This is a genomic window from Streptomyces sp. NPDC002788 (genome assembly GCF_053592115.1).
The window spans coordinates 1-109,643 of sequence record NZ_JBSFVB010000012.1; the positions used below are offsets into that span (position 1 = coordinate 1).

Here is a 109,643-nt window from a genome sequence, read left to right on the forward strand (position 1 = left end):
CACGACGAGCTCACGCTCGAGATGGTCACCGACGAAGAGCGCGACTACATGTGGGCCGAGTACGCCAAGGACCCCCGCATGCGCGCCAACATCGGCATCCGCAGGCGCCTCGCGCCCCTGCTGGACAACGACCGGCACACCATCGAGCTGTTCACCGCGCTGCTGCTGGCCCTCCCCGGCTCGCCGATCCTGTACTACGGCGACGAGATCGGCATGGGCGACAACATCTGGCTCGGCGACCGCGACGCGGTGCGCACGCCCATGCAGTGGACCCCGGACCGCAACGCCGGGTTCTCCACCTGCGACCCGGGGCGCCTGTTCCTGCCGGCGATCATGGACCCGGTCTACGGCCACCAGGTGACCAACGTCGAGGCGTCGATGTCCTCGCCCTCGTCGCTGCTGCACTGGACCCGGCGCATGATCGAGATCCGCAAGCAGAACCCCGCCTTCGGTCTCGGCTCGTACACCGAACTGCCGTCCTCCAATCCGGCGGTGCTGGCCTTCCTGCGGGAGTACGAGGACGACCTGGTGCTGTGCGTGAACAACTTCGCGCGGTTCGCGCAGCCCACCGAACTCGACCTGCGCGAGTTCGCCGGGCGCCATCCGGTCGAGCTGTTCGGCGGGGTCCGCTTCCCGGCCATCGGTGAACTGCCGTACCTGCTGACGCTCGGGGGCCACGGCTTCTACTGGTTCCGGCTCGCTCGAGTCGCATCCCGCATCGGCCGGCGACTGTGAGCGTGCGCCGACGAAAGGAGGCGTGACCATGCCGAAGACCGCATCCCTCCGCCCGGACCTCACGCGCCTGGCCGAGCCCATGGAGTCGCTCGGCGGGCTGCTGCGCGACTGGCTGCCCCGGCAGCGCTGGTTCGCGGGCAAGGACCGGCCCGTCACCGAGCTGGGTCTGCTGTCGATGACCGAGCTGTTCCCGGGCTGTGCGCACCTGCTGGTGCACGCCGGCCACGCGGGGTACACGGGCGTTCCCTCGCCCGGCGGTGCGCTCCCGGCCGGCGACTGCTACCAGCTGCTGCTCGGCGTACGGGAGCACCCCTCGCCGCGCCTCGGGCGGGCACTCATCGGGCAGGTGCAGGACGGGCCGCTCGCCGGCATGGCCGTCTACGACGCCCTGCACGACCCCCGTTCGGCCCAGCTGCTGCTGGACCGGCTGCGGCACCCCGGCACCGCGGGGCCCCTGCGCTTCGACTGCGACCCGGAGCAGGGAGTCCCCGCCGGTCTCGTGCCGCGGCTGCTGGACGCCGAGCAGTCCAACTCCTCGCTGGTGTACGGCGACGAGTACATCCTGAAGGTCTTCCGGCGCATCCAGCCGGGCGTCAACCCGGACCTGGAGGTGCCGGGGGCGCTGGCCCGCCAGGGCTGCCACCGCGTCCCGGCGCCCGTGGCCTGGTTCCAGACGAGACATCCGTTCAAGGCCACCCTCGGCGTGCTCCAGCCCTACCTGCGGGACGCCTCCGACGGCTGGACGCTGGCGCTGGACGCGCTGGCCACCGGTGACGACTTCACGGCTCAGGCCCGGGCGCTGGGCGCGGCCACGGCCGAGGTACACCTCGCACTGGCGTCGGCGTTCCCGGTCGGCCCGGCCGGCGAGAACGGGCGTACGGCGTCGGCGATGATCGAGCGGCTGGACGCCGCCGCGCACTGCGTGCCCGCGCTGCAGCCGTTCGTGCCGGGGCTGCGGACCGCGTTCGCCGCGCTCACCGCCTGCGACCCCGGGCCGCCCGCCCAGCGCATCCACGGCGATCTGCACCTGGGGCAGGTGCTGCGGGCCGGGCGCGAGTGGTTCGTCATCGACTTCGAGGGCGAGCCGTCCCGGCCGCTCTCCGAACGGCGCAGCGCCCACTCCCCCGTGCGGGACATCGCCGGGATGCTGCGGTCCTTCGACTACGCCGCCCGGCAGCGCCGCCCCTGGCGCCCGGAGTGGGCCCGCCGCTGCCGCGAGGCCTACTGCGCGGGCTACGCCGCCCGCGCCGGCTGGGACCCCCGCAAGAAACACGGACTGCTCCGCGCCCATGAGACGGACCGGGCCGTGTACGAGGTGCTGTACGAGGCACGGCACCGCCCCGACTGGCTGCCTGTACCGATGGCGGCGATCGAGCGCCTCGCCGTGAGAGGAGACTGAGCCGTGGCCCTGCGCGACACCTCAATCCCGGAGCCGTCCGGCCCGGTCCCGAGCCGGACCGCGCCCGCTCTGAGCCCGGAGGACCGCGGGCGTCTGCTGGCGGGCGCCCACCACGATCCGCACGCCCTGCTGGGCGCCCACCCGGTCCCGGGCGGGATCGTGTTCAGGGCGCTGCGCCCCTTCGCCCGCTCCGTGAGCGTCGTGATCGACGGCAGGCGCACCGCCCTCGTCTCCGAGGGCGACGGCCTGTTCTCGGGCGTGCTGCCGCTGGCGGCGATCCCCGAGTACACGCTGCACGTGGCGTACGACGAAGGCGAGCAGGAGGCGCACGACCCGTACCGCTTCCTGCCCGCGCTCGGCGAGCTCGACCTGCACCTGATCCGCGAGGGCCGGCACGAGCAGCTGTGGCAGGCGCTCGGCGCGCAGCCCATGACCCACGAGGGCGTGACCGGCACCCGGTTCACGGTGTGGGCGCCGAACGCGCAGGGCGTGCGGGTCGCCACGGACTTCACCTACTGGGACGGGACGCAGTTCCCGATGCGGTCCCTCGGCGCCTGCGGTGTGTGGGAGCTGTTCCTGCCGGGCGTCGGCGAGGGCACCGCGTACAAGTTCGAGATCACCTCCCGGTACGGCCGGCGCTTCCTCAAGGCCGACCCGATGGCGCGCCGCACCGAGGAGCCGCCCAACACCGCGTCGATCGTGACGGCCTCGCACTTCGAGTGGGGCGACGCCGCGTGGATGGCGCACCGCGCGGACCGGCCGGTGCACGAGGCGCCGTTCTCGGTGTACGAGGTGCATCTGGCGTCGTGGCGGCCGGGACTGACCTACCGGCAGCTCGCCGAGGAACTCCCGAAGTACGTCAAGGACATGGGCTTCACCCACGTCGAGCTGATGCCGGTCGCCGAGCACCCCTTCCACGGTTCCTGGGGCTACCAGGTCACCGGCTTCTACGCGCCGACGGCCCGGCTGGGCACCCCCGACGACTTCCGGTTCTTCGTCGACGCCTGCCACCGGGCCGGCATCGGCGTGATCATGGACTGGGTGCCGGCTCACTTCCCGAAGGACGACTGGGCGCTGGCCCGGTTCGACGGGGACCCGCTGTACGAACCCGGGGACGACCGGCGCGCCGAGCACCCGGACTGGGGCACGTACGAGTTCGACTTCGGCCGCACCGAAGTGCGCAACTTCCTCGTCGCGAACGCCGTGTACTGGTGCGAGGAGTTCCACATCGACGGGCTGCGCGTGGACGCGGTCGCCTCGATGCTCTACCTGGACTACTCGCGCGAGGACGGCCAGTGGGAGCCCAACGCGTACGGCGGCCGGGAGGACCTGGCGGCCATGACGTTCCTGCAGGAGATGAACGCGACGGTGTACCGGCGCGCTCCCGGCGTGGTCACCATCGCGGAGGAGTCCACCGCCTGGGGCGGGGTGACCCGGCCCACCGAAACCGGCGGGCTCGGGTTCGGTCTGAAGTGGAACATGGGCTGGATGCACGACTCACTGGAGTACATCGCCCACGAGCCGGTGCACCGCAAGTACCACCACCACGAGATGACGTTCTCGATGGTCTACGCCTACAGCGAGAACTACGTCCTGCCGATCTCCCACGACGAGGTCGTGCACGGCAAGCAGGCGCTGGTGTCGAAGATGCCGGGCGACTGGTGGCAGCGGCGCGCCAATCACCGGGCGTACCTGGGCTTCATGTGGAGCCACCCCGGCAAGCAGCTGCTGTTCATGGGGCAGGAGTTCGCGCAGGGAGCCGAGTGGTCGGTGGAGCACGGTCCGGAGTGGTGGCTGCTCGACGACGGCTACCACTCGGCGGGCGACCACCGGGGCGTGCGCGACCTGGTCCGCGACCTCAACGCCGCCTACCTGGCGACACCGGCGCTGTGGCAGTGCGACACCCGGCCGGAGGGATTCCGGTGGGTGGCTGTGGACTCGGCCGACGACAACGTCTATGCGTTCCTCCGGTACGACGCCGCGGGCAATCCGCTGCTGGCGGTGTCGAACTTCTCCCCCGTCGTCCGGCACGACTACGGCCTGTGGGTGCCGGGGGACGCCGTCGCCTGGCAGGAGCGCCTCAACACCGACGACCTGCGCTACGGCGGCAGCGGCGTGACCAACCCGGACCCGGTCAAGCCGGAGGACGGCTGCGTGCGGATCACGCTGCCTCCGCTGGCCACCGTGTGGCTGACGCCGTTCGCCGCGTGAAGTCCTGCCGCCCCACCAGGTGTCCGACCCGCCAGTGAGGGGCACTGGGGGTCGTACCACCGGGAAAACCCGGTGGTACGACGCGGCAGTGGCACAGAAGGGCGGGCATCAGGGTGCGCACCGTGGGAGTGGAGGAGGAACTCCTCCTGGTCGATCCGGAGACCGGCGAACCGCGGGCACTGTCCGCAGCGGTTCTCGCCCGGGCGGAGCAGGACGACGCGGGTCAGGACGTTTTCGAGAAGGAACTCCACGAGCAGATGCTGGAGTTCGCCACCCATCCGCAGTCCTCGATGGAGAGCCTGCGCGCGGAGATCGTCCGCTGCCGCAAGGAGGCCGCCCGGCACGCAGGTGACATCGGCTGCACCGTCGCGGCGCTCGCCACCTCCCCGCTGCCGGTCAGTCCCGCCATCGGCGTGAACCGGCGGTATCAGTGGATGGCCGAGCACTACGGCATCGCCACCCGGGAGCAGCTCGTCATGGGCTGTCATGTGCACGTGGCGGTCGAGTCCGACGAGGAGGGCGTCGCGGTCATCGACCGGGTGCGGCCGTGGCTGCAGGTCCTGACCGCGCTCAGCGCGAACTCGCCGTTCTGGCAGGGCAAGGACACCGGGTACAGCAGTTACCGCAGCCGCGTGTGGCTGCGGTGGCCGTCGGCCGGCCCGTCCGAGCTGTTCGGCTCGGCGGAGCGGTATCACCGGCTGGTCGCGGACATGGTCGCCACCGGCGCCATCCTCGACGACGGGATGATCTACTTCGACGCCCGGCTGTCCCAGCGCTACCCGACCGTGGAGTTCCGGGTCTCGGACGTCTGTCTGCACGCCGGCACGGCCGTGCTGGTCGCCACGCTCGTCCGCGGGCTGGTCGAGACCGCCGCCCGGGAGTGGCGCGCCGGGCGGGAACCGCTGGACCCCGGGGTCAGCCTGCTGCGGCTGGCCGACTGGCAGGCCGCCCGGTGCGGGCTCTCGGGCGAGCTGCTGCACCCCACGACCATGCGGCGCATGCCCGCCGAAGCGGTCGTCCGTGCCCTGCTCGACCATGTCGAGGAGGCTCTCGACGGCACCGGCGACCTGGAACGGGCCCGGGCCGGCTGCGAGGAGCTGCTGCGCGACGGCAACGGTGCGCAGGTGCAGCGGGAGCTGATGGAGCGCACGGGGAGCCTGCGGGACGTCGTCACGGAGTGCGTGCGCCACACGCAGGAGTGAGACGTCCCGGCGTCGCCGGGCGCCGGATCAGAGGATCAGGACGAGGGCGTAGGCCAAGAAGAACGCCGCGATCAGCACCGCGAGAACGATGATCACGGTCAGCGGTGCCTTGGCCCAGCCCTTGGACGGGTTGTGCGTCTCCCGGGGCAGCGCCTCGGGCATGCTGCTCTCCGCGGGCGGGGTCTCGCCCGGTGGCACGCCGCCACCGGGCTCCAGACCAGTGGTGCGGTCGGGATCGGGGTCGGGACTGTAGTGACTCATGCCGTCCGGGTCCCCCGGTCACGCCGAGATCATGAGCGCACCCACTTCCGTATTTCCCGACCCCGAAGGGTCCCTGCTCGACTACATTCGAGCACCGCCGATGACGGTACCCGTCGGCAAGGTCACACCCCGTACACGTCAGGAGCAGTGCATGCGCGATCTCGCCGTCGCTCCACCGGCCGTCTCGCCCCTGACCAGCGGGCTCGCCGACAGCGTCTTCGAGACGGCGGACCGCCAGCCCACCCGGCCCGTGCTCGCCCGCCGCGGAGGCCCGGCCTCCGTCACCTGGGAGGAGGTGACGGCGATCGAGCTGCGCGACGAGGTGATGGACGTGGCCAAGGGGCTGATCGCCTCCGGAATCGCCCCGGGCCACCGCGTGGCGATCATGGCGCGCAACCGGTACGAGTGGACGGTCCTGTGCTACGCGTTGTGGACCGTGGGAGCGGAGGTCGTCCCGGTCTATCCGACGTCGTCGCGCGACCAGGTGGCGTGGATCCTGCGGGACGCCGGCTGCGTGGCCGCGGTGGTCGAGGACGAGCAGGGCATCATGACGGTCGGGTCGGTGTGCGCTTCGCTGCCGCTGCTGCGGCACGTCTGGCAGCTGGACACGGGCGCGCTGGAGGAGCTGGCGACGCGCGGGGAGGACGTGCCGCTCGCCACGGTCGACTCGATGCGCCGCATCGTGCTGCCGGACTCCACCGCCGTCATCGCCTACACCTCCGGCACGTCCGGCCACGCCTTGGGCTGTGCCCTCAGCCACCGCAACCTGGCCGGTCCCTGCGACACGCTGGTGGCGGGCTGGGGGCACACGACCGCGCCCCGCGGTGAGCAGGGCTCCGTGCTGGCGTTCCTGCCCTTCTCCCATGTGTACGGGCTGATGATCCAGGTGCTGTGCGTGCGCGGCGGGCTGCTGATGGGCCACCAGGCCGATCTGAGCGGGGAAGCACTGGCCTCGGCGCTGCGCTCGTTCCGGCCCACGTACCTCTATGCGGTCCCCTCTGTTCTCGAGAAGATCTACAAGAACTTCCTGCGCACCGCGCAGCAGGGCGGTCACGGCGCGCTGTTCGAACGGGCCGCCGGGGCGGCGCGCGACTTCGCCGCGGCCCTGGAGCGCCAGCGGCTCGGCCGGGGCCGCGGGCCCGGTTTCGACCTGCGGCTGCAGCACGCCCTGTACGAGCGCACGGTCTACCGCCGACTGCGGGACGCGCTGGGCGGCCGGGTGCGGCGGGCCACGTCCGGCGGCTCGCCCCTCAGCCGCGATCTGTCGCTCTTCTACGAGGGCATCGGCGTCTACGTCAACGACGGATACGGCCTGACGGAGACCGCCGGCGGGGTGACGATGCAGCCGCTCGGCCGGGAGAAGTCGGGGACCGTCGGGCAGGCCCTGCCCGGCATGGAGATCCGGGTGGTCCAGGACGGGGAGATCCTGGTGCGCGGCCCGTCGGTGTTCCAGGGGTACGTGGGCGACGAGGCCGCGACCCGGGCCGCGCTGCGCGGCGGGTGGCTGGCCACCGGGGACCTCGGGCGGCTGGACTCGGAGGGCTATCTGACGATCACCGGCCGCAAGAAGGACATCATCATCACCAGCAGCGGCAAGAGCGTCGCCCCGGCCGGGCTGGAACAGCGGTTGCGGATGCACCCGCTCATCCACCAGGCGGTGGTCGTGGGTGACAACCGGCCCTGTGTCGGCGCCCTGATCACGCTGGACCCGGAGTTCCTGGCGCACTGGCAGGCGGCGCTGGCGCTGCAGGGCGAACTGCGGGAGGCGCGGGAGGAGAACGCGCTGCGGGAGGAGGTCGCACGGGCCGTGGCCGCGGCCAACAGTGCCGTGTCGCCGTCGGAGTCGATCCGGGTGTTCCGGGTGCTGGCGGAGCCGTTCGACGTGACCAACGGGTTACTGACACCATCGATGAAGCTGCGCCGCGACGAGATCGTGCGGCACTACGCGTCCGAGATCGAGGCGATGTACGCGTCGCGCAGGCGTCCGGGGCGGCCGAGCGCCATGGACGAACCGTCACATTGGGACGATTCGGACAATGTGTTTCGCTGAGCGGGGAGCCGGACGCGTAGGCCTCGCCCCCACGGGAACACGCAACAGTGGCGACGCAAGAGAAAGGACGACCGCCCTGACGCCAGCCCCAGCTGACGCCCGGGCCGGAAAGGCGATATGTCAACCGAGCCGCGTGGGGACGACGCCCTGACCTCCGAGGAGATCCCGAGCCGCACGAACAGCTTCGTGGGCGAGCCGCATGACGTGACAGGTGCGCGACTGGCCGCGGAGGAGTTCCTGCGTGATCTGGCACGCTCCTCACCGCCCTCTGCCCCCGAGTACTGGGACGACATCCTGCTGGTGGTGACGGAACTGGCCGCCAACGCGGTCCAGTACGCACCAGGTCCGTTCGCGCTGCGGATGCGCCGGACCTTCGACGGCGTGCACGTGGTCCTGCACGACACCAGCACCACCGAGCCCGCGCCACGTCCCTTCGATCCGCACAGCGGCGGCGGCGGCATCGGCTGGCACCTGATCCACACGCTGTGCGACCAGGTCAGTGTGGTGGCCGACGACCGCGGCAAGGACGTGCACGTGTTCCTGCCCTGGTGAGCCGGAGCGTCACGGGCGCGAGCGCCCGTGACCGGCTCAGACCGAGGTCGTCTCGCGCGGCGGCAGCCGGTGGTAGTAGTCACCCACGGCCGTCAGGTACTCCCGGTCCCTCGTCTCGCTGTCGGTCTGGAAGCGGGGCGCCGCCTTGGCGTCTCCCCGGGTGCAGGCCAGTGTGATCTTCCGGGCCCGCGCGTCTATGCCGGTGACGACTCCGGCCGGCACCAGGACGCTGCGGCCGAACACCCAGACGCCTGTGTCGACGACCAGGTGCCGCATGCCGTGCGGGGCGTCCTCACGGTCCACGTGCCCGATCGTGCCGTCGGTCGCCGCGACGCTGAACCCGGTCAGGTCCTGCCCCTCGGTATGGGCACTGCCCGGTGCGTACGACCAGATTCTGTCGATGGCCACGCTGCTCCATCCTCCCTGGCGGTGTGCGGATCCCGGAGCCGCGGCGGACGCCTCCCGCCCGTCCTGCTTCTCCACAGCGGCAATTACCCTCCTGGCGCAAGCGCATTCGGCGGACGGGCCCGCAACCGCGGCGACTTCCGCGGCGGATCTCGATGTCGTTCGCCTCGAGGAGGAATGGAGGCGGGGTTCCGGGGTAGTCGCGGGGGCGCGGTGACATCCGAGCCCGGCACGAAAGGAGGCACATGAGAAACGGCACCCGAGCCCGGAACACGACCGGCATCCCCCCGCACCGCGGTCATCCCCAGAGGTGACCAGCCCAGGCCGTAGCACTCGTTGGAGGTACCCCGTGCCCCTCGCCCAGAACCCGCTGTCCGTGGAAGTCGAACTGCCCCGGGAGGACGTGGCCCTGATCACGGTCGACGGCTACCTGGACGTCGACACCGCGACCGAGTTCCAGGCCCATCTGGCCAACCAACTCCACCACGGCCGACGACACTTCCTGCTCGACCTCTCGTCCGTCCCGTTCATGGACTCGTCGGGGATGAACATCATCCTGCGGGTCTACCAGGAGACCCGTAAGACCGAGGGCAGTGTGCACGTCATCAGCCCCACGCCGGCCGTGCGGCGCGTCCTCGACCTGACCGGCGTCAGCATCACCGTGCCGATATCGGAGAGCGTCGACGAGGCTCTGGCCCGTGTCGACGCGGGGCCGGAGATCCCGGAGGAGCCAGGAGTCTGACGGTTCGGGTACCCCTCGGGCACGGCGCCGGCGCGGACCGGTGGCCCGGTGCCCGGCTTCGGCCTGCCCGGATCGGCGTTGCCCAGCTCCGCACGCTGGTGACGCCGGTGGCCAACCGCCGTTCCCCTGAAGCGGATCGCTTGCCCCGGATCAGGTGTCGTGCGAGGTCGGCGCATGGTTAGAGTTGTCGCCCGGCAAGGGTCACATCGCCGTCTCGTTGCCTGAAGCGGGTTCGGCCGACGCAACGCGGATGAGGAGAGAAGCAGGTGCCGGAGCACGAAGCGGACGGACAGCTCGCCACGCCGACCCACGAGGTGCGGGACTTCCTGCATCGCCGTCGGGAGCAGATCGCTCAGCGGTGGGCGGACGATCCGCTGTTCCGCACCGTGTTCACCGTCTCGCGCGACGAGGCGGTGGAAGCGGGCAAGGCCATCGTGGACGCACTGGCCCAGGTGGCCGACTCGGACCAGGTGGAGGACCCGGACGCCGCGGGATTCAGCGGGGTACGCGAGCAGCTGGCCCGGATGGGCGCGGCGCGCTCGCGTGCCGGGCTGTCCAACACCCAGGTCTCCAGCGAGCTGGCCGCACTGCGACCGCCCGTGGAGAATCTGCTGGCCGCCGATCTGGAGCAGGTGCCGGCCGAGCACCTGCGGGCGTGTTCGACCGCGCTGACCGTGCTGATGGGGACCCTGCGGCTGGTGGCGATGCAGTCGGCGCTGAGCGAGTGGCAGGCGCTCAGCGACCGGCAGCGGCTCCAGCTCATGGAGGTGGCCACCCCCGTCATCCGCCTGTGGGACGGCATCGTGGCCGTGCCGCTGATCGGGACGCTCGACAGCGCCCGCAGCCAGATCGTGATGGAGACGCTGCTGAACGCGGTCGTCGATCAGCACGCCCGGTTCGCGATCCTCGACATCACCGGTGTGCCGACGGTGGACTCGCTGGTGGCGCAGCACCTGATGAAGACGGTCGCCGCGGCGCGGCTGATGGGCGCCGAGTGCATCGTCTCGGGTATCCGCCCCGCCATCGCGCAGACCATGGTCCACCTCGGCCTGGACCTGGACGTGATCACCCGCGCGAGCCTGGCCGACGCGCTCGGCTACGCGCTGCACCAGCTGGGCGCGGACATCGTGAGCCCGGGTGCGGGACAGCGGTGAGCGACGCGTACTCCCGTCCTGCCGCGGGCCACGTGCCGGTGCTCCGGCTCGGCGACATCCTGCTGGTCACGCTCCAGGGGGACCTGCACGACAGCTCGGCGCAGCAGCTCCAGGAGGACCTGGCGCAGACCATCTCCCGTACCGGGGTGCACGGCGTCCTCATCGACATCTCCGGCGTGGAGATCGTCGACTCCTTCCTCGGCCGGGTGCTGGCCGAGATCGCCGCGCAGGCCAAGCTGCTGGCCGCGCGCACCGTGGTGGCCGGTATGCGCCCCGCGGTCGCCATCACCCTGGTGGAACTGGGCCTGACGCTGCCGGGGCTGAGCACGGCGCTCAGCACCGAGGCGGGCATGGAACTGCTCTCGCGGCGGACGCCGGTGGCCCGTGCCGGCGGTCCGCGTCAGGAGAGTCCGTGATGCACACTGCCGCGGGCGTCGAGGCCTGCCTGCCCATCCGGTCCGACATGGACCTGGTGTGGGTGCGACAGCACGTGCGGCAGGCCGCCGCCCGGCTCGGCTTCGGCCTGGTGGAGCAGACCAAGCTGGTCACGGCGGCCAGTGAGCTGGCCCGCAACACCCTGGTGCACGGCGGGGGCGGGCAGATGACGGCGACGCGGGTCAGCAGGGCGGGTGCGCAGGGGCTGCGACTGTCCTTCAGCGACGAGGGGCCCGGCATCGCGGACCTGGACCTGGCCCTCAGCGACGGCTACACCTCCGGCGGCGGGCTGGGGATGGGGCTGAGCGGGGCGCGGCGGCTGGTGCACGACTTCGACATCGACAGCTCGCCGGGTGCCGGTACGACGGTGCGAGTGACCTGCTGGGCGGCCCACCCGCCGCGTCCGCGCGAGGAGGTCTGATGCCGCGCGTGTGGGACGTCCCGGTGCGCGACTCGACGCGGGTACGCGACGCGCGGGTCGCCGCGGAGGGCGCGGCCGCGCTGGCCGGGCTGGACGAGCGGCGCACCGCCGCTGCCGCGCTGGTCGCGACCGAGCTGGCCACGAATCTGCTCAAGCACGCCGAGGGCGGCCAGGTGCTCATCGAGGTCGTGGCCCCGCCGGCGCTGCGGGAGGGGCGTGAGGAGGCCCGGCTCGTGCAGATCGCCGCGATCGACCACGGCCCGGGCATTGCCGACCTCTCATCTGCCCTGCGCGACGGTTTCTCCACGACCAGCTCGCTCGGCGCGGGTCTCGGCACGTGCCTGCGTCTCGCCGACGACTTCGCCCTGCACAGCACACCCGGCCGCGGCACGGTCGCGGTGGCCCGCGTGGGAATGGCGCCCCGGGGTGACGGGGTGCTGCCGGAGGACTGGGGCGGTTTGTCCGAATCCGTCGGCGCGGCGGGCGCTCCTCCCCTGTGGTCCGGCGGCGCGGGTCCGGGCAGCGGGCAGCGGTCGGCCGACGCGCCGCGCAGTGACGTACCGGGCTGCCAGTCGCCGGTCGCAGCCATGACCTGCGGGGGGCTGACTGGGCACCCGGTGCAGCCGGGTGGCACGCCGGGCTTCGCCGGGACCACGGGGGCCTGCGGCGGTGCCGTCCGGGGAGGGGAGATGCCGGACGGCGAGCCCGCGTGCAGCGGAGCGCAGGCCGAGGCGTGCGCGCACCGGCCGGCGACGGCCGGGGCCCCCGGCCACGTCCCGCGGGAGCGCGAGCCGGGGCCACAGGCCGCTCCCGCCCGCCGCCCGGGCAGCGCCGCACGCGATCACGAGTCGCGGCCCCGAACCACTCCGACCGACCCCTCCGGCGGCGCGTCCGGGCACCGGGCCGCTCCGGCCCAGCCGGTGGGCGGCGGCCCGGGCGATCACGAGTCGCGGCCCCGAACCACTCCGACGGACCTCCCCGGCGGCGGCCCGCACGGTCGGGCGGCTCAGGCCGCTCCGGTCCGGGGCATGTCGGCGCGTGTCGAGCAGGACGCCTCGGTACGTGCACGTTCCGTTCCCCTCACCGACGTACGGGCCGGGGGTGTGAACATCCCCTACGGCGGCGCCGAGTACTCGGGTGATGCCTGGGCCTGGGTGCGGGCCGGGAACCTGGTGACGCTGATGCTGGCGGACGGGCTGGGGCACGGGCCGGAAGCCGCCCGGGCGTCCTCCACCGCCGTCACGGCGCTGCACCGCTGGGCGCACCTCTCCCCCGCCGAGTCGCTGCGGCGGCTGCACGACGCGATGAAGAGCACCCGGGGCGCGGCGGTCGCCCTGGCCCAGCTCGACCTGGGGACGGGGCGGCTGCGGTTCGCCGGGATAGGGAACGTGGGGGCGCGGCTGCGCGCGGACGGCGCGTGGCGTCCCCTGCTGTCGCGGCCCGGCATCGTCGGCGTGCACCGGCCCACCACCCTCCGCGAGGAGGAGGCCGACTGGGCTGCCGACCGGCTGCTGATCCTGCACACCGACGGCCTGCCCAGCCGCTGGGCACCGCCGTCCGGCACCGGTCTGCCGACCGCCGACCCGGCCGTGACGGCCGCCGTGACGATACGTGACGCGAGCAGTCCCGCCCGGCCGGTGCGGGACGACACCGCCGTGGCCGTGCTCACTCCGACCCCGCCGGAATCCCCATGATGCGCACTTGGCAGATCACCACCGTCACCGACGCGGCCCGCGCCCGCATCGCGCTCGCGCGCCTGGCCGCCGCGTACGGTGTGCCCCCCGTCGAGCGGACCCGGCTCGCCGCGACCCTCAGCGCCCACCTGCGGCAATGCCTCACCAAGGGCGGCACCTGGCGGCTCACCGTGCACCTGGCGGGCTCCCCCTCCCAGGAGGGGCTGCTGCACGCCGTGGTGACCCCGTCGCCGGAGGCCTCCGCCGCCGGGGAGCCGCCGTGGGAGGTCACGGTCCCCTGCCCCGAGACGGCCCGGGCCGCCGAGGACGGCATCGTCCCCGAGGACCCCGCGGCCCTCGCGGAGGCGCTGCTCGGCGCCGACGAGGACACGGCGGTGGTGCTGGCCAAGCTCACCGAGCAGGAGGACCTGGTCACCTTCCACCGTGAGGAGCTGCACCAGACCAATCAGGGCGTCCTGGCACTGCACGCCGAGCTGGACGCGGCCGGCCGGGCCCAGCGCGAGGCCTTCGCCGCCGAGCGCCGCGCCCGCAACGAGGCGGAGAGCGCCCGGCGCCGGCTGACGTTCCTCGCGGACGCCAGCGCCGTGCTGACGGCCTCGCTCAACCACGAGGAGATCGTGCGCCGACTGCCGGACCTGCTGGTGCCGGAGTACGCCAGCAGCGTCGACGTCTGGCTGTTCGACCAGGAGGACGACAAGAGCCGCGGGGCGCCGCATCCGGCCGCCGCCGTGGTGGCGGCCCGTACCGGGCGGCCCCAGTACGCAGCCGACCATCCCGGCAACCTGCCCGGCGTCGACGACCATCCGCCGTCCGCGCTGGATCCCACGCGGCCGCTGCTGTGCGTGCCGCTGCCGACGCGGCGGGCACCGCTCGGGGTCCTGACGCTGTCGCCGCCCGGTGCGCGCTGGGACCCGGACGACGCGGTGATGCTGATCGAGCTCACCCGGCGGGCCAGCATCGCGATCGACAACGCCCGGCGCTTCGAGCACAACCGGGACATCGCCGAGACGCTCCAGCGCGCCCTGCTCACGGACCTGCCGACCACGCCCGGCCTCAGCCTGGCCGCGCGGTACCTGCCCGCCACGCACGGGCTGAACATCGGCGGCGACTGGTACGACGCGTTCCCGCAGCGGGACGGCGGTCTCATCACCGTCATCGGCGACGTGACGGGGCACGGGCTGCACGCGGCCGTCATGATGAGCCAGCTGCGCACCGCGCTGCGGGCGTACGCCGTCGACGGCGACAGCCCGGGCCGGCTGCTGACCCGGCTGCACCGGTTCCTGCACCATCTGCAGCCGGACCTGTACGCCACGGCCGTCATCGCGCGCTTCCACCCGGACGAGCCCACCCTGACCTGGGCCGCGGCGGGGCATCCGCCCCCGGTGCTGCGATTGGCCGACGGCACCGTGCGCATCCTCGACGCCAAGCCCGGCGCCATGCTCGGCATCCCGCTCACCCAGGAGATCGACGACCACACCGTGCATCTGTCGCCCGGCTCGACGCTGGCGCTGTACACGGACGGGCTGGTGGAGCGACGGGCGCAGGGCATAGACCCGGGCATCGAGCGGCTGGCCCAGGCGCTCGGCGGGTTCCGTTCGGCGGAGCTGGACGCGGACCTGGAGGACTCGGCGGACCGGATCCTGCATCCGCTGCTGAGCGATTCCGAGCGGGACGACGACGTGTGCCTGTTGCTGTGTCATGTCAGGGGGGACGCCGCGTCCTGACGGCCGGCCGGGTGTGCACGCGTTCTTCACTCCTTGCCGGTGCTTTTCGGCCACGGTGCGGGCATGGTGGTGATCGACGCGTTCGTCTGCCCGGCGTGTCCGGCCGGCGTACCCGCCGGGCACGCGGTGGGATCGAAAGGGTGCGAACCAGCGATCCAGGGGCAGGCGAATGGCGTTCGAGGCATGACCGCCTGGAGCCGCAGAAAGGGATGAACACCGTGACACGACCCAGGATCCTGGTGGTTGGCGCAGGCTTCGCCGGCGTGGAATGCGTCCGCCGTCTGGAGCGGAAGCTCTCCCCCGACGAGGCCGACGTCACCCTGGTGACGCCGTTCGCCTACCAGCTCTACCTGCCGCTGCTCCCCCAGGTCGCCTCAGGCGTGCTGACGCCTCAGTCGATCGCCGTCTCCCTGCGCCGCAGCAAGAAGTACCGCACGCGGATCATTCCGGGCGGGGCGATCGGCGTCGACCTGAAGGCGAAGGTGTGCGTCATCCGCACCATCACCGACCAGATCGTCAACGAGCCGTACGACTACATCGTGCTGGCGCCCGGCAGCATCACCCGGACCTTCGACATCCCGGGGCTGACGGACCACGCGTTCGGGATGAAGACGCTCGCCGAGGCGGCGTACATCCGTGACCACGTCATCTCCCAGCTGGACCTGGCCGACGCGAGCCAGGACCCGGACGAACGGGCCTCGCGGCTGCAGTTCGTGGTGGTCGGCGGAGGCTACGCCGGCACCGAGACCGCGGCCTGCCTGCAGCGTCTGACGCACGCGGCGGTCAAGCGCTACCCGCGGCTGGACCCGGGTCTGATCAAGTGGCATCTGATCGACATCGCACCGAAGCTGATGCCGGAGCTGGGCGACAAGCTCGGCGGCAGCGCGCAGGAGATCCTTCGCCGGCGGGGCATCGACATCTCCCTGGGCACCTCCATCGCCAAGGCGGGTCCCGAGGAGGTCACCTTCACCGACGGGCGGGTGATTCCGACCCGCACGCTCATCTGGACCGCCGGCGTCGTCGCCAGTCCCCTGATCGCGACACTCGGCGCGGAAACCGTCAAGGGACGGCTCGCCGTCGCCGCCGAGATGAACCTGCCGGGCCACGACGGGGTGTTCGCCCTCGGCGACTCGGCCGCCGTGCCCGACCTGGCCAAGGGCGACGGGGCCATGTGCCCGCCCACCGCTCAGCACGCGCTGCGGCAGGGCAAGCACGTCGCCGACAACGTCATCGCGTCGCTGCGGGGCCAGCCGATGACGCCGTACGTCCACAAGGACCTGGGGCTGGTCGTCGACCTCGGCGGCACCGACGCGGTCTCCAAGCCGCTGGGCATCGAACTGCGCGGCCTGCCCGCCCAGGCCGTCGCCCGCGGATACCACTGGTCGGCGCTGCGCACCAACGTCGCGAAGACCCGGGTGATGACGAACTGGCTGCTCAACGCGGTCGCGGGCGACGACTTCGTCCGGACCGGGTTCCAGGCCCGCAAGGCGGCGCGGCTGAAGGACTTCGAGTACACCGACGCCTATCTGACGCCGGAGCAGGTGCGGGCGCAGATCGAGGGATCCGCCCGGCAGGAGTAGCCGGGCCGGTCGGGGCCCTCCGCCGGTGGCGTGTCATGCTGGGATACGGATCTTGGTGTGAGTCGGAAGAGAGTGCGGCGGCGTGAGGGCAGCGGGACGCTCGGTGCGGACACGACTGCGGGACCGGATCGCGGCGTCCGACCCCGGGCTGCTGCGCCTGACGGCCGGTTTGCGGACGGTCGGCGCCATCGCCCTCACCCTGGCCGTGCTCTCCCTGCTGCGGACCGATGTGCCGCACCTGGTGGCGGGGGCCATGGCGGCGATGGTCGCCACCTTCGCCATCCGGGAGAAGCAGCCGGCCGCGCAGGCGGTGACGCTGGCACTGGGGCTGCCGGTGGCGCTGGCCTCCGTGAGCCTGAGCGCGGTGCTCAGCGAGCGTCGCGTCATCGGTGACGCCTTCTTCATCGTCCTGATCTTCTGCGCGGTCTACGGCCGCCGGTTCGGCGACCGGGGCACCGCGCTCGGGCTGATCGGCTTCCAGGTCTACTTCCTGTCCCTGTTCGTCGGCGCCGCCGTCTCCTCGCTGCCCGCGCTGTACGGCGCCATCGCCGTGGCGTTCGGCTCCAGCGCCCTGATGCGGTTCGTGGTGGTACCCGCGACGCCCACGGGCATCCTGGTGCGGCTGCGCCTTGCCTTCCGCGCCCGGCTGGCCCAGCTGGTGTCCGCGCAGCTCGACCTCCTCGACGCCGGCGATGACGACATGGACAAGTCGCTTCAGGCCGTCCGCGAGGGCACCGCGCGGCTGCACGAGACGGCGATGATGATCCAGGGGCAGTTGGAGGAGGGCACCCCGGACGAGTCGGCGGCGCGACTGGTGCAGCGCCGGATCGCGGACGCCGAGATCGCCGCCGAGCGGCTCGGCCTGCTGCTGCTCTCGGCCCGCAGCGCCGAACGGGCCGACACGCTCACGCTGCACCTGCCAGGAGCGCCCGCCCCGTCGGTGGCGGTGCCGGCCGTGCCCGACGCGGCCACGGCCACCCTCCGCCGGGATCTGCGGGCGCTGCACACCCTCGTCCTGCGGGCCGGCACCGGCGACACGGGAACCGCGCTGGCGCATGTGCGCAACCGGCTCCTCGGCTACCGGGACGAGGAGAACCTGCCGCCCGCGTCCGCCGCCGTCCAGGACGTCTTCCGCTGCATCGGCGAGGCGGCCCGCGCCGTGCTCGGGCTGCGGATCGCGCTGGACGGCCCGCAGGACGAATCGGACGACAGCCCCGCCACGGCCCGCTCCCGCGAGGAGCTGGACGCCGAGGAGGCCGCGCTCGACGGAGGCACCGAGGAGCCGTCACAGGAGGAGCAGAGAGGTCTGCGGCGGCCCACCACGCGCGCTGCCGTGCAGGTCTCCGTCGGGTCCTCGCTGGCCATCGTGGGCGGCGAGCTGCTGTCCACGCAGCGCTGGTACTGGGCGGTGCTCACGTGCTGGATCGTCTTCATCAACACCTCCTCGACGGGCGAGATCCTGGTCAAGGGCTACCGGCGGCTGCTGGGCACGGTGTTCGGCGTCGTGGCCGGTATCGTCCTGGCCGGTCTGGTCGGCAACCACACCTGGACGGCGTTCGCCCTCGTACTGGTGCTGATCTTCGCGATGTTCTACACGGCGCCGCTGTCGTACACGCTGATGTCGTTCTTCGTCACGGCGATGCTGGGACTGCTGTACACGCTGCTGCACACGTACAGCCTCGACGTGCTGGTGCTGCGGATCGAGGAGACGGCGCTGGGCGCGGCCTGCGGGGTGGTCGCGGCGGCGCTGGTGCTGCCGGTGCGGACCGACCGCCGTACGAACGAACTGCTCGTCACGGTGCTGGAGCGGCTGGCCGACGTCTCGGATGCCGCGGTCGGGCAGCTCAGCGGCGGGTCGGCGGACGAGCTGCTGGACAAGGCGCGTGACCTGGATCAGGCGCTGGCCGACCTGCGGGCCGCCACCCAGCCGCTGATGCATCCGGTCACGCCGCTGCGGACCCGTCGGGACACGGCGCAGTACGTGGTGGCCCTGCTGGAGACGTGCGCATACCACGCGCGGACTCTGGCGGCGACCGCCGAGCTGCTGCCCACTCACCCGTCGATCGCGGCGGATCCGCGCCTGCGCGGGGCGGCCGGGCGCACGGTACGGAACATCGAGACCATCGCGGCGCGGGTCGCGGACGAGCACGCGGCTGCGAAGGTCGAGACCGGTCCGAGCATCGCCTCGCTGCTGGGCTCGGACGCCGGCACCCCGCGCTACGGCCGGATCACCGACCGCGTGCTGCGGCATATGGAGCGGCTGGACGAGGCCGTCGTGGGCCTCGCCCGGCCGCTGGGCGTGCCGGTGGCGGCTCCCCGGGGCTGAGGCGGGCGGCTTCCTGTTTCAGAAGTCCGTGGGCAGGCCGCTCACCTCGGCGATGCCCCGCAGTTCCTCGGTCTGCCGGTGCCGTTCCTTGATGTAGTCGGCGATCTCGCCGAGGCGGACCGGGTCCGACGCCGTGGACGCGTCCGTGACGATCCGGACCGGTCCGGTCTCGTCGACATCGAGTTCGATCACTTCGTTGTCGAGGCGGCCGGTGACGGCGGTGGCGATGACGAGGGCCACCTCGTCACGGACCTCCTGGGGCAGTTCGTCGTCGGCCCCGGAGTCGAGCGCGAAATCGAGCCCGGCCAGGCGTTCCTCGTCGATCGCCTGGAGGACCGGTTCGACCACACGCATCAGGAGGCTGTAGTCATCCGTGTCCATCCGGATGCGCAGGAGGTCCAGGTACACGTCCACGGGCCGGCCGTCGCCATGCGGAATCTCGGAATCGCTCATTGGCTTCGTGTTCCCCGCACGGCGCGGCTCAGACGCGCCGCCACCGGGCCATGGCGAAGGAGAACACCCCGAAGAGCATGAGCCCGACCGCGACGAGCGCCAGCAGCCAGGGGCCGAGCGGGGTGTCGGCGAAGCTGCGCAGGGTGTCGTCCAGACCCTTGGCCCGGTCGGGTTCGTAGTCGATGGCGGCGCGGACGGCGAAGACGCCCGCCACCGCGAACACCAGCCCGCGGGCGGCGCCGCCGGCCATGCCCGTCGCGTCCACCAGCTGCCGGGTGCGGTGGCTCATCTGCCCGAGCCGGAGCTTGTCCTGGTACTTGCGCAGCACCGCCCGCACGCCGATCCAGCCGCCGGCCGCGACGATCGCGATGCCGGCAGCACCCACCAGCCACTGGCCTGCGGGTATCTCCAGGACCCTGGCGGTGGCGTCCCGGGACTGCTGGTCGCTGGATCCCCCGCCGCTCTGGTGGCGGCTCGCCGCGAACGACAGCACGGAGTAGGCGACGAAGACGTAGAAGGCGAAGCGGACCGTCGCCAGCAGTCGCTTGCGCGGGCTGCGGCCGTCCTTTCCGACGGAGCCGAACAGCACCTCGGACAGCCGCCACAGGGCCATGCCGACGAGCCCGGTGCCCAGGGCCCACAGGAGCACCGCGCCGAAGGGCTTCTGTGCCAGTTCCTCCAGGGCTCCCCCGCGGTCGGCCTGCTCGCCCGTGTCGCCGAAGGCGATCTGCAGGGCCAGCGCTCCGACGAGCAGATAGATCACACCCCGGGCGGCGAGGCCCGCCCGTGCCGCCCCCTCGGTCGCCGAGCCCCGCGCCATCCGCCGGGCCCGGAACCGACCGCTCTGTGCCATCGCACTCGTGTTCATGTGACCTCCCGGCAGTCCGGATGCCCCGGGTCCGCGCCCACACACCCGGCGCGGGCCGCCGGAGCAGGAGGTTCCGGCCAGTACCGGGGAGCCGTTCTCACAGCCGCACTCCGACGTCCCCTGCGTCACGGGGGCCGGACGGCCGGCACGTCGACGCCCTCGGTCACGGGGGCGCGACGGCCTTCACGAGGGCGGGCCCGCACGGCAGCCCTTTCCGTCCCATGACCGGTACGGCCCGTCGAGGCGCCCCCTGCCGCCCGGGTCAGGAGCGCCGGAGTCTCGATCCGCGGTCGGCGCGGCCCAGGGCGTACAGGTGTTCCAGGGCGTCGAGGACCACCGTGCGGTCGTGCCAGGCGGGCCGGCGGCCGCGGCCTCCCCGCCCACGGTGTCGAGGGCCTTGGTCTGCGCCGTCGTCAGGCCTCGCAGGGGGCGTCCAGATGAGCCAACGAATTCGGCCCTGAGCCCGGTGTGCTCCTCGATGCGCAGCCCGCCGCGGGCCCGGTCGGCGAGCTGGACGTTGCCCATGTCGGTGCCGACCACCGCCAGGGTGCGGCCCGCACGGCCGGCGCCGCGGCTGCCCGAGCCTGCCCTGTGGGCGGTGGTGAAGGTCAGGTCGGGTTCCGGCTGCCGGACGCGCCGCGGGAACCACAGCCGCCCCCGTGCGTCGGGGCGCGGTGCGGTCACCAGGACGCCCGCCGGCGTCCGCAGCTTGACGTCGTAACCGCTGGGACGCCCGCTGCATCAGCGCGAGGCGCTCTCGGCGTCGGGGAGCCCGTACCGCTCCTGCAGCATGCCCTGGGTCTGGGAGATCAGCGGGTACACGCGCGCCCGGGCCCGCAGGTCGCGCACTTCGGCGCGCAGGCGCTCCAGTTCGCCGTCGTCAGCGGCCGTCCGCTCCGCCGTGGACATGGGCCTACGCCTCTGTGTACCGCACGAACGGGCCCGGCCGACGACTGCCGCCGTCGGCCGGGCCTTTGTTCAGCCTCGCCTTCCCCGCCGCGTCACGCACACACGCGGTCAGGCCTTCCCCGCGGCCGGCACACGTGCTTCGGCGGTCAGGGCAAGGGTCTTGCGGGCCGGCGCGGGTGCGGCCGCGAGCCACTGGTGGGCGGCTTCCAGAGCGCGCCGGATGTCCCGGGTGCCGGTGGACACGCACAGCGTGTACGCCAGGTCGCGTGCCCGGGGGTTCGCCTCGACCGGACCGCGGCCGGCCTCGGCGGCGGACAGCGCCTCGTACTCGTCGACGAGGCGGCGCAGCACGGCGGGATGGGGCCTCAGCATTGTTTTTGTTCGCTCCTCGTGGGTTCGGGTGGTCAGGCAGTCGTGGTGGGGCCGCCGGTGGCCCCGGTCCCGGTCCGCTGTCCCAGGACCTCGTCGCGCACGCGGGCGCAGCTGCGGCTGATGAGACGGGACACGTGCATCTGGGAGATGCCCAGCCGGTCGGCGATCCGGCTCTGTGTCATGTCCTCGAAGAACCGCATGTAGAGGATGGCCCGTTCGCGTTCCGGCAGTCGGCGCAGGCCTTCCTTGGCGGATTCGCGGTCGACCACGACGTCGTAGGACGAGTCCGCCGCGCCGAGGGTGTCCGCGAGGCTGTAGCCGTCGTCGTCGGCCGAGAGTTCGGCGTCCAGCGACAGGGTGCTGAAGCTGTCCAGGGCCTCGAGCCCGGCATTGACCTCTTCCTCGCTCAGGCCGGTGTGGGTGGCGATGTCCGCCACGGAGGGCTCGGGGCTGCCCGGGTTCTGGGTGAGTTCACGCCGTGCCACGCGCACCTTGTTGCGCAGTTCCTGCACGCGGCGGGGGACCCGCAGGGCCCACATACGGTCGCGGAAGTGCCGCTTGACCTCGCCGGTGATGGTGGGGACGGCGTAGCTCTCGAAGGCACCCCGGCTCGGGTCGAACCGGTCGATGGCCTTGACCAGCCCGAGGGCGGCCACCTGCCGGAGGTCCTCGATGGACTCTCCGCGGTCGCGGAAGCGGCCGGCGATGCGGTGGGCCATGGGCAGCCACAGGGTGACCAGTTCGTCGCGGACGGCCTCCCGCTCGGGGCCTTCCTCCAACTCCGCCATTCGGGCGAAGAGGGCCGCGGTGTCGGGGGCGTCGTCGTGGCGCCGCCGGGAAGCGGGGGCTGTCGTTTCGGGCGTGCCGGGACGATGGGTGGGCGTTTCGATGAGCATGCGGATTCGCTCCTGAACGGTGGTTTCAGGGTCTGACCGCGGGAGAGTCGCTGCCCGGAATCGCCAGGACGGCCTCCGGAGCAGTCATACCGCTCCCGCTGGCGCGCCTCCGGTCCGAAGCACGAAACTGCGTCTGCCCTGCCCCCGGGGGTACAAACTCCGCTTTGCCGAGCAATCTGCGGAGGGCCCGGTCAACGGGCTTTCAGACGAGGGGAACGACGGCGGTGATGCACTTGCCGCCCGCGGGCAGGTCCGACACGCGGACGTCGCGGGAGAGCCGGCAGACGATCGGCCAGCCGTGGCCGCCGTGCCGTATCCGTCCCTGCGGATCGCTGCGCGGCGCGGTCACGGGAAGCTCGTCACTGCGGTCGCTCACCGACACGCGTACGCCGGGGCCGTCGACATGCACCTGGAAGTCGGTGACACCCCCGCCGTGCAGGATCGCGTTGGTCGTCAGCTCCGAGGCGACGAGCAGCGCGTCGGACAGGGCGTCCGCGTCGCAGGGGGTGTGGGTGGCGCGGCAGCGTTCGGCCACGGCCAGCTCCACGACCCGGCGCGCCTCGGCGGGTTTGCACGGCCGGGCCCGGTGCACGCCGGGCGGCTCGAATACGGGTTCGGTCATGTGCTCCTCGCACATCCTGCAACTCCCTGGTCGGTGAAGACGGAAGCCGGATCGGGCCGCGTTCCGCTGCCGCCCGCTCGGGCACGCCCGGGGCCCACGGACCCGCTGCTTCCTGCAACCTGCCACGGCGTTCGGGGCGCGGACCGCTCGATCGCCGCGAGTCTTACTCTCCGGCTCACCTCTCCCCGCACCTGCAAACCTCCGGTCCGCCCGGAAGGCCCGAAAACACCTCGGACGGCCGCGAGTGGGTGCCATCTCCGGGCGCTGCCGGGGTACGCGATGGTCATGACCGATGTGGTGGATTCCGACGAACTGCTGCGGCGCATCCAGCGTGCGAGGGCCTGCGCGCTCGAGGAGGAGCGGGCGTGGCGGACGAAGAGCGAGGAACTGGACGCGACCGACCCGCAGGGGGCCCGGGACGCGACCGTGCGGCGGATGTCCTACGAGGCGGTGCTGAGGGTGCTGGACGAGATCGTGGCTCCGGGCCGACACGCCGCGGAGGGATGACCGGGTGGTGCGGGGCCCGGTGACGGGCCCGGGCTGATTGCCCGCGCACACGCCGGCAACCCGGTGTACATGACAGCCGACCACACCCGTGCACCAGTTCTGGAAGCCCTGGACGCGTACCGCAGGAAGGGGCATCTGTCGTTCACGCCCCCGGGGCACAAGCAGGCCCGCGGCGCCGACCCGGCGGTGCGGGAGGTCCTCGGGGACGCGGTGTTCCCCGGGGACGTGCTGGCCTCGGGCGGTCTGGACGACCGGCTCACCCGGGGCCGGGTGCTGCAACGGGCCCAGGAGCTGATGGCCGACGCGGTGCACGCCGAGCACACGTTCTTCAGCACGTGCGGCAGTTCCCTGTCGGTGAAGGCCGCGATGCTGTCGGTCGCGGGTCCGCACGAGAAGCTGCTGATCGGGCGGGACGCCCACAAGTCGGTGGTGTCGGGCCTGATCATCTCCGGTATCGAGCCCGTCTGGGTCGAACCCCGCTGGGACGCGGAGCGGCACCTGGCCCACCCCCCTTCCGCCGAGGAGTTCGACCGGGCCTTCGAGGCGCATCCGGACGCACGCGGCGCGCTGGTCACGAGGCCCACGCCGTACGGCGCCTGCGTGGACCTGCGGGCGGTCGCCGACGTCTGTCACCGGCGTTCGCGGCCGCTGATCGTGGACGAGGCGTGGGGCGCTCATCTGCCGTTCCACCCGGATCTTCCGTCTGGGCGATGGACGCGGGTGCGGACATCTGCGTGACCAGCATCCACAAGATGGGCAGCGGCCTGGAGCAGGGCTCCGTCTTCCATCTTCAGGGCGACCTCGTCCCGCCGGAGCTGCTGGGCATGCGCGCCGACCTGCTGGGCACCACCAGCCCGTCGGTGCTGATCTACGCGGCCTTGGACGGCTGGCGGCGGCAGATGGCGCTGCGCGGCAAGGAACTCATGGGCGGTGCGCTGGAGCTCGCGGCCGAGGTCCGGGCGGACATCGAGGAGATCGACGGGCTGCATGTCAACGGCCGGGAGGACTTCTGCGGCCCGGGCCTGTCCGACGACCTCGACCCACTGCCCGGCGTCATCGACCTCACCGGTCTAGGGATCACCGGCTTCCAGGCGGCGGACTGGCTGCGCAAGCACCGGAACATCGACGCGCATCTCGTGGACCACCGCCGCATCGGCGCGCAGATCACCCACGGCGACGACCGGGACACCACCGGGGAGTTGCTGGAGACGCTGCGCGACCTCGCACGGGTCGCCCGGGACCTGCCCCGGGCACCGCGGGTGGACGTGCCGCCGCCCGCCGAGCTGCGGATGGAGCAGGCGGTCCTGCCGCGTGACGCGTTCTTCGGCCCGGCCGAGAACGTGTCCGTGGGCGAGGCGGCCGGGCGGATCGCGGCGGAGATGATCACGCCGTACCCGCCGTGGATTCCGGCGGTTCTCCCGGGCGAGCGGCTCACCGAGCCGGTACTGGCGTACCTGCGCACGGGACTGGCCGCGGGCATGCACCTGCCCGACGCCGCGGACCCCGGCCTGGAGACGGTCCGGGTGCTCGACGAGAGCGCGTAGCGCCCTGGAGTGAAACAGGTCACGCGTCCCGGTTTCCGGTACGCAGGCGTGCCGGGGATGGTTTATCGTTCACTCATACGTGGTGCCGAAGTCGACCCGCTGTCCTTCGCGCGTCACCGCATACGGCCCTGGCTGGTCTCCCCCGTCCAGCCAGGGCTTTTTCATGCCCGGAGGCGTGCCGTGCGACGGCCGGAGCGGCCGGGCGCAAGAAGTCGCCGACGCCGAGGTGCCCGAGGCCGAGCCAGCGGCTGAAATGGGCGTAGGGACAGCACAGCACCGCAGTCGACCGCCCGGCGAGGAGCTCCGCCTCATGACCAAAGCGATCAAACTCCTGACCGCCCTGCCCCCGCCCCAGCGGCAGCGCCTGATGGCGCTCGCCCGGGAGGTGTCCTTCCCCGAGGACGCCCGGATCTTCGAGGCGGACGGCCCGGCCGACCGCTTCTGGGTCATCCGCTCCGGCGCGGTCTCCCTGGACCAGCAGGTGAACTCCCTGCAGCGGGTGACCGTGGCCAGCCTCGGCGCGGGTGACCTGCTCGGCTGGTCCTGGTTGTTCCCGCCGTACACCTGGGACTTCGGCGCGGTGGCCTTCAGTCCGGTGCGGGCCTACGAGTTCGACGCGCGGGCCGTGCTGGAACTGTGCGAGGAGGACCCGCAGCTCGGGCTGACGCTGGTCCGCAACGTCGCCGAGGTGCTCGCGCACCGGCTGGAGATGACCCGGGGCAAGCTCATGGAGCAGTACACACTGCACCGGCGAGGCGTCCTGTGAGGCATCGGACGCGGTAGCGCCGCAGCGCCGGCACGGCGGCCGCCAGGACCAGCATCACGGCGACGACCAGCAGTCCGCCGCCCGCGACGGCGGTGCGGGGGCCGAAGGCGGAGCCGGCGGTGCCGTGCAGCCGTCGAGCGCACCGCGGCGAGGTCTCAGCTTCCGGCGATGAGCACGGCCCCCAGCACGATCATGGTGGCGGCCACCAGGCCGTCCAGGACGCGCCAGGCGGCGGGCTCGGCGAGGAACCGGCCGAGCATCCGGGCACCGAAACCGAGGGCGGTGAACCAGCACAGGCTGGCCAGGACGGCTCCGAGGCCGAACGTCCAGCGCAGCGGGCCGTGGTCGGCGGCGACGGAGCCGAGGAGGAACACGGTGTCGAGGTAGACGTGCGGATTGAGCCAGGTCATCGCCAGGCACGTGAGCACGGCCCGGCGCACGGTGCCGGCCGCCTCCCCGTCCGTGCGCAGCGCGGAGCCGTCCGGACGGAAGACGCGCCGGGCGGCCAGGACGCCGTAGCACAGCAGGAACGCGCCACCGATCCAGCCGACCGCCCTCAGCGCGCCCGGCCAGGACACCACCAAGGCACCGACACCCCCGACGCCGAGCGCGATGAGCAAGGCGTCGGACAGGGCGCAGATACCGACGACGGCGAGGACGGCCTGGCGACGGATTCCCTGGCGCAGGACGAAGGCGTTCTGGGCTCCGATGGCGACGATGAGGGACAGGCCGGTGCCGAAACCCGCGGCCGCGGCGGTGAAGGTGCTGGTCATGTCGTCGACGCTAGGGACGGGTTCGGTTCCGGTCCAGCTAAAGATTCTTACGTATCATCAGCACACGTGATGATGACTGATCTCCCGCTGGACCAGGTGCGGACCCTGCTCGCCGTCGTGGACGAGGGGACGTTCGACGCGGCCGCCGCAGCGCTGCATGTGACGCCGTCCGCGGTCAGCCAGCGGGTGAAGGCGCTGGAGCAGCGCACGGGGCGGGTGCTGCTGCTGCGGACCAAGCCGGTGCGGCCGACCGAGTCGGGCGAGGTGCTGGTGCGGCTGGCCCGCCAGGTGGCGCGGCTGGAGCGCGACGCGTACGCGGAACTCGGGCTCAGCGGCAGCGGGGAGCCGACCCGGGTGTCGGTCGCGGTGAACGCGGACTCGCTGGCCACCTGGTTCCTGCCGGTCCTCACACGCGTGCCCGAGGAGCTGCGGCTCTGCTTCGAGCTGCGCCGAGAGGACGAGGACCACACGGCGGCGCTGCTGCGGGAGGGGGTGGTGATGGCCGCGGTGACCTCGTCGCCTGACCCGGTGCCGGGCTGCTCGGTACGGTCACTCGGTCGTATGCGCTACCTCCCCGTGGCCGCGCCGGGTTTCGCCGCGCGTCACCTGGGCGGGCCGCCGGCAGAGGCGCTGCTCGAGGCGCCTGTGGTGGTCTTCGACCGGCGCGACGACTTCCAGGACGGCTTCGTCCGCCGCCTCACCCGGGGGCGCAGCGGCGCGAGCGCGCTGCGGCACTACGTGCCGAGCTCGGCGGGTTTCGCCGAGGCGGTCGCCGCCGGGCTGGGCTGGGGCCTGGTTCCGGAAGCCCAGGCCGAGCCCTTGCTGCGCGAGGGGCGGCTCGTCGGCATCGCCCCTGACCGGACGGCCGACGTGCCGCTGTACTGGCAGCAGTGGAAGCTCGACTCGCCGGCGCTCGCACAGGTGGCGCAGACGGTGACGGCGACCGCGGCGGAGGCGTTGCGGACCTGAGGGCCTACGTCCGGAGCACGTCCAGCCGGGCCGCCGCGCTGTCCAGCAGCATCTCCAGGACCGTGGGGTAGGCGCTGGTGACCATGCGGGTGGCGAGCAGGGGCGCCGCCTCGGCGATCCGGGGATGCGTGGCGGCGGGCAGCCGGGCGTACGTCGAGCGCCACATCTCCTCGTCGGCGTGGAGCGAGTCGCTGGGCAGGGCCAGCGAGGCGGCGTCGAGCGCGGCCAGGCCCAGCGTGGCGTCGATGAAGGCGTGATAGACACGCACTGCCTCCGGCAGCGGGAAACCGGCGGTGCGCAGGACGTCCAGTACGGCCTCGTCGGCCGCGAGTTCGTGGGCCCGGCCCGAGACCCGGCTCGCGGTGAGCACCGCCGCCTGCGGATGCTCGACGTACGCGGCGTGGACGCGCAGCCCGAAGGAGCGCAGATCCCCCCGCCACTCCCCCGTGCGCCGCCAGCCGTCGAGGGCCTGGCCGATCAGGGCGTCGCCGATGGCGAGCGTGAGGTCGTCCATGCCCCGGAAGTACCGGTAGAGCGTGCTCGGGTCGGCGTCCAGGGCGAGGCCCAGCCGGCGGGCGGTCAGCCCCGCGCTGCCGTGTTCGCGCAGCATGCGCAGCGCGGTCTCGACGATCAGTTCCTCCGACAGCACGGTGCCGCTCCTCGTGGGCCTGCGCCGACGGCGTTTCTCCTCGGGCACCAAGGGTTTGGGCACGACGGTCCCCTCCTTCCCGGTACTTATGCCAACACCATTGACCTTACGGCACGGGGCGGCGTTGCATCTCTCCCAAGGCGCGTCACGTTCTTCGCGAATAGGGAGTTTTCTGTCATGCGTGTACTGCTCGTGGGTGCCGGTGGTGTGGGCGGTGCGATCACCCGGATCGCGGCCCGGCGGCCGTTCTTCGAAGCCATGGTGGTGGCCGACTACGACCCGGACCGGGCGGAGGCGGCGGTCGCGGCGCTCGGTGACGCCCGCTTCACGGCGGAACAGGTGGACGCGGGCGACGAGGCGGCCGTGGCCCGGCTGCTCGCCTGGCACCGCTGCGACGTCCTCCTCAATGCCGCCGATCCCCGCTTCGTGATGCCCCTGTTCCGCGCGGCCCGCGCCGCGGGCGCCGCCTATCTCGACATGGCCATGTCACTGTCGCGCCCGCACGCCGAGCGGCCGTACCGGGAGTGCGGGATCAAGCTCGGCGACGAGCAGTTCGAGCAGGCGGCCGACTGGGAGAAGGAAGGCCTGCTGGCCCTCGTCGGGATGGGCGTGGAGCCGGGCCTGTCGGACGTGTTCGCCCGGTACGCCGCCGACGAACTCTTCGACGAGATCGAGGAGATCGGCGTCCGCGACGGCGCGAATCTGACCGTCGACGGCTACGCCTTCGCCCCGTCCTTCAGCATCTGGACCACGATCGAGGAGTGCCTCAACCCGCCGGTCGTCTACGAGAGCGGCCGGGGCTGGTTCACCACCGAGCCCTTCAGCGAACCCGAGGTGTTCGACTTTCCCGAGGGCATCGGCCCGGTCGAGTGCGTGAACGTGGAGCACGAGGAGGTGCTGCTCGTGCCGCGCTGGGTCGACGCGCGCCGGGTGACCTTCAAGTACGGCCTGGGCCGGGAGTTCATCGACACGCTGAAGACACTGCACCTGCTGGGCCTGGACCGCACCGACCCGGTGACGGTGCCGGGACCGGACGGTCCGGTCGCCGTCTCGCCGCGGGACGTGGTCGCCGCGTGCCTGCCCGACCCGGCGACCCTGGGCGAGCGGATGCACGGCAAGACCTGTGCGGGCACGTGGGTGCGAGGCGTGAAGGACGGCGAGCCGCGCGAAGTGTACCTGTACCACGTGGTCGACAACCAGTGGTGCATGGCGGAGTACGGTTCGCAGGCCGTGGTGTGGCAGACCGCCGTGAACCCCGTGGTCGCGCTCGAACTCCTCGCCACGGGCGCATGGTCCGGCACGGGTGTCCTCGGCCCGGAGGCCTTCCCGGCCCGCCCGTTCCTGGACCTGCTGACGGCCTACGGATCCCCCTGGGGCATGCGCGAGCAGTGAACGGCCGTCGGGAAAGCCCTGTTTCACCACGCATCGACAGGTGACCCGAAAAGGAGTGAGCATCCGAAAGGGCACGTTTCTACTGCGATGCAGGTGACTTCGATGGACAACTGGCGAGACCACTCTGCCTGTCGGCACGAGGACCCCGAGCTCTTCTTCCCGATCGGCACCTCCGGTCCGGCACTGATGCAGACGGAGCAGGCCAAGGCGGTGTGCCGTCGCTGCCCGGTGCAGGAGGAGTGCCTGCAGTGGGCGTTGGACACGGGGCAGTCCATCGGCGTGTGGGGCGGGACGAGCGAGGACGAACGCCGTGCGCTGAAGCGGCGCGCGGCCGCACGCCGCCGCTCAGGCTGACCGACGGGCCCGCCCGGGGGGGCGGGCCCGTCCTCTGGATCAGGCCTGGGGGTCCTTGCACTATGACCGTCCGATCACAGGTCGCGTGGTCCGGTGCCGTTCATCGCAAGGCGCCGGAGTCCCGGGGAGCGGAGCTACCCGGGCGCTTCGGCAACGCGACGAGGCGCGGTGCCAGACCACGCGACCCGGGCGGGCACAGTGCAAGGACCCCTCAGGGCATCGGCGGCACCACTTCGAGTCCGGCACGCGCGTGCCTGACCCCACGTCCGCGCCGTGATCCGGGACGACGGGCCCTAGCTGCGCCGCAGCGTCCCCCAGGGGCTCTCCTGCCGGGCCACCTGCGCCTTCGCTTCGTCGATCACCTGCTGGTCGATCCAGCACATCGGCCGGACGTCGGTGACCAGAGGTTCGTTGTCCGGTCCGCGGGCGGCCTCCTCGCCCGCGAGCACCCAGGGCTGCACACCGGGGCCCTTCTCGTGCGGCAGATGGGCGTAGTCGTGCAGGCGGCGCGCCACCCACAGCTCGACCGGCCGGTCCTCCCACCATTCCTCGACGTCGAGCGAGTTGGCTGACAGGCCGGGCAACTGCACGCCCGTCAGGTCGTCCTTGCTGGAGACGTCACGGAGATCGGTACGCGGGCCGCGCGACCAGCGGACGTACAGGCCCTCATGCCGTGCGACCAGTCCGGTGAGTTCGGCGAGTGTGCGCACGACCGGCAGGTCGTCCGTTGCACTCATGTCGTGACCTCCTCCCTCGGCGCTGTCAGGCGGACGGAGTACCCGCCCGGCGCGAGCGGAATCGACCGTTCTGCACCCCGGCGGTGCCGGCGCCCGGGCGGGGTCAGGCTCGCGGCACACACCCGTACCGCCGCGGAGAGGGCCCGGCCATGAGCGTTCGCGTGCGCCGAATCTACGATCCCGCCGAGCCGGAGGACGGGGTGCGCGTCCTGGTCGACCGGCTGTGGCCGCGCGGACTGGCGAAGGACGCGGCGCGGGTCGACGAGTGGCCGAAGGCGATCACCCCGTCGACGGAGCTTCGACGCTGGTACCACGCGGGCGAGGGCTCGTACGAGGAGTTCGCCGAGCGGTACGAGGCGGAGCTGGCGGCCGGCGAGGCGGCCGAGGCCCTCGACGGCGTGCGGGAACTGGTCCGCGAGGGGGATGTGACGCTGCTGACCGCGTCGAAGACGCCCGAGGAGAGCCACGCCGCGGTGCTGGCCCGCCTCCTCCAGCCCTGAGGGCACCGGCCGTCCCGTCCCGCCGGCCGGAGCGGAGCTCCACCACCGGCCCGGCCCGCCCCCCTGGCGTGAGGAGACGAGCCGTCCCGGCTGGTCAGGCCGTCTGCTTCGCCGCCGCCCGGCCCGCCGCCCGGCCGGAGAAGAGGCAGCCGCCGAGGAAGGTGCCCTCGAGCGCGTTGTAGCCGTGGACGCCTCCGCCGCCGAATCCGGCGACCTCCCCGGCCGCGTACAGGCCCTCGACCGGATTGCCGTCGGTTCCGAGGGCACGCGAGTCGAGGTCGGTCTGGATGCCGCCGAGGGTCTTGCGGGTGAGGATGTGCAGCTTGACGCCGATCAGCGGGCCGGCGGCCGGGTCGAGGATGCGGTGCGGGGTGGCGACCCGGCCGAGGCGGTCACCGATGTAGCGGCGGGCGTTGCGGATGCCCTGCACCTGGGCGTCCTTGGCGTAGGGGTTGGCGATCTGCAGGTCGCGGGCCTCGATCTGGCGGCGGATCCCGGCCGCGTCGAGGAGGGGCTTGTCGGTCAGCTGGTTCATCTTCTCGACGAGCCGCTCGATGCCGGGCGCGGTCACGAAGTCGGCGCCCTTGCGCAGGAACGCGTCGACCGGTCCGGGCGCGCCCTTGCCGAGGATCCGTTCCTTGAGGAACCCGGCCCGGTCCTTGGCGGTGATGTCGGGGTTCTGCTCGGAGCCCGACAGCGCGAACTCCTTCTCGAGGATCTTCTGGCTGAGGATGAACCAGGAGTGGTCGTAACCGGCGATGTCCTCGGTGGTGCGCAGGTGCTTCAGGGTGCCGAGGGTGTCGTAGCCGGGCAGGTACGGGCCGGGCAGGCGGCGGCCGAGGGCGTCGAACCACATGGAGGACGGTCCGGGCAGGATGCGGATGCCGTGGCCGGGCCAGATCGGGTCCCAGTTCTGCAGGCCTTCGGTGTAGTGCCACATACGGTCCCGGTTGACCAGCCGCACGCCCGCCTCGGCGCTGATGTCGAGCATCCGGCCGTCGACGTAGGCGGGGACGCCGGTGACCATCTCCTTGGGCGGGGTGCCGAGACGCTCGGGCCAGTAGCGGCGGACGATGTCGTGGTCGGCGCCGATGCCGCCGCTGGTGACGACGACGGCCTGGGCGGTGAGTTCGAACTCGCCGATCGCCTCGCGGCTGGAGGCGACGCCGCGCGGTGAGCGGTCCTCGGCCAGGACCGTGCCGCGTACGCCGCGGGCGGTGCCGCCCTCGACGACCAGGGCGTCGACGCGGTGGCGGTGGTGGAAGGTGAGCAGGCCGTCGCGGGCGGCCTGTCCGGCGTACCGGACGAACGGTTCGACGACGCCGGTGCCGGTGCCCCAGGCGATGTGGAAGCGGGGCACGGTGTTGCCGTGCCCGTGCGCGGTGAGGTCGCCGCGCTCGGCCCAGCCGACGGTGGGCAAGAACGAGATGCCGTGGCCGCCGAGCCAGGACCGCTTCTCCCCCGCGGCGAACTCGACGTAGGCGCGCGCCCAGCGCACGGCCCAGGAGTCCTCGTCGTCCAGCCGGTCGAAGCCCGCGCTGCCCCGCCAGTCGCTCCAGGCGAGGTCGAAGGAGTCCTTGATGCCCAGGCGGCGCTGCTCCGGGGAGTCGACGAGGAACAGCCCGCCGAAGGACCAGAACGCCTGGCCGCCGAGGTTGGCGGCGTTCTCCTGGTCGACGAGGGCCACCCTCCTGCCCCTGCTGGTCAGTTCGTGTGCCGCGACCAGACCGGCGAGGCCCGCTCCGACGACGATGACATCGGCGTCCATGGCGACCGTTCCCTTCTTCAGTTCTTCGCGTGGTCGGGGATGCCGCTGCCATCGGTCAGCAGGGCCGTGAGCAGTTGCTTCAGCCAGGCGCGGGCGTGCTCGACGTCCCGGTCCAGCAGCAGTTGGGTGGTGACGCCGTCGTAGGCCGCGACCACGGCGTGGGCGGCGCCGCCGGTGTCGCCCAGCACGGCGGGCAGGGCGGTGTGCCCGCGGGCCCGGGCGAGCCGGTCGGCGATCGCCTGCCGCAGCCGCGCCCGGTGCTCCAGCAGGCTCCGCGCCACCTCCGGGTCACGGGCCGCGTGCACGAGGAAGTCCGTCTTCACCAGGAGCCAGTCCCGGTCGAGGAGAAGCACGTCGGTGACGCGGTCCACGGCGGCCGGCACGTCGAGGTCGGGTCCGTCGAGGGCGAGGGCCCCGGAGACCTGCTCCGCGATCAGCTCGGCCCGCTCCTGGTAGAGGGCGAAGAACAGCTCGTCCAGGCTGGAGAAGTTGGAGTAGAAGGCGCCTCTGCTGTAGCCGGCGGCCTCGCAGACCTCCTCGATCGAGACGTGCCCGAAGCCCTTGGCCGCGAACACGGAGAACGCCGCGTCCAAAAGGTTGGCCCGGGTACGGACACGGCGCCTGGTCACCCGCCCGGTCGTTCCCTCCGCCATGCCCTGCCCCCTTTCGATACGCGACTGTATTCGATACAGCGATGTATCGAAAGCCCCTCATGTCATGGAACAAGCTTTCGATTACGAGGTACGCTGGGCCCATGCACCTCCAGGGCTCTCTCTTCGACCAGACGGACGAGCTGCGGCTCGGGCCTCTCGACGGGATCAGCCGTACCGACCTCGGTTTCGGCGCCTGGCTCGACGTCCTGCCCGGGTGGCTCAGCGGCTCCGACGTGCTGTTCGAACTGCTGGCCGCCGAGGTGCCGTGGCGGGCGGAGCGGCGCACGATGTACGACCACGTCGTCGAGGTCCCCCGGCTGCTCGCCTTCTACGGCGCCGAGGACCCGCTGCCGCACCCGGTCCTGGCCGAGGCGCGTGGTGCGTTGAGCGCCCACTACGGCGAGGAACTGGGCGAGCCGTTCACCACGGCCGGGCTGTGCTACTACCGCGACGGCCGGGACAGCGTGGCCTGGCACGGCGACCGGATCGGACGCGGGGCACGCGAGGACACGATGGTGGCCATCCTGTCGGTGGGAGCACCGCGCGACCTGCTGCTGCGCCCGATGCGGGGCGGTCGCGACACCGTGCGCCGGCCACTGGGCCACGGCGACCTCATCGTGATGGGCGGCTCCTGCCAGCGCACCTGGGAGCACTCCGTACCCAAGAGCACCCGCGCGACGGAGCCGCGCATCAGCATCCAGTTCCGCCCGCACGGCGTGCACTGAGCCCAAAAGGCGTGCACTGAACCCGAACGGCCATGCCCCGCCGGTCCGTTGAGGCGGACCCGGCCATTCCACCCGTCGTGGCGTCTGCTTTCCTTCTCTTCGTCGGGCCGGGACCACACCAACGCGGGGCGATCATGAAGGCAGACGTACACCACGTCGCGGACGGCACCTACCTGGTGCACGGCTCCAACACCAACTGGGTGATCCTCACGGAGGGGGACGCCGTCACGCTCATCGACACCGGCTACCCAGGCGACCGGGAGCGGCTCCTCGCCTCGCTCGCTCAGGTGGGAAGCTCACCGGAGGCGGTCGCGGCGGTGCTGATCACGCACGCGCACAACGACCACCTGGGGTCCGCCGAGTACCTGCGCGCCAGGTACGGCACACCCGTGTACCTGCACGAGGCCGAAGCGCCGCACGCGCGCCGGGAGTTCCTGCACCAAGTGTCCATCGGGACGGTACTGAAGAACGGCTGGCGCCCCGGGGTGCTGCCGTGGGCCGTACACGCGCTGCGCTCCGGCGGCACCGCGCACAACCCGGTCACGGCCCCCGAGCCCTTCCCGGCGTCGGGCCCCCTGGACCTGCCCGGGCGGCCCGTTCCGGTGCACACGCCGGGCCACACCGACGGGCACTGCGCCTACCACCTGCCGGGCACCGGCGTGCTCGTCTCCGGTGACGCCCTGGTCAGCGGGCATCCCACCTCGCGGGTCGAGGGGCCGCAACTGCTGCCGGACATGTTCCACCGCGAGCGCCCGCGCGCCGTGGCCTCCCTGGAGGTCCTCGCGGAGCTGGAGGGCGAACTGCTGCTGCCCGGGCACGGTCCGGTCCACCGCGGCTCGTTGCAGGACGCCGCACACCGGGCCCGGGAGCGCGCCCTCTAATCTGAGGTGACGATCAGCGGCGAGACAAGGACACCCGGCTCATGGCACTTCAGATCAGCGCGACCAACCCGGAGCATCCCGCGCTTCTGCTGGAACTGCCGTGGGACCTGCCCCTGGAGGAGTGGCCGGAGGAGTACCTCGTGCCGCTTCCGCGGGGTATCTCCCGCCACGTGGTGCGCTACTCCCGGGCCGGCGACGAGGTGATCGCCGTCAAGGAGCTGGCCGAGCGGCCCGCGCAGCGCGAGTACGGGCTGCTGCGCGACCTGGACCGGATCGGCATCCCGGCGGTGGACCCGCTGGCCGTGGTCACCGGCCGTACCGACGCGGACGGCACCCCGCTGGAGAGCGTGCTGATCACCCGGCACCTGGGCGGCTCGATGCCGTACCGCTCGATGTTCGAGACGACCATGCGCCCGGCCACCATGCACCGGCTGATGGACGCGCTCGCCGTGCTGCTGGTGCGGCTGCACCTGGCCGGGTTCGCCTGGGGCGACTGCTCGCTGTCCAACACCCTCTTCCGCCGCGACGCGGGCGCCTACGCCGCGTATCTGGTGGACGCCGAGACCGGTGACCTGCATCCGCGGCTCAGCTCCGGGCAGCGCGAGTACGACCTCGACCTCGCCCGCGTGAACATCAGCGGGGAGCTGCTGGACCTGGAGGCGTCCGGGGCGCTGCACCCGTCCGTGGACCCGGTCGAGTTCGGCATGGAGATCTGCGCCCGCTACCGCGGCCTGTGGGACGAACTGACCCGCACGTCCGTCTACCCGGCCGGCAAGTACCACTACATCGAGCGCCGGATCCGCCGCCTGAACGAACTCGGGTTCGACGTGGCCGAGATGCAGATCGAGCACGCCTCGAACGGCGACACGGTCACCTTCGTGCCCAAGGTCGTCGACGCGGGCCACCACCAGCGCCAGCTGCTGCGCCTGACCGGGCTGGACACCGAGGAGAACCAGGCCCGGCGGCTGCTCAACGACCTGGAGAGCTGGATGGCGACCCAGGACGACTACGCCCCGGGCGACCCGCTCGGTGCCCGCCCGGAGGTGCTGGCCCACCGCTGGGTGCGGGAGGTGTTCCGGCCGACCGTGCGGGCGGTCCCGCCCGAACTGCGCGGTTCCATGGACCCGGCCGAGATCTACCACCAGCTCCTCGAACACCGCTGGTACATGTCCGAGCGGGCCCAGCACGACATCGGCATCGAAACGGCCGTCGAGGACTACATCAAGAACATCCTCCCCAAGGCCCGCAAGACGCTTCAGCCGACGGCGGACTGAGCCACAGCCGCCGTCAGGCGTGCGGGACCACGGCCACCGGGCAGTCCGCGTGGTGCAGCACCCCGTGCGCCACCGAGCCGATGCGGGCGCCCACGGCCGTACGGTGGGCCCGCCGGCCGACGACCATCAGCTGGGCCGTCCCGGCCACCGACAGCAGCACCTGCCCGGCGCTGCCCATTTCGACATGCTCCTCCACCGCCACGTCGGGGAAACGCTCCCGCCACGGCCGGACCGCGGCGGCCAGCGCCTTCTTCTCGAACGGCTCCAGTCCCCCGGCCTCGTCGAGGAGCTTCAAAGAGCCCGGGCTGTAGGCGAACACGGGCGGCAGGGTCCAGGCCCGTACGACACGCACGGTCGCCCCGCGCGCGGCAGCCGTCTCGAACGCGAACCGCAGCGCGTCGGCGCTGTCCTCCGGCTCACCCTGCTGACCCACGACGACCTCCCGCCCGGCGGCCTCGACCGAGGGCTGGTCCCCGGCCCGGACGAGCACGACGGGGCAGGCGGCCTCGGCGATGACCTGCTGGCCGACCGAGCCGAGCAGGAAACCGACGATCGGCCCGTGGCCGCGCGAGCCGAGCACCAGCAGTTCGGCGCCGGCGGCGGCCGCGATCAGAGTGCCGACGGCCGTACCCTCCACGACGTCGGTGGTCACCTCCAGGCCCGGGTGCCGTTCGGTGACGGTCCCGACGGCCTCGGTCACCGCGCTGTGCACCCACTCGGCCTGGCTGTCCGCGTCTCCCTCGATCCCCGCTGCGAGCGCCTCCTGAGGCTGGAGCCGCCAGGCATGCACCACGCGCAGCGGCCGATCGCGCCGCACCGCCTCCCGGGCCGCCCAGGCGAGGGCCGCGAGGCTCTCCTGCGATCCGTCGACCCCTGCGGTGATCGGGCGTGTCATCCGGCTGCCTCCTTGTGTCATGGTCACTGCGTGCCGCTCAGTCTTCACTACCCGGTCCGCACGACCTTGGGCTGGGCGCAGGTGAGCCCGCCGGAGCCGATCTCCGTATCGGGGCGCACCGCGGCGATCGAACATACGATGGGCGGAGGCCGGCGCGGTGCCCCGGGGCGCCGTGCCGTGAGTCGACCGCCCGGTGTGGGGGACGTATGGCACAGGCCGCCGTTGCGGCGCGGACCGTCATCATGACCGTGGAAGACGACCCGGGTGTCTCCCGGGCCGTGGCCCGGGACCTGAGGCGGCGGTACGGCGCGTCGTACCGGATCGCTGTACCCGGTCCTGGACGACCTGCTCCAGGCGTGGCGGTCCAGCGACTTCCGGCCCGTGCCCGCCACGAAGGTGGTGGGGCACCGCTGGTCGGCGCGCTCATCCGACGTACGGGAGTTCCTGGCCCGCAACCAGGTGCCGCACCGCTGGTACTCCTCCGACGAGCCGGAGGGGCGGCGGCTGCCACGGCACGGTGCTGCGCGAGCGCGGGTTCATCCTCGCCGGGCCCGACCTGACCGCCGGCGGCCGTGCGCCGGAGGGCTGGGAGCTGACCGGCCGCCGTACCACCTGGAGACCAACGTGCCCGGCGTGTTCGTGGCGGGAGACGCCCGCTCGGAGTCCGCCAAGCGCGTCGCCTCCGCCGTCGGAGAGGGAGCCATGGCCGTGATGCTCGTCCATTGGTATCTGGAGCAGTCATGAGCGGGCAGTCGGTGCCGTGTGACCCCCAGGAGATCGGGGCGCTGTGGTGATCGAGGGCACGGTCGTGCTCCACCGCCGGGTCGGCGGGGACGACGTGGAGGTGACCCGGACCTCCCAGCGCGGGGTGTACGCGGGAGAGACCGGGCACCCCTTCGTGCAGAGCTTCGAACCGGGCGAGAGCTGGTACTGGAACCATGAGACGGACGAGCTGTACGAGGGTGGGCCCGAGTTGGCCGCGCCGCTGAGTCGTCCGGACGATCAGCCTGCGCCGGGACCGGCGGGGCGGGTGCCGGCGGACTGGGCCAAGGTATTGCGGGCCCAGGAGCCCGGGGCTTGCCCAGCCCCGCACCCCTGAGAAGAGAAGGTAATCCTGTGCCCCAGGCTTCATCTGTCACGCCGGTTGTCGGGAGGGATCCCGAACTCACCCGGCTCTCCGAGGTGCTGGAACGTGCGCGCGAGGGTGAGGCCCGGGCCGTGCTCCTCGCGGGCGACGCCGGCGTCGGCAAGACGCGGCTGCTGGACGAGGTCGGGGAGCGGGCCGCCGACGCGGGGATGACCGTGGTCACCGGGCATTGTGTGGATCTCGGGGACGTCGGGCTGCCCTATCTGCCGTTCACCGAGGTTCTGGGGGTGCTCGCCGCCGACGAGCGGTTCGGGGGTGCTCTGGCCGCTCACCCCGTCGTCGAGCGGCTGCTGGGCGCCGGGACCGATTCCGTGCGGGACGTGGACGGGCGGTTGCGGCTGTTCGAGGCGATGGCGGGACTGCTGGCCGACGTGGCCGACCTCGCCCCGCTGCTGCTGGTGCTGGAGGATCTCCACTGGGCCGACCAGTCGTCGCGGGATCTGCTGCGGTTCCTGCTCGGCCGGGGTGTGCTGCGGCGGCGGCTCGCGGTGTTCGCCTCGTACCGGAGCGACGACCTGCACCGCCGGCACCCCCTGCGGCCGCTGCTCGCGGAGCTGATACGGCTGCCCGCCGTCGAGCGGCTGGAACTGCGGCCGCTGGCCGACTCCGACGTGGACCGGCTGGTGCGGGCCCTGGAGCGCCGGCCGCTGCCGGACGCCACGGTCCGGCGGATCGTGGAACGGGCCGAGGGGAACGCCTTCTACGCGGAGGAGTTGCTCGCGGCCACCGACACCGGGTCCGGTGGAGTGCCCAGCGGGCTCGCCGATGTGCTGCTGATCCGCTTCGAGCAGCTCTCCGACACCGCGCAGCAGGTGCTGCGGACCGCCGCCGTCGCCGGGCGCCGTGTCGAACACGATCTGTTGCGGGATGCGGTCGCCCTGCCCGAGGCGGAGTTGGAGTCGGCGCTGCGTGAGGCGGTGGGGCGGCAGTTGCTCGTCGCCGGGGACGACGACACCTACTCCTTCCGGCACGCCCTGGCCCGCGAGGCCGTCTACGCCGATCTGCTGCCCGGGGAGCGGGCCCGGCTGCACGGGGCGTTCGCGCGGCTGCTCGCCGGGCGCGGGCGTCTCGCCGAGAGTGCCGCCGAGCGGGCGCACCACTACCGGGAGAGCCACGACCTGGCCGAGGCGCTGGCCGCCTCGCTGGAGGCCGCCGACCATGCCCAGCGGGTCGGTGCGCCGGCCGAGGAGCAGCGGCATCTCGAAGCGGCCCTGGACCTGTGGCCGGCCGTGGGGCCCGAGGCGCGGCCGACGGGTGCGGGGGTGGGCCGGGTGACGCTGACCCTGCGTGCCTCGGCGGCGGCCGCGCACGCCGGGGAGCTGCACCGGGCGGTCTCGCTCACCCGGTCCGCACTGGCGGAACTCGGTCAGGACGCCGACTCCGAACTCGCCGCGCGGGTCCGCTACACCCTCGCCGGGAACCTGCTGAGCGTGGACAGCCTGACGGCGGCGTTCGCCTACAGCAGCGAGGCCCTGGCGATGATCCCGGAGGAGCCTCCGTCGCCGACGTGGGTGTGGGCGGCGGCCACGCATGCCATGGCAGCGCGCTATGTCGGGGAGAACGACACCGCGCTGAAGGTGATCCGCCGGGCGCTGGACGTGGCCGAGCGGCTGCGGGTGACCGACGCGCAGGCGGACCTGCTGATCTCCCTGGCCGGCTTCGACGCGGGCGGGCGGCGCGGCGCGGAGGGCAGGGAGCGGCTGCTGAAGGCCCGCACACTGGCCGCGCGTTCGGGCAACGCGGCGGTGGAGCTGCGGGCCCTGTTCAACCTCGCCTTGGGCTGCTACGAGAACGGGGAGCTGGCGGAGTGCGTGCCCTGGCTGACGGAGGGCCTGGACCGGGCGCGGCGCGCCGGGCTGCTGTCGTCGCCGTACCCGCTGGAGATGCGGTACCTGCGGCTGCTGGTGTTGCATGTGCTGGGCCGCTGGGACGAGTGCGTGCGCGCGGCGGAGGCCGATGCCGAGGTGCTGCCGACCGCCGGCGGGTACACGGTCGGCCCCGCGCTGTACGTGGCGCTGGCCCGCGGCGACCTCACGGCCGCCGACCGGGCGCGTGCCCTGCTGGAGGGGCCCTTCGACTGGATGGCCACCCTGGTCGCGGGCATCGTGCTCACCGACGCCGCGGCGCTGCGCCATGACCCGGAGGACGCGGTGCGGTGGCTGCGGTCCACGGTCACGGCCCTCACCGACGAGACGGGCACCCGCCCGGACGTGACGGTCCGGCTCGCCGCCCTGGCGTTGTCGGCGGTGGCCGACGCGGCCGTCCGGCTGCGTCTGGCCGGGGACGAGTCCGGGGCTCGCCGCTGGACGGACACCGCGGCCGAACTCGTGGAACTCGCGCGGGCCATCGCCACCCACGGCGAGGGCGGGGTCCCCCAGGGCCCCGAGGGACACGCCTGGCTGGCCCGCGCCGAGGCCGAGTACGTCCGGGCCGTTTCGGCGCCGGACGCGGAGGCCTGGGCGGAGGCGGTGGCGGCGTTCGGCTACGGCGACGTGTACGAGCGGACGCGGTGCCGGCTGCGGTACGCCCAGGCCCTGGTCGCGGCCGGGCGCCGGGAGGAAGCGGTGGCCGAGGCCGGCGCGGTGCGGGAGACCGCCGAACGGCTCGGTGCGGTGCCGCTGCGGGAGCAGGTGGACGCGCTGATCCGCCGCGGCCGTCCGGCGCCGACGGCGCGCGCGGACGGCCGCGCGGCCGTGCTCACCGCCCGTGAGCAGGAGGTGCTGCGGCTGCTCGCCCTCGGTCGCAGCAACCGGCAGATCGGCGAGGAGCTGTTCATCAGCGGCAAGACGGCGAGCGTCCATGTCTCCAACATCCTCGCCAAGCTGGGCGTGTCGAGCCGCGGCGAGGCTGTGGCGGTCGCCTACCGCGAGGGCCTGATCACCCCGGAACCGTCGGCCTCCGGGTGACCGCCTGACCTGCCCGGCGGCCCAGCCGCCTTCACTCGCTGCCGTTCGGGCAGTCGAGGCCCTTCAGGTCGACGGCGTCGGCCATCGCCCGCATCCCCTTGTCGTTGGGGTGGAGATGGTCGCCGCCGTCGAAGGCCGGGAGGATCCGCTCGGGGTCGGAGGGGCTGCGCAGGACGCGGTCGAAGTCGGTGACCGCGTCGAACTCGCCGCTGCCGCGGACGAAGGCGTTGACCTGCCGGCGTACCGCCTCCCCGGCGGGGTCCCATTCCGGCCAGCCCTTGAAGGGGCCGATCGTGGCGCCGACGACACATTTCCCGTCCGCGTGCGCCCGGTCGATCAGCGTGCGGTACCCGGCGATCAGCTCGGCGGCCGTGGCACCCTGCTCGGCCTTGATGTCGTTGACGCCCTGGAAGAGGAACACCGTGCGCACGCCCGGCAGCGAGAGCACGTCCCTGCGGAGGCGGTTCAGGGCGCTCTGCCCGGGGCCGTCGGTGAGGACCTTGTTGCCGGCGATGCCTTCGTTGGCCACGCCCTCGACCGTGCCGGCGGGTGACTCGGCCAGACGGCGGGCGAGGTAGTCGGGCCAGCGGCGGTTGAGGTCGGTCGTGGACTGCCAGCCGTCGGTGATGGAGTCGCCCAGGGCGGCCACCGCACCCGTCGCCTCGCGGGGCCGTACGGTGACGGCGTCGAGGTACAGCCAGGAGCCGGTCCGCTGCTTCCAGTTGGCCGCGCTCTCCTCCGCGGTGTGGTCGCCGTCGGTGGTGTACGAGGTCTGCATCGCCATCCAGTGCCCGGTGAGCGTGCCGCCCGCCCGGTCGACGTGGAGGCTGACGGCGAGCGTGCTCGCGGCGGGGACGTGGCCGGGCAGCGGGTCGCTGTAGACGATGCCGCCGGCCGGGACGGTGACGGTGCGGGCGCCGCCGAAGGTCAGGCGCCGGTTGCTGCCGGGGACGAGTGCCGCCCCGTCCCGTCGCAGGCCGGCGTGGACACTGCCGAAGGTCACCGGCTGGTCGCCGAAGGCGTTGGAGAGCCGCACCCTGAGACCGCTGCCGCCGACGCTGGTGTGCACCACCAGTCGGTAGCTGCGCCCGTCGACCGCCTCCCCGACGCGGTCGGCGGAGGCGGCCCAGGTGACCACGCCGTACCCGGATCCCGTCGGTGCGCCGGAAGGCGGGGCGGGCTGGTCGCCTCGGGGCACCGTGCCGGTCCCGCAGCCCAGCGCGACGCAGCAGGAGAGGGCGGCCAGGGCGGCACGTCCGCGTGGGCGTGCGGTGCGGGGCATCGTCGGCGCTCCTTCGGCCGGTCGGTCGCGTACAGGCGGTCTCACGGTGCGAGGTTCCGCAGGGTCACGGAGCCGCCGGGTGCGAGGCGGACCCGCGCGTCGTCCCGGCACACGACACGGTAGTGGTGCGGGCGCCTACGCTGCCCACGGTGGCCTCGACGGGCCTGCCGTCACCGCCGGCGCAGGACGAACCCGCCGCGCACGCCGACGCCGGGGAGGCGGCCCTGGTCCACCTCGTGCATGTCGACGAGGTGGAAGGCGGTGCCCTTGATCAGCCGTCCCGGCCGGTGACGATGTTCCCGGTGTCCGGCGGCCGGGACGGCCGGTGCATCTTCACGGCCATCGCGACACCTCCGTCAACGGCACGGGCGGACGCGGGAACCTCCCAGCCGGCGGGGCCGTTCCACGGACGGGCGGTACGACGACAACAGGGCGGCGTGATGTGCGAGTTGGTCCCCGGGGGCAACCTGGCGTTGCCGGGCGGTGCGGTGACCGTCCGGGTGCCCGGACCGTTCGACGTGTCCGCCCTGGTCACGGACGACGGAGGAAAGGTCCGGGACGACGGCGACTTCGTCTTCTACAACCAGCCCACGGCGCCGGGAGCCCGGCTGCGCGGCGACACGCTCACCGTGGAACCGGCGAACCTGCGTACCGGCGCCACCCGGGTGACCGTCGCCGTCAGCCCGTCCGAGCCGGGGATCGCCCTCGGCCGCCTTTCCTCTCCCACGCTCGACGTCACCGACGAAAGTGGCCGCCGACTCGCCCGGTTCACGCCTGCGCACCCCGATGGGCAGACGGTGCTCCTGCTCGCAGAGTTGTACCGGCGCGGCGACCGCTGGAAGCTGCGCGCCTTGGGCCAGGGGTACGCGGACGGACTGGCCGGGCTCGCGCGGGACTTCGGCGTCGACGTCGTGGACGATCCGTCCGCGACCCGGCCGGACCGGGCCCGGCCGCCGGCGTTGCCATCGGGGGTCCCCTCCTCCCGCTCCCCCGGCCCGCCGCCCGTCACGCCCTCCGCGCCCGACCCCGACGGCTTCCTCCCCCTGGTCGACTCGGCGCGGACCGCGGCCGGTGCACCGCAGGTCTCCCTGGACGCCCGTCTCGTGGCGGCGGCTGGGGAGCACGCCGCCGCCATGGCCGCGTCGGGGCGCCTGGGCGTCGAGACCCGCGACGCTGTCTCCGTCTACCAGCGCGTCGTCGACGGCGGGTACGCGTATCTCTCCATCGGCGAGCACCTGGTGTCCGGGCCGCGTACGGTCGAGGAGTTCGTCGCGTACTGCCTGCGGACGGAGGGGTCCCGTCGTACCGTGCGCGACCCGGCGTTCACCCACACCGGCCTGGCCCACGTCCACGACGCCCGCTCCGGCGACACCTACTGGACCGCGTTGTGGGCCAGGCCCTTCACACCGGACGGGCTGGCCGGCACGGCGGAGGCCGTCACCGATCTCACCAACCGGGAGCGCGCACGGGCGGGACTGCTCCCGCTGACCGTCGACCCGCTGCTCACCTCCGCCGCGCAGGCGCACAGCACGGACATGGTGGCCCGCGCCTTCTACGCGCACACCGCGCCCGACGGCAGCCGGCCCTGGGACCGGGCCGCCGCCGCGGGCTCCACCCGCCGTTCCATCGGCGAGAACATAGCCTGCGGCCAGCGCTCCCCGGCCGAAGTCGTGGAGGGCTGGATCAACAGCCCCGGCCACCGCGCCAACATCCTCGACCCCGGCTTCACCCACATCGGCATCGGGTTCGCCGGCGGCGGCCGGGCGGGCACGTACTGGACACAGCTCTTCGGCGGTTGACACCACACCACCGCACTCCCCTCCCGGCCTCCGGGGCGATCTTGGCGGAGCGAGAGACTCCGGGCGAGGATGCCGGTATGAAGGGTGACCTCTTTTCCAGCGAGCACATGGTGCAGCCGGCCGCAGCGCCGGGCATGACGATCGAGAACGCCAAGTGCATCCGGTACACGGTGAACGGCGAGATGCTCGCGCGGCAGGGCGCGATGATCTCCTACCGCGGCAACCTCCAGTTCGAGCGCAAGGGCCAGGGCGTGGGCGGCATGCTCAAGCGCGCCGTCACCGGGGAGGGACTCCCGCTGATGGCGGTGCGCGGACAGGGCGAGGCGTGGTTCGCGCACGAGGCGCAGAACTGCTTCATCGTCGACGTCGAACACGGCGACGAGTTCACGGTCAACGGCCGCAACGTCCTGTGCTTCGACGCCACGTTGTCGTACCGGATCGCCACCGTGAAGGGAGCGGGCATCACCGGCGGCGGCCTGTTCAACAGCGTCTTCACCGGGCAGGGCAGGCTGGGGCTGGTCTGCGAGGGCAGCCCGCTGGTCATCCCGGTCTCGCCGCAGTACCCGGTGTACGTCGACACGGACGCGATCGTCGGCTGGACCGCGGGACTGCAGACCTCCCTGCACCGCTCCCAGTCCATCGGCTCGATGCTGCGCGGCGGCTCGGGCGAGGCGGTGCAACTGATGTTGCAGGGAGAGGGCTACGTCGTCGTGCGGCCGAGTGAGGCGACACCGCAGAAGGCCGGGCAGCACTGAGCTCCCGTCAGGTGATGCGCGCCTCGCAGGCAACGCGGTCCGTTCCGGCGATGTCTTGATCGGCGGCAGGTGAAGCCCTGGTCCCTGCGGCCGGGGCTTGGGTTTCCACCCGGGTGTGTGCGACGGGCCCCTGGCCGAGGCGCGGCGGCACAGCGCCGCCGTCGGGACGGAAGCTCACGGGCGTGCCGCCGGCGGCGGGGGCCGTCGGCGAACTCCGGGCGCTGCTGCTGCCCGCCGCCCGGCAGGTCCTGGAGCGGGTCGGCGACGGAGCCCGGCTCGGGCTGGTGGTGTGCGGGGGCAACGCGACCACGGGAGACATGATCGCCTGGTCGAAACGCTTCCGTCCGCGCTGAGGATCCGGCCGCCCCGGGCAATGCGTCGCCCAATTCATCGGAAGGATGCGGAGTTCAGCGCGACCCCCTCCGCATTTACCGCCGGTTACCACCAGGCCGGACGGGAATTGGCGAAACCGTGCGGGGCGTCGGGCGAAATTTCCGGGTGCCGGGGGCGGCCCGTGCTTCCGAGGTGAGCCGCACCCGAGTCCGCGAAAGACGGCTTTCTCTCGCGCACTTGCCCCCGCCCCTTGAACAAGAGACAGGACCTCGGAGTTGTGATCCGGTTGAACACAGGCCGCCTCACTCCCCGTACTTATGGAAAAGGTGAGAGCCAGGTTTCCAGCGAGGGATGGCCATGGGCAGGGCGCACGTCTCCACACACCAGTTGGTCGCCGGCCGGTACCGGCTGCTCGAGATCATCCAGCGCGAGACCAATCGGATCTGCTGGTACGCCGAAGACATCGGCGCCGGCGATGTCTCCCTCCCGTGTCTGGTCACTCAGATCGGGCTCCCGGAGGACCGGTTCGAGACCGAACGCCGGGCCGCCTCCCGCCTGTTGCGCACCTCCGAGAGCATGGCTCTGATGTGCCCCGGCCGGATCGCTCCGGTCGTCGACGCCGTCGAGGAGGCCGGCGCCCTGTGGACGGTCAACGAGTGGATCGACGGCACCCCCCTCGGTGAACTCCTCTCGGAGCAGGGCACATTCGACTACGTGCGGGCCGCGCGCATCGCCCTGGAACTGCTCGACGTGCTGGACGCCGCGCACGCGGAGGGCATCACCCACGGCGAGCTCAGTCCGGGCCAGGTGTTCGTCCGCGAGGACCACTCGGTCGTCGTCACCGGCTACGGCCTGGTCGGCGCTACCCTCGCACCCCGCCTCACGGCCCCCGCCTACGCCTCCCCTGAGCAGGCCCGTGACCAGCGCATCGGCCCCACGGCCGACCTGTGGGCGCTGGGCGCGATCCTCTACACGATGGTCGAGGGACGTCCGCCCTTCCGGGACCGGGGACGTCCGGAGAACACCCTGAGGGCCGTGGACCGGCTGCCGCTGCGCACGCCGGTGCGCGCCGGGCCGCTGACGCAGGTCGTGCAGGGGCTGCTCCGCAAGGACTCCCGGGAGCGGCTGACCCGCCCGGTGGTCCGGGAGGCGCTGACCCGTGCGCTCCGCGGGGACCCCGACGCGGCCGCTGCCGCGGTGCCGGCCCCGCGGCCGCGCGGCGCGTACGCCACCGTGCGTCCCGGGGGCCCGGCCTGGAGCAGACGGACCGTGGTGGCGGCGACCGCCCTGGCCGTCGTCACCGTCGCGGTCGCCGTCCTCGCCGCGACCCAGGGGCTGCCGGGCACCGACTCGGGCAGCGACGCGGCCGAGTCGCCGGCCCGGCCGCCGGCCTCCGCCGCGTCGCAGGGCCAGAGCACCGGCGCGGACAGCCCCGAGCCGTCCGGGACACCCAGCCCGACCGGGTCCCCTTCCCCCTCCCCCACGCCCACCCCGCCGTCCCCGTCCCCCACGCGCACCCCCACACCGTCCGCCCCGGCCACGGCCCTGCCGCCCGGTTTCGACCGCTACCAGGCATCGGAGGGCTTCTCTCTCGCCCTCCCCGAGGACTGGAAGCGGCTTGACACCGACCGGCAGGGCGATCTGGCGTACCGGGTCGTCTTCGGCGCCGACGGTGACGACCGCACGCTGGCCGTCACGTACAGCGCGCGCGTGGGCCCCGACCCGGTGGCCGTGTGGCGGGAAGACGTCGAACCGCACCTGAAGCGGTCCGACGGCTACCGGCGGATCGGCGCGATCCGCGCCACGACGTACCAGGGGCGCGAGGCCGCCGACATGGAGTGGACGGCGGACGTCGACGGCACCCGGGTGCACACCTTCGGCCGGGGCTTCCTGCTGGGCGGGGGCCGGAGCTTCTCGCTGCGCTGGACGACCCCGCACGCCGACTGGGAGGACCGCGACAACCAGGAGGCGCTGCGCACCTTCCTCAAGACGTTCCGGCCCGCCTCGGACTGAGCCGCCCGGCGCGCACAGGGACGTGAGCCGCCGGCCGCCGTGGAGCGGCTGTGTCCGCCAGTGCCGGTGAGCGTGCGGTCCGCCGGGGAGCAGGTCAGCGCCAGCCGGTGCGGGGTCTGCAGGAAGACCACTTCCACCGCGAGGGAGCCGGCACCGGGCCAGCCTCCGCTCACCGCGGCCGGGACGGCTCCTCGGCGACCGTCCGACCCTCCGCTTCGATCAGCAGGTCCAGCCGGTCGCCGGCCCCGGTGAGCGTCAGTGTCCAGCCGTCCGCGTTACGTGTGAGCCGGGCCGTCCGGACCGGGCCGGCCTCGCCGGAGGGGGTGAACTCGGCAACGGCCGTACGCGCCGTCACCCCGCTAACCGTGCCGGGACATCCGGAACTGGTAGCCGTAGCACTGGTTCCCAGTCCTCCCTGTCCACGTCGCCCGTGGCTCCCGCGGACCGTAGGTGCGGGTGGGTGGCCCGGGCCACCCACCCTTCAAACAACAGCCGCTCCGTGCCGCACGATCATCAGGCTGTGCGCCTCTGTCCCGGGGTGGCTTCGAGGGCGTCGAGGAAGGCGTGGACGCCGGACGCGGCGACTCCCTGGGCGGCGGGTTCGGAAGGGGGCGGTGCGAGAAGGCTCATGCGGGCATCCTGCCCCTGCCGGCGGACCTTGATCGGCCCGTTTCCCCGCCCACCGTCAGGGGACTCGACGGTTATGGTGCAAATCGGATACACGATGATGACCGAGCAGGCCGGCCCCCGCGACCTCGTCGACCACGTGGTGCGGGCCGAGGAGGCGGGCTTCGACTTCTCGGTGACCTCGGACCACTACTTCCCGTGGCTGCGCTCGCAGGGCCACTCGCCGTACGCGTGGGCCGTGCTCGGAGCGGCAGCCCAGGCCACGTCGCGTATTCCGCTGATGACGTACGTGACGTGCCCGACGTTCCGCTACCACCCGGCGGTGGTGGCGCAGAAGGCGGCGACGGTGCAGTTGCTGTCGGAGGGCCGCTTCCGGCTGGGGCTCGGCTCGGGCGAAAACCTCAACGAGCATGTCGTGGGCGGCGGCTGGCCGTCCGTCGATGTGCGGCACGAGATGTTCGAGGAGGCCGTGGAGATCATCCGCGCCCTCTTCGCGGGCCGCCACGTCAACCATCGCGGCACGCACTTCGACGTGGAGTCGGCCCGGCTGTGGGACCTGCCGGACGAGGCGCCGCCCATCGGCATCGCGGTCTCCGGTGAGCGGTCGTGCGAACTCGCGGGCCGGCTCGGCGACCTGGTGATCGCCACCGAGCCCAAGGCGCACCTGCTGGAGGCGTTCGACCGGCACGGCGGTGAGGGCAAACCCCGCGTGGGCCAGTTGCCCGTCTGCTACGACCCCGACCGGGACACGGCCATCAAGCGGGCGCACTCCCAGTTCCGCTGGTTCGGCAGCGGCTGGAAGGTCAACTCGGAGCTGCCGCACCCGGATTCGTTCGACGCGGCGACCCAGTTCGTCACGCCCGACGACGTCGCCGACTCCATCCCCTGCGGCGACGACCCGGAGGCGTTCGTCGACGCCGTCCGCCCCTACGCGGAGGCCGGGTTCAGCGAGATCGCCCTCGTCCAGATCGGCGGCGAGTCGCAGCCGGCGTACCTGGACTGGTCGGAGAAGACCCTGCTGCCCGCCCTGCGCGACGCGTTCGGCTGAGGTTTTCCGCCAGCGCCTCGACGGCCTGTCCGACCAGTTGAGCCCTCCGTTGCGGGGGGCTCTTCTTCATGAGCGCGCTCATCCGCTGCGCCTCCTGGGTGGTGGGCAGGAATCCGGCCAGGAGCAGGGGCAGCAGCAGGCGCCGGACGAGCACTTCGCTCTCGGAGGAGACCTGGGGCCTGCGCACCACCGAGACATTGACGCGGATCGCGTGCTCGTTGCCCGGCGGGACGCCCGGCCGGTCCGTCTCGATCGCGGCGTAGCGAAAACCGTGCGCGAGGTCGCAGGCCGGGCAGCCGGCCGGGCCGCGGGCGAGCCGGTCGCCGCAGTCGGGGCACACCAGCCGGTCCAGGGCGGCGTCCACCACCCGCCAGTCGTACCGGTCGGGTTCGGCCGCGACCGTGCCGGCCAGCACCCGCTCCCGGTCATCTCCTGCGGCGGCGCCCCGACTCCGCAGGAAGGCGGCCCACTCCGCCTCGATGATGCCGTCCACCCGTGCGCGGCAGACGGCACAGGCGGGAGCACCGCCGTACTCGTATCCGCCGCACTCGGCACAGCGGCGCAGCACCTCGCCGGCCTCCGGTCGCACCATGCGGCACATCCTCGCGCACCCGGGCCTGGCGGGGAAACGCATTACGGCACGCCGGGACGGGGACCGGGAGCGAGGGCACCGATGAGCTGAAGAAGGCCGTCGCCGGCGAGAGCCGGGCGGCCGACCGCATCGGATACGTACGCCAGATCGCCGAGTCGGGGCAGGTCAGGACGCCCGCCGGGCAGACCGTCGACGCCCCCGCCGACCTCCGTCAGGAGGCCGAACGGCACCTGTCGCTGCTCGACGAACTGGACGAGGGCGAGGGCGCCGGCGAGTGGGCCGCCGAAGCGTACGCCACCGTGAAGTCCCTGGTCGTGGAGGCTGTGTAGGCCGATCCGGGGCTGCGGGTGCAGGAGCGGCGCACGAAGTTCTGCAGCAGCCTGCAGAAGGCGACCAAGGTGTTCGAGGAGCTGACCTTCGACGACGCCGGGGAGTAAGAGTACTACGAGGACGACATGGTGCAGCGTCTGGAGGAGCTCCAGCGGGCCGTGGCGGTCTGTATCGAGTCGCTGCGCGGCGCCCGCGGGAATCACCCGTAGAGCGGAGCATCTCGCGGAAATCGTGGGTACAAGAGGGCTCTACGTCGGTTCTTCCCGGAGGCCCTCTCGTGAACTCCTTCGTCCACAAAACCGTGGTGGTGCAGTTGCAGGCGGGTGACACGGACCGTTTCTCCGTACTCGCCCACCTGAGCTACGACGCCTCGGACCCGTTCGCCGTCACCGTCGTCTTCAGCCATGACGGCCGGGTCCTCGCCCGGTGGCAGCTGGACCGGGAGATGCTCGGCGACGCGCTGCGGCGTCCGGTCGGGGTGGGCGACGTGCGGATGCGCCCCGAGTCACGGGGCATGTGGCAGGAGCTGCGCATGGAGTTCTTCGGTGACGCCCGTTCCGACGGCGGCCGTCACCACGCGGTGGTGTTCGCGTGGGCCCCGGCCTTCGCGGCGTTCCTCCGGGAAACCCACGAACTGGTCCCGCCGGGCCGTGAGGAGGTCCGTCTCGACGACTTCCTGGCGAACGTCATCGCCGGGAGCTGAACCGCGGGGCGAGCCGGGCGGCCGTACACGTGCCACCGCCCCGCTGCCGCCGGGACGATGGGCTGCCACGAGAGGAGCCCGCCATGTCCGACGTGTCCGACGTGCGTCCCGGCCCGCGCCTGTCCCTGCCCGCCGCCCTCGCCTCGCGGTGTGGTCGCGGTGCTGGTCCTGCGCTCGAAGCGGCGCCGGAGGCCGGGCGCGCGCACGGTCTGCGCCGCCGGCCGGCGGCTCGCTGTCGCCGTCACCTGGAGGTGTGGCGGTACCTGGTCCACAGGGGCAGGACGAACCAGCACAGCAGATACCAGCCGACCACGCCGGCGACCAGGTAGGGAACGAAGCCGTTGTGCGTCGCCACGCGCAGGATCAGCAGCAGTGAGGCGGTCGTCGTGGCGAGCAGCAGCACGAGGCCGAGCACCGTCAGCCGGGAGGCCAGCCGCACCGCCTGCGGTTTCACGCGCCGCCCGGACACGAGGCGGTGCAGGGACACCGGCCCTATGAGCGCCCCGGTCGCGCAGGCGCCGAGGACGACCGTCACCATGTAGATCATCTGGTCGGTGTCGGAAAGGTCGTCGTACTTCTCGGTGAACACCACGGTGAGCAGAAAACCGAACAGGATCTGCACGCCCATCTGCGCGACGCGGACCTCCTGGATGAGCTCCTGCCACATCCGGTCCGCTCTCTCCTCCTCCGTCTCGTTGCGCCCCCTGCGCATGGCCCCGCCCTCCGACGTGTCCGCCACTGTTCCTCCTTCTGCTCGATCCGGCCCTCCGCTTCCCGTGTGCCCCGTAAAGAGCCGTTGTCCCGGTCCGGCGGCGGTTTGAGCGATCAGGGGACGGTTACACGGACGGCGCGAATGACGCAGAGCACCGAGGAGGTCGTGGACGCATGTCCCATACGCAGCTCACCGTGACGCTCAGCGGCGGAGGCGCGGACGACGCACGAGCGGTCGTCCGGGCGCTGGAGGGCACCTTCGGAGCGCCCGACGAACGGCCCGCCGACGAGAACGCGACGGTGCACACGGCGACCTTCGACGGCGACACGGACGGAGGTTCCGCCGGGAGCGGCGGGGAGAGCGCGGGGCGCCTGTCCGCGCCGGTGACCGTCACCGTGCAGGGCAGCCCGGAGGCCGTCCGGCGGGCGAGCGACACGCTCGCCCGGGTCTTCACCGCTCGTGACGACGGTGCCGCCTCCGGCGACCAGGAGCAGGAGAGGCAGCTGCTCCTGGAGCCGTGAGGGCCGTGCCTACCAGCGGGATTCGACCTGGTCCTTGATCCGCCGGTCGTAGAGGTCGCGGATCGCGGTCAGTGTCTCGCCGGGCAGCCGCGGCAGGCGGGCGGCGGCCGCGTTGGCGCGGGCCTGCTCGGGTGAGCGGGCGCCGGGGATCACGGTCGTGACGCCGGGCTGCTCGATGATCCAGCGCAGGGCCAGCTGGGCCGGTGTGTACCCCTCCGGGGCGAGCGCGGCGAACTCGGCGGCCGCCTCGACGCCGGTGGCGTAGTCGACGCCGGAGAAGGTCTCGCCCACGTCGAAGGACTCGCCGTGCCGGTTGTAGGTGCGGTGGTCGTTCTCCGGGAAGACGGTGTCGCGCGTGTACTTGCCCGACAGCAGGCCGGAGGCCAGCGGGACGCGGGCGATGATGCCGACGCCGGCCTCACGGGCGGCCGGGAGCACCTCGCGAAGCGGCTTCATGCGGAACGGGTTGAGGATGATCTGCACACTGGCCACGTTCGGCCGGGCGATCGCGGTCAGCGCCTCCTGGCAGGTCTCCACGCTGACGCCGTACGCGGCGACGCGTCCCTCCTGGACCAGGGTGTCGAGGGCGTCGAACACCTCGTCGGTGGAGTAGACGGGCGTCGGCGGGCAGTGCAGCTGCACCAGGTCGATCCGGTCGACACCGAGGTTGCGCCGGGAGCGGTCGCTCCAGGCGCGGAAATCGGCGAGGACGTAGTTCTCGGGGATCTGCTCGACCCTGCGGCCCATCTTGGTGGCGACCATGACGTGCAGGTCCGGCCGGCCGCCGAGGAAGGCGGCGATGGTCTGTTCGCTGCGGCCGTCGCCGTACACGTCGGCGGTGTCGAAGAAGGTCACCCCGGACTCGGCCGCCGCCTCCAGCACCGCGAGGGCTTCCTTGTCGTCGACGTCCCCCCAGTCGGCACCCAGCTGCCACGTACCGAGACCGACGACGGAAGCGTGCTGACCCGACCTGTCGAATGTGCGCTCGTCCATGGGCGTCAGTCTGTCACCTGTCACGGCCCCGCGCGGAACGTATCGCTCTGGCCCCTCATTCCCGCCAGGCTCACTCACACGAGTGAATAAAGGCGACAGGAACCTGTCATGTGTCAAAAGGCCCTAGCGTGACCGCACGTGACCACTGGTTCAGTGAGAAACCTTCCTCCGGACGAACCGCGTCGGACGCGCCGGGGCTTCCTCCTGACCGCCGCGGCGCTGGCCGCCGCACCGGGACTGCCGGCGGATCCGGCGGCCACCGCCGTGGAGTTGCCGGACTTCCCGGCGGACGTCGCCCTGTACCGCTCGGCGTACCGGAACTGGGTCGGCGAGATCACCGTCGACGGGCTGTGGGCCTGCGCGCCCGCCGACCCGGGCCAGGTGGTCACCGTCGTCAACTGGGCGTGGCGACACGGCCGATGACGCGGAGGCGTTCCTGCGCGACATCGAGCGGTTCCTGGTGCGCACCTTCGACGGCGGTTTCGCCCTCACCCGGGTGGAGTGGTCCAAGGGGTGGGCGTACACCGACGACGGGGTGTGGAGGGACCCGGAGGTGCTGGGCTCGGTGGTTCCGGCCGCGGTCGGGTCGGCCGAGTGGGCCGAGGCGGTGGCGGTGCTGGACCGGCTCGACCAGCACGGCGTGTACGGCAACGCCTTCCTGGACCGGCTGTTCGCCTGAAGCCCTCCGAGTGAGGCCTATCAGGTCAGGTAGGCCTGTACCGCGGGCGCGTACCGGTCCACCAGGGCGTCGACCGTGCTCGCCCGGATCTCGGTGCCGCGGGCGATGCCGTACATCACGCCCAGGCCAAGGAGGGTGGCGACGGCGAGTTCGGCGCGCAGTCCCGCGTCGGGGCCGGTGAGGCGGGAGGTGAGGCGGTCGGTCACCTGGGTGCGGAAGTTGGCGCGCAGGATGTCGCCCTGCTCGCCGTGCAGCGGCGCGAACACGATCCGCAGCAGCGGGTCGGCGCCCTGCTCGGACTGGCTGACCAGCACGTGCCGGACCATGTGCGGGCCGAGCTCCGCGAGGGGCGCGGCCAACAGGGCGTCGGCGTCGGTCTCGAAGGACATGACCCGGGCGAACAGCGCGTCCTTGTTGCCGAAGTACTTGAGGATCAGCGGCGGACTCACGCCGGCGCGGTCGGCGACCGCCTTGAGGGTGATGTCGGCGTGCGCGTGCCGGGCCAGCAGATGGCGGGCCGCCCTCAGGATGGCCGCCTTGGTCGACTCGGCGTCCCTGCGGGCCGGTGCGGGCGTGACGGGTGGAGTGCTCACGGCACTCATGCTCCCTCCATCGCCCGGTCTCGTGCGCCCCGGGTGCGGTCCCCGGCCGGCGCGGGCCCGTCCGCCGCGCCCTGAGCGGTGTCGCCGGGGATGCACAGCGCCGCCGCGGCGGCCGCGAGAGCGACCGCGGCGGCCATCGTGAAGGCCAGGAGGTAGCCGTGCAGGGTCGGCACGGGCGCTCCCTGGACGGGGCTCGTGTGGTGCACGAGGACGGCGGCCACGGCGGCACTGGAGCCGGCCTGGCCGATCGTCCGCATCAGGACGTTGACGCCGTTGGCGGAGGCGGTCTGCCCGGCCGGCACGGCCCGCAGGATGAGCGTGGGCAGCGCCGAGTAGGCCAGTGTGGTCCCGATCGCGACGACCGTGGCTCCCGTGATGATCATCCACAGGTCGCGGCTGTCGGCGATACGGACCGCGTACCCGGCGGCGATGACCGCCGCCCCGAGGGCGAGGGTGACACGCGGGCCGCGCGCGGCGGAGATCCGGGCGGAGACGGGCGACAGCAGCAGCATGACGACGCCGCTGGGCAGCAGGCACAGTCCGGTGGCGACGATGGACAGCCCGAGCCCGTACCCGGTGGCCTGGGGCGCCTGCACCAGCTGGGCGGTGACCAGGGTGTTGGCGTAGAACGCGAACCCGGCGAGCAGCGCGGCCACATGGGACAGCCCGACCCGGGGCTGTGCGACCAACCGCAGGTCGACCAACGGCTGTTCGGCCCGCAGCTGCTGCCACCACCACAGGGCGAGCACGACGGCGGCGCCGGCGAACAGGGCCAGGACGCGCGGGCCGCCCCAGCCCCACTGTCCGCCCTGGGACACCCCGAGCAGCAGGCACACCAGCCCGGTGGCCAGTCCCAGCGCGCCCGGTACGTCGAACCGGCCCGGCTCCCGTACGGGCGACTCGCGCACCGCCCACCACACCAGCGTCACGCCCGTGGCGCCGAGGGCGCTGGTCACCCAGAACATGGTGTGCCAGTTCGCGTACTGCACGATCACGGCGGCCAGCGGCAGACCGAGCGCGGCGCCGATGCCGACGGTGGAGCTCATCAGCGCCACGGCCGATCCCTGGCGCTCGGGCGGCAGTTCGTCCCGCAGGATGCTGATGGACAGCGGGACGACCGCGGCGGCGGCTCCGGACAGGGTGCGGGCGGCGATGAGCACGCCGATGTCGGAGGACAGGGCGCACAGGACCGAGCCGGCGGTCATCAGCACGAGGGCCGACATGAGCACGCGCCGCTTGCCGTACATGTCGCCGGCCCGGCCCAGGACCGGGGTGAGGACGGCCCCGGAGAGCAGGGTGGCCGTGACCATCCAGGAGACGGTGCTCGCGGAGGCGCCGGTCAGCCGGGGCAGGTCGGGCAGCAGGGGCACGACCACGGTCTGCATGACGGCCATGAGGATGCCGCCGAACGCGAGCACCGGGACGGTGAGCCGGTCCCGGGCGGTGCTCGCACCGGACGGTTTGCGTATCGCGTGGGTCTGGTCCATCGGCACTCCAGCGGCGGCGCCCCTGGCGAGGCGGCGGGTGAATTGTCATTCACCATAACTGGTGAATGACAATTCACCCAAGGGGCCCGTGATTATTCGCGGGCGGAGAGCGCCCGCGCGTGGACCGTCCGCGCGACCTTCGGACCGATCCAGCGCTTGAACCGGCGCAGGGGCTCCAGCCGCACCGCCGCCCGGTCGAGCCGGTAGTACAGCTGCGGCGGGACGTACGGCAGCAGGGGCGAGTGGCGCTGGCCGAGCAGGGCGAACATGCGCTCCGGGGGGAGGTGGATGTAGCGCGGGAGGTTCTCGTACCACTGGGCGCTGTAGCGGGCCGCGCTCTGCACGGGCAGGAGGGCGGCCTTGCGCTCGGCTTCGTAGCGTGCGAGGGCCTCGGGGAGTGTGCTGTGCTCGCGCAGCGCGGCGGCCAGGGCGATCGCGTCCTCCAGGGCGAGGGTGGTGCCGGCGCCGATGGAGTAGTGGGTGGTGTGGGCTGCGTCGCCGAGCAGGACGAGGTTGCCGTGGTGCCAGGTGCGGTTGGTGAGGGTGCGGAAGGTCTGCCAGGGGCTGCCGCCGGGACGGCCCAGCAGGGGGTGACCGTCCAGGACGCCGGCGAAGAGTCTCTCCAGCAGGGCCCGCCCCTCGGCCTCGCCCGCCCGGTCCAGCCCGAGTCCGGTCCAGGTCCGGGGTGCGCATTCGAAGACGCAGGTGCTTCGGTCGGGACCGTATCCGTAGCCGTAGCACCAGATCCAGCCGTGGCCGGTCTCCACGAAGGCGAAGGTGAAGGCATCGAAGACCTTGGTGGTACCGAGCCAGACGTAGTGGTTGCGTCCGGCCGTGAGCCGGGTGCCGAAGTGCGCGGCATGCCGGCCGCGCAGCGCGCTGCGCACGCCGTCGGCCGCCACGATCAAGTCGGCGTGGGCGGGCAGGTCGCCCCCGGTGATCTCGCGCTCGTACTCCAGGCGCACGCCGAGGTCGCGGGCACGGGCGGCGAGGACCTCCAGCAGGCGGTGGCGGCCGATGCCGTGGCCCTCGTCACCGCGGTGCCGGGCCGTCAGGTCCCGGACGTGGGCGACACCGTCACGCCAGCGGACGGAGTCGGCGTCGAGGATCCGCGCCGACTCGGGGTCGTGCCGGTGGAGTTGATCGAGCAGTCCGCGCCAGTAGGTCACGCCCCAGCCATAGGTCGATCCCTCCGGGTCGCGTTCGTGGACGGTGATGTCGTGGGCCGGGTCCTGCCGCTTGAGCAGGATGGAGAGATACAGACCGGCGGGCCCGCCGCCGACACAGGCGACCTTCACGCGCACCCCTGAGAATCACTGAGAGCTGTCGATTGCCGACGCAGAGTAGCAGCAGGCAGGCATCATCGACCGGACCGCCGAATCGCGTCAGTTTCGCGGCGTGACGCGCACCACGGGCGGCACGGAGCACCGGGAGAAACATCCGCCCCGGCGCCCCTCACGAGTGGAATTTCCCCTTCCACCGTCCTGCGCGGATCCCTCACAGCAAGATCATCTTCGTTCAATCTTGCACGACATGTGGGTAATTGCCCGGATCACAGCCAACCGGCTCGCGTGGATTTCTCCCGGTACCGCGCGGGCCGGTAGGCATGCGGGGTCATCAGCAGAACCGACCCAGGAGGTCCGTATGCCGGAACTCAGCCGTCGCCGCGCGCTCACCGCCGCGGCCGCCCTCGCCACCGCCGCGGGAACCCTGCCTGCCATCACCCCGGCGGCGGCCGCCGGGCACCAGCACTCCCCCGGGACCTTCGACGAGGTCTACAGGGGCCGCCGGATACAAGGCCGTCCGGCCACCGGGACCGGTCACCACCACCACGGCGCGGGTTACGCGGTGTTCGTCGACGGGGTGGAGCTGCACGTGATGCGCAACGCCGACGGCAGCTGGATCAGCGTCGTCAGCCACTACGACCCGGTACCCACCCCGCGGGCCGCCGCCCGCGCCGCGGTGGACGAGCTGCAGGGCGCACCACTGCTGCCCTTCCCCGCCAACTGACCCGTCCCGCAAGGCATCTGGAGCACCCGCACATGGCTGTCCGCAAGAACCAGTCCGCCCTCACCGCCGACGAGAAGCGGCGTTTCGTCGCCGCGCTGGTCGAGCTGAAGCGCAGCGGCCGCTACGACGAGTTCGTCACGACGCACAACGCGTTCATCGTCTCCGACACCGACAACGGCGAGCGGACCGGCCACCGCTCGCCGTCCTTCCTGCCCTGGCACCGGAGATTCCTCCTGGAGTTCGAGCGGGCACTGCAGTCGGTGGACGCGTCGGTGGCCCTGCCGTACTGGGACTGGACCGTCGACCGCACGCCCCGCGCCTCGCTGTGGGCGCCCGACTTCCTCGGGGGCACCGGGCGCGAGCGGGACGGCCGGGTGACGGACGGGCCGTTCTCCGCGGCGAGCGGCAACTGGCCGATCAACGTGCGGGTCGACGGCCGTACGTTCCTGCGCCGCTCCCTCGGCTCCGGGGGACGCGGGCTGCCGACCCGGGCGGACGTCGAGTCGGTGCTGTCGATGCCGACGTACGACATGCCGCCCTGGAACAGCGGCTCGGACGGCTTCCGCAACCATCTGGAAGGGTGGCGCGGCGTCAACCTGCACAACCGCGTCCACGTCTGGGTCGGCGGGCAGATGGCCACCGGTGTCTCCCCCAACGACCCGGTGTTCTGGCTGCACCACGCGTACATAGACAAGCTGTGGGCCGAGTGGCAGCGCCGCCACCCCGGCTCCGGCTACCTGCCGGCCGCGGGCACACCGAACGTGATCGACCTGCACGAGACGATGCGGCCGTGGCACGACACCAGCCCGGCGGACCTGCTGGACCACACGCCGCACTACACGTTCGACGCCTGATCAGACGGTGGCGTCCGCGCGGCACTCCGGGTGGCCCCAGCCGCTGTCGTTCTTGGCGATGGGCTCACCGGCCGCGTAGGAGCGGCCGCACTGGCAACGGCCGGGGAACTTCGCCTTGATGGTGCGCGTGGAGCCCTTCGCGGCGGAACCCTTCGCCGCGGAGGCCTTGGCGCCGCGGAACGAACCGCCGCGCGAGCGGGCCCGCGGGGCCTTGGCCGGGGCGTCCGGGGCGGGCGGCGGCTCGGGGGAGCCGAGGCCGCTGCCCGCGGGCTCCTGGACGGTCGCGGCCTGGCTGGCGGCGCGGTCGGCGAAGTCGTTGAGCCGGTCACCGTCGACCTGGTGGGCGGGGACGTAGCGGAACTCGACCGAGCGGCCGTCGAGGAGCTCGTCGATGCGGACGACGAGCTCCTGGTTGGCCACCGGCTTGCCGGCGGACGTCTTCCAGCCGTTGCGCTTCCAGCCGGGCAGCCACGTGGTGACGGCCTTCATGGCGTACTGCGAGTCCATCCGGATCTCGAGCGGCACATCGGGGTCGGTCGCCGACAGCAGGCGTTCCAGCGCGGTCAGTTCGGCGACGTTGTTGGTGGCCTTGCCGAGCGGCCCCGCCTCCCACCGCTCCGGCGTCTCGGAAGCGTCGGCGACGACCCAGGCCCAGCCCGCAGGCCCGGGGTTTCCCTTCGAAGCCCCGTCGCACGCGGCCACAACACGTTCACGCATGGGCTCGATCATGCCATGGCCGCGGGAGCCGTCCGGCCGGGAGGGGCGGGGAGGGGCCGGGCGGCTACGACACGTCGGTGAGCTTCGGCATGTCCCCCTCGGTCGTCGTGGTGTCGATCACCGAGAAGTTCGTGCCCTGCGGGTCGCTGATCGCCGCGAACCGGCCGAACGGGGTGGTCATCGGGCCGAACCGCAGCACGCCCCCGAGTTCGGTGGCCCTCGCCACGGCCTCGTCGCAGTCCTCGACGGCGAAGTACACGTTGATGTACGGCGGCACCTCGGGCGGGAACTCCTCCCCCATCTTCATCCGGCCCAGCACGGTGCGTTCACCGAGGTCGTAGAGCCGGAAGTCCATCTCCTCGTCCTCCATGTCCCGCTGCCGGTAGGAGAAGACGGCGGGGAAGAAGGCGTCGGACCTCCCGGGCTCGCGGGTGAAGATCTCCGCCCACGTGTAGGCGCCCGGTTCGGCCATCGCCTGGAAGCCCTCGTGACTGCCGGACTGCCAGACGCCGAAGACCACACCGCTCGGGTCGCGGGCCAGGCACATGGTGCCGAGGTCGGCGACCCGCATCGGCTCCATCAGCAGCTCGCCGCCGTGGTCGCGGATCCGGGCGGCGGTGGCGGCGGCGTCCTCGGCGGCGAAGTACAGGCACCACTGCGACTGGCCTTCCTGGCCGGGCATGGGCGGCACGACGGCGGCGACCGCCTTGCCGTTCGAGTAGGCCTCGGTGTAGTTGCCGAACTCGGTCGACGCCTCGGCGAAGGTCCAGCCGAGGACGTCCCCGTAGAAGCTCTTGGCCCCTTCGAGGTCACTGAACATCGCGTCGGCCCAGCAAGGGGTTCCTTCTGGTTGCACGGCCATGGGTTCGGCCCTCTCCGTTGGGGGGGTGGTCCGTTTCCTCACGCTAGTCATCCCGGGGCGGACCCGCGCGCCGAGCAGGTCCGCCCCGCGGAGGGGCGCGCCGACGGCGGCTGCGCGGCGTGCACGACCGTGCCGACCGGGTCCGCCCACCGGGCTTCCGATCACCGCCGACCGCATCCGGCCACCCTGTCCGGCGTACGTCTTCCGCCCGGCGCCCGGCTGTGCTTGCCTGAGGGCCGTTTCGCCGACCGGGGGCGGGAGTTGCCGTATGCGCAAGTCGTGGGTCGTGGGGGCGGTACTCGCCGCGGTGCTGCTCGGCGGGTGCGGGGATCCGCAGTCCGCGCCCGCGGAGCCGGCGCCGACCGCGCCGCGCGCGTCGGCCACCACTCACCAGCGCGCCCCTGCCTCCCCGGCCACGGAACCGAAGAGGGCACCCAAGGTGCTGTACCTCGGCGACTCGCTGGCGATGGAGGCTCAGAAGGTCCTCGGGCAGGAGGTGCGCCGGGACTTGAAGGCGGAATACACCAGCGCCCCGTACTCCGGCACCACGCTCTGCGACTACCTGGAGGGCACCGCCGAGCGGTCCCTGGTGCCGGCCGCCGACAAGGCCGCCGCACTGGTACGCCGACTGCGGCCCGACTTCGTGGTGCTGCAGTTCTGGGGGAACTCCTGGGGCTACACGCCCTGCATGGACGGCATCACCTACGACAAGTCCCGGGCCCGGTACTTCACCCGGTACGCCGACGACGCGCGCCGGCTCACCGAGCAGATCGCCGCGGCCGGGGGCGGTACGCGCCCCAGGATCGTCTGGGTGACACAGGGCCCGGACCCGATCACCCCCGACCGGGTCCGGCGCGTCAACGCGCTCTACGAGAAACGGGCAGCCGCCTCGGGCGACCTCGTCGCCGACGCCGGGAAGGCGGTCAGTCCGGCGACCGGCCGCTACACGTGGACCCAGTACCTGCCCTGCACGACCTACGAGCGCGCCCACCCCGGCTACTGCACGCAGCCCGGCCGTGATCGCACGGCCCTGCACCGCGACGACGACTACCTGCACTTCTGCCTGGCTCCGACGACGTCCAGGCCGAAGCCCTGCCCGGTGCGCTCCCCAGGGATCCTGCGCATCGCCCAGGAGGTCACCAAAACCATTCGACAGTCGGCGAGCCGACCGCTCGAATAGGCGCCATGTGCGCCGCACGCATGCATGAGGACGAACTGGACATCGACGCCAGGTGGCCGGCCGGCTGATCGCGCGGCAGTTCACGCGGTGGGCGGGGCTGCCCCTGCGTCGCCTGGAATCCTCCGGTACGGAGAACGCCATGTACCGCCTCGGTGCGGACAAGGTCGTGCGGCTTCCCCGGCATCCCCGCGCCGTCGAGGCCATCACCCATGAACTGCGCTGTGCCCCGACTGGGCCGGGACTGCCCGCGGCCTCACCCGAACCTCTCGGGCGGGGCGAGCCCGGCGAGGACCCGTGATCGACTTCGGCACGGTCGGGGTGGGTGATCCCTCCGTCGGCCTCATCAGCGCCTGGTGCCTGCTGCCCGCCGGGCCGCGGCGTCTTCCGCGAGGCGGTGGGCGCCGACGAGGCCACGTGGGCACGGGGCAGGGGCTGGGCTCCGTCGATCGCGGTGATCGCGCTGCCGTACTACTGGGACACGAACCCGCCGGTCGCGGAGAACTCCCGGCACGTGATCCGGGAGATCCTGGCCGAGACGGCGTAGGGCAGGGCCGGGGGCCGCTCTCCTCAAGGGCGCGGCCCTGCTCCGTACGGGGCCGTCACACGCCCGCGTACGCCTTCTCCAGGGTGGCGATGTCGAACTTGCTCATCGCCATGAACGCCTCGGTCACCCGGGCCGCCTTCGCCGGATCCGGGTCGGTGATCATGTCGTCGAGCCGGTCGGGGACGACCTGCCAGGACACCCCGTACCGGTCCTTGAGCCACCCGCACGGGCCGGGCTCGCCGCCGTTCTCGGTGAGCTTGGTCCAGTAGTGGTCGATCTCCTCCTGGTTCTCGCAGAAGATCATGAAGGAGACCGCCTCGGTGAACTTGAACTGCGGTCCGCCGTTGAGCCCGATGAACCTGTGGCCGTTGGCCGTGAACTCGACGGTCATCACGCTGCCGGCCTGCCGGGGTGCTCCCTCGGGGTAGCGGGCGATCTTGCCGATGCCGGAGTTCTTGAAGACCGAGACGTAGAAGTGGGCCGCCTCCTCGGCCTGGCCGTCGAACCAGAGACATGTGGTGAAACCGTCGGATGCCATGAGTACCTCCAGGGGGCGCGGATCGCTGTCATCTGTGTCGACCGGCCGGCGCCGTGAAACTCATCGGCCGGCCACCGGTGACTTGAAGCCGATGGCCGGTGCACCCACACGAACCGGCATCCGGGAATGACGTCATGGCCCGCTGACAGCATCCGGCCCCTCCGCCTCGACATCCCGCGAAGCGACCTCGACGACCTCCACGACCGGCTGGACCGGACCCGCCCGCCGGACGAGCTGCCCGGCACGAGTCGGGCGTACGGCCGCGCCGACGGCGGATCCGCGCGAGCCGGCCGGTCACTTGCGGAAGGCGTTTCAGTCGCGCGAGAAGGGCTGACCGCCGGGCTCTGCCGGTAGCGGATCTGCCCAGGGCAGAGAAACCGGCTGGGGGCTTCGTCCGAGGTCAAGAGTGGAGTCGACGGCATGTCCCCGACCCCCGCGGCACGCACGCCGCGGCGAAGGAGAACCGATGAGTCCACTCAGCGCGCTCGCCCCGCGGGCGGAGGAGGGCGACACCCCTCCGACCCGGTTCGACGACCATCTGGCCGCCCAGCTGCTCTCCCAGCGGATCGTGCTGCTGGGCACCCAGGTCGACGAGGTCTCCGCGAACCGCGTCTGCGCCCAGCTGCTCATCCTGTCCGCGGAGGACCCGCGGACCGACATCAGCCTGTACATCAACAGCCCCGGCGGGGGGGTGCACGCGGGGCTCGCCATCTACGACACGATGCGGCTCATCCCGAACGACGTCTCCACCCTGGCGATGGGCTTCGCGGCCAGCATGGGCCAGTTCCTGCTCAGCGTCGGCGCGCCGGGCAAGCGCTACGCCCTGCCGAACGCGCGGATCATGATGCACCAGCCGTCGGCGGGCATCGGCGGCACCACCGCCGACATCGAGATCCAGGCGGAGAACCTGGAGTACACCAAGCGGACCATCGAGCGGATCACCGCCGAGCACACCGGTCAGAGCCCGGAGACGATCTCCCGGGACGGCGACCGGGACCGGTGGTTCACGGCCGACGAGGCCAGGGAGTACGGCATGGTCGACCGGGTCGTGGAGTCCCTCGCGGACGTCCGCCCGGCCACGACGCGACGCAGGATGGGGCTGCAGTGATGGGGAGCTACACGATTCCGAACGTCATCGAGCGGACCCCGCAGGGCGAGCGGTCCTTCGATGTCTTCAGCCGGCTGCTCAACGAGCGGATCATCTTCCTCGGTACCGAGATCGACGACGGGGTCGCGAACGTCGTCATCGCGCAGCTCCTCCATCTGGAGTCGTCGGCGCCGGAGAGCGAGATCTCGGTCTACATCAACTCCCCCGGCGGCTCGTTCACCTCCCTGATGGCCATCTACGACACGATGTCGTACGTGCGGGCGCCGATCTCGACGTGCTGCGTCGGGCAGGCGGCCTCCACCGCGGCCGTGCTGCTGGCCGGCGGGGACCCCGGGCGGCGGTTCGTGCTGGAGCACGCGCGCGTGCTGCTCGGCCAGCCGGCGACCGGCGGGCAGCGCGGCATGGTCTCCGACCTGGCGCTCCAGGCCAAGGAGATGGTGCGGATCCGCTCCCAGGTGGAGCAGGTGCTGGCGCGGCACACCCACCACGACGCGGCGACGCTGCGGGCCGACATGGACCGGGACAAGGTGTTCACCGCGCAGGAGGCGGTGGCCTACGGGCTGGCCGACGAGGTGCTCAGCCGGCGCCTCCTGAAGGTCTGAGGCACCGGCCGGCCCGCAACGGCTCAGGCAGCCAGGCACATCCCGTCGTGCGAGGGCGTGGACGCCCGGCGGCGGCTGCCGCCCCCGTACCGCGAGGTGACGCGAACCAGTTCGCCCTGCGCCCTCGACAGCAGATCGCCGAGGCTCAGCCCGAGGGCGTGGGCGGCGGCCGCGAGAACCTCCGAGGAGGCCTCCTTGCGGCCGCGCTCCACCTCCGAGAGGTACGGCATGGAGATCCGCGCCTGGTCGGCGACGTCCTGCAGGGTGCGCTCCTGCGCGAGCCGTTCCCGGCGCAGCACGTCACCCACCAGGTCACGCCACAGCGGCTCCCTCGGCGCGGGAGCCGGGGGCCCCTGACGCGGTGGAGCGGCGACGGGAGGTCCTCCTGGCGGACGCAGCGGGACCACTCGGGCTTCGTTCGGCACGTGGTTGCTCACTTCTCCAGCCTAGGAATCCCGGCCGTCAGGGGAAGATCTCGGCGTTCCGCCCTGGGTGGAATCAGCGGAACGCGAGGTTCGACAAAAGAGGCGGGCATGGTGCACGCACGTCCGGGTACCCGCAACTCGGGAGTACTCAGGCACATGTCAGCCGTGACGTTCGGGAGAGGTAATGGAGACCGCCGTGATCCGGTCGAAGGCACAGGTCGTCGCAGAGAACGCCGAGACCGGCACGGGTGACGGAGCCCTGCCGGGAGTCGTGGACCCGCGGTCCGTGGCCCCGCGGGACGCCCGGGAGCTGTCCCGCCAGTTCTTCAAGCGTCTGACGGAACTCGAAGAGGGCACGCACGAGTACCAGTACGCGCGCAACACGCTCATCGAGATGAACATGTCGCTCGTGCGGTTCGCGGCCGGCCGGTTCCGGGGCCGCGGCGACGACATGGAGGACATCGTCCAGACCGGCATGATCGGCCTGATCAAGGCCATCGACCGGTTCGAGCTGGCGCGGGAGGTGGAGTTCACCTCCTTCGCGCTGCCGTACATCGTCGGCGAGATCAAGCGGTTCTTCCGGGACACCACGTGGGCGGTGCACGTGCCGCGGCGGCTGCAGGAGCTGCGCGTGGAGCTTGCCAAGGCCCGCGAGGAGCTGGCCAGCCGCCTGGACCGCGAGCCGACGGTCGCCGAGCTGGCCACCCTGATGAACATCTCCGAGCGCGAGGTCGTGGAGGGGCAGATCGCGGCGAACGGGTACAATTCGTCGTCGCTGGACGCCGCGCTCACCGGAGACGGCCCCGAGGGCGGCGAGGCGGTCCTGGCCGACTTCATCGGCGTCGAGGAGGACGGGCTGCGGCTCGTCGAGGACTTCCACTCGCTCGCCCCGCTCATGGCGGAGCTCAGCGAACGCGACCGGCAGATCATCCACATGCGGTTCGTGGAGGAGGCCACCCAGGCGGAGATCGGTGAGCGGCTCGGCTGCTCGCAGATGCACGTCTCCCGGCTGATCAAGCGGATCATCACCCGGCTGCGCGAGGGCATGCTGGGTGAGATGGGCTGCGCCTGACGCGGCCGAACGGACCAGCACCAGCGGGTGCCGTCCCCACACGCGGGAGTGGGGACGGCACCCGCGACTGTGTCCGGCCCCGGTTTGTCGGACAACGGCGGATGTCGGCGGACGGCGGCGGGTGCACCGGTGGCTTCGACGCGCGGAGCGGTGCCCCACCGGCCCGGACGGCCGGATTCCGCAGCACTCCGCAGGACTCCCGACTGACTCGCCCGCCGTGTCCGGGCGGTTCTGGCGGTTTATCTCACCCGGACGGCTCATGCACCGTTTCCGCCGGACAGCGGCAGTACGGCGCGCACCCGCTTGCCCACCGGCACCCGTTCCACACTGACCTGCTCCGCGAGCGCGTGGACGATCTCCAGGCCGTGCCGGCCGATGCGCTCGGGGTTGCGGGGGAAGATCCGGGGCAGTGCGGAGCTGCTGTCGTAGACCGACACCGTCACCGCGGTGTCCGTGCCCACGAGGTCCAGGATGTACGGCCCGTTGCTGTGCCGGTCGGCGTTGGTGACCAGCTCGCTCACCACCAGCAGCACGGCCCCGTCCACGCGGTCGTCGATGCTCGCGCACCACTCGGTCCTGAGCTGGTCGAGAAAGAGCGCGGCGAAGGATCGCGCCTCGGCGATGCATCCCTGCTCGCCGGTGTAGTGGGCCGCCCGCCGGAGCGGTTCCACGGGCACGTCGAAACCAGTCGGTATCACTGCCCCGTCCAGGTGGTCGATCATACTTTTCTCTCTGGGAAGCCGGACTGGCCGGACGCTCTGCACAGTGCTCGTACCCCGAGCCGGGCTTCGCAGTCCTGGCAGGTGCTCGCCGTGTGCGCCCCGGGGCATTGTCCCCCGTCCACGGGGCACCCGGAAGAAGTCAGGGCCGGCCGACGGCGGCCGGGCCGGATCGCCGGAGGTGCGCGGTGGCCTGGTGGACATGGCTGGTCGTGGTGATCGCGGCGCTCGCCGCCGTCGCCATGGTGACGCTCGCCGTGCAGGCGGGCCGGCGGTCGGGGACGGTCATCGCGGTCCGCCGCAGGCCCGGCGGGAAGGGCCCGCGATGAACGAGCTGCTGGCCGCGCGGAGCCTGACGACACTGCCGGTGGTGACCCTGGGCGGCGACGCCGTCGCACAGATCAAGGACACCGTCTTCGACGCCGCGGCCGGGCGGATCACCGGCTTCACGCTCAGCGGCCGCGGTCTGCTGTCGGGCCCGCTGAAGCAGGGCCTGCCCTGGTCGGCGGTGCACTCGCTCGGCCCGCACGCTGTCATGATCCGCGACGCCCACGCGCTGCGGGACACCTCCGCGGTCGTGGCGCGCCGTGAAACCCATCAGGGCCGGGTGCTGCACGCGAAGGTGCTGACCGACGAGGGCGCCGAGGTCGGCACGGTGCTCGACGTGGTGGTCGAGGGGGGTACCAGCGGCCGGGTCGTGGGTTTCCGGATCGCCGCGGGCAAGGCGCTGGTGCAGGGCTCCAGGCGCAGGAGGCACCGGGTGTACGTACCGCGCGGCGAGACGCTCGCCGTGTCCGGCCGCGCCCTGGTGATACCCGCGGACGCCACCCGTTACGTCGCCGACGACCTGCCGGCCTTCACCGCCCGGGTCGGTGCCTTCCGGGAGGAGCACAGGGGGACGCCGTCATGATGCTGTTCTCGCAGGCGCGGGGGCTGCCGGTGCTGACGCTGACCGAGGCGGAGGAGATCGGCGTCCTGAGGTCGCTCACGGTCGACGCCGCGGCCGGGGTGGTCACCCATGTCCGGGTGCGCGGCAGGCACTCCCGCAAGGAGACCGTGCTGCCCTGGGGCGCCCTGCACGCCATCGGCCCGGACGCCGTGCTGGTGCGCACGACCGCGGCCCCGGCCGAGGTTCCGCCGCACCACGAGCTGCCCGGCCTGAGGATCCTCACCGAGACGGGTGACACGCTCGGCACGGTCCAGGACGTCGCGTTCGAGCCGGAGACGGGCCGTGTCGAGGCGGTCGTCACCGTCCAGGGCGATGTGCCGGCCGACCGTCTGCTCGGGCTCGGCGACTACGCCCTGGTGGTGCGGGCCGGCTGAGTCAGGAGGCGGGGGCCTCGTCCGTCGTGCCGCCCCCGGTGCCGCCGGTCCCGGTGTCATTGTCCGGCTCAGGCGCCTGGGACTCGGAGGTCGGCGGATCGCTCGTCGGCGGCTCCGACGAGGTCTCCGTGTCCGGGCTCGGCGGTTCGCTCGTCGGTGGCTCGGTGGAGCTGGAGTCGCCCGGCGACGTGGGTGTGGTGACGCTCGCCGACGGGGACGGCTTGTCCGGCTTCTCGGTCTTGTTGTCCTTCTCGCCCGTGTCGCCCTTGTGGCGCTCGAACCACTCGCCGTCCGGTTCGCACATCACGAAGACGTCGACCGGCTTCGGTGCGGGCGTGACCATGACGACCTTGGAGGACGAGTACCCCGGCCACCCGTCACCGGTCGTCTTGGGCGCGCTCTGCTGCGCGACCGGCAGGCCCAGCGGGTTGCCGCAGGCGCAGCGCACCCGGGGCACACCGCGGTCGTCGACGAGGACGGCGGTGCCGGACTGCAGGACGGCCTGGTAGCTGGTGGGGGCGCCGTCCTTGTAGCCGTGGTTGGTGACGCGGGTGTCCATCCGCAGCTGCACGGGGGTGAGCGAGCGCAGGTAGGCGGGGACGTCGGGCGGGTCGACGCGGGCGACCGAGGCGAACGCCCGCTGCTTGTCGGGAGCCCCCTTGAAGTAGGTGATCTGCTTCTCCACGTCGCAGCTGGCGACGTTGCGGGTGCCGCCGTACAGGCCGGGCGCGTCGCCCTTCACGCCCTGGACGGCGTTCTGCGGCGCCGACTCACTGGCCCCGGAGGGCGACACGGGTGAGGCCGAGCTCTTCTCCTCCGCCGTCGACTCGGTGAACGGGTCCGGGCCGGAGTCGGCCGCGGGCTGGAGGAACACCTCGCCGCTGGAGGTGCTGGTGCCGCCGTCCGACGCGCCGGTGCCGCCGCCGTCGGGCCGGGAGAGCACCACGGCCAGGATCACGGCGGCCACGACGGCGGTGGCGATGATCGCGACACGGGGTACGGACCCCCACCACGGGCGGCGGGGCTCCGGCGACCCGCCGCCCCCGGTGGGCGGCTCCGGGGGCGGGCCGCCGCCCGGCGGCGGCTGTGAGGGACCCGACAGCGGGCCCGATGGAGGTCCTGTGGGGCGGCCGGACGACGGCGGTTCGACGCTCACGAGCTCTTCTTCCCGCGTGGGTTCTCTGCGGCCCTCACACACCCGAAGTGATCGGTCCGATGTCTGCCGCTTTTTTCCACTACGGGTTTATTGTGTGCCCCTGTCCCATGTGCCCCGCAAGCCGACGCGGACGGACCTCTCCGGCGGGCACCCGGCCCGGATGCTGCTTAGCGTGGCAGCGTGAGTTCGCGCACCCCCTCCGGTCAGGCAGCTCCCTCCGGCGAGCGGACGGCCGCCCGCCACGGCTGGGCGCATGCCCTCGTCACGGTGCTCGCCGGGCTGCTGGCGATGGCGGTGGTGGCTGCGCTCGGCCTGTGGGCGGCCGGGGCCGGGGACCTTCCGGACGGCGCGTTCGTTCCGGTCGTCGCGGCCACGATGGTCACCGCTGTCGGCGGCACGGTGAAGCTCTCCGGAGGCGCCGGTGACCTCGCCGACACGCAGGCGGGCCTGACCGTGATCCCGCTGTCCGTCACGCTCACCGCGGCGCTGGTGATCGCCTGGGGCTTTCTGCGGCCGTTGCGGCACCGCGCGGTCGCCGGTGCCGCGGAACTGGCCGGCTGGGCCGGCAGGGTGGCGGCCCTGTGGCTGCTCGCGCTGATCGGCCTGACGCTCGCCGCCCGCCACACCTTCGACATCTCCCTCGGGGACGACGCGCTCGGCGAACTCGGCGATCTGTTCGGCGCCTCCCCGGAGGTCGGCTTCACCACCGATGTCCCGCTGTCCGTGTTCGTGGGTGTGGTGTGGCTGGCCGGTGTGCTGCTGCTGGCCCTGCTTGTCTCGCGCGGAGCCCCGTTGCCCGCGGGGCTGCTGCGCTTCCAGGCGTCTGTGCGGCCGACCGCGTACGCGATGGTCGCCCTGCTGCTGGCCTACGTCGTCATCGGTGTGGTGATCGCGCTGGTCGTCGCGGCGACGCGCGGGCACGCCACGGAGACCCTCGCCGTGATCCTGCTCGGTGTGCCCAACGTGGTGTGGCTGGGACTGACGATCGGCCTCGGTGCCACCTGGAACGGCCGCGTGGAGGGGCCTTTCGGGCTGCCCATGCCACAGGTGCTGGACGAGGTGCTGCGCACCCCGGACATCTCCGAGCTGAACCTGCGGACGCTGTCCGAGCACGACGGCCGGGTGTGGTGGCTGCTGGTCGTCGACATCGTGCTGCTGCTGGCCGCCGCGTTCGTGATGGCGGCCCGGTCACCGGCGCGGGTGCGGGCCTGGCAGCACGCCGTGCACATGGCGGTCGCGCTCGTGCTCACGGTGTTCATGATCTGCCTCGTCGGTCGCATCTCAGCGCACTTCGGCCTGTCCGTGCTCGGCATCGGCGACCTCGGCGGCGGCCTCGGGGGCGAGCTGTTCCTGAGACCCAAGCTGTGGGGTGCCGTCGGTCTGGCGGTGCCGTGGGGGCTGGTGACCGGGTTCGCCGGGGCGCTGGCGGCACGGCACGTCCGGCGGCGTGGCCAGGTGCGCTCCGGCAGTGAGCGCTGAGTCCGGACGGCTACATCCCCCGCGTCCGCTCCACGAAGACCGGCTCGGCCCAGCGCGGCGGCGGCTTCGGCCGCTCCTCCCCCGCGCCCGGGAGGTGCCGGTCCGCTCGGGTCGGTGCCCGTACGGCACCGGCGCCGCCGCCGGTCGTGGCGGCGCGCAGCGCGGTCATGAAGGCCAGGCAGGACGGGTACCGGTCGTCGGGGCTCTTGGCGAGGGCCTTGGCGAAGACGGGGTCGGCCTGCGCCGTGATGTCGGGCCTGGCCTCGGTCAGCGGGGGCGGGTCGTCGTACTGGTGGGCCCACAGCAGGGCCATGTCGTCGTCGCGGACGAAGGGCGGGTGGCCGGCGAGGATCTCGTAGACGACGCAGGCGAAGCCGTAGACGTCGCAGCGGGCGTCCACCGGCTTGCCGGAGATCTGCTCGGGGGCGACGTAGTCCAGCGTGCCGACGAACTGGCCGACCGTGGTGAAACCGGTCAGCGACAGCGACTTCTTCGTCAGGCCGAAGTCGGTGAGGTAGACGTGCTCGGGGTGGTCGCTGTCGGTGCCGCGGGCCACCAGGATGTTGCCGGGCTTGACGTCCCGGTGCACCAGGCCGTGCTCGTGGGCCGCGTCGAGCGCGGAGGCGACCTGGACGGCGACGCGGACGGCGGTGGCGGGCGGCAGCGGGCCCTCGCGGTCGAGGAGATGCCGCAGGTCGCTGCCGGCGACGTACCGCATGGCGATGTACAGCACGCCGTCCGTCTCGCCGGCTTCGAAGACCGGCACGATGTGCGGGTGGTCGATCGCGGCGGCGGCTCGGGACTCGTGGGTGAAGCGGCGGCGGAAGGTGTCGTTGCGGGCGAGTTCCGGGGCGAGCAGCTTCAGGGCGACGGTCCGTTCCAGCCGCAGGTCGCGGGCCCGGTAGACGACGGCCATGCCGCCGCGCCCGATCTCCTGCTCGATCCGGTACCCGGCGATCTGCTGCCCGATCAGCTCGGAGGGCCGCCCCGAGAACAGGCTCGTCTCGCGGTTCAACGCCCGTCACCCTCCGGCGACACGATCCGTGTGGGCTCATGCCCCACGACCCGCGTGGGCGGCGCCTCGGCAGGCCGCTCCGCCTCCTCGGCCTCATCGGCCTCATGAGGCGAGACGGCACGCGTGGGCTCGGGACCGGGACCGTCGGGAGCGACGGCGCGCGTGTGCTCGGGAGCATCAGGAGACACGAGCCGCGTGGGCTCGGGAGCCTCGGACGGCACCGCCGCCGCCGGTTCCGGGGCGTCCGGAGAAACCACCCGGGTGGGCGCGGGGGTCGCGGGAGGCGCACCTCCCGTCGGTCCCGGGGAGACCACCCGCGTCGGCTCGGGCGCCTCGGGCGGCACCGCGCGTGTGGGTCCGGCGGGAGCACCCTGTGCGGGCGGCGGGGCCTCCGCCCGGCGGGAAACCGCCTCCGCGCCCGGCGTCTCGGCAGGCACCCACCGCGTCCGGGGATGCACGGGCGCCTCGGCCGGTCGGGACGGCTCGGGATCGGCCCGGGGCGTCTCGTCCGTCGCGTACGTGGTCATCCGGGTGCCGTCGGCGTACGCCCAGTGCCCGTGCGCGGCGTCGTAGAGCCATACCGACTCACCGTCGACGACGACGCCGATCCGCGTGCCGCGGGTGCGGGCGCGGAAGGACTCCAGGTCGAGGCCGCCCGCGAGGTCCTCGACCGCGGACCGGTAGCGCGCCAGGGCCTCCTGAGCCCGGCTCAGCAGCGGACGCGGATCGGCGGTGCGGGTCAGCGGCCCGTCCGCGGCGGGCGGATCCTGCGGTACGGCGACCAGGCGGCGCCCGTCGACCCAGGCCGACCAGCCGTTGAAGCACTGCACGTGCCCCCAGTCGCCCTGCCGCTCCAGCAGCTGCACCGGCAGCAGGGGGTCCAGGTCCACGGTGGGCCGGGACGGGTCGGGGGCCTCCCAGGCGGGCATCCCGTGCTGAGGGACGACGTGCGTGGGCCGGAATCCGGGAGTCGTCACAGGCACTCCCTACTTCCGCATCACGGCCGGTTCGTGCCGGCGCAGCAGCCGGGACACCAGGAACCCGAAGACCACCGACAGCACGACGAGCATCCCCACGTCCAGCAGCCATGTGCCCGCCGAGTGCTCGAAGAGCGGGTCCTCGGTCAGCTCGCCGGGCACGATCCGGGCCAGCCCGACCGTCCCGGCCATCGCGGCCAGTGCCCAGCGCGCCGGCACCAGCCAGCCCAGCTGCTCGAGCCCGGGGGTGTCGGCCAGCTTCAGCAGGGCCCCGCAGAAGACGACCTGGACGATGGCGATGAGCACGAGCAGCGGCATCGTCACCTCCTCCTTGCGCACCAGCGCGGAGACGAGCAGGCCGAGCATCATCGCCGTGAACGCCAACAGGGCGACGGCGACCGTGATCTCCACCAGAGGCGGCATCAGCACGCCTTCGCCGCCGGGTGCGTTGAGGTCCACGCCGAGCAGGGCGACCAGGGTCAGCACCACCGCCTGGAGCACGGTGATGACGCCCAGGACGACGACCTTGGACATCAGGTACGCCGATCTGGACAGGCCCACCGCCCGCTCGCGCTGGTAGATCACCCGTTCCTTGACGAGTTCACGCACGGCGTTGGCCGCCCCGGTGAGCACGGCGCCGACGCACAGGATGAGCAGTGCGTTCATCGCCGTGTCGAGCGTCAGCTTGCCGCCCGCGAGGGCCCGTGCCATCACGCCCATCACGAACGGCAGGGCGATCATGATGATCAGGAAGGTGCGGTCGGCGCTCAGCGCGGCCGCGTACCGGCGCACCAGGGTGCCGAGCTGGGCGCCCCGGCTGCGCGGCCGGGGCGGCGCGGTGATGACGACGGGCTCGGAACGGGGCTGTGGCGGCTGGGCGGTGGCGTCGGCGACGTACCGGCCGTGGAAGGGCGAGGCGAGGTACTCCCCCGCCCAGTCCCGCACGGTGTCCCGGTCGAAGGCCTCGAAGGCCTCCGGCCACTGCTCGAAGCCGAAGTAGGCCAGGGCGTCCTCGGGCGGCCCGTAGTAGGCGATCTTTCCGCCGGGCGCGAGCACCAGGAGCCGGTCGCACACGTCCAGGCTGAGGACGCTGTGGGTGACGACGATGACGGTCCGGCCGTCGTCGGCGAGGCCGCGCAGCATGTGCATCACCGAGCGGTCCATGCCGGGGTCGAGGCCGGAGGTCGGCTCGTCGAGGAAGAGCAGCGACGGCTTCGTGAGCAGCTCCAGGGCGACGCTGACGCGCTTGCGCTGGCCGCCGGACAGGCTGTGCACCGGCTGATCCACGCGCTGTTCGAGGCCCAGTTCGCGGATCACCTCGTCGACCCGGGCGCGCCGCTCGGCCTTGGCGGTGTCCTGCGGGAAGCGCAGTTCGGCCGCGTAGGAGAGGGCTTTGCGGACGGTCAGCTGGGCGTGCAGGATGTCGTCCTGCGGGACGAGGCCGATGCGCTGGCGCAGTTCGGCGTAGTCGCGGTAGAGGTCGCGGCCGTCGTAGAGGACGGTGCCGTGATCGGCGGGCCGCTGGCCGGTGAGGGCGTTGAGGAGGGTGGACTTCCCCGCGCCGCTCGGTCCGACGACGGCCAGCAGGCACTTCTCCCCGACCGGGAACGACACGTGGTCGAGCAGCGTCTTGCGGCCGCGGTCGACGTTGACGGCGAGGTCCTGCACGTCGAGGGAGACCTCGCCGGTGTCGACGTACTCCTGGAGTTCGTCGCCGACGAGGCAGAACGCGGAGTGACCGATGCCGACGATGTCGCCCTGGCCGACCGGGGCGCTGGTGACGGGGCTGCCGTTGAGGTACGTGCCGTTGTGACTGCCCAGGTCGGTGATCTCGTACGTGCCGTCGGGCAGGGCGCGCAGTTCGGCGTGCCGACGGGAGACCACCAGGTCGTCGATGACCAGGTCGTTGTCACCGGCGCGGCCGATGCGGACGGTGCGGGAGGGCAGCGGCCGGACGGTCGTCGGCTGCCGGTAGGTGCCGGTCGCCGCCGGCATGGAGACGACGGAGGGGCGTTCGCGGACCGGCGCCGGCGCTGCACCCAGCAGGAGCGCGCGCGGTCCGTCGGCCGGGTTCCCGAAGCGGATGACGGTGCCGGGCCCGACCTCCCACTCGCGGACGCGGCGGCCGTCGGCGTAGGTGCCGTTGGTGCTGTTCTCGTCCTCGATGGTCCAGTGACCGTCCTCGGGGCGCAGCACCGCGTGGTGCCAGGAGACGCGGTCGTCGTCGATGACGATGTCGCTCAGCGGGTCGCGCCCCACGTGGTAGTCGCGGCCCGGAGTGATCAAGGTGGAGCCCGTCTCCGTCTCCAGGACGAGCTCTGGTGCTAGCGATGGCTGCGCCATGGTCAAGATTCTACCGAGATGGCCTGGTATGCGCCTGGTCGAGCGGGGGTGGGTGACAGGTCAGGCCACGGGGACGCCCAGGAGGGGAGCGGTGCGCTGCATCCGCAGGGCGTCCACGGACTCGGCGAGCAGTTCGTACTCGGTGGTGTCGTCACTGGTGGCGATGCGCACCAGCCGTCCGGCCGCCAACTCCTCGGCGACCCGCTCCTGCTGGGCGGGATCCGCGCACCAGGCGCGCAGCAGCATGGGCACGTCGGGCACGGTGTCGGCGACCGGCACGAGCGCGCCCTGCGGTAAGTGCCCGGCGTCGGGCCGGGGGTCGAGGCGCTGGGCGATCCAGGAGGCGCGGTCGCGCAGCCACCACAGGGCCAGGGCGAGGGTCGGCGCCCGATAGGTGCCCAGGGGCACTCCGATGCGACGGCCGTCGCAGACTCCGTACGCGGTGACATGGCACAGAAACTCGTCGTGCACGTGACCCTCCCCCGTTGCCCGCCCGCCTGGCGGCCCGGCCTCGCGTGTCGTGCGGCTCGCGTGCTGTGCGTGAGGACGCCGTCGCTGGAGGTGAAAGCGCTCTCGCGTGTCAGTATGTTCACTGCTGAAACACTGTCACCATGACTTTCCGGCCACTCTCCTGGCATATTCACCCCGAGTTGGCCGAAATCCGGCCGGATGCCCCCGGGGCGCATGACCCCGGGGGCATCGACGGTCCCGGCGGGAGCGGGCAGGGTGATGCGTGCCGGGTTCGCCGCGAGCGGGGATCCGGGTCCTGACCAGCACACACGACCACGCCGCAGGCCGATCGCCCAGGTCCGCACCCGACCGCCGCTACGAGGACGCCGTCACCCGCTGCTTCGAGGTCTGGAACGCCGGGGACCCCGCGACGCGGGCCAAGGCGGTCGCCGCCGCCTGGACCGAGGACGGCGGCTGCACCGACCCCCTGGCTGATGTCACCGGCCACGAGGGGATCGCCGCGCTGATCGCGGCGGCCCGGGAGCAGTTCTGGGGTTCGCGTTCCGGCTCACCGGCGGTGTCGACGGGCATCTGACACCGCGCGCTTCTCATGGGAGCTGGTGAGCGAATCCGACGGCCCGGCGCCGGTCGCCGGGTCGGATGTGATCACGTTGGACGAGCAGGGCCGGATCCGGGCCGTGCTCGGGTTCTTGGACCGGGTGCCCGCCGGCGCGTGGGGGCCGCCGGCGATGAGTTCTCCGGCGTCCGGCGGTCTGATGGACGAGAGGCAGCCGAGCACCGGAGGACGTCATGACCACGACCGGAGAACTGGACGCGGAGTTCACCGCGGTCCTGCGCAAGAGCCCCGCCGAGGGCGGTTGGACCTACCTGGTCTGGCCCCGTTCCGTCGAGTTCTTCGGCACCCGCGGCCTGGTCAAGGTCCGCGGGACGATCGACGGGCACCCGTTCCACAGCTCGTTCATGGCCCTCGGCGACGGCACGCACAAGCTGCCCGTGAAGGCGGACATCCGCAGGGCCATCGGCAAGGAGGAGGGCGACACGGTGACCGTGCGCCTGGCGGAACGGATCAGTTCGTAGTACGCGCCGCCCGGGGTGGACGCCCCGGGCCGCGCCGACCGGCCTGCGGACCGGCTACTGCTTGACGATGGCGTCGATGCGGGCCAGCTCGTCCGCCTCGAAGGCCAGGTTGCCGATGGCGCCGACACTGTCTTCCAGCTGCTGGGGGCTGCTCGCGCCGACCAGCGCGGAGGTGACCCGGCCGCCGCGCAGCACCCAGGCGAGGGCCATCTGTGCCAGGGTCTGGCCGCGCGTCTTGGCGATGTCGTTGAGGTCGCGCAGCCGGCCCACCAGTTCCTCGGTGACCGCGTCGGAGTTCAGGAACGGGCTGTCGCTCGCTGCCCGGGAACCCTCGGGAATGCCGTCGAGGTAGCGGGCGGAGAGCAGGCCCTGCTCCAGCGGCGAGAAGACGATGGAGCCGACCTGGAGCTCGTCGAGGGTGTCGAGCAGGCCCCCGTCCTCGGGGCGGCGGTCCAGCATCGAGTAGCGCGGCTGGTGGATGAGGAGCGGGGTGCCCAGCTCACCCAGGATGCGCGCGGCCTCGCGGGTCTGCTCCGCGGAGTAGTTGGAGACGCCGACGTAGAGCGCCTTGCCCTGCTGCACCGCCGAGTGCAGGGCGCCCATCGTCTCCTCGAGCGGGGTGTCCGGGTCAGGGCGGTGCGAGTAGAAGATGTCGACGTAGTCCAGGCCCATCCGCTTCAGGCTCTGGTCCAGCGAGGACAGCACGTACTTGCGCGAACCCCACTCGCCGTACGGGCCCGGCCACATCAGGTAACCGGCCTTGGTGGAGATCACCAGCTCGTCGCGGTACGGCGCGAAGTCGGCCTTCAGGAACTCGCCCAGCGCGGACTCGGCGGCGCCGGGCGGCGGGCCGTAGTTGTTGGCGAGGTCGAAGTGGGTGACGCCGAGGTCGAAGGCGCGGCGCAGGATGGCGCGCTGCGTCTCGACGGGCCGGTCCGGGCCGAAGTTGTGCCACAGGCCGAGCGAGAGCGCGGGGAGCTGCAGGCCGCTGCGTCCGGTGCGCCGGTAGGGCATGTCCGCGTAGCGGTCGGGGTGTGCGGTGTACAACGCGACTCCAGAGGGGTTGGCACGGTCGGGGAACAACCGGTATCCACTCTGGCGTGACCTGCGCCCATACGTCCAACAGAAGAATCCGATGGAATTCAGCGGTTACGCTTCTCAGTCATGGAACTGCGTCACTTGCAGCACTTCGTCGCGGTCGCCGAGGACCAGCACTTCACCCGGGCGGCGGAGCGCCTCCTGGTGTCCCAGTCGGGCCTGTCGGCCTCCATCCGAGCGCTGGAGCGGGAGCTCCAGACACCGCTGTTCGTGCGCACGACCCGCCGGGTGACGCTCACCCCGGCCGGGCGGGCGCTGCTCGGCGAGGCGGAGCGGATCCTGGCCCAGGTGCGCGCGGCCCACGAGGCGGTGGCGGCGGTGCAGGGCGTGCTGCGCGGGATGCTCACACTCGGCAGCGAGCAGTGCATCGCCGGGGTGCACGTGGCGGGGCTGCTCGCCGTGTTCCGGCACCGGCACCCGGACGTGGAGATCTGTCTGCGGCAGGCCGGATCGGGCGCGCTGGCCGAGGACGTCGCGGCCGGGCGGCTCGACCTGGCGTTCGCCGTGCGGACGCAGGCGGACAGCGACCAGCTGCGGTCGGTGCCGCTGACCAGCGAGCCGATGACGCTGCTGTGCCACGCCAGTCACCGGCTCGCCGCCGCCGGTGCGGCCGTCACGCCGGAGGAGCTGGGCGGGGAGGTGTTCGTCGACTTCCACCCGGACTGGGGGCCGCGCCGCACCACCGACACGGTGTTCGCCGCCGCGGGCGTACGGCGGACCGTGGCCCTGGAGGTGAACGACGTGCACACCCTGCTCGACCTGGTCGACGAGAACCTCGGCGTCGCCGTCGTGCCGCGCCACTTCGCGCACAAGCGGGCCTCCCTGACCGCGCTGCCCGTGAAGGGCACCGGCGAGGCGGTGTACGAGACCGTGGCCCTGCTGCCGCCCCGGCAGGCCACCAGCCCGGCGGCCCGTGCGCTGATGGCGCTGCTGGAGACCACCGGCGCGTGACCGGGGAAGCACGCCGCGCGGCGATGCGCGAGGGTGGAGCCATGCATGCCAAGGACATCCTCATCGACGGCTACAACCGCATCCTGGAAGAAGTCCACGCCACCGTCGAGGGTCTCGGGCCCGACGAGCTGAGCGCCCGCCCCTCCCCCGACACCAACTCCATCGCCTGGCTGGTCTGGCACCTCACCCGCGTCCAGGACGACCACGTCGCCGACGCCTTCGGCCTCGACCAGGTGTGGCTGGCGCAGGACTGGGAGAAGCGCTTCGGGCTGGGCCTGCCCCGCCACGACACGGGCTACGGCCACAGCCCGGCCAAGGTCGCCAAGGTCCGGGTCGACTCGGGCGACCTGCTGACCGGCTACTACGACGCCGTGCACGCGCAGACCCTCGGCGCTCTGCGCGGCCTGGCCGCCAAGGACCTGGAGCGCATCGTCGACGAGCGCTGGGACCCGCCGGTCAGTCTGGGCGTACGGCTGGTCAGCGTCCTGTCCGACGATCTCCAGCACATCGGACAGGCCGCCTACGTGCGGGGACTGCTTCAGAGCGCGGCCGCATAGCCGGGCAGGACCACGTCCCTGATGAGGGCGTTCCGCTCGTCGAACGGGAGGAACGCGCTCTTCACGGCGTTGACGGTGACCGTCCGCAGATCCTCGACGGTCCAGCCCGCCTGCTCGACCAGCAGGGACATCTCGCGGGTCATGGTCGTGCCGGAGACCAGCCGGTTGTCGGTGTTGAGCGTGACGCGGAAGCCGAGGTCCTTCAGCGCGGTGATCGGGTGCTCGGCGATCGAGGTCGCGGCGCCGGTCTGAAGGTTGGACGTCGGGCACATCTCCAGGGCGATGCGCCGGTCGCGCACCCAGCCCGCGAGGCGGCCGAGCTTGCCCGCCGCGAGGTCGGGGATGTCGTCGGTGATGCGCACCCCGTGCCCGATGCGCTGGGCGCCGCACACCTGGAGCGCCTGGTGGATGCTGGGCAGGCCGTGCGCCTCCCCGGCGTGGATGGTGAACGGCACGTTCTCGCGGCGCAGGTGCTCGAACGCCGCGAGGTGGTCGGCGGGCGGGAAGCCGTCCTCGGCGCCGGCGATGTCGAAGCCGACGACACCGGCGTCACGGAAGGCCACGGCCAGATCGGCGGCCGCGCGCACCCGGTCGAACATCCGCATCCCGCACAGCAGGGTGCCGACCCGCACCGGCGTGCCCGCGGCCGCCGCCTTCGCCATGCCCGCCGCGAGGCCCTCCTGGACGGTCTCCACGACCTCGGCCATGGTCAGCTCGCCGTTGGTGTTCAACTCGGGGGCGTAGCGCACCTCGCCGTACACGACACCGTCGGCAGCCAGGTCGAGCACGTACTCCTCAGCCGTGCGCAGCAGGCCCTCGCGGGTCTGCATCACAGCGAGGGTGTGCTCGAAGGTGGCTATGTAGCGCACCAGGTCGCCGGAGTTGGCGGCCTCGTAGTACCAGGCGGCGAGCTCGTCCGGGTCGGTGGTGGGCAGGGTGTGGCCGACCGCCTCCGCGAGTTCCACGACGGTGGCGGGGCGCAGACCGCCGTCGAGGTGGTCGTGCAGCACGGCCTTGGGGAGACGGCGGATCACGTCGGGGTCTACGCGCGTAGCAGTCATGGCGGGGTCTTTCCTTGATCGGGGGTTGGAGGTGCGAAGCGGCGGGAGGTCAGCCGGCGGGCTGGAGCAGGTCCCAGCGGTTGCCGTACAGGTCCTGGAAGACGGCGACGGTTCCGTACGGCTCGCGCCGCGGCTCCTCCAGGAAGGTCACGCCCGCGGCGGTCATCCGGGCGTGGTCTCGGGCGAAGTCGTCGGTGTACAGGAAGAATCCGACCCGCCCGCCGGTCTGGTTCCCGACCCGGACGGCCTGGGGCTCCCCCTTGGCCCGGGCCAGCAGCAGACCGGTGCACGCTCCGGCGGTGCCGGGTTCCACGACGACCCAGCGGGATCCGTCGGGCCGGGGCGTGTCCTCGGCGAGCCGGAATCCGAGAGCCCCGGTGTAGAAGCGGATCGCCTCGTCGTAGTCGTGGACGACGAGGGTGACCAGGGCGATACGTCTCATCGGGACCTCTCGGAGCATGCGGTTGACGGGAGAGGTTATACGTAAAACCCGAGCCATGCCAAAAACTCTCTTTTTGTACCTACTAGTATGTACATTCTTGGTCGACGACACCAGAGCCCTGGGAGGCCCCATGCCCTTCGTCCGCATCGACACGCTCCGGGCCGGCCCCGGGCGCCTGGACTCACTCGGCCGCGCGGTGCACGACGCCCTGGTGGAGACGATCGGCATTCCGTCCGACGACCGGTTCCAGGTCCTGGTGGACCACGACGGCACGAGCGGCACCCTGCGGTACGACGACTACCTCGGCGTCCACCGCGACGACGGCATCGTCTACATCGCCATCACACTTCGCTCCGGCCGCGCGCCCGCGCAGAAGCAGGCGCTGTACCGGCGGATCGCCGAACTCGCCCACACGTACGCGGACATCGAGCCGCGGAACGTGTTCGTCGTCCTGACCGAGAACGGTTCGGCCGACTGGTCGCTCGGAGAGGGGACGGCGCAGTACCTGGAGAGCCCGAAGGCCTAGGCTTTCGGCCTACGCCCTCAGGCCGAGGCGCGACGACCGTCCACCCGCTAGCGTCCCGGCCATGAAGATCACCGAGCCACCTCGCACCCCCGAACAGCGCAAGGCGGACCTGCTGGAGCGCATGGAGCGGGAAATCGACATCTGGGTCGCCACGGCGGACGCCGAAGGGGTGCCCTGCCTGGTCCCGCTGTGGTTCGTGTGGCACGAGGAGGCGGTGTGGCTGTGCACGCGGCTGTCCAATCCACCGGCCGCAACCTGCGGGACGGCCGACGAGCCCGGCTGGCCTTCGCAGACACCCGGGACGTCGTGCTCGTCGACGGTGACGCGGAGACCTTCACCAGCCCGGAGGTGCCACCGGCTGCGGCCGAGGCGTTCCGTGCGAAGACCGGCTGGGATCCGCGCGAGGACCACGCGTCGTACGCCTTCTTCCGGGTGCGGCCGCGCGCGGTCCAGGCGTGGTGCGAGGAGCACGAGCTGCCCCACAGGCATCTCATGCGGGACGGGGTCTGGGCGGTTTAGGGGTCCTTGCACGTCGCTCAACCGGCGTTCTGCCGTGGCGCGTTGAGCCGTGCCAGCTCCTCGTCCGTGAGGCGGAGCGCGCCCGCGGCCACGTTCTCGGCGAGGTGGTCGGGGTTGCCGGTCCCGGGGATCGCGAGGACGTGGGGGCCCTGGTGCAGGGTCCAGGCGATGCGGATCTGGGCGGGGCTCGCGCCGTGGGCCCGGGCCACGGCGCGGACCTCCTCGTCCTGGGCGGTGGTGGCGCCGTGCTCACCGGCCTCGCCGGCGACCGCGTAGAACGGCACGAAGGCGATCCCCTGTTCGCCGCAGACGCGGAGCAGTTCGTCGGTGCCGGGGTCGGGGCGGTCGAGGGCGTACCGGTTCTGGACGCAGACCACGGGGGCGATGGCCTGGGCCTCGGCGAGATGGCGGGGTGTGACGTTGGAGATGCCGAGGTGCCGGATCAGGCCCGCCTCGCGCAGTTCCGCGAGGGCGCCGAAGTGCTCGGCGATCGAGTCGTACTTCGCCATCCGGCGCAGGTTGACCACGTCCAGGTGGTCGCGGCCGAGCTGGCGGAGGTTCTCCTCGACGTGGCCGCGCAGGTCCTCGGGGCGGGCCGAGGTGCCCCATTCTCCGTCGTAGGCGCGGTACGGGCCCACCTTGGTGACGATGACCAGGTCGTCGGGGTAGGGCGCGAGCGCGCTGTTGATGAGTTCGTTGGCGGAGCGCCGTGACGAGAAGTAGAAGGCGGCCGTGTCGATGTGGTTCACGCCGAGCTCGATCGCCTTGCGCAGGACGGCCATCGACCGGTCGCGGTCGCTCGGTGCGCCGTGGTGGAAGGCGGCGCTGCCCGTCAGCCGCATCGCGCCGAAGCCGAGGCGGTGGACGGGCAGGTCGCCGAGTTTCCAGGTGCCCGCGGCGTCCGCGGTGATCTTGTGTGGGCTCATCGGCGGAGTCTCACACACGCCACGCGAACCGGGGTGACCGTTTTACGGACGTGTACGAGGGGAGGGTGGTGACGGCGGAGGCCGGGTCGCCGCGGTCGCAGTGGTCCACGGCGAGGAAGTCGGGCTCTCGGGGGCGGTCCGGCAGAATCGCCGGGCGCGGTCGGTGAGTTCGGTGTCGCCCGTGCCGGCCGTCCGGGGATCGGGACGTCACGGAAGTGGTTCATGACGAACAGCGGCCGGAATCCGGGATCGGTGCGGGTCAGCGGGCCGCGAGCCGGGTGACGACCGGTCATCCGCACGCACGGTGACGACCTCGTCCGCACCCCGTCGGCCTGCCGGGGTTCACACGTGCGCCGAGTTCTCCAGCGTCGCCGCCAGGCGGTCCAGCAGGGATCGCAGCAGTTCCTCGTCGCCGTCGCCGAGCGGGGGCCAGCCGGCGCGGACCGCTCGGTCGACGCGCTGCCAGTACTCCCGGCCGCGGGGGGTGAGGTGGGCAAGAACGCGGCGCCGGTCGAAGGGGTCGACCCTGCGGTGCACGAGGTTCTGGTCGACGAGCTGGTCGACCAGCTTGGTCAGCGTCGGCGGCGGCAGGAAGGCGGCCGCCGCAATCCCGGTCATGTGGTGGCCCTCGCCGTCGGAGAGCAGGGCCAGCACCCGCCACGCGTCGAGTGAGCAACCCTCCTCCTCCAGAGCGGCCTGCAGCCGCCGCGCCGCGAGCCGTTCGGCCCGTGTCAGCAGCTGCACGAGGCCGTCGGGCCGACGTGGGGTGGGGCTGGGCATCCCTGCTCCTAGGTCACGAGGGATGTCCATCGTAGGAGACGCACTGGAGTTCGTCCGGTGGAGCCGGAATCATGACGCCATGTTCCGGCACGCCCTACCCGGGCCCGAGTGGTTCACGGCCGACGACTCCGTGCTCGACGTGGCCCTCGTCGTCCCTCTGCAGGGGCCGGCCGGGATCTTCGGGCCGGCCTGTGAACTGTGTGCCCGACTGGCCGCCGAGGAGGTCAACCGGGACGGCGGCGTGCTCGGAAAGGAGCTCCGGCTGGTGCCGGTCGACGGCTCGGGCGCACCGCAGGAGGTCGCCCGCCACGTCGAGGCGCTGGTGGACCTGGGGGTCGTGCAGGGCGTCACGGGCTGGCACATCTCGTCCGTGCGCCAGGCGCTGGCACCGAGAATCGCGCACCGCGTCCCGTACGTGTACACCGCGGTGTACGAGGGCGGGGAGGACACGACGGGAGTGTTCCTGACGAGCGAGACCCCACGCGACCAGCTCCGCCCGGCGATGGACCTGCTGGCGCGCGAGCGCGGGGTGCGGCGGTGGTTCGTCGTGGGCAACGACTACGTGTGGCCGCGGCACACCGCCCGCTCGGCCCGCGCCTACGCCCGGGTGTCCGGCGGGTGTGTGGCCGCAGAGGCCTATCTCCCGCTCGGTACCGCCGACTTCGAACCGGTGCTGCGCCGGGTCGAACGCTCGGACGCCGACGCGGTGCTGATGCTGCTCGTCGGCAGTGACGCCGTGCGCTTCAACCGGGCGTTCGCGGAGTACGGCCTGCACGCGCGCTGTCTGCGGCTGAGCACACTGATGGACGAGAACATGCTGATGGCCAGCGGCCCGGCGGCCACCCGGGACCTCTACAGCACGGCCGGTTTCTTCGCTTCCCTGGCCAACCGCGACACCCTCGACTTCCACGGCCGGTACGCCGCCCGCTACGGCGTCGATGCCCCCGCCCTCGGCAGCCTCGGCGAGTCCTGCTACGAGGGCGTACTGCTGCTCGCCGCGCTGCTCGAGGGGGCCGGGACGCTGGACGTGGCAGCGATCGCAGCGGCGGCCGGCGCGGTCTCGTACGAGGGGCCGCGCGGGCTGCTGCGTCTGCGGGGCGCGCATGTGCGGCAGCGGATCTACCTGGCACGAGCCGACGGACTGGAATTCGACGTGCTGACGGAGCTGGATCCGCGAGCGTCGCTGCCGTGACGCGGACGCGAGGGGCGGGGCTCGGTGATCCGTCCGGCCGGGCTCGGCGGGACGCCGGTCTCCGGCCGGCGCCGTACCGCCGGGGTGAAGGCGTCCTGGACCGCTTCCTCGGCGAGGTCGGTGCTCCTTGCACCTCCTCCACGAACGACACACCCCCGGATCGACACCTCGCGCCGCCCGGCGGCGAGAATTTCTCCCATGACCACCACACCGCACCCTCTCGTCACCCGCGCGCGGTCACTGGCACGCGATCTCCTGCTCCCGCAAGCCGAGCGCGTGGACCAGGAGGGTGTGCCCGCGAGCCATGTCGAGGCGGTGAAGCGTGCGGGGCTGCTCGGGGTGGGCGCGCCGAAGGAGTACGGCGGGGCCGACGCGCCCGTCGCCGTGGCGCGGGAGACCGCGGAGATCCTGGCCGGGGCGTGCTGCTCCACCTGGTTCGTGCAGACACAGCACCACACACCGCTGAAGCTGCTCGCCACCTGCGACTCGCCCGTCCGGGAGAGGATGCTGCGTCCGCTGGCGACCGGCGAGCTGATGGCCGGCATCGCGTTCGCCCACGTCCGTGCCTTTCCCCGGGTGCCGGTGCGGGCCGTGCCGCAGCGGGGCGGCTGGCGCTTCGAGGGCAGGGTGCCCTGGTACACGGGCTGGCGCCTGAACGACGTGATACTGCTGGCCGGGGTGACGGACACGGCCGACGTGGTGTTCGTGCTCGCCGGCGCCCGGGAGCAGCCGGGCCTGATCCCGTCGGCGCCGATGCGGCTCGCGGCCCTCACCGCCGCCCGTACGGTGTCCCTGGAACTGGACGGCCTGTGGGTACCGGAGGAGTCCGTGGTGCTGCGCATGCCGCAGGAGGAGTTCGCCCGGGTCGACCTGCCGAGGGCCGCAAACGCCAGTCCGGCTGTGTTCGGGGTGGCAGACGCGGCGCTGGACGTGGTGGCGCAGGCCACGGACGGCGAGGAGACGGCCGGGGCACTACGGGCCCGGCTCGACGAGGTCCGCCGCGAGGCCTACGCCCTGGCGGACCACCCGGCCCCTCACGAGTGCGTCCCGGAGCGTCTGGCCGTGAAGACCCGCGCGTACGACGTGATGCGCGCGGCCACGACGGCGGCGATCGTGGCCGGCGGCGGCCGCGCCATGGATCTGGGCAGCCGCGCGCAGCGCCTGGCGCGTGAGGGGATGTTCCTGCTGGTGCAGGGCCAGACGGCCGAGGCGCGCCGGACCCACCTCGGCTCGCTGGCGTCCGGCTAGCCGAGGTGGGGCACGGACGGCGACTCGCCCGTCCGGGACGGGACCTTGCCGCAGAACTCCGCTTCGATCACGTTGACGTAGAGCGACGGGTCCGGGAGCCAGTCACCGTTGATGTTGAACGTCAGCTGGTGCTTCCCGTCCTGTGTGCCGACCATCGCGGACAGGGAGCCGTTCGCGCGGCCACTCTTGCCCACGACCTTCACGCCGCAGGACAGCTGCGCGAACTCGACTCCGAGTCCGAACCCGAGCCCGCCCCCCGCGGGGACCTCCTCGAACATCTCCTTCATCTGCTTCGGGGGCAGCAACCGGCCCTTGACCAGGGCCCGTTGGAAGCGGTTGAGGTCGCCGCTGGTGGAGATGACGTCGCCGGCCGCGCCCAGCCAGGTCATGTTCTGTTCGGAGGCGTCGTGGATCGGGGCGTCGGGGGCCTCCTCGTGGAGGCGGGAGTAGCCGACGGGGTGGGGCTTCGGCATGTGGGGTGACGTGCCGGGGAACGAGGTGCCGCGCAGCTTCAGCGGCCGGACGATACGACGCGTGATCTCCTGCGCGTAGGTGCGGCCGGTCGCCTTCTCGATGACCATCCCGGCGATCACGAAGTTGGTGTTCGAGTACGACGGCGCCTGCCGCGGGTCGGGCCGCGGCGGGTGCTTCAGCGCGATCGCCACGAGTTCCCCGGGCGTGTGGGTGTCGTAGCGGTGCTCCGGGAAGCCGGGCCCCGCGGCGTCGTGGATGAAGGTGTCGTCGTCGGTGTAGTTGGCGATACCGCTGGTGTGGTTGAGGAGTCGGCGCAGGGTGACCCGGTTCCCGTCATAGCCGTTGCCCCGCACCAGGCCCGGCAGCCATCGCTCGACCGTGTCGTCGAGGCTCAGCCTGCCTTCCGCCTCCAGTTGGAGCAGGACGGTCGCGACGAACGTCTTGGTGATGCTGGCGCCGCGGAAGTGGTCGGCGGCGGAGCGCTCGCGGCCCGTGTCGGTGTCCGCGTGACCGGCCGCCGCGAACCAACTCCCCTCGCTGTCACGGACCTGGGCCGCCGCCCCGGGGAGTCCGCCCTTGCCGACCAGGTCACGCAGTGCGGTCCGGGTCGCCTCGTGGCCGTGCTCCGGCTGTGCTGCCTGCGCGGACGGAGCGAGGCCCACGGCTACGGCGGACAACGCCACGGCCAGAGCGAGTGAGACGGTGCGTGCAGCCCGCTGCTTCATGAGTCTGTGCCTCCCGGTCACCGAAGGGGCACGGCCTGCCCCCCTTGGTGACCAGGACGCCGACGTCGCGTTCCGGGGTTGATCTTCGGGCGGAGTCCCCTCGGCGGCCTCGGCTCGCGAGCGGCGCGAGCGCTGCCGGAGTGGCGGAGCCGGCCTCCTCGGCCGCGGGTGGGCAGCAACCGGTGGAAGGCAGCGGGGAACGGCGACCGTCAGGGAGTTCGCGGCTCATCTCGTCTCCTGGACCGCGAATTGTATGGAAAGGGCCGAACACCGGAGCGCACACCGTGGTTCGGAGAGACCCGGCCCGGAAGGCGTGCGCTCGTCGAAGCGCCGGCGGTGCCGGAGGTCAGTCGTCGTCCGCCGGAACGACCACGAGGAAGGCGTCCGACTCCAGGTCCATCACGACGGTGGCGGGCTCGCCCTCGGCTCGGCGGCGTGCCGCGTACTCCTCCGCGGGCCACGAACCGCGCGGGGATCCCGCCGGGAACCGTTCCAACACCTTCGCGCTGATGGCCGCAGTCACGTCCGCTGCCCTCCCCAGTCCTGCGCCGCCCGTCGGGCGACGTCGATCGGTCACTGTCGTACACATCCGGTTGCCCCCGATCAGCCCGGACATGTACGGCCGGGCACACCGCGCACCCGCGCCGAGCTCTACACATAAGGGAAAAATAAGAGCAGAATGATGCTTACGCGGCGCTTACCGCATATCCCACAAGACGCGTCGCCCTGCAACGCGAAGGAGACGAGTCATGGCCAACGTCTCGCCCACCAGAGGTGACATAACGAGCCACCCCGATGCCTCCGAGATGCGGGACCGGTACGCCCGCGTGCTCGGTGGCCGCGATGTCGCGCTCGTGGACGGACCGGTGTTCCTGCTCGGTCTGTACTGCGCCGCGTCGCCGTGGATAGTCCACTACACGACCAGCCAGCCGCCGCTCGTGACCCACAACCTGATCATGGGCATCGCGATCGGTCTGCTGGCGCTCGGGTTCACTCGCGCTCCGGAGCGCATGTACGGCCTGAGCTGGGCCATGTGCGCCCTCGGGGTGTGGATGATCGTCTCACCGTGGGTCGTCGGCGAGAGCCCGGACGCCGGCGTCGTGTGGAACAACATCATCATCGGCGCACTGGCCGTGATCCTGGGTCTGGTGTGCGCCGGCACGGCGGCGAAGGCCTCCGCGAGGCCGTAGACCGCCCGCAGGGAAGCCGAAGGCCGGTCCGCACCCGGGCCGGCCCGTCCGTGTCCGCATTGGCACCGCGAGCGGCGCCGTGCCCGGCGTCGCCGCCCCGGACCGCGCGAAGGCACGCCGCTGACGGCATACCGGCGGCACCCACCGCACCTCCCCGGCACGCGCGACCGGCGGATGCGCGCGCGTCAGTGGCGGCCCGCCGACCGCATCGCGGTGAGCCCCTCACACGCTCGACGCGTACCGCGGCATCCAGCCCAGTTCTCGTTCCGCCTCCCGTCGGTCGACGGCGCGCAGCAGCGCGTCGCGGTCCATGAGGTCGGCCCGGATGCCGTTGCCACGGCTCCGGCTGAATCCGGTGACCTTGTGGTCCGCCTCGGTCGGTGCGGGGGGATGTGCCGCCCGAGGACGCCGCTCGCACCGGCGAGGAGGATGCTCTGGTCCTCAGCGTTCGTCGTCATGACCGTGCGACGGACCGGGTGGACGCGGATGTGATTTCCGCACCGGATTCCTCGGCGCGCCCCGGTGGCCCGGCTGCTGCACCGCGTACACGTACGGCGTCGTCGTGGTCAGCGCTGCGAAGCCGAGGCGTTCCAGGATGGGGCGGCTCTGGTCGGATGCGTCGACCTGGAGGTAGCGGTAGCCGCGGGCCGCGGCGGCCTGGGCGCGGTGGGCCACCAGGGTGCGGTAGACGCCCCGGCCGCGCCAGCCCTCGACCGTGCCGCCGCCCCACAGGCCGGCGAACCGCGTTCCGGGCACGAGTTCCATGCGGGCCGCGCTCACCGGCTCGTCACCGGCCATCGCCACGACGGCGACGACGGTGTCCGGATCGGCCGCGAGCCGGGCGAGGAGCTGGTGACGCAGCCAGGAGCCGTCGGCACCGAACGCCTTCTCGTGGACGTCGGCCACCAGGCCCACGCCCGCGGGGTCGGTGACCGGCACGACGCGCACACCCTCGGGCGGTTCGGCATCGAGGGCGAGGCCGTCGACCTCGCCGATCATCAGCGTCTCCTCGGGACCGGGCGTGAACCCGGCTTCGCCCAGCCGTCGCCCGAGGTCCCGGGGGCCGTCGTGGCCGTACAACTTCCACTCGAAGTCCAGGCCGAGCCCGCTGTAGTGACCGATCTGCCCGGCGATCGCCGCGTCCGCTCCGGCCTCGTCCAGGGCGGACCACACGACGCCGTTCCAGCCCTGCGCGCCCGCGACCTGCCGGACGACGCCGCCCGTCCGCTCGACACGGGCGCCGGGACCGTCCGGCCGCGCTCCCTCACGCATGTCACGGTCGAACAGGGCGAGCAGCGCGGCATGATCCATGGGGTCCATGGGCCGTACTCCAGCATCGGCCGGACGGACCGGGCAACGTTTTTTCCGGTACGGCGCCTTTCCGGTACGGCGCGCCCGCAGCCCCCTGCGCTCCCCCCGGCTTCCTGCCACGCCGTTCCCTCCCCCATGCGTGCCGGCGCCATAGGGTCCTGTCGATCACACCGTCACGGGAAAGGCCTGCCGCACATGGTCGTGAAGGACACGGAACTGCCCTACCTGCGCCGCTGCGTGGAGCTGGCGGCCGAGGCGCTGGAGGCCGGGGACGAACCGTTCGGTTCGGTGCTGGTCGGCGGGGACGGCACGGTCCTCGGCGAGGATCACAACCGGGTGGCCTCAGGCGACCGCACCCGCCACCCCGAGTTCGCACTGGCGCGCTGGTCGGCGGAGCATCTCACACCCGAGGAGCGGGCGGCCGCCACGGTCTACACCTCCGGCGAGCACTGCCCGATGTGCGCGGCCGCGCACGCCTGGGTCGGCCTGGGCCGCATCGTGTACATCACCTCGTCAGAAGAACTCGCCTCCTGGCTCGACGAGTTGGGCGTCCCCGCACCACCGGTCCGGACACTCCCCGTCCACGACGTCGCACCTGGTGTAGTCGTCGACGGCCCGGTTCCCGAACTGGCGCAGGGCGTGCGGGATTTGCATCTCCGGTTCCATCGCGTGCGCGGCTGAGCGACCCGGGCGGCTCGGCTCCGCCCGCAAAGAGCCGACCGGCGGCGACCTCCCGAGATGCAGGGCTACTCGGACGAACTTACGATCGAATTCAACCAGACCACGAGGTGTACACCCCGGTCTCCCCGACGGGGGGAGGCACATGTCCCTGCTGTCGGCACATCGGCTCATGGCCGTCTACATCGGCCTGGTCACAGCCGTCACGACCTTGTACATGACCGTCCCTGTGGCGGCTCCCGTGCTGTGGGCGGTCATCGGGCTGGCAGGCGTCGGCGCCGTGCTGTTCGGCACGCGCAGGCACCGGCCGGCCCACCCGTGGCCCTGGTGGTTCCTGGCCGGCGGCCTGCTGACGTTCATCGCGGGCGACACGTACTACAACGTGGCGGAGGGGTACTTCGACGCCTCCAACCCCTTCCCGTCCCCCGCCGACGCCTGCTACCTCGCCACCTACCCGCTCTTCGCGATCGGTCTGTCGGGGCTGGTGCGCCACCGGTGGGCCGACCGGGACCTGCCGAGCCTCCTCGACGCCCTGATCATCACCGCGGGCCTCGCGCTGCCCGTGTGGGTGTACCTCGCGCAGCCGCTGACCGTCGTGGACGGGTTGACCTGGCAGCAGCGCGCCATCAGCATCGCCTACCCGCTCGGTGACGTCCTCGTGCTGGCCCTGCTCGCCCGGCTGCTGACCCCGAGCCCGGTCACCGGCCCCAACCGCGCCGTGCAGCTGCTGGTCGTCGGCACTATGACGCTGCTGCTCTTCGACATCGCGTACGGGATCCTGCAACTGAAGGACCTGTGGCAGACCGGCACCCTGCTGGACCTCGGCTGGATCGCCTTCTACACCGCCTGGGGCATGGCCGCCCTGCACCCGTCCATGGTCGAGCTGACCGCGTCCGTTCCGCAGCGGGAGTCGCTGCTGCCGCCGCCACGCCGGCTGGTCCTGCTCGCGGTGGCCACCCTCATCGCGCCGGGGATCCTGCTGCACGAGGGGCTGAGCAACGACACGCGGGACGCCGCCGTGATCGCGGCCTTCTCCGGTGTGCTCTTCCTGCTGGTGATCCTCCGGCTGGCGGGGATGGTCGTCGCCCACCGCCGGGCCGTGGCCCGGGAGCTCGCGCTGCGCGGGGCCGCCGCCTCGCTGGTCTCGGCGTTCCGGCTGGACGAGGTCGAACGGGCCTGCCGCACGGCCGTCGACCGGCTGATCGGGCCGGAGGTACCGCACCGGACCATGCTGCTGCCGACCGAGCGGGCGGGGGACCTGGGCGCGCACGGCGCCCACCTGGTGAGCACGGCAGCCCTCGATCCCCGCACCGCCGCCGGGCTGGACGGTCTGCCCACCGCCCTGGTGTGTCCCATGACCCAGCCGGACGGCCCGGACGGAACGGTCCCGGGCGTCCTGCTGATCGCCGCACCCGAGCGGCCTCTGCACGAGACCTGGGGGTCCCTGGAGATCCTGGCGTCACACGCGGGCCTGGCCCTGGTGCGCATCACGCTGCGCCAGGAGGTCGTCCGCCGGGAGAACGAGGCGTACTTCCGTACCCTCATCCGCAACACCTCCGACGTCATCCTGATCCTGGAGGACGACGACACCGTCCGGTACGCCAGCCCGTCCGCGCGGTCCGTGTTCGCCACCGAGGACCTCACCGGCGTGTCGCTGCCGGAACTGGTGGACCCGAGCGACCGGGAGCGGGCCGCGCGGGAACTGGCCGCCGTACGGGAGAGGGGTTCACGGGCGGGACACGACCACTGGTGGGTGCGCGGCCAGGACGGGCGCGTCGAGGTGGAGGTCCGGTTCAGCGACTTCCGGGACGAGCGGACCGTGTCGGGTCTGGTGGTGACCCTCCGGGACGTGACCGAGCAGCGACGGCTGGAGCAGGAGCTGACGCAGCGGGCGTTCCACGACTCGCTGACCGGTCTGCCCAACCGGACGCTGCTGCTGGAGCGGATCGAGCGCGCCCTGCTGCGCGGCCGCCGCGAGTCGACCCTGACCTGTCTGCTCTTCATCGACCTGGACGACTTCAAGCTGGTGAACGACACGATGGGGCATCGGGCGGGCGACCACCTGCTGATCGCGGTCGCCAACCGGCTGTCCCGGACGCTGCGGCGCACCGACACGGCGGCCCGGTTGGGCGGGGACGAGTTCGCGGTTCTGATGGAGAACGCCAAGCAGCCGCTCGACGCCGAGCTTCTGGCGGCCCAGGTGATCCAGACGCTGAACCGGCCCTTCGACCTGGCCGATGAGTCGGTGCCGGTCTCCGCCAGCGTGGGCGTGGCCACCACGCGCGACAGCACGGACGCGGAGGAACTGCTGGGCCACGCCGACCTCGCGCTGTACGCGGCTAAGGCGGCGGGCAAGCGGCAGTGGCGCCGCTACAAGCCGCTGCTGCGCAGCCGTATGGTCGAGCGGCACGATCTGCAGACCGAGCTGGCGCAGGCGGTCGCCGACAAGTCGTTCGCGCTGCGCTACCAGCCGGTCGTGGACATCACGGCGGGCGAGGTCGTCGGGTTCGAGGCGCTGGTCCGCTGGCCGCACGAGCACCGGCCACCCGTCCCCCCGGACCAGTTCATCAGCCTGGCCGAGGAGACCGGGCACATCACGCCCCTGGGATCGTGGGTGCTGGAGAACGCGGTCAACGACATCGCGGACCTGCAACGGTTGCCGGGCCCCGCCCGTCCGCCGTACGTCAGTGTGAATGTCTCCGCCCGCCAGTTCCGTGACGCCGGCTTCGTCGAGCAGGTCGGGCAGGTGCTGAGCACACCGGGTCTGGAACCCGGGTCCTTGCAGCTGGAGATGACGGAGACGGTGCTGCTGCACCGCGACGACCGCCTCCAGACGGTGCTGCACACACTGAAGGAACTCGGTGTGCACATCGCGGTCGACGACTTCGGCACCGGTTTCTCCTCGCTGCGCTACCTGCGGGACTTCCCCATCGACGTGCTGAAGATCGACAAGTCCTTCATCGACGACATCGCGCGCGACGCCCAGCAGGTCGCCCTGGTCGAGGGGATCGTGCGGATCGCCGACACCCTGGGCCTTCAGGTCATCGCCGAGGGCATCGAGAACACCGCGCAGCGGGACCTGCTGGCCGGGATGGGGTGCCGGTTCGGGCAGGGGTTCCTGTTCGCCCGGCCGCTGACGGTGGAGCAGAGCGCGCACGCGCTGCGGGAGCCGAGTGCCCGGCCCTTCGCAGCGCCCCGGACGCCACGGCCGCGTGCGGACACCGCCGCCCGGGGACGCCGGGAGGCGCGCTGGGCGGACCTGGAGCATCTGCGGCGCACCAGCCCGATGAGCGACGCGGTCCTCGACGAGGTGCGTGGCCGGCACATCCGCAGCGGCGACCACTGGCTGATCGACTTCGCGTCGTGCAACTACCTGGGCTTCGACTGGGACCCGGAGGTCATGGAGTCCATCGACCCCGCCGTGCGCCGGTGGGGCACGCATCCGAGCTGGTCGCGGCTGCTGGGCAGTCCCCGGCTGTATCCCGACGTCGAGGAACGGCTCACCGCGCTGCTGGGCGCGCCGGACACACTGCTGCTGCCGACGCTGACGCTGGTCCACTCCTCGGTGATCCCGGCGCTGGCCGAGGACGGCCACGTGTTCGTGGAGGCGACCGCGCACCGTACGGTTTACGACGGCTGCGTCATGGCCCGCGCCCAGGGGGCGACCCTGCACCGCTTCCACGCCGAGCGGCTCGACGAACTGCGCGCCCTGCTGGCCGGGGTGTCGGCGGGCACACCGCGGCTGGTGTGCATGGACGGTGTCAACAGCATGAGCGGCAACATCCCCGACCTGCCCGCACTGGCGGCGGTGTGCCGGGCCGAGGGAGCGACGTTGTACGTCGACGACGCCCACGGCTTCGGGGTGATCGGGGAACGCGGGCCGGGCGAGACGTCCCCGTACGGCATGCGCGGCAACTGCGTGGTCCGGCACACCGGCGAGTCGTACGACGGGATCGTGCTCGTCGGCGGCTTCTCCAAGGCGTACTCGTCGCTCCTGGCCTTTCTCGCGCTGCCGTCGGAGCTGAAGAACCGGCTGAAGACCACGGCCGCCCCCTACCTGTACTCGGGGCCGTCCCCGACGGCGTCCCTGGCCACCGCGCTGGCCGGGCTGGACCTCAACGAGCGCCGGGGCGACGCCATCCGGGCCGATCTGTACCGCAAGACGGTCCGGGTGCTCGACCACCTGGAGGGCCTGGGGGTGAGCACCCTCAACACGGACCGGCTGCCCATCGTGGAGGTCCCCCTGGCGAACCCGGCGGACCTGGACGCGGTCGCCGCGTTCCTGTGGGAGGAGGGTGTCTATGTGACGCTGGCCGCCTACCCGCTGGTCCCGCGTGACCGGGTGGGGTTCCGCGTCCAGCTCACGGCCCTCAACTCCGACGAGGACATCGACCATCTGAACGGGACCCTGAGCCGGTTGTCCGAACGCTTCCCGCTGCGGCTGAAGGGCTAGACGGCCATGACGACGCACAATGACGACGTGGACTGGGACCGCTGGCCGGTCGCCGACTACCTCGCGGAGAACTACCGCGAGGTGCATCCCTCGGACGCGGCGATCATCGCCCACCACTGCGCCTTCTACCGGCGTTTCCCGCCGGGGGCCATCGCACGGTCGGTGGAGTTCGGGGCGGGCCCCAACCTGTACCCGCTGATACTGGCGTCCGCGGCGAGCCGCAGGATCGACGCCGTGGAGGCGGGGTCGAGCAACGTCGCCTACCTCACGGAACAGATCTGCCACCGCCCGGACGCGAGCTGGCTGCCCTTCCACGCGCTGTGCCGGCGGCTCAACCCGGACATGCCCGCGACACTGGCCGACGCGCTGGCCCCGGTGAACGTCGTCCACGCCGACGTGCGGACCCTGCCGCCGGGCACGTACGAACTGGCTTCCATGCACTTCGTCGCCGAGGGCGCCACGGAGGACTTCGCCGAGTTCGCCGACTTCTGCCGCACCTTCGTCCGCACGGTCGCCCCGGGCGGCCACCTGGTGGCCGCCTTCATGGAGAACATGCCGACCTACCGCATCGGGCCGGCCTCCAGCTGGCCGGGCTGCCCGGTGAACCCGACGACCGTCACGGAGGTCTTCGCCCCGCTGACCCGCGACCTGGAGGTGACCCACATCGACGCGGACCCGACGCTGCCGGACTACGGGGACTCGGGAATGGTGCTGCTGACAGGGGTGGCGGAGGCGGTCTGAGGTCGTGGTTCCGCCCGGACCCACCGAGGCCCCACCGGCGGCACGGCCGACGGGGCCCTCGGTACCCGGCCGCTCAGCCCTCGGCCCCAGGGCGGAGCCGGCGGCGCAGCACCACTCCGCCGAGCACCAGCGCCGCGCTCGCCGCGACGGCCTGGAGGGTGTGGTCCGTGCCCGTGTGGGCCAGGGCGCCCGTGGCGTGGGGGACGGCGAGCGGGGCCGGGGCGCGGGGCGGGAGCGTCCGGGGTGGGGTGGGCGGCTCGGGGTCCGGCTTCGGCGGGTGGTGGGGGCGGGCCGGGCGTGCGGGCCGGTCACCGGGAGTGTTCGAGGACTCGTTGCCGGTGGAGGCGTTGCCGACGCCGACCACGTTCACGGAGTTGCCCGTGACGTTGACCGGGAGATCGACCGGCAGCCGTACGCCGTTGCCGGAGATCACGCCCGGTGAATCCTTTCCGCTGCCCTCGGCGGCCGCGCCGCCGGACTCGGCGTGCCGGCCGCGCGGCCGGTCGTCCTCGTCGGCGCAGCCGTTGCCCGCCGCGGGGTTCAGCAGCCCCACCACGTTCACGGTGTTCCCGCACACGTTGACCGGGACGTGCACCGGCAGCTGGACGGTGTTGCCGGAGACCACCCCGGGCGAACCGGCCGCTGAGCCGTCCGCCCCGGTACCGGCGTACGCGGGGACGGACACGGCCATCGCGCCAGAGGCGGCGGCGACGGCGATCACACCGTTTCGGGTAACCCGTCTCATACTTGCCTGCCTTCCAGACATAGTCGCGGGCGCTCACCCGCATGGGATGGAACGCGGGGCGCCCGGTCCGAGTTATGGCTTGTCGGGCTTTCACTCCATCGAGCGGCACGGTTGTCGAACTAGCGGTAAAGCCCTTCGTATGCGGAACGCGGCCGCGCCGGGCAGGGCTCGCCGGGAGGACCCCGCTCGTGCGGAGGCGCGGCTTCCAGGGCCCGCTTATGGTGAGCGAGGGCGCCGTGTCCCGGTCCGCTGCGGAGCGTCCCGCGCCCATGGAGGCATCGATGCTGGCCAAGCTGTCCCCGCGCCCCTCGATACGGCACTGCGCGGTCACCGCGACGGCCGGGCTCGCCCTGCTGGGCACGGCCCTGCCGGCCGCCGACGACTCCCCGCCCGGCCTGGCGCGTTTCTACGACCAGAAGATCACCTGGTCGAAGTGCAAGGGCATGGACATGCCGAAGGACCTCCAGTGCGGAAAGGTCACCGTTCCGCTCGATTACGCCAAGCCCGGCAGAGGAACCCTCGATCTGGCCGTCGCCCGCTACCGGGCCACCGGCAAGTCCCGGGGTTCGGTGCTGCTGAACTTCGGCGGACCGGGCGGTCAGGGCGTAGCCCAACTGGCGATGGGGGGCAAGGACTTCATGGGCCTGACGGACGGCTACGACGTGGTCTCCTTCGACCCCCGCGGCGTCGGCCGCTCCTCGCCGGTGAGCTGCGGAAACGCCTCCGACGCCCTGGCCGCGACGGACGGCGCCACCGCAGGGGCCGATGCCCAGGCCGTGCTCGAGGGCCTGCGCGCGGCGGCGGCCGAGTGCGCCGACCACTCGGGTCCCGTCCTGCCCCACATCGGCACGGTGAACGCCGCCCGCGACCTGGACGTCATGCGCGACGCGCTCGGCGACGACAAGCTGAACTACCTGGGCTTCTCCTACGGAAGCCGGCTCGGGGCGGTGTACGCGGCGGAGTTTTCCGAGAAGGTCGGCAGGATCGTGCTGGACGGCGTCGACACACTGACCGAGCCGCTGGCCGAGCAGGGCGTGGTGAGTGCACGGGGGCAGCAGACCGCTCTGGAGAACTTCCTCACCTGGTGCGCCGAGGACATCGCCTGCCCGTTCGGGCGGGACCCTCGCGAGGCCGGGGAACACGTCGTGCAGGTGGTGAAATCGCTCGACAGGGATCCGGTGCCGACGCCCTTCGGCGGGGCGTTCTCCGGCCAGGACTTCGCGGGCGCCCTCGGACAGGGCCTCCACAGCAGAAAGCTGTGGCCCTCGCTGCAGCGGGCCGTCGCACAGCTGCTGGAGGACGGTGACACGCGCGGCCTGGAAGCCTTCCTGTCCGGGGGCTTCACCCTCCCCCTGAAGCGGGCCCCGCACGCCGGGCTCACCGACCCCGAGGACGTGCCCCTGGACAACCTGCCGGCGGCGCTGATGGCGGTCAACTGCGCGGACGATCCCGACCGTCCCGTCGCCGCGCAGGTCTCCCGGGACCTCGGCCGGCTGCGCGCCCGCTACGAGCAGGCCTCACCGGTCTTCGGCCGGTACCGGCTCACCCAGGTGCTGATGTGCTACGGCCGCCCCAAGGGCACCGACTACATCCGCGACGAGGTCAAGAACGTCGACACACCGAGGATGCTGCTCGTCGGCACCCGGGGCGATCCGGCCACGCCCTACCGCTGGACGGTGGAGACGGCCGAGCGGCTCGGGTCGTCGGCCGTGGTGCTCGACAACCGGGGCGAGGGCCACACCGGCTACGGCTCCTCCAAGTGCGTGCACCGCAAGGTCGACGCCTTCCTGCTGTTCGGCACCCTCCCCCCGGACGGCAGCTCCTGCGGGTCCGACCACGACGCCGAGTGAGCCGGCCCCGGCCGGGGGTCCCGGCCATGCCGGCCCGCGGCCCCCAGCCATGCCGACGCAGTCCCTGCCGTCCGTGCGGTCCATGCGGTCCGTGCGGTCCATGCGGTCCATGCGGTCCATGCGGTCCATGCGGTCCGTGCGGTCCATGCGGTCCATGCGGTCCATGCGGTCCATGCGGTCCGGCATGATCCTCACGAACCGGGCGAGACGTGGGGTCGTATTGCCCCAAATGCCCTAACCGTGAATCGGCTCTATCGTTCTGTCATGGAGCACGTTCTGAGTCCCGCGACCCTCGCCGAGCTGCGGCGCCCGCGCCCCTACCCCGCGGTCTCCGTGCTGACGCCGACGCACCGGCGCGAGCCCTACAACGCCCAGGACCAGGTCCGGCTGCGCAACGGGGTGGCCGAGGCCAAGAGACAGCTGGAGGCGGATCCGGCGGTCAGCCGGGAGCGGCGCGCCGAGGTCGCCCGGCACCTCGACCGGGCCCTGTCGGAGGTCGACCTGACGCACGCCGAGGACGGACTGGTGATCTTCGCTGCGCCGGGCGAGCACCAGGTGTGGTCACTGGCCAGGTCCGTGCCCGAACGTGTGGTGCTCTCGGACACCTTCCTCACCCGCAACCTCGTCTCGGCCCAGACCGCCGGACGGCCGTTCTGGGTACTCTCCCTGGCCACCGACCGGGCGACCCTGTGGAACGGCGGGGTCGACCGGGTGACCGAGGCACGAGTCGGCGGCTTCCCGCTGGCCCGGCGCGTGGAGAACTTCGACCCGGAACGCCAGCAGCGGATCGGGGACCTGCCGAGCGCCTTCCGCGGGGAGCCCACCCGCCAGTTCCTGCGTGAGATCGACAGCGCGATGGACACCGTGCTGCGCGACCACCCGCGACGGCTGTACGTCACCGGCGATCCGGCCACCCTCTCCCTGCTGGACGAGGTCGGCACCACCGCCAGGGGTGCGGTGCACGTCCCGCACGGCGGGCTCGCGCACGGGAGTCCCGAGGCCGTGTGGCAGGCCCTGCGGCCGGTCATCGACGCGGAGGTCCGCCGGAGCACGGACGCCGTGAGCCGGGCCCTCGAAACGGCGCGTGGACGGCGGGAGTTCGCCGCCGGCGTGGACGAACTGTGGCAGAGCGCCCGGGACGGCCGCGTCCGGCTGCTGGCCGTCGAGGAGAACTACCGGGTGACGGCCCGCGACGCGGGCGACCACCTGATCCTCACCGAGAGCGGAGACCTCGACTCCCGCGAGGACATCGTGGACGAGATCGTCGAGCAGTGCCTGGAGACCGGAGCCGACGTCCGCTTCGTACCGGACGGCACCCTCGGTGAGGCGGACGGCATCGCCGGGGTGCTGAGGTACTGATCGACATCGAACACAGGACCGTCGAACACCCGCAGCACTCTCGCGAGGGTGTCCCGATGATGCGTCAAATGCCCTGTGTAATCTACGACTTGGGCCTCCAGGTGGCGTACCCCGCGCCTACCTCGGAGTAACTCCGTGAGACCGTGGCATATGCCAGAAGCACCACCGTATCGTGTGGTGCCAAATCCCTTACAGTGCGTCGCGGCCTGTGCCACAGTCGTAACGGTCCCTCCGTCCGCCTTGGCCGTACCGTCCCCGCATCGGAGTGCGTCATGCCGTCCCACCTCTCCGCGGACCGCCCCGCCGCCCAGCCGCCCGGACGGGGCTCGGTCGACGCGCTCATATCGCAGACGCGGCGGCTCAAGGGTGACGTGGACGCGGTGCGCCGCGACGCCGAGGAGGGCGCGGCGGACCACGCGCGGGGCCGCTGGCAGCGCGCCCTGTACGACCTGGCCCTGCACCAGCTCAACGACCTCGACGAGCACCTGGCCCAGCTGCGGGACGGCCCCCTGCCCACCGCGGCGGCCCCGGAACCCGCCGCACCCGCGCAGGGCCCGCTGCTCAGCCGGGTCGGCAGCGCCGAGTGGAACCTGATGACGGACGAGGCCAGTTGGTCCGGGGAGCTCTATCGGATCCTGGGCCGCGACCCCGCCGCTCCCCCGCTCACCCTCGACGAGTTGCCGTCGATCGTGCTCGACGAGGACCGGCCGAAACTGACGGCGATGGTCACGAACTGCCTCGTCGACGCCCGCCCCATCGACGGGCAGTTCCGCATCGCCCGCCGAGGCGGCGACGTACGGACCGTGCACATGATGGGCGAACCGGTGCTCGACACCGACGGCAGCACCGCTTCGATGTGGGCCGTGCTGCGCGATGTCAGTGAACTGCGCCGCAGCCAGCGGGTGGTGAGCGAGACCCGTGACTCGCTTCACCACCAGCGGGAGGCCGCGCGGACCGAGCACCGGCTCGCGGTCGAGCTGCAGGAGGCCGTACTGCCGCCGTGGCGCGGCTCCCTGCGGCTCCCGGACCGGGGCCCCATGACCCTCGACCTCGCCGCCCACCGTCTGCCGGCGTCCACCCCCACACGGATCGGCGGCGACTGGTACGACGCGCTCGAACTGACCGACGGCGAGACACTGCTCAGCGTCGGCGACCTCACCGGCCCGGGCGTCAACGTCACGTCGAACACGGCCATGCTGCTCGGTGCCGTGCGCGGCATGGCCATGGCCGGGACCGGGCCCGCAAAGCTGATGGCCTGGCTGGACCAGTTACTCGACGCCACCGTGCGGCCCGCCCTCGGCAGCGCCGTCTGCTGCCGCTACCGGCCCGACACCCGCACCCTGCTGTGGGCGCAGGCCGGACACCCCGCCCCGCTGCTGTTCCGCGACGGGACGGGGCGCATGCTGGACGCGCCGGACGGCGCCCTGCTCGGCGCCACGCCGGGGCCGGTCCACCGGCAGGCCGAAGAGACCCTCGAGGTGGGTGACCTGCTGCTCCTGCACACCGACGGGCTGGTGCCCGGGCCCGCCGGAACGGCAGCCGCGAACCTCCTCCTCGCCCTGGCCCCCCGCCTTGCCGGGAACCGCACCGCCGAGGACTGCGTACGGACGGTCGTCCAGGAGTTCGGCGCGAGCGAGCGAGCGGACAGCGCCTGCGTACTCGTCGCCAAAGTCACGTCATAGGAATCTCAGGCCTGTGCGTCGTTGCCGCCCCTGCCCTTCGTCTTCGGCAGGGCGAGCTTGATCTCCTCCCGCAGCTCCTCGATCTTCGGGGAGCCGGAGTACTCGGCCGTGAGCCGGTACATCTGGCGCAGCCGGTCCCAGGTGCGGTGCGAGGAGTTCGATCCCATCGACACCAGCGCCAACCGCGCGTACCGGTCCGCCCGTTCGGGGTCGTCGGCGATGAAGCAGGCCGAGGCCATGGACAGGTAGTCGAAGATCTTCGACCGCTGCCGCCCGTCGATCCGCAGGGCGAGGGCCCTCTCCGCGTAGTGCTGTGCGTGCACGGCCGCGTCCGGTTCGAACTCCGCCAGCGTGCGGTAGGACAGGGCCTGCATGCCGTACAGGTCGGCCTCGTCGAACAGCTGCATCCAGCTCGGCGCCGGGACGTCGCCCTTGTCGGAGACGAAGAGGTCCTCCGCCTGCCCCAGGGTGCGTCGCATCGCCTGTCCCTTGCCCATGGATGCCTGCGCCCAGGCCTCGACGGTGCACAGCATGGCCTTGGTGCGCGGCAGCACCTCCTCGCCGGAGCCGGACTGGGCGAGCTTCATGAGGTCCAGAGCCTCGTCCGGCCTGCCCAGGTGCACCATCTGGCGGGCCGCCCGGGAGAGCGCCTCGCCGGCCCGGGGCCGGTCGCCGCCCTCTCTCGCCGCGTGGGCGGCGATGACGAAGTACTTCTGGGCCGTGGGTTCGAGGCCGACGTCGTGGGACATCCAGCCCGCGAGGACGGCGAGATTGGCGGCGACGCCCCACAGGCGCCGCTGGAGGTGGGGTGGGTGTCGGTAGGCGAGCATGCCGCCCACCTCGTTGAGCTGGCCCACCACGGCCTTGCGCTGGAGCCCGCCGCCGCGGGCCGCGTCCCAGGCGCGGAACACCTCGACCGAGCGCTCCAGTTCCTCGATCTCCTGCGACCCGATGGGGGCGGCCTCGTAGCGGTCGTATCCAGCGGGGTCGGCGTGCAGGGGATGATCGAGGTCGGGGGCGTCGGCAGCCAGGGCAGGGTCGGTGTGCAGCCAGTCGTACATGGCACTGCTGAGTGCGGATCCCGCGGCGAGCGCGGCGCCCGCGCCCACCAAGCCGCGTCGGTTGAGCATGAGGTCCATTCCCGTGAATTCGGTGAGGACCGCGGCGGTCCGCTCGGGCGCCCACGGCACTCCGTCGGGAGACTCCGCACTCCCGCCGCTGGGCCGTTTCCCCGCACGCCCGTGCCGGACCAGACCGAGGTCCTCCATGGTCACGACACGGCCGAGACGCTCGGTGAACAGAACCGCCAGCACCCGCGGCACCGGATCGCGCGGGATCTCTCCCATGTCGATCCACCGCCGCACCCGGGAGGTGTCGGTCGCCAGCTGGGCATGGCCCATGGCCGCCGCCTGCCGGTTGACCAGCCTCGCGAGTTCGCCCTTGGACCAGCCGGCCAGGTCGAACAGATCCGCGAGCCGGGTGTTGGGTTGTCCGCTCACGTCAAGCCCCCAGGTTCTCGGCTGAGTTGACAGTAGCCGGGCCGGACATGCCGGGCGACTATTCGCCAGGGTTCGCCAGGGTGCGCCAGATGGTGTGCCACCGGCCATCCGGTGTCAGGTAGGAACGCGCCACCCCGACTCGGTCGCCGCAGGGACATTCCCCAGGGTGATCCCCGACGTCCGGGCCGGGTGGTGCGCTGTCGTCGCAGGCACACGAAGGGATCTGTTTCGCCCATGTACGCAGCATCGTCCTCCGTGTCCGCACCGCCCCGGTCGCTGCACCCCCGTCCCACGGACAGCGGCCCCTACCTCGCCCCCGCGCGGCCGGCGGCCCCCGTGCTCGGCGCGGGCAGGGCACGGCGCGGCGCGGTCCTCGGTTCCCCACCGATCAGCGGGAGACTCGACTTGTCCGGTCCCCAGGGCGCGCAGCTGCGCACGGCGATCGCGTCCGTGCACCGCATCTGCCCCGAGTTCGCCCCGGTGCAGATCCTGCGCCGCAACGGACGGTCCGTGCTCCTGGTCGGTACGACCGGTCGCAGCTCGGCCGTCGCCAAGTGTTTACTGGACCACTCCCCCGCCTGGTCCGAGCGCATCCGCCACGAGATAGCGGCGTACCGCTCGTTCGTCCGGCACCGCCCTCCGGTGCGGGCGCCGAGACTGATCGCGGCGGACCCGGACAACTGCACACTCGTGATCGAGAGGATGCCCGGGCGGGTGGCGGCCCTCCAGCGGCACCCGGCCGAGGCCCCGCCCCGGGCGGACATCAGGGCGGCGCTCGGCGCGATCTGCCGACTGAACGCCTGGCGGCCACCGGCGGGCACGTTCGACGCCCCGCTGGACTACGCGGCCCGGATCTCGCGGTACCACGAGCTGGGCCTGCTCACCGACCGTGACCTGGGCGATCTGCAGAAGCTCCTGCGCGGCATCGCGCAGGCGGCCGGGCGGCAGGGCATGGGCCAGTTCTGCCACGGCGACGCACTGTTGTCGAACATCCTCCTGTCACCGGCCGGTCCAGTGCTGGTGGACTGGGAGCACGCCGGCTGGTACCTGCCGGGGTACGACCTGGCGACGCTGTGGTCGGTGCTCGCGGACGCTCCCGTCGCCCGTCGCCAGATCAGCCAGATCGCGCAGTCGGCGGGCCCGGCGTCCAGGGATGCCTTCCTGGTGAACCTGATGCTGGTGCTGACCCGTGAGATCCGCACGTACGAGACAGCCGTGCAGCGTTCCATGCACGACGCGACCCCGGCGGCACCGGGCACGGCCCACCCTGGTGCTGCGCCGTCCGGCGAGGAGCAGAGGCTGCTGCTGCGGCGGCTGCACGACGACTGCCAGTTGGCCCGGCGGGCCGTGCGCGCGGCGGTCGGCACTCGCTGACGGGGACGAAGAGGCCGCTGTGCGCCTGGTCAGGCGCACAGCGGCCCTTTCGTGTGCGGGCTGCCGCCGGGTTCAGCCCTGCTGAAAGAGCTCGGCGGGCAGTGGTTTGAGGAGGGCGTAGAGGTCGTCCGTGATGGGGCGGTCCCAGGCGGCGATGGTCACCAGGACATTGTCGCTGCGGTCGAACTGGACGCAGGAGATGCGGCCCTCGGAGAGCTTGACGCGCCGCACGATCAGGAGGTTGTCACCCTGCATCACCGGGACGTCCTCGGTGCCGACGACGGTGACCTCCTCGTCGTTCTCCAGCGCGAGCAGCAGCTGGGCCACCTCGAAGGGGACCTCTCCCTCGGGGACCTCGCGGGCCGGGGAGCCCTCCGGCAGGTTGCCGATGATCATGGCGGGGCCGCGGCCGCCGAACAGGTCGTAGCGCAGGAAGACGCCCTGGCAGGTGCCGTCGGGCGCGGGCAGCAGTCCCGCACCCAGGTTGCCGGGCCAGTCGCCCGGGTCCATGGCCAGTACGTCGAAGTCGGGCCCGGCGGGGGTGGCGCTACGGCGGCGGAGGAACGACATGTCGCCCATGGTACGTGCCCCGGCCTGCGAAGTGCCGGGCGGGCGGCGGACCGGTCGGGCCGGGCTGTCGCCGTGTGCCGCCGATGACGGCGGGCCCGTCGCGCCCACCGGTTGTCACCAAGGCGTCGCCTCGCACCGTCGGTGGCGGCGGGCCGTTCGGGTGATACCGGTCGGCTCAGGTCGTCGGCTGTGCCGTTCGGGACGGCGGGCCGCTCGGGTGGCACCGGTCGGCTCGGGTCGTCACCTGTGCCGCTGGTGGTGGCGGGCCGCCCGGGCGGTACCGGTGGAGCCCAGGCCGTCGCCTTGAGCCGTCATGGTCGGGCGTGGTCAGTCCTCCGCGGGCGCGGGCGGGATCACCGCGACCGGGCTCGCGGCGTGCAACAGGACGGCCTGGGTGACCGAGCCCATCATGCGGGCGGGCGCCATGAGGCGCCGCCGGTGCCGGCCCACGACGACGAGGTCGGCGTCCAGGGAGGCCGCGACGAGGTGTCCGGCCGCGTCGCCCGCAGCCACGACCGGCTCGACCTCGACGCCCGGGTGCCGCTCGCGGTACGGGAGGAGAAAGCCCTCTGCGAGGACCCGGGCCTCGTCCTCGATGACGTTCTGGTCGACGATCGGCGGGGGCAGTTCCCCGGGCATCATCCAGGGCTGTGCGGGCCACGGGTAGGCGGCGACCGCCTGGAGCCGTGCGCGGCGCCGGGCGGCCTCGGCGAAGGCGAACTCGAGGGTGGCCTCGTCGGGGCCGTCCACCTGCAGTCCGACGACCACCCGCGAGCCGGGACCGGGCGCTGGCTCGCGGTGGACCTCGCGTCCGGGCCGGGGAACCACGACCACGGGGCACTCGGCGTCGCGGGCGGCGGCCATGCTGGTGGAGCCGAGCAGCAGACTGGCGAAACCGCCGCGGCCCCGGGAGCCGAGCACCAGCAGCTGGGCGGTGGCGCCCAGTTCGGGCAGGACCGCGCCGGTCGCGCCCTCCAGGCCGACGTACTCCGTGTCCGGCTGGTCGGCGCGCCCCTCCAGGTGGGCGCGGACCCGGTCGAGAACGGGGTCGTCCCGCGGGTCCGCCGGACCGGCGGCGAGGACCTCGGGCTGTGCCCAGTGGGCGTACTGGCGAACGTGTGCCACGCGCAGGGGTGCGGCGCGTCGGCGAGCGGCGTCGACGGCCCACTCCAGGGCGCGCAGGCTGTCGTCCGAACCGTCGACCGCCGCGACGACCGGCAGGGTGCTCATGGGTTCCTCACCTCCGGGAGACGACCGTCCCCTCCCGGCGCCAGCCTGACGCAGGCGGCGCCTTGGGGAAGATGCCTCAGGCCGCGTGTCCGGAAATACGGGCGGAACACCCCCGGATCGGCCGTCGGATCACGGCCGATCCGGGCTGGTTCTCTCCGCTCCCGGGTGCCGGTCCGCCTCTGCCCCTAGGTGAGATCGAACTCTCCCTCCCGCGCCCCCGAGACGAACGCGCCCCACTCGGCGGGCGTGAAGATCAGGGAAGGGCTCTCGGGCCGGGCACTGTTCCGCATGGCGATGAAGCCCTCCACGAAGGCGATCTGCACATCCCCCCGACCGCGACTGCTGGACTGCCACTGTGCATTGGTGAGGTCCAGCTCCGGCTTGTCCCAGCCCATGAGCGGGCGCTGCTGGGTGGTGGTCTCGGCCACGTCCGTGCTCCTCCCGGTTCGTCGTCCGCGGCCAGCCTAGCGATCGCGCCCCACGGCCGACAGGGCACGTGAGGGGGACCTTTCGAGAGTCCGGGGGCCGGGTTCTCACGAGCCACATGGAGAAGAACTGCGAGCCACCGCCGTAGGCGTGGCGGAGAACCCTGCGGGCGCCGTCCGCTCAGGGGTCCTTGCACAATGAGCGACCCGGGCGGGCACAGTGCATGGTTCGCACCCGCCGAGCTCGGGCCTCATGACGCCCTCGAAGAAGTCGGGCGCCTTGCCGATCACGGCGGCGTCGATGTCGGCCCGGGTCAACTCGGCTTCCCGGAAAGCGTGTTGTGCGACATCCCGGACCAGTCCGTGATGGAGGCGTCCCGGTGGGCGGCGTCGTGCGGACTACCGGTGGGCCGCGGACGTGGCGGCGGTGGCGGCGGACGGGTGATTCTCCGGCCCGTGGATTGAACCGGAGGTGACGTGCGGACGTACTGGTGGTGGCAGGCTCGGTCACCGAGCTCTGTTTGCTATGCCATCGCAAGACCGCACGGAAGGACCACCGGGTGTCCCTCTTCACTCGCTCCCGCCAGCAGCCGGACACGACCGGGGGCGGGGCGGAACCGGATGAAGACACGGGGGCGGCGAGGACCGGCGGGGGGCCCGGTGCGGCGGATCCGGACGGCGGAACGGACGCCGCCGAGCCGGGTGGCGACACCGACGCCGCCGACCGCGACGAAGCCCCCGATGCGAGTGGCCCCGCCGGCGGCACCCCGGCGCACACGGTTCCGGAGACGGACACCGAGGCGAACGGCACCAAGACGGCCGCCATGTCGGCAGGTCGATTCGGCGGGACCGCGGCGACGGATCCGGACGAGCGCGCCATCACATCGGACTCCGACGGCGACACCGGCGCGCGAGAAGGAGCCGCCGAGACCGCCGCCCCGCAGACGGCAGCCGCCGGAGAAACCCGGGACGCGGCAGCGCACGCGGCCAGGCCCGCCTGGTTCGGCCGGCGGCTCCGCCACCCCCGTGCCGCGCGCGCGGTCTCCGTCGGGACGACCGTCCTGGCCGGTGCGCTCGTGCTGTTCGCGCTGCTCGTACCGAACCGCATCGAGCGCGTCGAGTTCGCCTCGTTCGTCCGGATCCCCGCCGAGGGCGTGCTGCTCGCGGGCCTGCTGCTCGCGCTGCCGCCGAAGCCCCGGCGCATCATGGCGGTGGTCGCGGGCGTGTTCCTGGGGCTGGTGACGGTCCTGAAGTTCGTCGACATGGGCTTCTACCAGATCCTGGCCAGGCCGTTCGACCTGGTCCTGGACTGGATCCTGCTCGACGACGCGACGGACTTCCTGCGGGAGTCGTTCGGCCGGACCGGGCAGGTGCTGGCCGTGGCCGGGGTGATCGTGCTGTTCGTCGCGCTGCTCGTGCTCACGACGCTCGCCGTGGTGCGGCTGACGAACCTGATGGTCCGACACCGGCCCGTGGCCGCCCGCACGGTCCTGATCCTCGGCACGGCGTGGATCACCTGCGTGACCCTGGGCGTGCAGATCGGCACCGTGCCGATCGCCACCAAGGGCAACGCGGAGTTCATCGGCAACCGGGTGGATCAGGTGCGGGCGGGGCTGGAGGACGCGCGGGTCTTCGAGAAGCAGGCCGCCGTGGACGCGTTCGCGAAGACGCCGCCCGACCAGCTGCTCACGGGACTGCGCGGCAAGGACGTCCTGTTCACCTTCATCGAGAGCTACGGCCGCGTGGCGATCGACGACCCGGCGATGGCCGAGCAGACCGACGCCGTGCTCAAGGAGGGCACCGGCAGGCTGGAGGCCGCCGGGTTCGAGTCGCGCAGCGGCTGGCTGCGGTCGCCGGTGACGGGCGCGGGCAGCTGGCTCGCCCACTCGACGTTCCTGTCCGGGCTGTGGATCAAGAACCAGCAGCGGTACCGCAGCCTGACCACGAGCGACCGCATGACGCTGACCAAGTACTTCGGGAAGACCGGCGCCTGGCGGACCGTCGGCATCGTGCCGGGTGTGCGCCGCGCCTGGCCGGAGGGGAAGTTCTTCGGCCTGGACCACATCTACGACTCCGAGCACCTCGGCTACCACGGCCCGTACTTCAGCTGGACGCCCGTGCCCGACCAGTTCAGCATGGAGGCCTTCCAGCGCTTGGAGCACGGAAGGAAGGACCGTGCGCCGATCATGGCGGAGATCATCCTGGCCTCCAGCCACAACCCCTGGTCCCCCATCGCCCGGATGATCGACTGGGAGGACCTCGGCGACGGCTCGGTGTTCCACGAGATCAAGAAGGAGGGCACCGACCCCACGGAGGTCTGGAAGGACCCGGAGAAGGTGCGCACCGAGTACCGGCGCGCCATCGAGTACTCGATCCGCAGCCTCACCGAGTGGGTCGAGCGCTACGGCGACAAGGACACGGTGCTGGTCTTCCTCGGCGACCACCAGCCCGTGCCGACCGTCACCGCCGGAGACACCGGCAAGGACGTGCCGGTGACGATCGTCGCCCACGACAAGAAGGTCCTGGACCGCGTCGCCGACTGGGGCTGGACGGACGGACTCAAGCCGGCCGGGAACGCGCCCCGGTGGGGCATGGACGAGTTCCGCGACCGCTTCATGACGGCGTACGGTCCGCAGGGCTGAGGAACTCCTCCAAAGCCGCGAGGAACTCCTCCGGCCGGGCCTCGTGCACCAGGTGCCCCGCGTCGATCGTGAGGTGCCGGGCGTCCGGGAGCAGCTCGGCGAGACCGGCGATCTGCTCCTGGGGGATGAGGCTGGCCGGTCCGCCACCGATCAGCAGCGTGGGCATGGTGATCCGCCCCATGTGGTCCCACCACACAGGGTTCGGGGCGTTGCGCTGTCGGTCGGTGGCGAGGATCATCGCCCAGTCGTACGGCAGGTCACCTTCGGGCCGTACGGCGGGCGGGCGCGGCGGGTCGAGCGGGAAGGGCGCGGGCACGTCCTCCAGGACGAGCCGCCGGACGAGCCGCGGACAGTGCTGGGCGAGCAGGTAGGCGACGGCGCCGCCGAGCGAATGGCCCACGACGTCGGCGCGGGTGACGCCGAGCGCCCCGAGGAAGGCGTGGACGTCGTCGCGCATGGTCTCGTACGCGTAGTCGCCGGGCCGGTCACTGCGGCCGTGCCCGCGCAGGTCGGGGGCATACACCCGGCGGCCCGGCCGCGGCCAGCGCGGCGGCGATCTCCGCCTCGGCACCGTCCGCGCCGCGGGCGTGCAGGAGCAGGACGGGCGGGGCGTCCCGTGGCCCCCAGACGCGGTAGGCCAGGGTGATGCCGTTCGCCCGGAGGGTGCGCGGTGGTGTGTCCATGCCGGGCACGGTAGGCGAGGGGCTCTCCCGCCGCAGGGCCGCTCTGCCGACAGCAGAGGGACGTACCGCTCCGGCTCCGGTCAGGAGAAGAAGGCGGACACGCGGCGCGTGAACCACTCCGGGTCGTCGAGCCAGGGATAGTGCCCCGCGCCCGGCTGCACCGCGAACTCGGCCTTCGGGAACACGTCGGCGTTACGGCGGGCGAGGGCCGGGCTCGGGCCGCCGTCGGCTTCACCGGCCAGGACGAGCACCGGGGCCGTGACCCGAGCGAGCGCGGCCCGGGTGGCGGCCGGGTCGTAGGCGCCGTCCGCGC

At 72.4% G+C, this 109,643-nt stretch carries 104 protein-coding genes and 12 pseudogenes (1 of these 116 running past the window's edge); 66 read left to right on the top strand and 50 right to left on the bottom strand.

Going from position 1 to position 109,643, the window contains the following annotated elements:
• From ACWD1U_RS22230 to ACWD1U_RS22245, 4 genes are all read left to right on the top strand, one after another.
• A partial coding sequence (locus ACWD1U_RS22230; protein ID WP_451109846.1) for an alpha-glucosidase C-terminal domain-containing protein occupies window positions 1-735 on the top strand: 735 nt, incomplete at its 5' end.
• A gap of 28 nt (window positions 736-763) precedes the next feature.
• On the top strand, window positions 764-2,134 hold the full coding sequence (locus ACWD1U_RS22235) for a maltokinase N-terminal cap-like domain-containing protein (RefSeq protein WP_451109848.1): 1,371 nt from the start codon (window positions 764-766) through the stop codon (window positions 2,132-2,134).
• A gap of 3 nt (window positions 2,135-2,137) precedes the next feature.
• Window positions 2,138-4,345, top strand: a complete 2,208-nt coding sequence (glgB, locus tag ACWD1U_RS22240; protein WP_451109850.1) for a 1,4-alpha-glucan branching protein GlgB — start codon at window positions 2,138-2,140, stop codon at window positions 4,343-4,345.
• A gap of 113 nt (window positions 4,346-4,458) precedes the next feature.
• Complete coding sequence (locus ACWD1U_RS22245; RefSeq protein WP_451109852.1) at window positions 4,459-5,547, top strand: glutamate--cysteine ligase 2; 1,089 nt, start codon at window positions 4,459-4,461, stop codon at window positions 5,545-5,547.
• A gap of 27 nt (window positions 5,548-5,574) precedes the next feature.
• On the opposite strand, the gene ACWD1U_RS22250 is transcribed toward ACWD1U_RS22245, so the two are convergent.
• The gene (locus ACWD1U_RS22250; protein ID WP_451109854.1) at window positions 5,575-5,808 is read right to left on the bottom strand and encodes a DUF6480 family protein; all 234 of its coding nucleotides are present in this window, start codon (window positions 5,806-5,808) and stop codon (window positions 5,575-5,577) included.
• A gap of 151 nt (window positions 5,809-5,959) precedes the next feature.
• Here ACWD1U_RS22250 and ACWD1U_RS22255 point away from each other — a divergent pair, with 151 nt between their 5' ends.
• On the top strand, window positions 5,960-7,858 hold the full coding sequence (locus tag ACWD1U_RS22255) for an AMP-dependent synthetase/ligase (protein ID WP_451109855.1): 1,899 nt from the start codon (window positions 5,960-5,962) through the stop codon (window positions 7,856-7,858).
• Between the two features lie 117 nt (window positions 7,859-7,975).
• Window positions 7,976-8,410 (top strand): ATP-binding protein, encoded by a 435-nt coding sequence (locus ACWD1U_RS22260; RefSeq protein WP_451109857.1) that lies wholly within the window; start codon window positions 7,976-7,978, stop codon window positions 8,408-8,410.
• A 36-nt stretch (window positions 8,411-8,446) separates the two neighbouring features.
• Here the strand turns inward: ACWD1U_RS22260 and ACWD1U_RS22265 are convergent, their stop codons facing one another.
• Window positions 8,447-8,818 (bottom strand): PRC-barrel domain containing protein, encoded by a 372-nt coding sequence (locus ACWD1U_RS22265; RefSeq protein ID WP_451109859.1) that lies wholly within the window; start codon window positions 8,816-8,818, stop codon window positions 8,447-8,449.
• Between the two features lie 346 nt (window positions 8,819-9,164).
• Between ACWD1U_RS22265 and ACWD1U_RS22270 the strand changes: the two genes are divergently transcribed.
• The 9 genes and pseudogenes from ACWD1U_RS22270 to ACWD1U_RS22310 all read left to right on the top strand — a co-directional run bounded on the left by ACWD1U_RS22270 (window position 9,165) and on the right by ACWD1U_RS22310 (window position 18,891).
• On the top strand, window positions 9,165-9,557 hold the full coding sequence (locus tag ACWD1U_RS22270; RefSeq protein WP_451109860.1) for an STAS domain-containing protein: 393 nt from the start codon (window positions 9,165-9,167) through the stop codon (window positions 9,555-9,557).
• 266 nt (window positions 9,558-9,823) lie between these two features.
• A complete protein-coding gene (locus ACWD1U_RS22275) occupies window positions 9,824-10,711 on the top strand; it encodes an STAS domain-containing protein (RefSeq protein WP_451109862.1) in 888 nt (295 codons plus the stop codon).
• Window positions 10,708-11,127: an STAS domain-containing protein gene (locus tag ACWD1U_RS22280; protein ID WP_451109863.1), complete on the top strand. Its 420-nt coding sequence runs from the start codon at window positions 10,708-10,710 to the stop codon at window positions 11,125-11,127. Before ACWD1U_RS22275 ends, ACWD1U_RS22280 begins: the two co-directional genes overlap by 4 nt.
• Window positions 11,127-11,567, top strand: a complete 441-nt coding sequence (locus ACWD1U_RS22285) for an anti-sigma regulatory factor (RefSeq protein WP_451110206.1) — start codon at window positions 11,127-11,129, stop codon at window positions 11,565-11,567. Before ACWD1U_RS22280 ends, ACWD1U_RS22285 begins: the two co-directional genes overlap by 1 nt.
• Window positions 11,567-11,983: pseudogene (locus tag ACWD1U_RS22290) on the top strand (anti-sigma regulatory factor); the annotation flags it as partial. The gene ACWD1U_RS22285 and the pseudogene ACWD1U_RS22290, both read left to right, overlap by 1 nt.
• A 594-nt stretch (window positions 11,984-12,577) precedes the next feature.
• Window positions 12,578-13,261, top strand: a pseudogene (locus ACWD1U_RS22295) (SpoIIE family protein phosphatase); the annotation flags it as partial.
• Window positions 13,258-14,985 (top strand): PP2C family protein-serine/threonine phosphatase, encoded by a 1,728-nt coding sequence (locus tag ACWD1U_RS22300; RefSeq protein WP_451109864.1) that lies wholly within the window; start codon window positions 13,258-13,260, stop codon window positions 14,983-14,985. The pseudogene ACWD1U_RS22295 and the gene ACWD1U_RS22300, both read left to right, overlap by 4 nt.
• A gap of 209 nt (window positions 14,986-15,194) precedes the next feature.
• A complete protein-coding gene (locus ACWD1U_RS22305) occupies window positions 15,195-16,565 on the top strand; it encodes an NAD(P)/FAD-dependent oxidoreductase (protein WP_451109866.1) in 1,371 nt (456 codons plus the stop codon).
• A gap of 82 nt (window positions 16,566-16,647) precedes the next feature.
• Complete coding sequence (locus tag ACWD1U_RS22310; RefSeq protein ID WP_451109868.1) at window positions 16,648-18,891, top strand: FUSC family protein; 2,244 nt, start codon at window positions 16,648-16,650, stop codon at window positions 18,889-18,891.
• Window positions 18,892-18,909: 18 nt separating this feature from the next.
• On the opposite strand, the gene ACWD1U_RS22315 is transcribed toward ACWD1U_RS22310, so the two are convergent.
• From ACWD1U_RS22315 to ACWD1U_RS22345, 7 genes are all read right to left on the bottom strand, one after another.
• Window positions 18,910-19,344, bottom strand: a complete 435-nt coding sequence (locus ACWD1U_RS22315; protein WP_451109870.1) for a hypothetical protein — start codon at window positions 19,342-19,344, stop codon at window positions 18,910-18,912.
• Between the two features lie 28 nt (window positions 19,345-19,372).
• Window positions 19,373-20,212 carry a DUF1206 domain-containing protein gene (locus ACWD1U_RS22320; RefSeq protein ID WP_451109871.1) on the bottom strand — a complete coding sequence of 280 codons (840 nt, stop codon included), beginning with the start codon at window positions 20,210-20,212 and terminating at the stop codon, window positions 19,373-19,375.
• 183 nt (window positions 20,213-20,395) lie between these two features.
• Window positions 20,396-20,896 carry a hypothetical protein gene (locus ACWD1U_RS22325; protein ID WP_451109873.1) on the bottom strand — a complete coding sequence of 167 codons (501 nt, stop codon included), beginning with the start codon at window positions 20,894-20,896 and terminating at the stop codon, window positions 20,396-20,398.
• 57 nt (window positions 20,897-20,953) lie between these two features.
• Complete coding sequence (locus tag ACWD1U_RS22330; RefSeq protein ID WP_451109875.1) at window positions 20,954-21,121, bottom strand: hypothetical protein; 168 nt, start codon at window positions 21,119-21,121, stop codon at window positions 20,954-20,956.
• Between the two features lie 108 nt (window positions 21,122-21,229).
• Window positions 21,230-21,493, bottom strand: coding sequence for a DUF5133 domain-containing protein (locus ACWD1U_RS22335; protein WP_451109877.1), 264 nt, complete (start codon window positions 21,491-21,493; stop codon window positions 21,230-21,232).
• A 32-nt stretch (window positions 21,494-21,525) separates the two neighbouring features.
• Window positions 21,526-22,389, bottom strand: coding sequence for a SigB/SigF/SigG family RNA polymerase sigma factor (locus ACWD1U_RS22340; RefSeq protein ID WP_451109878.1), 864 nt, complete (start codon window positions 22,387-22,389; stop codon window positions 21,526-21,528).
• Window positions 22,390-22,591: 202 nt separating this feature from the next.
• Window positions 22,592-23,026 (bottom strand): ATP-binding protein, encoded by a 435-nt coding sequence (locus ACWD1U_RS22345; RefSeq protein WP_451109880.1) that lies wholly within the window; start codon window positions 23,024-23,026, stop codon window positions 22,592-22,594.
• Between the two features lie 270 nt (window positions 23,027-23,296).
• On the opposite strand from ACWD1U_RS22345, the gene ACWD1U_RS22350 reads away from it, so the two are divergent.
• From ACWD1U_RS22350 to ACWD1U_RS22360, 3 genes and pseudogenes are all read left to right on the top strand, one after another.
• Complete coding sequence (locus ACWD1U_RS22350; RefSeq protein ID WP_451109882.1) at window positions 23,297-23,518, top strand: hypothetical protein; 222 nt, start codon at window positions 23,297-23,299, stop codon at window positions 23,516-23,518.
• 69 nt (window positions 23,519-23,587) lie between these two features.
• Window positions 23,588-25,062, top strand: a pseudogene (locus tag ACWD1U_RS22355) (aminotransferase class I/II-fold pyridoxal phosphate-dependent enzyme).
• Window positions 25,063-25,372: 310 nt separating this feature from the next.
• The gene (locus ACWD1U_RS22360) at window positions 25,373-25,828 is read left to right on the top strand and encodes a cyclic nucleotide-binding domain-containing protein (RefSeq protein WP_451109884.1); all 456 of its coding nucleotides are present in this window, start codon (window positions 25,373-25,375) and stop codon (window positions 25,826-25,828) included.
• On the opposite strand, the pseudogene ACWD1U_RS22365 reads toward ACWD1U_RS22360, so the two are convergent.
• Together ACWD1U_RS22365 and ACWD1U_RS22370 are read right to left on the bottom strand one after the other, a co-directional pair.
• Window positions 25,788-25,976, bottom strand: a pseudogene (locus tag ACWD1U_RS22365) (hypothetical protein); the annotation flags it as partial. The gene ACWD1U_RS22360 and the pseudogene ACWD1U_RS22365 overlap by 41 nt on opposite strands.
• Window positions 25,977-25,983: 7 nt before the next feature.
• Window positions 25,984-26,601, bottom strand: a complete 618-nt coding sequence (locus tag ACWD1U_RS22370) for a LysE/ArgO family amino acid transporter (RefSeq protein WP_451109886.1) — start codon at window positions 26,599-26,601, stop codon at window positions 25,984-25,986.
• A 69-nt stretch (window positions 26,602-26,670) separates the two neighbouring features.
• Here ACWD1U_RS22370 and ACWD1U_RS22375 point away from each other — a divergent pair, with 69 nt between their 5' ends.
• Window positions 26,671-27,570: a LysR family transcriptional regulator ArgP gene (locus ACWD1U_RS22375; RefSeq protein WP_451110207.1), complete on the top strand. Its 900-nt coding sequence runs from the start codon at window positions 26,671-26,673 to the stop codon at window positions 27,568-27,570.
• 4 nt (window positions 27,571-27,574) lie between these two features.
• Here ACWD1U_RS22375 and ACWD1U_RS22380 read toward each other — a convergent pair whose 3' ends face one another.
• On the bottom strand, window positions 27,575-28,282 hold the full coding sequence (locus ACWD1U_RS22380; RefSeq protein ID WP_451109887.1) for a TetR/AcrR family transcriptional regulator: 708 nt from the start codon (window positions 28,280-28,282) through the stop codon (window positions 27,575-27,577).
• Between the two features lie 114 nt (window positions 28,283-28,396).
• Here ACWD1U_RS22380 and ACWD1U_RS22385 point away from each other — a divergent pair, with 114 nt between their 5' ends.
• The gene (locus ACWD1U_RS22385) at window positions 28,397-29,611 is read left to right on the top strand and encodes a saccharopine dehydrogenase family protein (protein WP_451109889.1); all 1,215 of its coding nucleotides are present in this window, start codon (window positions 28,397-28,399) and stop codon (window positions 29,609-29,611) included.
• 102 nt (window positions 29,612-29,713) lie between these two features.
• On the top strand, window positions 29,714-29,965 hold the full coding sequence (locus tag ACWD1U_RS22390; protein WP_451109890.1) for a WhiB family transcriptional regulator: 252 nt from the start codon (window positions 29,714-29,716) through the stop codon (window positions 29,963-29,965).
• Window positions 29,966-30,258: 293 nt separating this feature from the next.
• On the opposite strand, the gene ACWD1U_RS22395 is transcribed toward ACWD1U_RS22390, so the two are convergent.
• Window positions 30,259-30,702 (bottom strand): DUF6098 family protein, encoded by a 444-nt coding sequence (locus tag ACWD1U_RS22395; RefSeq protein ID WP_451109891.1) that lies wholly within the window; start codon window positions 30,700-30,702, stop codon window positions 30,259-30,261.
• A 149-nt stretch (window positions 30,703-30,851) separates the two neighbouring features.
• Between ACWD1U_RS22395 and ACWD1U_RS22400 the strand changes: the two genes are divergently transcribed.
• Complete coding sequence (locus tag ACWD1U_RS22400) at window positions 30,852-31,202, top strand: DUF488 domain-containing protein (protein ID WP_451109893.1); 351 nt, start codon at window positions 30,852-30,854, stop codon at window positions 31,200-31,202.
• Between the two features lie 94 nt (window positions 31,203-31,296).
• On the opposite strand, the gene ACWD1U_RS22405 is transcribed toward ACWD1U_RS22400, so the two are convergent.
• Window positions 31,297-32,970: an FAD-binding dehydrogenase gene (locus ACWD1U_RS22405; protein ID WP_451109895.1), complete on the bottom strand. Its 1,674-nt coding sequence runs from the start codon at window positions 32,968-32,970 to the stop codon at window positions 31,297-31,299.
• Between the two features lie 17 nt (window positions 32,971-32,987).
• A complete protein-coding gene (locus ACWD1U_RS22410; protein WP_451109897.1) occupies window positions 32,988-33,623 on the bottom strand; it encodes a TetR/AcrR family transcriptional regulator in 636 nt (211 codons plus the stop codon).
• A gap of 101 nt (window positions 33,624-33,724) precedes the next feature.
• On the opposite strand from ACWD1U_RS22410, the gene ACWD1U_RS22415 reads away from it, so the two are divergent.
• The 3 genes from ACWD1U_RS22415 (at window position 33,725) to ACWD1U_RS22425 (ending at window position 36,503) form a co-directional block, all read left to right on the top strand.
• A complete protein-coding gene (locus tag ACWD1U_RS22415; RefSeq protein ID WP_451109898.1) occupies window positions 33,725-34,348 on the top strand; it encodes an alpha-ketoglutarate-dependent dioxygenase AlkB in 624 nt (207 codons plus the stop codon).
• Window positions 34,349-34,482: 134 nt separating this feature from the next.
• Entirely contained in the window at window positions 34,483-35,229 is a 747-nt protein-coding gene (locus tag ACWD1U_RS22420) for an MBL fold metallo-hydrolase (RefSeq protein ID WP_451109900.1), read from the top strand.
• 41 nt (window positions 35,230-35,270) lie between these two features.
• The gene (locus ACWD1U_RS22425) at window positions 35,271-36,503 is read left to right on the top strand and encodes a DUF4032 domain-containing protein (RefSeq protein ID WP_451109901.1); all 1,233 of its coding nucleotides are present in this window, start codon (window positions 35,271-35,273) and stop codon (window positions 36,501-36,503) included.
• 13 nt (window positions 36,504-36,516) lie between these two features.
• Here the strand turns inward: ACWD1U_RS22425 and ACWD1U_RS22430 are convergent, their stop codons facing one another.
• Entirely contained in the window at window positions 36,517-37,398 is an 882-nt protein-coding gene (locus ACWD1U_RS22430) for a universal stress protein (protein ID WP_451109903.1), read from the bottom strand.
• Between the two features lie 511 nt (window positions 37,399-37,909).
• On the opposite strand from ACWD1U_RS22430, the pseudogene ACWD1U_RS22435 reads away from it, so the two are divergent.
• From ACWD1U_RS22435 to ACWD1U_RS22445, 3 genes and pseudogenes are all read left to right on the top strand, one after another.
• Window positions 37,910-38,142 (top strand): annotated as a pseudogene (locus ACWD1U_RS22435) (fused response regulator/thioredoxin-disulfide reductase); the annotation flags it as partial.
• 94 nt (window positions 38,143-38,236) lie between these two features.
• The gene (locus ACWD1U_RS22440; RefSeq protein ID WP_451110209.1) at window positions 38,237-38,497 is read left to right on the top strand and encodes a hypothetical protein; all 261 of its coding nucleotides are present in this window, start codon (window positions 38,237-38,239) and stop codon (window positions 38,495-38,497) included.
• A 17-nt stretch (window positions 38,498-38,514) separates the two neighbouring features.
• On the top strand, window positions 38,515-41,451 hold the full coding sequence (locus tag ACWD1U_RS22445; protein WP_451109905.1) for a helix-turn-helix transcriptional regulator: 2,937 nt from the start codon (window positions 38,515-38,517) through the stop codon (window positions 41,449-41,451).
• Window positions 41,452-41,482: 31 nt separating this feature from the next.
• Here ACWD1U_RS22445 and ACWD1U_RS22450 read toward each other — a convergent pair whose 3' ends face one another.
• Window positions 41,483-42,733, bottom strand: coding sequence for an SGNH/GDSL hydrolase family protein (locus ACWD1U_RS22450; RefSeq protein ID WP_451109907.1), 1,251 nt, complete (start codon window positions 42,731-42,733; stop codon window positions 41,483-41,485).
• Between the two features lie 440 nt (window positions 42,734-43,173).
• Between ACWD1U_RS22450 and ACWD1U_RS22455 the strand changes: the two genes are divergently transcribed.
• The 4 genes from ACWD1U_RS22455 to ACWD1U_RS22470 all read left to right on the top strand — a co-directional run bounded on the left by ACWD1U_RS22455 (window position 43,174) and on the right by ACWD1U_RS22470 (window position 47,633).
• Complete coding sequence (locus ACWD1U_RS22455; protein WP_451110211.1) at window positions 43,174-44,532, top strand: CAP domain-containing protein; 1,359 nt, start codon at window positions 43,174-43,176, stop codon at window positions 44,530-44,532.
• A gap of 77 nt (window positions 44,533-44,609) precedes the next feature.
• Entirely contained in the window at window positions 44,610-45,287 is a 678-nt protein-coding gene (locus ACWD1U_RS22460; protein WP_451109909.1) for an AIM24 family protein, read from the top strand.
• A 182-nt stretch (window positions 45,288-45,469) separates the two neighbouring features.
• Window positions 45,470-45,640, top strand: coding sequence for a hypothetical protein (locus ACWD1U_RS22465; protein WP_451110229.1), 171 nt, complete (start codon window positions 45,470-45,472; stop codon window positions 45,638-45,640).
• A gap of 337 nt (window positions 45,641-45,977) precedes the next feature.
• Window positions 45,978-47,633, top strand: a complete 1,656-nt coding sequence (locus tag ACWD1U_RS22470) for a serine/threonine protein kinase (RefSeq protein WP_451109910.1) — start codon at window positions 45,978-45,980, stop codon at window positions 47,631-47,633.
• A 169-nt stretch (window positions 47,634-47,802) separates the two neighbouring features.
• Here the strand turns inward: ACWD1U_RS22470 and ACWD1U_RS22475 are convergent, their stop codons facing one another.
• Window positions 47,803-47,988: a hypothetical protein gene (locus ACWD1U_RS22475; protein ID WP_451109912.1), complete on the bottom strand. Its 186-nt coding sequence runs from the start codon at window positions 47,986-47,988 to the stop codon at window positions 47,803-47,805.
• A gap of 348 nt (window positions 47,989-48,336) precedes the next feature.
• Between ACWD1U_RS22475 and ACWD1U_RS22480 the strand changes: the two genes are divergently transcribed.
• Window positions 48,337-49,308, top strand: coding sequence for an LLM class F420-dependent oxidoreductase (locus ACWD1U_RS22480; protein WP_451109914.1), 972 nt, complete (start codon window positions 48,337-48,339; stop codon window positions 49,306-49,308).
• On the opposite strand, the gene ACWD1U_RS22485 is transcribed toward ACWD1U_RS22480, so the two are convergent.
• Window positions 49,205-49,801: a hypothetical protein gene (locus tag ACWD1U_RS22485; RefSeq protein ID WP_451109916.1), complete on the bottom strand. Its 597-nt coding sequence runs from the start codon at window positions 49,799-49,801 to the stop codon at window positions 49,205-49,207. The genes ACWD1U_RS22480 and ACWD1U_RS22485 overlap by 104 nt on opposite strands.
• 176 nt (window positions 49,802-49,977) lie before the next feature.
• Between ACWD1U_RS22485 and ACWD1U_RS22490 the strand changes: the two are divergent.
• Both ACWD1U_RS22490 and ACWD1U_RS22495 read left to right on the top strand, forming a co-directional pair.
• A pseudogene (locus ACWD1U_RS22490) lies at window positions 49,978-50,439 on the top strand (hypothetical protein); the annotation flags it as partial.
• Window positions 50,440-50,507: 68 nt separating this feature from the next.
• On the top strand, window positions 50,508-50,933 hold the full coding sequence (locus tag ACWD1U_RS22495) for an SsgA family sporulation/cell division regulator (protein ID WP_451109918.1): 426 nt from the start codon (window positions 50,508-50,510) through the stop codon (window positions 50,931-50,933).
• A gap of 241 nt (window positions 50,934-51,174) precedes the next feature.
• Here ACWD1U_RS22495 and ACWD1U_RS22500 read toward each other — a convergent pair whose 3' ends face one another.
• Window positions 51,175-51,645, bottom strand: coding sequence for a DUF6328 family protein (locus tag ACWD1U_RS22500; RefSeq protein WP_451110213.1), 471 nt, complete (start codon window positions 51,643-51,645; stop codon window positions 51,175-51,177).
• 173 nt (window positions 51,646-51,818) lie between these two features.
• Here ACWD1U_RS22500 and ACWD1U_RS22505 point away from each other — a divergent pair, with 173 nt between their 5' ends.
• On the top strand, window positions 51,819-52,166 hold the full coding sequence (locus tag ACWD1U_RS22505) for a hypothetical protein (protein WP_451109920.1): 348 nt from the start codon (window positions 51,819-51,821) through the stop codon (window positions 52,164-52,166).
• A 9-nt stretch (window positions 52,167-52,175) separates the two neighbouring features.
• On the opposite strand, the gene ACWD1U_RS22510 is transcribed toward ACWD1U_RS22505, so the two are convergent.
• Entirely contained in the window at window positions 52,176-53,159 is a 984-nt protein-coding gene (locus ACWD1U_RS22510; RefSeq protein WP_451109921.1) for an aldo/keto reductase, read from the bottom strand.
• Window positions 53,160-53,312: 153 nt separating this feature from the next.
• On the opposite strand from ACWD1U_RS22510, the gene ACWD1U_RS22515 reads away from it, so the two are divergent.
• Both ACWD1U_RS22515 and ACWD1U_RS22520 read left to right on the top strand, forming a co-directional pair.
• Complete coding sequence (locus ACWD1U_RS22515) at window positions 53,313-53,582, top strand: hypothetical protein (protein WP_451109923.1); 270 nt, start codon at window positions 53,313-53,315, stop codon at window positions 53,580-53,582.
• Window positions 53,583-53,619: 37 nt separating this feature from the next.
• Entirely contained in the window at window positions 53,620-53,838 is a 219-nt protein-coding gene (locus tag ACWD1U_RS22520; protein WP_451109925.1) for a cholesterol oxidase substrate-binding domain-containing protein, read from the top strand.
• Between the two features lie 20 nt (window positions 53,839-53,858).
• Here ACWD1U_RS22520 and ACWD1U_RS22525 read toward each other — a convergent pair whose 3' ends face one another.
• From ACWD1U_RS22525 to ACWD1U_RS22535, 3 genes are all read right to left on the bottom strand, one after another.
• Window positions 53,859-54,440, bottom strand: a complete 582-nt coding sequence (locus ACWD1U_RS22525; RefSeq protein ID WP_451109927.1) for a TetR/AcrR family transcriptional regulator — start codon at window positions 54,438-54,440, stop codon at window positions 53,859-53,861.
• Entirely contained in the window at window positions 54,437-55,927 is a 1,491-nt protein-coding gene (locus ACWD1U_RS22530) for an MFS transporter (RefSeq protein ID WP_451109928.1), read from the bottom strand. The genes ACWD1U_RS22525 and ACWD1U_RS22530 overlap by 4 nt, the downstream gene beginning before the upstream one ends.
• A 92-nt stretch (window positions 55,928-56,019) precedes the next feature.
• On the bottom strand, window positions 56,020-57,231 hold the full coding sequence (locus ACWD1U_RS22535; protein ID WP_451109930.1) for an FAD-dependent monooxygenase: 1,212 nt from the start codon (window positions 57,229-57,231) through the stop codon (window positions 56,020-56,022).
• A gap of 340 nt (window positions 57,232-57,571) precedes the next feature.
• Between ACWD1U_RS22535 and melC1 the strand changes: the two genes are divergently transcribed.
• Window positions 57,572-57,937 carry an apotyrosinase chaperone MelC1 gene (gene melC1, locus ACWD1U_RS22540; protein WP_451109931.1) on the top strand — a complete coding sequence of 122 codons (366 nt, stop codon included), beginning with the start codon at window positions 57,572-57,574 and terminating at the stop codon, window positions 57,935-57,937.
• 32 nt (window positions 57,938-57,969) lie between these two features.
• The gene (melC2, locus tag ACWD1U_RS22545) at window positions 57,970-58,791 is read left to right on the top strand and encodes a tyrosinase MelC2 (RefSeq protein WP_451109933.1); all 822 of its coding nucleotides are present in this window, start codon (window positions 57,970-57,972) and stop codon (window positions 58,789-58,791) included.
• Here the strand turns inward: melC2 and ACWD1U_RS22550 are convergent, their stop codons facing one another.
• Entirely contained in the window at window positions 58,792-59,520 is a 729-nt protein-coding gene (locus ACWD1U_RS22550) for a ribonuclease H family protein (protein WP_451109935.1), read from the bottom strand. It abuts the gene before it with no gap.
• Between the two features lie 52 nt (window positions 59,521-59,572).
• The gene (locus ACWD1U_RS22555) at window positions 59,573-60,370 is read right to left on the bottom strand and encodes a VOC family protein (RefSeq protein ID WP_451109937.1); all 798 of its coding nucleotides are present in this window, start codon (window positions 60,368-60,370) and stop codon (window positions 59,573-59,575) included.
• Between the two features lie 268 nt (window positions 60,371-60,638).
• On the opposite strand from ACWD1U_RS22555, the gene ACWD1U_RS22560 reads away from it, so the two are divergent.
• On the top strand, window positions 60,639-61,550 hold the full coding sequence (locus tag ACWD1U_RS22560) for an SGNH/GDSL hydrolase family protein (protein WP_451109939.1): 912 nt from the start codon (window positions 60,639-60,641) through the stop codon (window positions 61,548-61,550).
• A gap of 5 nt (window positions 61,551-61,555) precedes the next feature.
• A pseudogene (locus tag ACWD1U_RS22565) lies at window positions 61,556-62,094 on the top strand (hypothetical protein).
• Window positions 62,095-62,149: 55 nt separating this feature from the next.
• On the opposite strand, the gene ACWD1U_RS22570 reads toward ACWD1U_RS22565, so the two are convergent.
• Window positions 62,150-62,632, bottom strand: coding sequence for a VOC family protein (locus ACWD1U_RS22570; protein ID WP_451109941.1), 483 nt, complete (start codon window positions 62,630-62,632; stop codon window positions 62,150-62,152).
• A 466-nt stretch (window positions 62,633-63,098) separates the two neighbouring features.
• On the opposite strand from ACWD1U_RS22570, the gene ACWD1U_RS22575 reads away from it, so the two are divergent.
• The gene (locus ACWD1U_RS22575) at window positions 63,099-63,740 is read left to right on the top strand and encodes an ATP-dependent Clp protease proteolytic subunit (RefSeq protein ID WP_451109943.1); all 642 of its coding nucleotides are present in this window, start codon (window positions 63,099-63,101) and stop codon (window positions 63,738-63,740) included.
• Window positions 63,740-64,342 (top strand): ClpP family protease, encoded by a 603-nt coding sequence (locus ACWD1U_RS22580; RefSeq protein ID WP_451109944.1) that lies wholly within the window; start codon window positions 63,740-63,742, stop codon window positions 64,340-64,342. The genes ACWD1U_RS22575 and ACWD1U_RS22580 overlap by 1 nt, the downstream gene beginning before the upstream one ends.
• Before the next feature lie 23 nt (window positions 64,343-64,365).
• Here ACWD1U_RS22580 and ACWD1U_RS22585 read toward each other — a convergent pair whose 3' ends face one another.
• Window positions 64,366-64,779 (bottom strand): helix-turn-helix domain-containing protein, encoded by a 414-nt coding sequence (locus ACWD1U_RS22585; RefSeq protein WP_451109945.1) that lies wholly within the window; start codon window positions 64,777-64,779, stop codon window positions 64,366-64,368.
• 172 nt (window positions 64,780-64,951) lie between these two features.
• Here ACWD1U_RS22585 and ACWD1U_RS22590 point away from each other — a divergent pair, with 172 nt between their 5' ends.
• A complete protein-coding gene (locus tag ACWD1U_RS22590; protein ID WP_451109947.1) occupies window positions 64,952-65,839 on the top strand; it encodes an RNA polymerase sigma factor SigF in 888 nt (295 codons plus the stop codon).
• Window positions 65,840-66,096: 257 nt separating this feature from the next.
• Here the strand turns inward: ACWD1U_RS22590 and ACWD1U_RS22595 are convergent, their stop codons facing one another.
• The gene (locus tag ACWD1U_RS22595; protein WP_451109948.1) at window positions 66,097-66,561 is read right to left on the bottom strand and encodes an ATP-binding protein; all 465 of its coding nucleotides are present in this window, start codon (window positions 66,559-66,561) and stop codon (window positions 66,097-66,099) included.
• 185 nt (window positions 66,562-66,746) lie between these two features.
• On the opposite strand from ACWD1U_RS22595, the gene ACWD1U_RS22600 reads away from it, so the two are divergent.
• The 3 genes from ACWD1U_RS22600 to ACWD1U_RS22610 are packed head-to-tail and all read left to right on the top strand — an operon-like array spanning window position 66,747 to window position 67,881.
• A complete protein-coding gene (locus ACWD1U_RS22600) occupies window positions 66,747-66,887 on the top strand; it encodes a hypothetical protein (RefSeq protein WP_451109950.1) in 141 nt (46 codons plus the stop codon).
• The gene (locus ACWD1U_RS22605; protein ID WP_451109952.1) at window positions 66,884-67,468 is read left to right on the top strand and encodes a PRC-barrel domain-containing protein; all 585 of its coding nucleotides are present in this window, start codon (window positions 66,884-66,886) and stop codon (window positions 67,466-67,468) included. The genes ACWD1U_RS22600 and ACWD1U_RS22605 overlap by 4 nt, the downstream gene beginning before the upstream one ends.
• Entirely contained in the window at window positions 67,465-67,881 is a 417-nt protein-coding gene (locus ACWD1U_RS22610; RefSeq protein ID WP_451109954.1) for a PRC-barrel domain-containing protein, read from the top strand. Before ACWD1U_RS22605 ends, ACWD1U_RS22610 begins: the two co-directional genes overlap by 4 nt.
• Before the next feature lies 1 nt (window position 67,882).
• Here ACWD1U_RS22610 and ACWD1U_RS22615 read toward each other — a convergent pair whose 3' ends face one another.
• Window positions 67,883-69,037 (bottom strand): DUF6777 domain-containing protein, encoded by a 1,155-nt coding sequence (locus tag ACWD1U_RS22615; protein WP_451109955.1) that lies wholly within the window; start codon window positions 69,035-69,037, stop codon window positions 67,883-67,885.
• Window positions 69,038-69,217: 180 nt separating this feature from the next.
• On the opposite strand from ACWD1U_RS22615, the gene ACWD1U_RS22620 reads away from it, so the two are divergent.
• Window positions 69,218-70,516: a streptophobe family protein gene (locus tag ACWD1U_RS22620; RefSeq protein WP_451109957.1), complete on the top strand. Its 1,299-nt coding sequence runs from the start codon at window positions 69,218-69,220 to the stop codon at window positions 70,514-70,516.
• Between the two features lie 10 nt (window positions 70,517-70,526).
• On the opposite strand, the gene ACWD1U_RS22625 is transcribed toward ACWD1U_RS22620, so the two are convergent.
• The 4 genes and pseudogenes from ACWD1U_RS22625 to ACWD1U_RS22640 all read right to left on the bottom strand — a co-directional run bounded on the left by ACWD1U_RS22625 (window position 70,527) and on the right by ACWD1U_RS22640 (window position 75,322).
• A complete protein-coding gene (locus ACWD1U_RS22625; protein ID WP_451109958.1) occupies window positions 70,527-71,531 on the bottom strand; it encodes a serine/threonine-protein kinase in 1,005 nt (334 codons plus the stop codon).
• A gap of 458 nt (window positions 71,532-71,989) precedes the next feature.
• Window positions 71,990-72,508 (bottom strand): annotated as a pseudogene (locus ACWD1U_RS22630) (hypothetical protein); the annotation flags it as partial.
• A gap of 9 nt (window positions 72,509-72,517) precedes the next feature.
• Window positions 72,518-74,851 (bottom strand): FHA domain-containing protein, encoded by a 2,334-nt coding sequence (locus ACWD1U_RS22635; protein ID WP_451109960.1) that lies wholly within the window; start codon window positions 74,849-74,851, stop codon window positions 72,518-72,520.
• Window positions 74,852-74,911: 60 nt separating this feature from the next.
• Complete coding sequence (locus ACWD1U_RS22640; protein ID WP_451109961.1) at window positions 74,912-75,322, bottom strand: hypothetical protein; 411 nt, start codon at window positions 75,320-75,322, stop codon at window positions 74,912-74,914.
• A gap of 295 nt (window positions 75,323-75,617) precedes the next feature.
• On the opposite strand from ACWD1U_RS22640, the pseudogene ACWD1U_RS22645 reads away from it, so the two are divergent.
• A pseudogene (locus ACWD1U_RS22645) lies at window positions 75,618-76,035 on the top strand (nuclear transport factor 2 family protein); the annotation flags it as partial.
• Window positions 76,036-76,111: 76 nt separating this feature from the next.
• Window positions 76,112-76,399, top strand: a complete 288-nt coding sequence (locus ACWD1U_RS22650; protein WP_451109963.1) for a DUF1905 domain-containing protein — start codon at window positions 76,112-76,114, stop codon at window positions 76,397-76,399.
• A gap of 54 nt (window positions 76,400-76,453) precedes the next feature.
• Here the strand turns inward: ACWD1U_RS22650 and mgrA are convergent, their stop codons facing one another.
• Window positions 76,454-77,446: an L-glyceraldehyde 3-phosphate reductase gene (gene mgrA / locus ACWD1U_RS22655; RefSeq protein WP_451109965.1), complete on the bottom strand. Its 993-nt coding sequence runs from the start codon at window positions 77,444-77,446 to the stop codon at window positions 76,454-76,456.
• A gap of 117 nt (window positions 77,447-77,563) precedes the next feature.
• Here mgrA and ACWD1U_RS22660 point away from each other — a divergent pair, with 117 nt between their 5' ends.
• Complete coding sequence (locus ACWD1U_RS22660; protein WP_451109967.1) at window positions 77,564-78,448, top strand: LysR substrate-binding domain-containing protein; 885 nt, start codon at window positions 77,564-77,566, stop codon at window positions 78,446-78,448.
• Between the two features lie 41 nt (window positions 78,449-78,489).
• Window positions 78,490-79,005: a mycothiol transferase gene (locus ACWD1U_RS22665; RefSeq protein WP_451109968.1), complete on the top strand. Its 516-nt coding sequence runs from the start codon at window positions 78,490-78,492 to the stop codon at window positions 79,003-79,005.
• On the opposite strand, the gene ACWD1U_RS22670 is transcribed toward ACWD1U_RS22665, so the two are convergent.
• Together ACWD1U_RS22670 and ACWD1U_RS22675 are read right to left on the bottom strand one after the other, a co-directional pair.
• The gene (locus ACWD1U_RS22670; protein ID WP_451109970.1) at window positions 78,987-80,066 is read right to left on the bottom strand and encodes an adenosine deaminase; all 1,080 of its coding nucleotides are present in this window, start codon (window positions 80,064-80,066) and stop codon (window positions 78,987-78,989) included. The genes ACWD1U_RS22665 and ACWD1U_RS22670 overlap by 19 nt on opposite strands.
• A 49-nt stretch (window positions 80,067-80,115) precedes the next feature.
• Window positions 80,116-80,508, bottom strand: coding sequence for a VOC family protein (locus tag ACWD1U_RS22675; RefSeq protein ID WP_451109972.1), 393 nt, complete (start codon window positions 80,506-80,508; stop codon window positions 80,116-80,118).
• Window positions 80,509-80,638: 130 nt separating this feature from the next.
• On the opposite strand from ACWD1U_RS22675, the gene ACWD1U_RS22680 reads away from it, so the two are divergent.
• Window positions 80,639-81,034: a tautomerase family protein gene (locus ACWD1U_RS22680; protein ID WP_451109974.1), complete on the top strand. Its 396-nt coding sequence runs from the start codon at window positions 80,639-80,641 to the stop codon at window positions 81,032-81,034.
• Between the two features lie 61 nt (window positions 81,035-81,095).
• Window positions 81,096-81,553 (top strand): annotated as a pseudogene (locus ACWD1U_RS22685) (pyridoxamine 5'-phosphate oxidase family protein).
• Between the two features lie 17 nt (window positions 81,554-81,570).
• On the opposite strand, the gene ACWD1U_RS22690 reads toward ACWD1U_RS22685, so the two are convergent.
• Window positions 81,571-82,479, bottom strand: coding sequence for an oxidoreductase (locus tag ACWD1U_RS22690; protein ID WP_451109975.1), 909 nt, complete (start codon window positions 82,477-82,479; stop codon window positions 81,571-81,573).
• A 342-nt stretch (window positions 82,480-82,821) separates the two neighbouring features.
• The gene (locus ACWD1U_RS22695; protein ID WP_451109976.1) at window positions 82,822-83,259 is read right to left on the bottom strand and encodes a MarR family winged helix-turn-helix transcriptional regulator; all 438 of its coding nucleotides are present in this window, start codon (window positions 83,257-83,259) and stop codon (window positions 82,822-82,824) included.
• 79 nt (window positions 83,260-83,338) lie between these two features.
• On the opposite strand from ACWD1U_RS22695, the gene ACWD1U_RS22700 reads away from it, so the two are divergent.
• Entirely contained in the window at window positions 83,339-84,451 is a 1,113-nt protein-coding gene (locus ACWD1U_RS22700; RefSeq protein WP_451110215.1) for a substrate-binding domain-containing protein, read from the top strand.
• Between the two features lie 198 nt (window positions 84,452-84,649).
• The gene (locus ACWD1U_RS22705; RefSeq protein WP_451109978.1) at window positions 84,650-85,699 is read left to right on the top strand and encodes an acyl-CoA dehydrogenase family protein; all 1,050 of its coding nucleotides are present in this window, start codon (window positions 84,650-84,652) and stop codon (window positions 85,697-85,699) included.
• Here the strand turns inward: ACWD1U_RS22705 and ACWD1U_RS22710 are convergent.
• Together ACWD1U_RS22710 and ACWD1U_RS22715 are read right to left on the bottom strand one after the other, a co-directional pair.
• Window positions 85,696-86,898 carry a serine hydrolase domain-containing protein gene (locus tag ACWD1U_RS22710; RefSeq protein WP_451109980.1) on the bottom strand — a complete coding sequence of 401 codons (1,203 nt, stop codon included), beginning with the start codon at window positions 86,896-86,898 and terminating at the stop codon, window positions 85,696-85,698. The genes ACWD1U_RS22705 and ACWD1U_RS22710 overlap by 4 nt on opposite strands.
• 346 nt (window positions 86,899-87,244) lie before the next feature.
• Window positions 87,245-87,421 carry a hypothetical protein gene (locus tag ACWD1U_RS22715; protein ID WP_451109982.1) on the bottom strand — a complete coding sequence of 59 codons (177 nt, stop codon included), beginning with the start codon at window positions 87,419-87,421 and terminating at the stop codon, window positions 87,245-87,247.
• 226 nt (window positions 87,422-87,647) lie between these two features.
• Here ACWD1U_RS22715 and ACWD1U_RS22720 point away from each other — a divergent pair, with 226 nt between their 5' ends.
• Window positions 87,648-88,088, top strand: a complete 441-nt coding sequence (locus tag ACWD1U_RS22720) for an SPW repeat protein (RefSeq protein ID WP_451109984.1) — start codon at window positions 87,648-87,650, stop codon at window positions 88,086-88,088.
• Window positions 88,089-88,529: 441 nt separating this feature from the next.
• On the opposite strand, the gene ACWD1U_RS22725 is transcribed toward ACWD1U_RS22720, so the two are convergent.
• Window positions 88,530-89,399, bottom strand: coding sequence for a GNAT family N-acetyltransferase (locus ACWD1U_RS22725; RefSeq protein ID WP_451110217.1), 870 nt, complete (start codon window positions 89,397-89,399; stop codon window positions 88,530-88,532).
• Window positions 89,400-89,594: 195 nt separating this feature from the next.
• Here ACWD1U_RS22725 and ACWD1U_RS22730 point away from each other — a divergent pair, with 195 nt between their 5' ends.
• From ACWD1U_RS22730 to ACWD1U_RS22740, 3 genes are all read left to right on the top strand, one after another.
• Entirely contained in the window at window positions 89,595-90,080 is a 486-nt protein-coding gene (locus ACWD1U_RS22730) for a nucleoside deaminase (RefSeq protein WP_451109986.1), read from the top strand.
• A 142-nt stretch (window positions 90,081-90,222) separates the two neighbouring features.
• The gene (locus ACWD1U_RS22735; protein WP_451109988.1) at window positions 90,223-94,530 is read left to right on the top strand and encodes an aminotransferase class I/II-fold pyridoxal phosphate-dependent enzyme; all 4,308 of its coding nucleotides are present in this window, start codon (window positions 90,223-90,225) and stop codon (window positions 94,528-94,530) included.
• Between the two features lie 6 nt (window positions 94,531-94,536).
• Window positions 94,537-95,271, top strand: a complete 735-nt coding sequence (locus tag ACWD1U_RS22740) for a class I SAM-dependent methyltransferase (RefSeq protein WP_451109990.1) — start codon at window positions 94,537-94,539, stop codon at window positions 95,269-95,271.
• Window positions 95,272-95,344: 73 nt separating this feature from the next.
• Here the strand turns inward: ACWD1U_RS22740 and ACWD1U_RS22745 are convergent, their stop codons facing one another.
• A complete protein-coding gene (locus tag ACWD1U_RS22745; RefSeq protein WP_451109991.1) occupies window positions 95,345-96,016 on the bottom strand; it encodes a chaplin in 672 nt (223 codons plus the stop codon).
• A gap of 281 nt (window positions 96,017-96,297) precedes the next feature.
• On the opposite strand from ACWD1U_RS22745, the gene ACWD1U_RS22750 reads away from it, so the two are divergent.
• From ACWD1U_RS22750 to ACWD1U_RS22760, 3 genes are all read left to right on the top strand, one after another.
• On the top strand, window positions 96,298-97,866 hold the full coding sequence (locus ACWD1U_RS22750) for an alpha/beta hydrolase (RefSeq protein ID WP_451109993.1): 1,569 nt from the start codon (window positions 96,298-96,300) through the stop codon (window positions 97,864-97,866).
• 264 nt (window positions 97,867-98,130) lie between these two features.
• On the top strand, window positions 98,131-99,225 hold the full coding sequence (locus ACWD1U_RS22755) for a baeRF3 domain-containing protein (RefSeq protein WP_451109995.1): 1,095 nt from the start codon (window positions 98,131-98,133) through the stop codon (window positions 99,223-99,225).
• A gap of 272 nt (window positions 99,226-99,497) precedes the next feature.
• Window positions 99,498-100,907: a PP2C family protein-serine/threonine phosphatase gene (locus ACWD1U_RS22760; RefSeq protein ID WP_451109997.1), complete on the top strand. Its 1,410-nt coding sequence runs from the start codon at window positions 99,498-99,500 to the stop codon at window positions 100,905-100,907.
• Window positions 100,908-100,912: 5 nt separating this feature from the next.
• Here ACWD1U_RS22760 and ACWD1U_RS22765 read toward each other — a convergent pair whose 3' ends face one another.
• On the bottom strand, window positions 100,913-102,406 hold the full coding sequence (locus ACWD1U_RS22765) for a DNA-binding protein NsdB (protein ID WP_451109998.1): 1,494 nt from the start codon (window positions 102,404-102,406) through the stop codon (window positions 100,913-100,915).
• A 234-nt stretch (window positions 102,407-102,640) separates the two neighbouring features.
• Between ACWD1U_RS22765 and ACWD1U_RS22770 the strand changes: the two genes are divergently transcribed.
• Window positions 102,641-103,780 (top strand): aminoglycoside phosphotransferase family protein, encoded by a 1,140-nt coding sequence (locus ACWD1U_RS22770; RefSeq protein ID WP_451110000.1) that lies wholly within the window; start codon window positions 102,641-102,643, stop codon window positions 103,778-103,780.
• A 72-nt stretch (window positions 103,781-103,852) separates the two neighbouring features.
• On the opposite strand, the gene ACWD1U_RS22775 is transcribed toward ACWD1U_RS22770, so the two are convergent.
• The 4 genes and pseudogenes from ACWD1U_RS22775 to ACWD1U_RS22790 all read right to left on the bottom strand — a co-directional run.
• Complete coding sequence (locus ACWD1U_RS22775) at window positions 103,853-104,350, bottom strand: hypothetical protein (RefSeq protein ID WP_031118618.1); 498 nt, start codon at window positions 104,348-104,350, stop codon at window positions 103,853-103,855.
• Window positions 104,351-104,677: 327 nt separating this feature from the next.
• Window positions 104,678-105,580 (bottom strand): universal stress protein, encoded by a 903-nt coding sequence (locus ACWD1U_RS22780; RefSeq protein ID WP_451110002.1) that lies wholly within the window; start codon window positions 105,578-105,580, stop codon window positions 104,678-104,680.
• A 185-nt stretch (window positions 105,581-105,765) separates the two neighbouring features.
• Complete coding sequence (locus ACWD1U_RS22785; RefSeq protein ID WP_451110004.1) at window positions 105,766-106,008, bottom strand: DUF397 domain-containing protein; 243 nt, start codon at window positions 106,006-106,008, stop codon at window positions 105,766-105,768.
• A gap of 237 nt (window positions 106,009-106,245) precedes the next feature.
• Window positions 106,246-106,451, bottom strand: a pseudogene (locus ACWD1U_RS22790) (hypothetical protein); the annotation flags it as partial.
• Window positions 106,452-106,565: 114 nt separating this feature from the next.
• Here ACWD1U_RS22790 and ACWD1U_RS22795 point away from each other — a divergent pair.
• The gene (locus ACWD1U_RS22795) at window positions 106,566-108,647 is read left to right on the top strand and encodes a sulfatase (RefSeq protein WP_451110005.1); all 2,082 of its coding nucleotides are present in this window, start codon (window positions 106,566-106,568) and stop codon (window positions 108,645-108,647) included.
• Here ACWD1U_RS22795 and ACWD1U_RS22800 read toward each other — a convergent pair.
• Together ACWD1U_RS22800 and ACWD1U_RS22805 are read right to left on the bottom strand one after the other, a co-directional pair.
• A pseudogene (locus ACWD1U_RS22800) lies at window positions 108,619-109,330 on the bottom strand (alpha/beta fold hydrolase). The gene ACWD1U_RS22795 and the pseudogene ACWD1U_RS22800 sit on opposite strands and share 29 nt — an antisense overlap.
• Before the next feature lie 80 nt (window positions 109,331-109,410).
• Window positions 109,411-109,643 carry the end of an alpha/beta fold hydrolase gene (locus ACWD1U_RS22805; RefSeq protein ID WP_451110007.1) on the bottom strand. It continues 601 nt past the right edge of the window, so 233 of the gene's 834 nt are visible here — the last part of the coding sequence; its start codon lies off the right edge, out of view; the stop codon is at window positions 109,411-109,413.

Bases quoted from the DNA above. Each gene is read 5' to 3' on its own strand.
- ACWD1U_RS22470 (WP_451109910.1), top strand. From the start codon at position 45,978: ATGGGCAGGGCGCACGTCTCCACACACCAGTTGGTCGCCGGCCGGTAC.
- ACWD1U_RS22665 (WP_451109968.1), top strand. From the start codon at position 78,490: ATGCATGCCAAGGACATCCTCATCGACGGCTACAACCGCATCCTGGAA.
- ACWD1U_RS22570 (WP_451109941.1), bottom strand. From the start codon at position 62,632: ATGGCATCCGACGGTTTCACCACATGTCTCTGGTTCGACGGCCAGGCC.
- ACWD1U_RS22350 (WP_451109882.1), top strand. From the start codon at position 23,297: ATGACCGATGTGGTGGATTCCGACGAACTGCTGCGGCGCATCCAGCGT.
- ACWD1U_RS22610 (WP_451109954.1), top strand. From the start codon at position 67,465: ATGATGCTGTTCTCGCAGGCGCGGGGGCTGCCGGTGCTGACGCTGACC.
- ACWD1U_RS22315 (WP_451109870.1), bottom strand. From the start codon at position 19,344: ATGAGCGATTCCGAGATTCCGCATGGCGACGGCCGGCCCGTGGACGTG.
- ACWD1U_RS22480 (WP_451109914.1), top strand. From the start codon at position 48,337: ATGGTGCAAATCGGATACACGATGATGACCGAGCAGGCCGGCCCCCGC.
- ACWD1U_RS22255 (WP_451109855.1), top strand. From the start codon at position 5,960: ATGCGCGATCTCGCCGTCGCTCCACCGGCCGTCTCGCCCCTGACCAGC.
- ACWD1U_RS22635 (WP_451109960.1), bottom strand. From the start codon at position 74,851: ATGGCGCAGCCATCGCTAGCACCAGAGCTCGTCCTGGAGACGGAGACG.
- ACWD1U_RS22260 (WP_451109857.1), top strand. From the start codon at position 7,976: ATGTCAACCGAGCCGCGTGGGGACGACGCCCTGACCTCCGAGGAGATC.
- ACWD1U_RS22340 (WP_451109878.1), bottom strand. From the start codon at position 22,389: ATGCTCATCGAAACGCCCACCCATCGTCCCGGCACGCCCGAAACGACA.
- ACWD1U_RS22700 (WP_451110215.1), top strand. From the start codon at position 83,339: ATGTTCCGGCACGCCCTACCCGGGCCCGAGTGGTTCACGGCCGACGAC.
- ACWD1U_RS22370 (WP_451109886.1), bottom strand. From the start codon at position 26,601: ATGACCAGCACCTTCACCGCCGCGGCCGCGGGTTTCGGCACCGGCCTG.
- ACWD1U_RS22580 (WP_451109944.1), top strand. From the start codon at position 63,740: ATGGGGAGCTACACGATTCCGAACGTCATCGAGCGGACCCCGCAGGGC.
- ACWD1U_RS22250 (WP_451109854.1), bottom strand. From the start codon at position 5,808: ATGAGTCACTACAGTCCCGACCCCGATCCCGACCGCACCACTGGTCTG.
- ACWD1U_RS22525 (WP_451109927.1), bottom strand. From the start codon at position 54,440: ATGAGTGCCGTGAGCACTCCACCCGTCACGCCCGCACCGGCCCGCAGG.
- ACWD1U_RS22590 (WP_451109947.1), top strand. From the start codon at position 64,952: ATGGAGACCGCCGTGATCCGGTCGAAGGCACAGGTCGTCGCAGAGAAC.
- ACWD1U_RS22505 (WP_451109920.1), top strand. From the start codon at position 51,819: ATGTCCCATACGCAGCTCACCGTGACGCTCAGCGGCGGAGGCGCGGAC.
- ACWD1U_RS22300 (WP_451109864.1), top strand. From the start codon at position 13,258: ATGATGCGCACTTGGCAGATCACCACCGTCACCGACGCGGCCCGCGCC.
- ACWD1U_RS22725 (WP_451110217.1), bottom strand. From the start codon at position 89,399: ATGGATCATGCCGCGCTGCTCGCCCTGTTCGACCGTGACATGCGTGAG.
- ACWD1U_RS22705 (WP_451109978.1), top strand. From the start codon at position 84,650: ATGACCACCACACCGCACCCTCTCGTCACCCGCGCGCGGTCACTGGCA.
- ACWD1U_RS22530 (WP_451109928.1), bottom strand. From the start codon at position 55,927: ATGGACCAGACCCACGCGATACGCAAACCGTCCGGTGCGAGCACCGCC.
- ACWD1U_RS22760 (WP_451109997.1), top strand. From the start codon at position 99,498: ATGCCGTCCCACCTCTCCGCGGACCGCCCCGCCGCCCAGCCGCCCGGA.
- ACWD1U_RS22395 (WP_451109891.1), bottom strand. From the start codon at position 30,702: ATGAGTGCAACGGACGACCTGCCGGTCGTGCGCACACTCGCCGAACTC.
- ACWD1U_RS22410 (WP_451109897.1), bottom strand. From the start codon at position 33,623: ATGGCGGAGGGAACGACCGGGCGGGTGACCAGGCGCCGTGTCCGTACC.
- ACWD1U_RS22575 (WP_451109943.1), top strand. From the start codon at position 63,099: ATGAGTCCACTCAGCGCGCTCGCCCCGCGGGCGGAGGAGGGCGACACC.
- ACWD1U_RS22755 (WP_451109995.1), top strand. From the start codon at position 98,131: ATGGAGCACGTTCTGAGTCCCGCGACCCTCGCCGAGCTGCGGCGCCCG.
- ACWD1U_RS22605 (WP_451109952.1), top strand. From the start codon at position 66,884: ATGAACGAGCTGCTGGCCGCGCGGAGCCTGACGACACTGCCGGTGGTG.
- ACWD1U_RS22405 (WP_451109895.1), bottom strand. From the start codon at position 32,970: ATGGACGCCGATGTCATCGTCGTCGGAGCGGGCCTCGCCGGTCTGGTC.
- ACWD1U_RS22735 (WP_451109988.1), top strand. From the start codon at position 90,223: ATGTCCCTGCTGTCGGCACATCGGCTCATGGCCGTCTACATCGGCCTG.
- ACWD1U_RS22595 (WP_451109948.1), bottom strand. From the start codon at position 66,561: ATGATCGACCACCTGGACGGGGCAGTGATACCGACTGGTTTCGACGTG.
- ACWD1U_RS22550 (WP_451109935.1), bottom strand. From the start codon at position 59,520: ATGATCGAGCCCATGCGTGAACGTGTTGTGGCCGCGTGCGACGGGGCT.
- ACWD1U_RS22360 (WP_451109884.1), top strand. From the start codon at position 25,373: ATGACCAAAGCGATCAAACTCCTGACCGCCCTGCCCCCGCCCCAGCGG.
- ACWD1U_RS22305 (WP_451109866.1), top strand. From the start codon at position 15,195: ATGAACACCGTGACACGACCCAGGATCCTGGTGGTTGGCGCAGGCTTC.
- ACWD1U_RS22400 (WP_451109893.1), top strand. From the start codon at position 30,852: ATGAGCGTTCGCGTGCGCCGAATCTACGATCCCGCCGAGCCGGAGGAC.
- ACWD1U_RS22425 (WP_451109901.1), top strand. From the start codon at position 35,271: ATGGCACTTCAGATCAGCGCGACCAACCCGGAGCATCCCGCGCTTCTG.
- ACWD1U_RS22385 (WP_451109889.1), top strand. From the start codon at position 28,397: ATGCGTGTACTGCTCGTGGGTGCCGGTGGTGTGGGCGGTGCGATCACC.
- ACWD1U_RS22730 (WP_451109986.1), top strand. From the start codon at position 89,595: ATGGTCGTGAAGGACACGGAACTGCCCTACCTGCGCCGCTGCGTGGAG.
- ACWD1U_RS22420 (WP_451109900.1), top strand. From the start codon at position 34,483: ATGAAGGCAGACGTACACCACGTCGCGGACGGCACCTACCTGGTGCAC.
- ACWD1U_RS22670 (WP_451109970.1), bottom strand. From the start codon at position 80,066: ATGACTGCTACGCGCGTAGACCCCGACGTGATCCGCCGTCTCCCCAAG.
- ACWD1U_RS22415 (WP_451109898.1), top strand. From the start codon at position 33,725: ATGCACCTCCAGGGCTCTCTCTTCGACCAGACGGACGAGCTGCGGCTC.
- ACWD1U_RS22320 (WP_451109871.1), bottom strand. From the start codon at position 20,212: ATGAACACGAGTGCGATGGCACAGAGCGGTCGGTTCCGGGCCCGGCGG.
- ACWD1U_RS22745 (WP_451109991.1), bottom strand. From the start codon at position 96,016: ATGAGACGGGTTACCCGAAACGGTGTGATCGCCGTCGCCGCCGCCTCT.
- ACWD1U_RS22780 (WP_451110002.1), bottom strand. From the start codon at position 105,580: ATGAGCACCCTGCCGGTCGTCGCGGCGGTCGACGGTTCGGACGACAGC.
- ACWD1U_RS22500 (WP_451110213.1), bottom strand. From the start codon at position 51,645: ATGCGCAGGGGGCGCAACGAGACGGAGGAGGAGAGAGCGGACCGGATG.
- ACWD1U_RS22690 (WP_451109975.1), bottom strand. From the start codon at position 82,479: ATGAGCCCACACAAGATCACCGCGGACGCCGCGGGCACCTGGAAACTC.
- ACWD1U_RS22455 (WP_451110211.1), top strand. From the start codon at position 43,174: ATGTGCGAGTTGGTCCCCGGGGGCAACCTGGCGTTGCCGGGCGGTGCG.
- ACWD1U_RS22770 (WP_451110000.1), top strand. From the start codon at position 102,641: ATGTACGCAGCATCGTCCTCCGTGTCCGCACCGCCCCGGTCGCTGCAC.
- ACWD1U_RS22710 (WP_451109980.1), bottom strand. From the start codon at position 86,898: ATGAAGCAGCGGGCTGCACGCACCGTCTCACTCGCTCTGGCCGTGGCG.
- ACWD1U_RS22695 (WP_451109976.1), bottom strand. From the start codon at position 83,259: ATGCCCAGCCCCACCCCACGTCGGCCCGACGGCCTCGTGCAGCTGCTG.
- ACWD1U_RS22375 (WP_451110207.1), top strand. From the start codon at position 26,671: ATGATGACTGATCTCCCGCTGGACCAGGTGCGGACCCTGCTCGCCGTC.
- ACWD1U_RS22555 (WP_451109937.1), bottom strand. From the start codon at position 60,370: ATGGCCGTGCAACCAGAAGGAACCCCTTGCTGGGCCGACGCGATGTTC.
- ACWD1U_RS22430 (WP_451109903.1), bottom strand. From the start codon at position 37,398: ATGACACGCCCGATCACCGCAGGGGTCGACGGATCGCAGGAGAGCCTC.
- ACWD1U_RS22660 (WP_451109967.1), top strand. From the start codon at position 77,564: ATGGAACTGCGTCACTTGCAGCACTTCGTCGCGGTCGCCGAGGACCAG.
- ACWD1U_RS22330 (WP_451109875.1), bottom strand. From the start codon at position 21,121: ATGTCCACGGCGGAGCGGACGGCCGCTGACGACGGCGAACTGGAGCGC.
- ACWD1U_RS22390 (WP_451109890.1), top strand. From the start codon at position 29,714: ATGGACAACTGGCGAGACCACTCTGCCTGTCGGCACGAGGACCCCGAG.
- ACWD1U_RS22750 (WP_451109993.1), top strand. From the start codon at position 96,298: ATGCTGGCCAAGCTGTCCCCGCGCCCCTCGATACGGCACTGCGCGGTC.
- ACWD1U_RS22345 (WP_451109880.1), bottom strand. From the start codon at position 23,026: ATGTGCGAGGAGCACATGACCGAACCCGTATTCGAGCCGCCCGGCGTG.
- ACWD1U_RS22675 (WP_451109972.1), bottom strand. From the start codon at position 80,508: ATGAGACGTATCGCCCTGGTCACCCTCGTCGTCCACGACTACGACGAG.
- ACWD1U_RS22460 (WP_451109909.1), top strand. From the start codon at position 44,610: ATGAAGGGTGACCTCTTTTCCAGCGAGCACATGGTGCAGCCGGCCGCA.
- ACWD1U_RS22775 (WP_031118618.1), bottom strand. From the start codon at position 104,350: ATGTCGTTCCTCCGCCGCCGTAGCGCCACCCCCGCCGGGCCCGACTTC.
- melC1 (WP_451109931.1), top strand. From the start codon at position 57,572: ATGCCGGAACTCAGCCGTCGCCGCGCGCTCACCGCCGCGGCCGCCCTC.
- melC2 (WP_451109933.1), top strand. From the start codon at position 57,970: ATGGCTGTCCGCAAGAACCAGTCCGCCCTCACCGCCGACGAGAAGCGG.
- ACWD1U_RS22650 (WP_451109963.1), top strand. From the start codon at position 76,112: ATGACCACGACCGGAGAACTGGACGCGGAGTTCACCGCGGTCCTGCGC.
- ACWD1U_RS22510 (WP_451109921.1), bottom strand. From the start codon at position 53,159: ATGGACGAGCGCACATTCGACAGGTCGGGTCAGCACGCTTCCGTCGTC.
- ACWD1U_RS22740 (WP_451109990.1), top strand. From the start codon at position 94,537: ATGACGACGCACAATGACGACGTGGACTGGGACCGCTGGCCGGTCGCC.
- ACWD1U_RS22235 (WP_451109848.1), top strand. From the start codon at position 764: ATGCCGAAGACCGCATCCCTCCGCCCGGACCTCACGCGCCTGGCCGAG.
- ACWD1U_RS22720 (WP_451109984.1), top strand. From the start codon at position 87,648: ATGGCCAACGTCTCGCCCACCAGAGGTGACATAACGAGCCACCCCGAT.
- ACWD1U_RS22450 (WP_451109907.1), bottom strand. From the start codon at position 42,733: ATGCCCCGCACCGCACGCCCACGCGGACGTGCCGCCCTGGCCGCCCTC.
- ACWD1U_RS22560 (WP_451109939.1), top strand. From the start codon at position 60,639: ATGCGCAAGTCGTGGGTCGTGGGGGCGGTACTCGCCGCGGTGCTGCTC.
- ACWD1U_RS22680 (WP_451109974.1), top strand. From the start codon at position 80,639: ATGCCCTTCGTCCGCATCGACACGCTCCGGGCCGGCCCCGGGCGCCTG.
- ACWD1U_RS22335 (WP_451109877.1), bottom strand. From the start codon at position 21,493: ATGCTGAGGCCCCATCCCGCCGTGCTGCGCCGCCTCGTCGACGAGTAC.
- ACWD1U_RS22285 (WP_451110206.1), top strand. From the start codon at position 11,127: ATGCACACTGCCGCGGGCGTCGAGGCCTGCCTGCCCATCCGGTCCGAC.